The 95,019-nt window shown below is 72.9% G+C and carries 83 protein-coding genes, 5 tRNA genes and 2 pseudogenes (1 of these 90 cut by a window edge); 35 read left to right on the forward strand and 55 right to left on the reverse strand.

Annotated elements, in window-relative coordinates; genetic code table 11:
* Positions 1-1,083: the 3' portion of a hypothetical protein gene (locus ABD946_RS24690; RefSeq protein ID WP_345287114.1), read on the forward strand. Its footprint begins 75 nt before the window's first position; only the last 1,083 of its 1,158 coding nucleotides appear in the window; the start codon falls outside the window, past its left edge; it ends in the stop codon at positions 1,081-1,083.
* Between the two features lie 180 nt (positions 1,084-1,263).
* On the opposite strand, the gene ABD946_RS24695 is transcribed toward ABD946_RS24690, so the two are convergent.
* Positions 1,264-2,841 carry a helicase HerA-like domain-containing protein gene (locus ABD946_RS24695; protein ID WP_345287116.1) on the reverse strand — a complete coding sequence of 526 codons (1,578 nt, stop codon included), beginning with the start codon at positions 2,839-2,841 and terminating at the stop codon, positions 1,264-1,266.
* A 147-nt stretch (positions 2,842-2,988) separates the two neighbouring features.
* Here ABD946_RS24695 and ABD946_RS24700 point away from each other — a divergent pair, with 147 nt between their 5' ends.
* Positions 2,989-3,285, forward strand: coding sequence for a type II toxin-antitoxin system VapB family antitoxin (locus ABD946_RS24700; RefSeq protein WP_104817069.1), 297 nt, complete (start codon positions 2,989-2,991; stop codon positions 3,283-3,285).
* Between the two features lie 217 nt (positions 3,286-3,502).
* The gene (locus ABD946_RS24705; protein WP_345287270.1) at positions 3,503-4,156 is read left to right on the forward strand and encodes a LytR C-terminal domain-containing protein; all 654 of its coding nucleotides are present in this window, start codon (positions 3,503-3,505) and stop codon (positions 4,154-4,156) included.
* A gap of 108 nt (positions 4,157-4,264) precedes the next feature.
* On the opposite strand, the gene upp is transcribed toward ABD946_RS24705, so the two are convergent.
* Positions 4,265-4,900 (reverse strand): uracil phosphoribosyltransferase, encoded by a 636-nt coding sequence (upp, locus tag ABD946_RS24710; RefSeq protein WP_345287119.1) that lies wholly within the window; start codon positions 4,898-4,900, stop codon positions 4,265-4,267.
* Positions 4,901-5,064: 164 nt separating this feature from the next.
* Here upp and ABD946_RS24715 point away from each other — a divergent pair, with 164 nt between their 5' ends.
* From ABD946_RS24715 to ABD946_RS24755, 9 genes are all read left to right on the forward strand, one after another.
* On the forward strand, positions 5,065-5,271 hold the full coding sequence (locus ABD946_RS24715; RefSeq protein ID WP_345287121.1) for a hypothetical protein: 207 nt from the start codon (positions 5,065-5,067) through the stop codon (positions 5,269-5,271).
* A 233-nt stretch (positions 5,272-5,504) separates the two neighbouring features.
* Complete coding sequence (locus tag ABD946_RS24720) at positions 5,505-6,017, forward strand: tRNA adenosine deaminase-associated protein (protein ID WP_380149491.1); 513 nt, start codon at positions 5,505-5,507, stop codon at positions 6,015-6,017.
* 33 nt (positions 6,018-6,050) lie between these two features.
* Positions 6,051-6,548 carry a tRNA adenosine(34) deaminase TadA gene (gene tadA, locus ABD946_RS24725; RefSeq protein WP_345287125.1) on the forward strand — a complete coding sequence of 166 codons (498 nt, stop codon included), beginning with the start codon at positions 6,051-6,053 and terminating at the stop codon, positions 6,546-6,548.
* Between the two features lie 44 nt (positions 6,549-6,592).
* Positions 6,593-6,682, forward strand: a tRNA-Ser gene (locus ABD946_RS24730).
* Positions 6,683-6,813: 131 nt separating this feature from the next.
* Complete coding sequence (locus tag ABD946_RS24735; protein WP_345287127.1) at positions 6,814-7,068, forward strand: hypothetical protein; 255 nt, start codon at positions 6,814-6,816, stop codon at positions 7,066-7,068.
* A gap of 395 nt (positions 7,069-7,463) precedes the next feature.
* Entirely contained in the window at positions 7,464-7,628 is a 165-nt protein-coding gene (locus ABD946_RS24740; protein WP_345287128.1) for a hypothetical protein, read from the forward strand.
* A gap of 82 nt (positions 7,629-7,710) precedes the next feature.
* The gene (locus tag ABD946_RS24745; protein WP_345287129.1) at positions 7,711-8,004 is read left to right on the forward strand and encodes a Dabb family protein; all 294 of its coding nucleotides are present in this window, start codon (positions 7,711-7,713) and stop codon (positions 8,002-8,004) included.
* A 237-nt stretch (positions 8,005-8,241) separates the two neighbouring features.
* Positions 8,242-9,165 carry an RNA polymerase sigma factor SigF gene (locus ABD946_RS24750; protein ID WP_345287130.1) on the forward strand — a complete coding sequence of 308 codons (924 nt, stop codon included), beginning with the start codon at positions 8,242-8,244 and terminating at the stop codon, positions 9,163-9,165.
* A 158-nt stretch (positions 9,166-9,323) separates the two neighbouring features.
* The gene (locus ABD946_RS24755) at positions 9,324-10,277 is read left to right on the forward strand and encodes an RNA polymerase sigma factor SigF (protein WP_345287131.1); all 954 of its coding nucleotides are present in this window, start codon (positions 9,324-9,326) and stop codon (positions 10,275-10,277) included.
* Between the two features lie 3 nt (positions 10,278-10,280).
* Here ABD946_RS24755 and ABD946_RS24760 read toward each other — a convergent pair whose 3' ends face one another.
* A complete protein-coding gene (locus ABD946_RS24760; RefSeq protein ID WP_345287133.1) occupies positions 10,281-11,168 on the reverse strand; it encodes a tyrosine-protein phosphatase in 888 nt (295 codons plus the stop codon).
* A 152-nt stretch (positions 11,169-11,320) separates the two neighbouring features.
* Positions 11,321-11,521: a hypothetical protein gene (locus ABD946_RS24765; protein WP_345287135.1), complete on the reverse strand. Its 201-nt coding sequence runs from the start codon at positions 11,519-11,521 to the stop codon at positions 11,321-11,323.
* 155 nt (positions 11,522-11,676) lie between these two features.
* Here ABD946_RS24765 and ABD946_RS24770 point away from each other — a divergent pair, with 155 nt between their 5' ends.
* Complete coding sequence (locus tag ABD946_RS24770) at positions 11,677-12,648, forward strand: aldo/keto reductase (protein WP_345287137.1); 972 nt, start codon at positions 11,677-11,679, stop codon at positions 12,646-12,648.
* A gap of 131 nt (positions 12,649-12,779) precedes the next feature.
* On the opposite strand, the gene ABD946_RS24775 is transcribed toward ABD946_RS24770, so the two are convergent.
* The 3 genes from ABD946_RS24775 to ABD946_RS24785 all read right to left on the reverse strand — a co-directional run bounded on the left by ABD946_RS24775 (position 12,780) and on the right by ABD946_RS24785 (position 18,464).
* Entirely contained in the window at positions 12,780-13,517 is a 738-nt protein-coding gene (locus ABD946_RS24775; RefSeq protein WP_345287139.1) for a C40 family peptidase, read from the reverse strand.
* Between the two features lie 146 nt (positions 13,518-13,663).
* A complete protein-coding gene (locus tag ABD946_RS24780; RefSeq protein WP_345287141.1) occupies positions 13,664-14,977 on the reverse strand; it encodes an SPFH domain-containing protein in 1,314 nt (437 codons plus the stop codon).
* A gap of 166 nt (positions 14,978-15,143) precedes the next feature.
* Entirely contained in the window at positions 15,144-18,464 is a 3,321-nt protein-coding gene (locus ABD946_RS24785) for an Ig-like domain-containing protein (RefSeq protein ID WP_345287143.1), read from the reverse strand.
* 416 nt (positions 18,465-18,880) lie between these two features.
* On the opposite strand from ABD946_RS24785, the gene ABD946_RS24790 reads away from it, so the two are divergent.
* A complete protein-coding gene (locus ABD946_RS24790; protein WP_345287146.1) occupies positions 18,881-20,041 on the forward strand; it encodes a globin domain-containing protein in 1,161 nt (386 codons plus the stop codon).
* A gap of 67 nt (positions 20,042-20,108) precedes the next feature.
* On the opposite strand, the gene ABD946_RS24795 is transcribed toward ABD946_RS24790, so the two are convergent.
* The 3 genes from ABD946_RS24795 to ABD946_RS24805 form a co-directional block, all read right to left on the reverse strand.
* Positions 20,109-20,184, reverse strand: a tRNA-Arg gene (locus ABD946_RS24795).
* Between the two features lie 39 nt (positions 20,185-20,223).
* A tRNA-Arg gene (locus ABD946_RS24800) sits at positions 20,224-20,299 on the reverse strand.
* A gap of 124 nt (positions 20,300-20,423) precedes the next feature.
* Positions 20,424-20,514 (reverse strand) — tRNA-Ser (locus tag ABD946_RS24805).
* A 202-nt stretch (positions 20,515-20,716) separates the two neighbouring features.
* Between ABD946_RS24805 and ABD946_RS24810 the strand changes: the two genes are divergently transcribed.
* Positions 20,717-24,004: a hybrid sensor histidine kinase/response regulator gene (locus ABD946_RS24810; protein ID WP_345287148.1), complete on the forward strand. Its 3,288-nt coding sequence runs from the start codon at positions 20,717-20,719 to the stop codon at positions 24,002-24,004.
* An 87-nt stretch (positions 24,005-24,091) separates the two neighbouring features.
* Here the strand turns inward: ABD946_RS24810 and ABD946_RS24815 are convergent, their stop codons facing one another.
* A complete protein-coding gene (locus ABD946_RS24815) occupies positions 24,092-25,750 on the reverse strand; it encodes a long-chain fatty acid--CoA ligase (RefSeq protein WP_345287149.1) in 1,659 nt (552 codons plus the stop codon).
* A gap of 143 nt (positions 25,751-25,893) precedes the next feature.
* Complete coding sequence (locus tag ABD946_RS24820; RefSeq protein WP_345287151.1) at positions 25,894-26,859, reverse strand: DUF1906 domain-containing protein; 966 nt, start codon at positions 26,857-26,859, stop codon at positions 25,894-25,896.
* Between the two features lie 121 nt (positions 26,860-26,980).
* Here ABD946_RS24820 and ABD946_RS24825 point away from each other — a divergent pair, with 121 nt between their 5' ends.
* Entirely contained in the window at positions 26,981-27,916 is a 936-nt protein-coding gene (locus ABD946_RS24825) for an EamA family transporter (protein ID WP_345287153.1), read from the forward strand.
* A 142-nt stretch (positions 27,917-28,058) separates the two neighbouring features.
* On the opposite strand, the gene ABD946_RS24830 is transcribed toward ABD946_RS24825, so the two are convergent.
* The 12 genes and pseudogenes from ABD946_RS24830 to ABD946_RS42905 form a co-directional block, all read right to left on the reverse strand.
* Positions 28,059-28,388, reverse strand: coding sequence for a hypothetical protein (locus tag ABD946_RS24830; RefSeq protein ID WP_345287155.1), 330 nt, complete (start codon positions 28,386-28,388; stop codon positions 28,059-28,061).
* Positions 28,389-28,690: 302 nt separating this feature from the next.
* Entirely contained in the window at positions 28,691-29,638 is a 948-nt protein-coding gene (locus tag ABD946_RS24835) for a glutathione S-transferase family protein (protein WP_345287157.1), read from the reverse strand.
* A gap of 67 nt (positions 29,639-29,705) precedes the next feature.
* Positions 29,706-30,320: a CE1759 family FMN reductase gene (locus ABD946_RS24840; RefSeq protein WP_345287158.1), complete on the reverse strand. Its 615-nt coding sequence runs from the start codon at positions 30,318-30,320 to the stop codon at positions 29,706-29,708.
* Positions 30,317-31,399 carry a CE1758 family FMN-dependent luciferase-like monooxygenase gene (locus tag ABD946_RS24845; protein ID WP_345287160.1) on the reverse strand — a complete coding sequence of 361 codons (1,083 nt, stop codon included), beginning with the start codon at positions 31,397-31,399 and terminating at the stop codon, positions 30,317-30,319. Before ABD946_RS24845 ends, ABD946_RS24840 begins: the two co-directional genes overlap by 4 nt.
* A 123-nt stretch (positions 31,400-31,522) precedes the next feature.
* Positions 31,523-32,707: a chorismate synthase gene (gene aroC, locus ABD946_RS24850; protein WP_345287272.1), complete on the reverse strand. Its 1,185-nt coding sequence runs from the start codon at positions 32,705-32,707 to the stop codon at positions 31,523-31,525.
* Positions 32,708-32,709: 2 nt separating this feature from the next.
* Positions 32,710-33,939 (reverse strand): 3-hydroxybenzoate 6-monooxygenase, encoded by a 1,230-nt coding sequence (locus tag ABD946_RS24855; RefSeq protein ID WP_345287162.1) that lies wholly within the window; start codon positions 33,937-33,939, stop codon positions 32,710-32,712.
* A gap of 153 nt (positions 33,940-34,092) precedes the next feature.
* Positions 34,093-35,283: a transaldolase family protein gene (locus tag ABD946_RS24860; protein WP_345287164.1), complete on the reverse strand. Its 1,191-nt coding sequence runs from the start codon at positions 35,281-35,283 to the stop codon at positions 34,093-34,095.
* Positions 35,283-36,044: a glucose 1-dehydrogenase gene (locus tag ABD946_RS24865; protein WP_345287166.1), complete on the reverse strand. Its 762-nt coding sequence runs from the start codon at positions 36,042-36,044 to the stop codon at positions 35,283-35,285. Before ABD946_RS24865 ends, ABD946_RS24860 begins: the two co-directional genes overlap by 1 nt.
* A 35-nt stretch (positions 36,045-36,079) precedes the next feature.
* Positions 36,080-36,565 (reverse strand): AtaL-like protein, encoded by a 486-nt coding sequence (locus ABD946_RS24870; RefSeq protein ID WP_345287168.1) that lies wholly within the window; start codon positions 36,563-36,565, stop codon positions 36,080-36,082.
* Between the two features lie 171 nt (positions 36,566-36,736).
* The gene (wrbA, locus tag ABD946_RS24875; RefSeq protein WP_345287170.1) at positions 36,737-37,354 is read right to left on the reverse strand and encodes an NAD(P)H:quinone oxidoreductase; all 618 of its coding nucleotides are present in this window, start codon (positions 37,352-37,354) and stop codon (positions 36,737-36,739) included.
* 202 nt (positions 37,355-37,556) lie between these two features.
* Positions 37,557-38,657: a multicopper oxidase family protein gene (locus tag ABD946_RS24880; RefSeq protein ID WP_345287172.1), complete on the reverse strand. Its 1,101-nt coding sequence runs from the start codon at positions 38,655-38,657 to the stop codon at positions 37,557-37,559.
* 55 nt (positions 38,658-38,712) lie between these two features.
* A pseudogene (locus ABD946_RS42905) lies at positions 38,713-38,793 on the reverse strand (hypothetical protein); the annotation flags it as partial.
* A 19-nt stretch (positions 38,794-38,812) separates the two neighbouring features.
* Between ABD946_RS42905 and ABD946_RS24885 the strand changes: the two are divergent.
* Entirely contained in the window at positions 38,813-39,076 is a 264-nt protein-coding gene (locus ABD946_RS24885) for a hypothetical protein (protein WP_345287174.1), read from the forward strand.
* Between the two features lie 303 nt (positions 39,077-39,379).
* On the forward strand, positions 39,380-40,255 hold the full coding sequence (locus tag ABD946_RS24890) for a shikimate dehydrogenase (protein WP_345287176.1): 876 nt from the start codon (positions 39,380-39,382) through the stop codon (positions 40,253-40,255).
* A gap of 125 nt (positions 40,256-40,380) precedes the next feature.
* Here the strand turns inward: ABD946_RS24890 and ABD946_RS24895 are convergent, their stop codons facing one another.
* Complete coding sequence (locus ABD946_RS24895; RefSeq protein ID WP_345287178.1) at positions 40,381-41,595, reverse strand: IS701 family transposase; 1,215 nt, start codon at positions 41,593-41,595, stop codon at positions 40,381-40,383.
* Between the two features lie 276 nt (positions 41,596-41,871).
* Between ABD946_RS24895 and ABD946_RS24900 the strand changes: the two genes are divergently transcribed.
* Positions 41,872-42,573: a ScbR family autoregulator-binding transcription factor gene (locus tag ABD946_RS24900; RefSeq protein WP_345287180.1), complete on the forward strand. Its 702-nt coding sequence runs from the start codon at positions 41,872-41,874 to the stop codon at positions 42,571-42,573.
* A gap of 54 nt (positions 42,574-42,627) precedes the next feature.
* On the opposite strand, the gene ABD946_RS24905 is transcribed toward ABD946_RS24900, so the two are convergent.
* The gene (locus ABD946_RS24905) at positions 42,628-43,266 is read right to left on the reverse strand and encodes a ScbR family autoregulator-binding transcription factor (RefSeq protein WP_345287182.1); all 639 of its coding nucleotides are present in this window, start codon (positions 43,264-43,266) and stop codon (positions 42,628-42,630) included.
* Positions 43,267-43,540: 274 nt separating this feature from the next.
* Here ABD946_RS24905 and ABD946_RS24910 point away from each other — a divergent pair, with 274 nt between their 5' ends.
* Positions 43,541-44,503 carry a ScbA/BarX family gamma-butyrolactone biosynthesis protein gene (locus ABD946_RS24910; protein WP_345287184.1) on the forward strand — a complete coding sequence of 321 codons (963 nt, stop codon included), beginning with the start codon at positions 43,541-43,543 and terminating at the stop codon, positions 44,501-44,503.
* 27 nt (positions 44,504-44,530) lie between these two features.
* Here ABD946_RS24910 and ABD946_RS24915 read toward each other — a convergent pair whose 3' ends face one another.
* The 7 genes and pseudogenes from ABD946_RS24915 to ABD946_RS24945 all read right to left on the reverse strand — a co-directional run bounded on the left by ABD946_RS24915 (position 44,531) and on the right by ABD946_RS24945 (position 51,501).
* Positions 44,531-45,229, reverse strand: coding sequence for an HAD family hydrolase (locus ABD946_RS24915; protein WP_345287186.1), 699 nt, complete (start codon positions 45,227-45,229; stop codon positions 44,531-44,533).
* A 156-nt stretch (positions 45,230-45,385) separates the two neighbouring features.
* The gene (locus ABD946_RS24920) at positions 45,386-45,718 is read right to left on the reverse strand and encodes a hypothetical protein (RefSeq protein WP_345287188.1); all 333 of its coding nucleotides are present in this window, start codon (positions 45,716-45,718) and stop codon (positions 45,386-45,388) included.
* Positions 45,719-45,816: 98 nt separating this feature from the next.
* A complete protein-coding gene (locus ABD946_RS24925; protein WP_345287190.1) occupies positions 45,817-47,751 on the reverse strand; it encodes an anthranilate synthase family protein in 1,935 nt (644 codons plus the stop codon).
* Positions 47,752-47,820: 69 nt separating this feature from the next.
* Positions 47,821-48,456: an isochorismatase family protein gene (locus ABD946_RS24930; protein ID WP_345287192.1), complete on the reverse strand. Its 636-nt coding sequence runs from the start codon at positions 48,454-48,456 to the stop codon at positions 47,821-47,823.
* A 117-nt stretch (positions 48,457-48,573) separates the two neighbouring features.
* A complete protein-coding gene (locus ABD946_RS24935) occupies positions 48,574-49,353 on the reverse strand; it encodes a 2,3-dihydro-2,3-dihydroxybenzoate dehydrogenase (protein WP_345287194.1) in 780 nt (259 codons plus the stop codon).
* A gap of 81 nt (positions 49,354-49,434) precedes the next feature.
* Positions 49,435-50,644 (reverse strand): annotated as a pseudogene (locus tag ABD946_RS24940) (3-deoxy-7-phosphoheptulonate synthase).
* A gap of 416 nt (positions 50,645-51,060) precedes the next feature.
* A complete protein-coding gene (locus ABD946_RS24945; RefSeq protein WP_345287196.1) occupies positions 51,061-51,501 on the reverse strand; it encodes a transketolase-like TK C-terminal-containing protein in 441 nt (146 codons plus the stop codon).
* 163 nt (positions 51,502-51,664) lie between these two features.
* Here ABD946_RS24945 and ABD946_RS24950 point away from each other — a divergent pair, with 163 nt between their 5' ends.
* Entirely contained in the window at positions 51,665-52,429 is a 765-nt protein-coding gene (locus ABD946_RS24950; RefSeq protein ID WP_345287198.1) for an SDR family NAD(P)-dependent oxidoreductase, read from the forward strand.
* Between the two features lie 59 nt (positions 52,430-52,488).
* Here ABD946_RS24950 and ABD946_RS24955 read toward each other — a convergent pair.
* Positions 52,489-52,576 (reverse strand) — tRNA-Ser (locus ABD946_RS24955).
* Between the two features lie 47 nt (positions 52,577-52,623).
* A complete protein-coding gene (locus ABD946_RS24960; protein ID WP_345287200.1) occupies positions 52,624-54,252 on the reverse strand; it encodes a S1C family serine protease in 1,629 nt (542 codons plus the stop codon).
* A gap of 310 nt (positions 54,253-54,562) precedes the next feature.
* Between ABD946_RS24960 and ABD946_RS24965 the strand changes: the two genes are divergently transcribed.
* The 4 genes from ABD946_RS24965 (at position 54,563) to ABD946_RS24980 (ending at position 58,809) form a co-directional block, all read left to right on the forward strand.
* Entirely contained in the window at positions 54,563-56,023 is a 1,461-nt protein-coding gene (locus ABD946_RS24965; RefSeq protein ID WP_345287202.1) for a purine-cytosine permease family protein, read from the forward strand.
* An 88-nt stretch (positions 56,024-56,111) separates the two neighbouring features.
* Positions 56,112-56,921, forward strand: a complete 810-nt coding sequence (locus ABD946_RS24970) for a glycerophosphodiester phosphodiesterase (protein ID WP_345287204.1) — start codon at positions 56,112-56,114, stop codon at positions 56,919-56,921.
* A gap of 249 nt (positions 56,922-57,170) precedes the next feature.
* The gene (locus ABD946_RS24975; RefSeq protein WP_345287206.1) at positions 57,171-57,689 is read left to right on the forward strand and encodes an ATP-binding protein; all 519 of its coding nucleotides are present in this window, start codon (positions 57,171-57,173) and stop codon (positions 57,687-57,689) included.
* 133 nt (positions 57,690-57,822) lie between these two features.
* Positions 57,823-58,809: a DUF5926 family protein gene (locus tag ABD946_RS24980; protein ID WP_345287208.1), complete on the forward strand. Its 987-nt coding sequence runs from the start codon at positions 57,823-57,825 to the stop codon at positions 58,807-58,809.
* Positions 58,810-58,965: 156 nt separating this feature from the next.
* On the opposite strand, the gene ABD946_RS24985 is transcribed toward ABD946_RS24980, so the two are convergent.
* On the reverse strand, positions 58,966-59,676 hold the full coding sequence (locus ABD946_RS24985) for a bifunctional DNA primase/polymerase (protein ID WP_345287210.1): 711 nt from the start codon (positions 59,674-59,676) through the stop codon (positions 58,966-58,968).
* A 461-nt stretch (positions 59,677-60,137) separates the two neighbouring features.
* Here ABD946_RS24985 and ABD946_RS24990 point away from each other — a divergent pair, with 461 nt between their 5' ends.
* Together ABD946_RS24990 and ABD946_RS24995 are read left to right on the forward strand one after the other, a co-directional pair.
* Positions 60,138-61,490, forward strand: coding sequence for a PP2C family protein-serine/threonine phosphatase (locus tag ABD946_RS24990; RefSeq protein ID WP_345287212.1), 1,353 nt, complete (start codon positions 60,138-60,140; stop codon positions 61,488-61,490).
* A 153-nt stretch (positions 61,491-61,643) separates the two neighbouring features.
* Positions 61,644-63,143, forward strand: coding sequence for an aminopeptidase P family protein (locus tag ABD946_RS24995; RefSeq protein ID WP_345287214.1), 1,500 nt, complete (start codon positions 61,644-61,646; stop codon positions 63,141-63,143).
* 62 nt (positions 63,144-63,205) lie between these two features.
* Here the strand turns inward: ABD946_RS24995 and ABD946_RS25000 are convergent, their stop codons facing one another.
* The 4 genes from ABD946_RS25000 to ABD946_RS25015 all read right to left on the reverse strand — a co-directional run bounded on the left by ABD946_RS25000 (position 63,206) and on the right by ABD946_RS25015 (position 66,040).
* Complete coding sequence (locus ABD946_RS25000) at positions 63,206-64,540, reverse strand: hypothetical protein (RefSeq protein ID WP_345287216.1); 1,335 nt, start codon at positions 64,538-64,540, stop codon at positions 63,206-63,208.
* Positions 64,537-65,181 (reverse strand): RNA polymerase sigma factor, encoded by a 645-nt coding sequence (locus ABD946_RS25005; protein WP_345287218.1) that lies wholly within the window; start codon positions 65,179-65,181, stop codon positions 64,537-64,539. Before ABD946_RS25005 ends, ABD946_RS25000 begins: the two co-directional genes overlap by 4 nt.
* Positions 65,182-65,281: 100 nt before the next feature.
* Positions 65,282-65,413 carry a hypothetical protein gene (locus ABD946_RS25010; protein WP_345287220.1) on the reverse strand — a complete coding sequence of 44 codons (132 nt, stop codon included), beginning with the start codon at positions 65,411-65,413 and terminating at the stop codon, positions 65,282-65,284.
* Between the two features lie 162 nt (positions 65,414-65,575).
* Positions 65,576-66,040, reverse strand: a complete 465-nt coding sequence (locus ABD946_RS25015; protein WP_345287222.1) for a rhodanese-like domain-containing protein — start codon at positions 66,038-66,040, stop codon at positions 65,576-65,578.
* 202 nt (positions 66,041-66,242) lie between these two features.
* On the opposite strand from ABD946_RS25015, the gene ABD946_RS25020 reads away from it, so the two are divergent.
* Entirely contained in the window at positions 66,243-67,220 is a 978-nt protein-coding gene (locus ABD946_RS25020) for a helix-turn-helix domain-containing protein (protein ID WP_425558694.1), read from the forward strand.
* A 2-nt stretch (positions 67,221-67,222) separates the two neighbouring features.
* On the opposite strand, the gene ABD946_RS25025 is transcribed toward ABD946_RS25020, so the two are convergent.
* Positions 67,223-67,993: a MerR family transcriptional regulator gene (locus ABD946_RS25025; RefSeq protein ID WP_345287226.1), complete on the reverse strand. Its 771-nt coding sequence runs from the start codon at positions 67,991-67,993 to the stop codon at positions 67,223-67,225.
* Between the two features lie 171 nt (positions 67,994-68,164).
* On the opposite strand from ABD946_RS25025, the gene ABD946_RS25030 reads away from it, so the two are divergent.
* The gene (locus tag ABD946_RS25030) at positions 68,165-68,896 is read left to right on the forward strand and encodes an aquaporin (RefSeq protein WP_345287228.1); all 732 of its coding nucleotides are present in this window, start codon (positions 68,165-68,167) and stop codon (positions 68,894-68,896) included.
* Positions 68,897-68,912: 16 nt separating this feature from the next.
* Here the strand turns inward: ABD946_RS25030 and ABD946_RS25035 are convergent, their stop codons facing one another.
* The 3 genes from ABD946_RS25035 to ABD946_RS25045 form a co-directional block, all read right to left on the reverse strand.
* Complete coding sequence (locus ABD946_RS25035; protein WP_345287230.1) at positions 68,913-69,509, reverse strand: flavodoxin family protein; 597 nt, start codon at positions 69,507-69,509, stop codon at positions 68,913-68,915.
* 42 nt (positions 69,510-69,551) lie between these two features.
* Positions 69,552-69,977 (reverse strand): PPOX class F420-dependent oxidoreductase, encoded by a 426-nt coding sequence (locus tag ABD946_RS25040; protein ID WP_345287232.1) that lies wholly within the window; start codon positions 69,975-69,977, stop codon positions 69,552-69,554.
* Positions 69,978-70,049: 72 nt separating this feature from the next.
* Positions 70,050-70,538: a GNAT family N-acetyltransferase gene (locus ABD946_RS25045; RefSeq protein ID WP_345287234.1), complete on the reverse strand. Its 489-nt coding sequence runs from the start codon at positions 70,536-70,538 to the stop codon at positions 70,050-70,052.
* A gap of 246 nt (positions 70,539-70,784) precedes the next feature.
* Here ABD946_RS25045 and ABD946_RS25050 point away from each other — a divergent pair, with 246 nt between their 5' ends.
* Positions 70,785-71,924: a sensor histidine kinase gene (locus ABD946_RS25050; protein WP_345287274.1), complete on the forward strand. Its 1,140-nt coding sequence runs from the start codon at positions 70,785-70,787 to the stop codon at positions 71,922-71,924.
* Positions 71,925-71,941: 17 nt separating this feature from the next.
* The gene (locus ABD946_RS25055) at positions 71,942-72,577 is read left to right on the forward strand and encodes a response regulator (RefSeq protein ID WP_345287236.1); all 636 of its coding nucleotides are present in this window, start codon (positions 71,942-71,944) and stop codon (positions 72,575-72,577) included.
* 194 nt (positions 72,578-72,771) lie between these two features.
* Here ABD946_RS25055 and ABD946_RS25060 read toward each other — a convergent pair whose 3' ends face one another.
* The 4 genes from ABD946_RS25060 to ABD946_RS25075 form a co-directional block, all read right to left on the reverse strand.
* Positions 72,772-74,631 carry an FAD/NAD(P)-binding protein gene (locus tag ABD946_RS25060; RefSeq protein ID WP_345287238.1) on the reverse strand — a complete coding sequence of 620 codons (1,860 nt, stop codon included), beginning with the start codon at positions 74,629-74,631 and terminating at the stop codon, positions 72,772-72,774.
* The gene (gene sbnB / locus ABD946_RS25065; RefSeq protein WP_345287240.1) at positions 74,625-75,632 is read right to left on the reverse strand and encodes a 2,3-diaminopropionate biosynthesis protein SbnB; all 1,008 of its coding nucleotides are present in this window, start codon (positions 75,630-75,632) and stop codon (positions 74,625-74,627) included. The genes ABD946_RS25060 and sbnB overlap by 7 nt, the downstream gene beginning before the upstream one ends.
* Positions 75,633-75,686: 54 nt before the next feature.
* Positions 75,687-76,658, reverse strand: coding sequence for a 2,3-diaminopropionate biosynthesis protein SbnA (sbnA, locus tag ABD946_RS25070; protein WP_345287242.1), 972 nt, complete (start codon positions 76,656-76,658; stop codon positions 75,687-75,689).
* Between the two features lie 94 nt (positions 76,659-76,752).
* Positions 76,753-77,613 carry an ABC transporter substrate-binding protein gene (locus ABD946_RS25075; RefSeq protein ID WP_345287244.1) on the reverse strand — a complete coding sequence of 287 codons (861 nt, stop codon included), beginning with the start codon at positions 77,611-77,613 and terminating at the stop codon, positions 76,753-76,755.
* Positions 77,614-78,018: 405 nt separating this feature from the next.
* Between ABD946_RS25075 and ABD946_RS25080 the strand changes: the two genes are divergently transcribed.
* Positions 78,019-79,356 carry a helix-turn-helix transcriptional regulator gene (locus ABD946_RS25080; protein ID WP_345287246.1) on the forward strand — a complete coding sequence of 446 codons (1,338 nt, stop codon included), beginning with the start codon at positions 78,019-78,021 and terminating at the stop codon, positions 79,354-79,356.
* Here the strand turns inward: ABD946_RS25080 and ABD946_RS25085 are convergent.
* From ABD946_RS25085 to ABD946_RS25115, 7 genes are all read right to left on the reverse strand, one after another.
* Positions 79,322-79,519 carry a hypothetical protein gene (locus ABD946_RS25085; protein WP_345287248.1) on the reverse strand — a complete coding sequence of 66 codons (198 nt, stop codon included), beginning with the start codon at positions 79,517-79,519 and terminating at the stop codon, positions 79,322-79,324. The two genes, ABD946_RS25080 and ABD946_RS25085, sit on opposite strands and share 35 nt — an antisense overlap.
* Positions 79,516-80,565 carry an MFS transporter gene (locus ABD946_RS25090; protein WP_345287250.1) on the reverse strand — a complete coding sequence of 350 codons (1,050 nt, stop codon included), beginning with the start codon at positions 80,563-80,565 and terminating at the stop codon, positions 79,516-79,518. The genes ABD946_RS25085 and ABD946_RS25090 overlap by 4 nt, the downstream gene beginning before the upstream one ends.
* An 86-nt stretch (positions 80,566-80,651) precedes the next feature.
* A complete protein-coding gene (locus ABD946_RS25095; protein ID WP_345287252.1) occupies positions 80,652-81,908 on the reverse strand; it encodes an ATP-grasp domain-containing protein in 1,257 nt (418 codons plus the stop codon).
* Positions 81,905-82,924, reverse strand: coding sequence for a methyltransferase (locus tag ABD946_RS25100; protein WP_345287254.1), 1,020 nt, complete (start codon positions 82,922-82,924; stop codon positions 81,905-81,907). The genes ABD946_RS25095 and ABD946_RS25100 overlap by 4 nt, the downstream gene beginning before the upstream one ends.
* A gap of 35 nt (positions 82,925-82,959) precedes the next feature.
* The gene (locus ABD946_RS25105; RefSeq protein WP_345287255.1) at positions 82,960-83,154 is read right to left on the reverse strand and encodes an MbtH family protein; all 195 of its coding nucleotides are present in this window, start codon (positions 83,152-83,154) and stop codon (positions 82,960-82,962) included.
* Between the two features lie 3 nt (positions 83,155-83,157).
* Positions 83,158-83,877, reverse strand: coding sequence for a DUF6875 domain-containing protein (locus ABD946_RS25110; RefSeq protein WP_345287258.1), 720 nt, complete (start codon positions 83,875-83,877; stop codon positions 83,158-83,160).
* Positions 83,874-85,274 (reverse strand): non-ribosomal peptide synthetase, encoded by a 1,401-nt coding sequence (locus tag ABD946_RS25115; RefSeq protein WP_345287260.1) that lies wholly within the window; start codon positions 85,272-85,274, stop codon positions 83,874-83,876. The genes ABD946_RS25110 and ABD946_RS25115 overlap by 4 nt, the downstream gene beginning before the upstream one ends.
* A gap of 158 nt (positions 85,275-85,432) precedes the next feature.
* Between ABD946_RS25115 and ABD946_RS25120 the strand changes: the two genes are divergently transcribed.
* The 3 genes from ABD946_RS25120 to ABD946_RS25130 all read left to right on the forward strand — a co-directional run.
* Positions 85,433-85,669 (forward strand): hypothetical protein, encoded by a 237-nt coding sequence (locus tag ABD946_RS25120; protein WP_345287262.1) that lies wholly within the window; start codon positions 85,433-85,435, stop codon positions 85,667-85,669.
* Positions 85,670-86,565: 896 nt separating this feature from the next.
* On the forward strand, positions 86,566-86,721 hold the full coding sequence (locus ABD946_RS25125; RefSeq protein ID WP_345287263.1) for a hypothetical protein: 156 nt from the start codon (positions 86,566-86,568) through the stop codon (positions 86,719-86,721).
* 8,057 nt (positions 86,722-94,778) lie between these two features.
* The coding region (locus ABD946_RS25130) for a hypothetical protein (protein ID WP_345287264.1) at positions 94,779-95,019 on the forward strand (241 nt) is incomplete at its 3' end.

Below are 95,019 nucleotides of genomic sequence, written 5' to 3' on the forward strand. Positions count from 1 at the left end.
GACCGCGCCGGGGTCGGCGGCGTCACCCTCGCCTCGGTCTACCACGAGGCCCGCGACGTCTTCCCGCACAACCCGCACCGGGTGGTCCGCTACCTGGAGCCGGGCGCCGCCTACTTCCGCCCCGACCCGGCCCGCTGGGCCGGGCGCCGGCTCACCCCGCTGCCCTCCACCGCGATCGGCGACCGCGACCCGTTCGCCGAGGCGGCCGAGGAGGCCCGGCGGCGCGGCCTCAAGCTGCACGCCTGGACGGTCTTCTGCCACAACGACCGGCTCGGCTTCCGCCACCCCGAGGTCTCCCCCGAGAACGCCTTCGGCGACCGCCACCTCACCGAGCTCTGCCCGGCCAACCCCGAGGTCCGCGAGTACGCCATCACCCTGGTCGGCGAGTTCGCCCGCTACGGCGTCGACGCGATCCGCGCCGAGTCGCTGCACTTCCACGGCCTGCGCCACGGCTACCACCACGAGCGCTACTTCGAGCAGCTCGGACCGGTCACCGAGGCCCTGCTCGGCCTCTGCTTCTGCGAGCACTGCCGGGCCGCCTTCGGCCCGGACGCGGAGGCCGTCCGCACCGCCGTCCGCGCCGAGGTCCGGGCCCGCCTGGCCGACGAGGCCCGGGCCGCCGAGCCCGCCCCGCTCGACGGCCTCGCGGACGGCGCGGTGGCCGCGTACGTGGACGCCTCCGCCCGCACCGTCACCTCGCTGGCCACCGAGGTCGCCGAGGCGGCCGCCGCCGACGGCATGCGGCTCAGCTTCATGGACGGCGGCGGCCCCGGCACCGGCTGGCTCTCCGGCATCGACCTGCCCGCCCTGACCAAGGGCGTCCACCAGATCGAGACCCTCGGCTACGCCCGCACCCCCGAGGCGGTCCGCGACAAGGTCGCCGCCTTCGCGGTGCACGGCGTGCGCCCCGAGGAGATGGCCGTCATCCTCCGCCCGATGACCGAGGACTGCGACGGCCCCGCCAACCTCGCCGCCAAGATCGCCGTCCTGCGCGAGCTCGGCGTCCCGGAGGTCGAGTTCTACAACTACGGCCTGATGCGGCTCTCCTCCATGGACCGCATCGGCCAGGCCCTCCGCGGCTGACCCCCCGTCACCACCCCGGCCGGGAGGTCCCGCCCCCACTCCGCGAGACCTCCCGCCCCACCCGCCGCAGGCGCCGCTACCGCTTGCGGCGCGACGTCCCGAAGACGCTCCGCAAGACCTCCCTCCCGACCTGCGCCCCGGCCGACCTCTCCCTCCCCTCCCCGCCCGCCGCAGGCGGCCCTACCGCTTGCGGCGCGAGGTCCCGAAGATGCTCCGCGAGATCTCCCTCCCGAGCTGCGTCCCCGCCGAGCGCGCGAACGACTTCAGCATCGGGTTGTTCAGCAGCGCGTCCATCAGCCCCGGCTCGGGCTTCGCCGCGGGCGGCGCGGGAGCAGGAGCGGGCTCGGGCAGTGCCTCGGGCTGCGGCGGCGCCTCCGGCTCCGGCTCCGGACGGGCCGTCAGCTTCTCGTACGCCGACTCGCGGTCGACCGCGTCCCGGTAGCGCCCGATCAGCGCCGACCCGTCCACCGCCGCCCGCAGCGCCTCCGCCGGCACCGGCCCCATCAACGACTGCGGCGCCCGCAGCCGGGTGGCCGCGACCGGCGTCGGCGCGCCCTTCTCGGAGAGCACCGTCACCACCGCCTCCCCCGTCCCGAGCCCGGTCAGCACCTCCCCGAGGTCGTAGGCGGCCGACTTCGGGAAGGTGGAGACGGTCGCCTTCAGCGCCTTGGCGTCGTCCGGTGTGAAGGCCCGCAGCGCGTGCTGCACCCGGTTGCCCAGCTGCGCCAGCACGTCCCCCGGCACGTCCTTGGGCGTCTGGGTCACGAAGAAGACCCCGACCCCCTTGCTGCGGATCAGCCGCACCGTCTGGGTGATCGCCTCCAGGAAGGCCTTCGAGGCCCCCTTGAACAGCAGGTGCGCCTCGTCGAAGAAGAACACCAGCTTGGGCTTCTCCGGGTCCCCCACCTCCGGCAGCTCCTGGTAGAGCTCGGCCAGCAGCCACATCAGGAAGGTGGAGAACAGCCGCGGCCGGTCCTGCACCGCCGGCAGCTCCAGCACCGAGACCACCCCGCGCCCGTCCTGTGCGCACCGCAGCAGCTCGGAGGTGTCGAACTCCGGCTCGCCGAAGAAGGACCCGGCCCCCTCGTTCTCCAGCACCGTCACCGACCGCAGGATCACCCCCGCCGTGGCGGCGGACAGCCCGCCGATGCCCTTGAGCTGCTCCTTGCCCTCGGGGGAGGTGAGGAAGGAGATCACCGCCGAGAGGTCCTTGAGGTCGTAGAGCTCCAGGCCGTTGCGGTCGGCGAAGTGGAAGATCAGCGAGAGCGAGGCCTCCTGGGTCTCGTTCAGCTCCAGCACCTTGGACATCAGGAGCGGCCCGAAGCTGGTCACGGTGGCCCGCAGCGGGATGCCGTCGCCGAGCCCGCCGAGGGCGTAGAACTCGGCCGGGCAGCCCTGCGCCGACCAGACCTGCCCGACCTCGGCGGCCCGGCCGGCCACCTTCTCGTTGGCCTGCCCGGGCGCGGAGATGCCGGAGACGTCGCCCTTCACGTCGGCCAGGAACACCGGGACGCCCTGGGCCGAGAGCTGTTCGGCGATCAGCTGGAGGGTCTTGGTCTTGCCGGTGCCGGTCGCCCCGGCCACCAGACCGTGCCGGTTGAGCGCTCCGAGCGGGATGCGGACCGGCGCCCCGGGGAAGGCGGTGCCGTCCAGCAACACGGCGCCGAGGTCGAGCGCGGGGCCGGTGAAGGCGTATCCGGCCGCGATCTCCCGCACCTCGGCCGGCAGCTCGTCGATGGGCTTCTGGTCGGTGGTCATCTCGGCAGGCTCCCGGTCCTCGCGAACGGATCGTCAGAACAACCACCCCGAAAAGGGGATGTTTCCTATGTAATCCCTACGAATCACCGAACGCAGGCCGGGTCACGCTTGCTGTGCCCCGGGGCGGCGTGACGGTAGGCTTTCCGTGTGATCTTCAAGCGCATCGGCAACGCACGGCCGTACCCGGATCACGGCCGGACCAGCACCCGCCAGTGGGCGGACGTCGCGCCGCGCCCGGTGCGGCTGGACCAACTGGTCACCACCAAGGGCCAGCTGGACCTCGAGACCCTCCTGGCCGAGGACTCCACCTTCTACGGGGACCTCTTCGCCCACGTGGTGAAGTGGCGCGGCGACCTCTACCTGGAGGACGGCCTGCACCGCGCGGTCCGGGCCGCGCTCCAGCAGCGCCAGGTCCTGCACGCCCGCGTCCTCGAGATGGACTGACCCTCCGTCACTCCTTCGCGGGACCGCTGCCGTCGTCCGTTCGGACGCCGGTACATCCTTTCGAGTGCCCGCGTACTCCAGATGATGATCATTTAGTACCTCCGGGCCGGGTGTGGCACTAATCTGCTGATTACGGCCGCAGACTCCGGCACTCCGCCCCGTCGGCCGCATCCGCCCGACCCTTGCCCTGGCACGAGGGGGAGACCGACCCGTGAGCATGTTGACTCCCCAGGGACTGAAGGGGAAGCAGTACCGGATCACCGGTAACTCCTACCCCCGCCTTGGACGCCCGCCGAAGAAGAGCCGCAAGATCCTTGCCGCGATCGGCGCCCTGCTGGCCCTCTCGCTGATCGCCCTCGGCGGCGTGCAGCTGGTGGACATCTTCTCCGGCAAGAAGGGCGGCACCGCGCAGGCCTGCGCCTCCCCCTCCGGGAAGCCGCTGGCCGCCCCCGAACCGGCCGCCTCCCCCACCGCCGGCGCCACCTCGACGGCCGTCCCGCAGCCGAACGCCGTGACGGTGAACGTCTACAACGCCACCGCCAAGTCGGGCCTGGCCGCGCGGACCGCCGAGGAGTTCAAGAAGCGCGGCTTCACCATCGGCAAGGTCGGCAACGCGCCCGCCAACGTGGAGAAGCTGCCCACCACCACCGTCCAGGTGATCAGCGGCCCCGGCGGCCTCGGCGGCGCCACCCTGCTCGCCTCCCAGGTCGGCGGCGCCACCAAGTCGGCCGACACCCGGGTGGACGGCTCCGTGGACGTGGTGGTCGGCGACGCCTTCACCGCACTGCTCGAACCGAACCAGGCCGCCGCCGCACTGGCCGAGGCCACCAAGCCATCGCCCACCCCCAGCCCGGTGCCCGGCAGCTGCTGACCGGCCCCGCCGCCGGGCGCCGACGGCCGCCGTGCGGCACCACTGACCGAACGTCAGGAGGGCCCCACCCCCGTGCGGGGGTGGGGCCCTCCTCGCGTGCTCCGTGCCTCAGCCGGCGGTGCCGTACAGGCGGTCGCCCGCGTCGCCCAGGCCCGGCACGATGTAGCCGTTCTCGTTCAGGCGCTCGTCCACGGCGGCGGTCACCACGGTGACCGGCAGGCCGGCCAGCTCGCGCTCCATCACCTCGACGCCCTCCGGCGCCGCCAGCAGCACCACGGCGGTGACGTCGGTGGCGCCCCGCTCGATCAGCATCCGGATCGCCGCGACCAGCGTGCCGCCGGTGGCCAGCATCGGGTCCAGCACGTACACCTGACGGCCCGAGAGGTCGTCCGGCATCCGGGTGGCGTAGGTGGAGGCCTCCAGGGTCTCCTCGTTCCGCACCATGCCGAGGAAGCCGACCTCGGCGGTCGGCAGCAGCCGGGTCATCCCGTCCAGCATGCCGAGGCCGGCCCGCAGGATCGGCACCACCAGCGGGCGCGGGTAGCTGAGCCTGGTCCCGGTGGTGACGGCGACCGGGGTGGTGATCTCCACCTCGTCGGTCCGGACGTCCCGGGTGGCCTCGTAGGCGAGCAGGGTGACCAGCTCGTCGGTGAGCCGACGGAAGGTCGGCGAGTCGGTGCGCTCGTCACGCAGGGTGGAGAGCTTGTGGGCCACCAAGGGGTGGTCGACGACATGGAGACGCATGTTCCGACCATAACGGGCATCGGCACACCCGTACGACCAGCCGGGCCGCACCCCTCCCCACCTGCGGGCTTCACCCGGCCCGCCCGGCGACCCACCGCACCGGGTCGCCGGAGCCGCGCACCAGCTGTGGTATTTACCGGACACATCTGGGAAAGTCGGACCTTATGAAGAGCAGCACCCCGGCACCCGGGCCTCGCTCGACAGAGGAGCCCGAGGTCCCGCACGAGACCGAAGCCGAACGCCGCCGCCGGCGCGCAGTCTTCCTGCGCGAGCTGGCCGAGGCCCGCGAGCTCCGCGCCAGGGTGCAGCCACGGCGCACCAAGGAGCGCAGGATGCGCGAAGCCCTCCGGATGCGAACCTTCCGAATCTGACGGTACGTCGGTCATTCCGACACGACCTGCGAAGACGCGCTGCCGAACACTCCCCGCAGCGCCGGGCTTTCTGTCACGATGCCGGAGGGACGGTCCGAACAGCGGGCCGCACCCGGCGCGGGGGCGGCCAGGCCGCGCCCGTCCGAGATCGCCGACAGCCGAGACCAATCTTGGGAGAGTCCCTGGTGGCGTACTTCGCTGCAGTGCTTGCTCGCACCTCCGGCGGGTGGGACGTGAGCGAGACAGAACTGGACGACGTCGAGACCCTGACCGACCTGGCCGACCTGGCCAGGGAGGCGGCCCAGGACGACGACAGCGTCCTGATCTTCATCGAGCAGGAGGACGCCTGGTTCGCCGTCCTCCGGGTGGACGGCGAGGAGGATCCGCGGATCTTCGTCTCGGACGGGGCCGCCGCCGCCCGCAGCTCCTACGGTTCGATCCTCACCGACGAACTCCTCGACCGCGGCCCCGACGACTTCGACGAGCTCGACCGGCTGGTCGACCTCGACGAGGACTCCGAGGACTCCGACTCCGACACCTCCGACGGGGACGAGGACGAGGACACCGCCACCGGCCACGACGGCATCCCGATCGGCCCGCTCGGCGACGCCGAACTCCTCGCCGAGTTCGGCCTGGCCGCCGACGGCCTGCGCGAGCTCAGCGGCGAGGGCGCCCTGCCCGGCGACGCGCTCGGCGAGATCGCCGAGGCGATCGGCTGCGGCGAGGTCCTGGAGGCGGTCCGCTGAGGGCCTGAGGGCACCATGCCCGACACTGGTCCCATGCAGATCGCCCCGCTCCCGGCCCCCGTACGCCCCGACCCGGTGCGCGACCGCTGGACGGACGCGATGCGCCTCGCCATCGACGAGGCCGCACTCGCCACCGCCACCGGCGACGTACCGGTCGGGGCACTCGTGCTCGGCCCCGACGGCACCCTCCTCGGCCGCGGCCACAACGAACGCGAAGCCGTCGGCGACCCCACCGCCCACGCCGAGGTCGTCGCCATCCGGCAGGCCGCCGCCGCCCTCGGCGAGTGGCGCCTCAGCGGCTGCACCCTCGTCGTCACCCTCGAACCCTGCACCATGTGCGCCGGCGCCATCGTCCTCTCCCGCCTCGACCGCGTCGTCTACGGAGCCCTCGACGACAAGGCCGGCGCCGCCGGCTCCCTCTTCGACGTCATCCGCGACCGCCGCCTCAACCACCGCCCCGAGGTCATCCCCGGCGTCCTCGCCACCGCCTGCGCCGACCAGCTCCGCACCTGGTTCGACACCCACCGCTGAACGGATTTCGTCCCCACCCACCCCATCCGGTAGAGTCTCGTCTCGGTAGCGTGTCCGAGCGGCCAAAGGAGCACGCCTCGAAAGCGTGTGTGGGGGCAACTTCACCGTGGGTTCGAATCCCACCGCTACCGCCATCAGCCCGAAGGGCCCCGATCCACCGGATCGGGGCCCTTCGGCGTTGCGGGAGGAGGTCGGCACGGCGACCGGCCGGCGACCGGTGCGGGGCGAGGTCCTGGTGGGCGAGCTGCACGCTACGCGGTGTGACATGCCGTGGCTCCTGTACCGGTGCGCGCCGGCCGAGGGCCGGGAGGACGTGCATACACGGTTCGAGGAACTGGCGACCTCCGTCTCCGTCCCGAACGACGACGGGAGGAGGTGGGTCGCCGCGGGCCTCGCGATCCGGGCCGTCGGCCTCCGGCTGGTGCCGTTCGGCTTCCGGGAACGGGAGCTGACGGCATGGGACGGCTCGTTCCTGTACATCGCGGACGGCTCCGCCGGACTGCGGTACCCGCACACCTGACGACCCGTCGTCCGGGCACGGCAAAGGCCCCGCACTCGGGGCTTTGACCACCGTGGCCCGGGGTGAGTGCGAGGCCTGTTGAGGGGGCAGCCGTCCCGGGGGGACGGACGGCTGCCCCGGGCGGAGGTCCCACAACCGGGGTCGTGTCGGGGGGAAGCCACGACGCCCGGTCCCACAGCGGGGAGCTCCGGTCCTCGTACCTGGGGATTCCTGCCAGATCCCTCGGTACGTGTTCCATCCTGCTGGACGGGGTGGGGGCGGGCGAGCGGAGAAGGGCCCGTCTTGGGGGGACCTTCGTCCTGGGGGGTGAACGGGGTGCTGACCTGATGGGCCGTCCGGTCGATAAGCTGCTCGGGGTGGTGGGCCAGGTGGGCTAGCGGGAGGCGGCGAGCAGGGTGGCACAGGCGAAGAAGATCGGGATGTGGCTGCTGCTGATCTTCGTGATCTACACGGTGATCACCTCTCCGACCCGGGCGGCCGAGCTGGTGCAGTCGGGGTTCGTGGGGATCTCGGACGCGGCCAAGGCGGTCGGGACGTTCATGACGGGGCTGGTCAGCTAGCGGACGGCGAGGACGGGGCCGCGGGGGCGGAGGCTACGGTGGGCGGGACAGCACACACCCTCGACCCGCTGGGAGCGGCATCGTGATTCGGCATCTGGTCCTGTTCAGGCTCAACGACGGCGTCACCAAGGACGACGAGCGCGCGGTGGCCGGCGCGAAGGCGTTCGAGGAGCTCGGCGGGCTGATCACCGAGCTGCGCGAGTGGGAGTGCGGCTGGAACACCACGGAGCGGGACATCGCCTACGACTTCGCGATCAACAGCCTGGTGGAGGACCGCGACGCGCTGGCCGCCTACCTGGGCCACCCGGCCCATCAGGCGGCCGCCGGGCAGTGGCGCGAGTTCGCCACCTGGGTGATCGCGGACATCGAGGTCTGAGTAGGCCGTTCGGACAGGTCGTACCCCAAGGACCCTTCGGCCCCCTGGCGCCCAGTGCGCCGGGGGGCCGTTCCACACCCCGACAGCTCTCCCGACTATCCGCCAACACGCCTACTACGGGTGCTTGCTCCCGATGTGCACGACTTGTGATGCTATGACCGTTTTTGCCGGACCTGGTGAGCGACGGGCAGCGGACCACGACCGGTGGTCCCTGGCACAGGGCGTGGGAGGGGTGGCGTGGCCGTGCGGACGCGGGACAGTCAGGACAGCAGTGCGCCGGAGGCCGGCGAGGAGCGGATCAGCGAGGAGCGGATCGCCGAGGCTCGGGTCAGCGAGGAGCGGGTCGCCGAGGACCGGGGCGAGGCCGGGCCGGCGGCGGAGGTGCGCGGCCCCGCCCGGGGCCAGGTGGACGTGCGGACGCTGACCAGGGTGCTGTTCGAGCGGTTGGCGGAACTGCCGCCGGGCGCCCCGGAGCGGGAGCGGGTGCGGGCGGCGCTGATCGAGGCGAACATCCCGCTGGTGCGCTACGCGGCGACCCGCTTCCGCAGCCGGAACGAGCCGATGGAGGACATCGTCCAGGTCGGCACCATCGGCCTGATCAACGCGATCGACCGCTTCGACCCGACCCGGGGCGTGCAGTTCCCGACGTACGCGCTGCCGACCATCCTGGGCGAGATCAAGCGGTACTTCCGGGACAACGTCCGCACCATGCACGTGCCGCGCCGGCTGCAGGAGCTGTGGGTCCAGGTCAGCGGCGCCATGGAGGAGTTGACGGTCACTCACGGGCGCTCGCCCAAGGTGCCGGAGATCGCCGCCAACCTGCGGATCCCGGAGGAGGACGTCCGGGCCTGCCTGGCGGCCGGGCGGGCGTACAACGCGGCCTCGCTGGAGGCCGCGCAGGAGCACGAGGGCGGGCTGGCCCTGCTGGACCGGCTGGGCTACGAGGACTCGGCGCTGGCCGACGTGGAGCACCGGGACATGGTGCGCCACCTGCTGGTGCAACTGCCCGAGCGGGAGCGGCGGATCATCATGCTCCGGTTCTTCGCGAACCTGACGCAGTCCCAGATCAGCACCGAGCTCGGTATGTCGCAGATGCACGTGTCCCGACTACTGTCCAGAATCCTGACCCGTCTGCGGACCGGGAACTCCTGGGAGGAGTGACGCCGCGACGGGTAGCCGTGCGTCACTGCGGCGTGACATCTTGCGACGTTCGGGTTTGCCGGGGCGCCTGGGCCGGTATGGAGCTGGAGGGGTAGTCCGAAGCCGGGAACTGTCGCTGGGTAGTGCCCGTTGTACAGTCGGTCACGAGGGGGTGGAGCATGTCCGCAGAGCTGGGCAGCGCGGAGGGCCACGGTACGGCCGCCACGCTCGCGTCCGTGACGGCGCCGGGGCCGGTGCCCGAGCCGGTGGTGGTCGTGGTGGAGATCCCCTCCCAGGCGACGGCGGAGCGGCCCGCGGCCGGGGAGCCGGCGGGGCCCGAGGGCGCCGCGGACGGGCGTCCCGTCCTCGAGAAGGGTCTGGACACCCGGACGCTCTCGCGCTCGCTGTTCGCCCGGCTGGCCGGGCTGGAGCCGGGCAGCGAGGAGCACACCTACGTCCGCGACACCCTGATCGAGCTCAACCTGCCGCTGGTCCGGTACGCCTCCGCCCGCTTCCGCAGCCGGAACGAGCCGATGGAGGACATCGTCCAGGTCGGCACCATCGGCCTGATCAAGGCGATCGACCGCTTCGACCCGGAGCGCGGGGTGGAGTTCCCCACCTTCGCGATGCCCACCGTGGTCGGCGAGATCAAGCGCTTCTTCCGGGACACCAGCTGGTCGGTCCGGGTGCCGCGGCGGCTCCAGGAGCTGCGGCTGGCCCTCACCAAGGCCGGCGACGAGCTCTCCCAGAAGCTGGACCGCTCCCCCACCGTGGCCGAGCTCGCGGTCTTCCTCGGCGTCACCGAGGAGGACGTGGTCGAGGGCCTCGCGGTGGGGAACGCGTACACCGCCTCCTCGCTGGACTCCACTCCCGGCGAGGAGGACGGCGACGGGCCGCTGGCCGACCGGCTCGGCTACGAGGACCTGGCGCTGGAGGGCGTCGAGTACCGCGAGTCGCTCAAGCCGCTGCTGGCCAAGCTGCCGCCGCGCGAGCGCCGGATCATCATGCTCCGGTTCTTCGGCGGGCTGACGCAGTCCCAGATCGGCGAGGAGATCGGCATCTCGCAGATGCACGTCTCGCGACTGCTCACCAAGACCCTGAGCCAGCTGCGGAACGGGCTGACCGGCGAGTAGCGCCTACGGCTCCAGCAGGTTGGCGCGCAGGCCGGCCAGGACGGCGTCGTCCAGGCCGAGGCCGTCGCGCCAGAAGTGGTCGAAGGAGTCCCAGCCCGCCTCCACCTCGGCGAAGGCGGCGTCCAGGAACTCGCGCTCGGCGCGGAGGACCGGGAGCAGCAGCGAGGGGTCCTCCATCAGGCCGGAGGTGCCGAAGCTCTCCATCAGGTGGTCGACCACGCGGGCCGAGCGCTCGTTGGTGAGCAGGTAGTCCTGGTAGACGGTCCCGCGGTCCACGCCGAGCGCGGTGAGGGCCAGGGCGGCCACCCAGCCGGTCCGGTCCTTGCCGGCCGAGCAGTGGAAGAGCACCGGCGGGCCGTCCGGCGCGGCCAGCAGCCGCAGCACCTCGGCGAAGCGCTCGCGGGCCTCGGGGGCGGTGACGAACCAGCGGTAGAGGCCGGTCATGATGCCGGCCGCCCGGCCGTCGCCGAGCAGCTCGCGCTGGCGGGCCGGATCGCGGTCGGCGAGGGCGTCGCGCAGGGCCACGTAGACGTCGAAGTCGGCGGCGAAGACCGGCAGGTGGTGGAGCGTCAGCCCGCCCTCCAGGGTGAGGGCGGCGGAGGTGGCCTCGGCCTGCTCCAGCTCGGCCAGACCGGCCACCGGCAGCCCGGCCATCCGGTCGGCCCCGGCCTCCCGGACCTCGCCGAAGCTGCGCAGGTCGACCACCCGGCGCACCCCGGCGGCGAGCAGCGCCGCGCCGTCCTCCTCGGTCAGCCGGTGCAGCGCGTCGGCCCGCAGTGCCACGCCGTGGCGCACCACCGAGCCGTCCGCGGTGCGGTACCCGCCCAGGTCACGGGCGTTGGAGGCACCGGCCAGTCCGAGGCTGCGGGCTTGCTCGACGGACTGGGTCACGGGGGCCTCCGGGGCACGCTGGAACGGGAGTGCGGATCTTCCGCGCCAGTCTAGGCGGGTCGGATCCGCACCCCGGAGGGCGTCCCGGCAGGTGACGGGGTGCGTGGCGGCACGCGGTGCGGCGCACCGCACGGCGTGCCGCTACGCGGGGGTCACTTGACGGCCAGCCAGATGACGGCACCCAGGACCGCCAGGCCGAGCACGGCGAGACCGACGATCAGGCCGGTGCGGCTGTTGCCGCCGGTGCTGCCGTAGGTCGTCACCGAGCCGGGCGCCTGCGGGGCCGGGGCCTCGTCGACGAAGGCCCGGAACATCTGGGTGCTGCCGGCGGGGTCGTAGTCGTTGTCAGCCATGCCACGGACTCTAGCCAACCCCGCAGGTCGAGGAACACCCCGGACCCCCTCGTTAGTGGTGCCCGATGGCAGCACTGCTACGGGCGTACGACGGTCCTGTGAAGGCCCGTGGAGAACCCGCGCGGGCCGGTGAACGGTGCGGTTGGATCGCCCCCATGACCGACATCCTCAGCGACTCCCGGCACCGGGTGACCCTCGGCGCCTCGGACCTCTCCGTCTCCCGGCTGGCCCTCGGCGGCAACGTCTTCGGCTGGACCGCCGACCGCGACGCCTCCTTCGCCGTGCTGGACGCCTACGCCGCGGCCGGCGGCAACTTCGTGGACACCGCCGACGTCTACTCGGCCTGGGTGCCGGGGAACACCGGCGGCGAGTCCGAGGCGATCATCGGCGAGTGGCTGCGCAGCCGGGGGAACCGGGACGCGGTGGTGGTCGCCACCAAGGTCGGCGCGCACCCCGAGGCGGAGGGCCTCTCGGCGGCCACCGTGCGCTCGGCCACCGAGGCCTCGCTGCGGCGCCTGGGCCTGGACCACGTCGACCTGCTGTACACCCACCGGGACGACCTCGGGACGCCGGTGGCCGAGATCGTCGGCGTGCTGGACGAGCTGGTCCGGGAGGGCAAGGTCCGGGCGGTGGCCGCCTCCAACATCGGCGCGGACCGGCTGGCCGAGTCGCTGGCGCACTCCGCCGCCGAGGGCCTGGCGGCGTACGTCGCGGTGCAGCCGAACTACAGCCTGGTCTCCCGCGGCACCTACGAGGGCGGGCTGGCGGAGGTGGTGGCCGAGTACGGGCTGTCCGCCGTGCCGTACTACGCGCTGGCCTCGGGCTTCCTGACGGGCAAGTACCGGCCGGGCGGCCCGGAGGTGGACAGCGCCCGGGCGGTCGGCGCCTCGCGCCACCTGACCGAGGGGCGGGGCCTGGCCGTGCTGGAGGCGCTGGACCGGATCGCAGGGGGACGCGGGGCGGCGCTGGCCAGTGTGGCGCTGGCCTGGGTGGCGGCGCAGCCGACCGTCGCGGCACCGATCGCCTCCGCGCGGACGGTGGAGCAGTTGCCGGCGCTGCTGGAGGGCGTGCGGCTGGAGCTGACGCCGGAGGAGCTGGAGCTGCTGGACGCCGCCTCGGCGGGGTGACCCGGGCCGTCGGGCTGCCGGACGGACGGGCTGCCGGACGGACGGGCGGGCGGTCTGACGGACGGGCGGACTGACGGACCGTCCGCGCGGGCCCGGGGCGGCTGGTGCCCCGGGCCCGCGCGGGCTCTCCGCTACGGGCGGCCGATGTGGGTCGGGAAGTAGCCCTGGCTGAGGGTCGAGATCCGGATCCGGGTGCCGGGGCGGGCAGCCTCGAGGTACTTGTTGTCGCCGAGGTAGACGGCGACGTGGTGGATCCCGGAGGCCCGGCTGCTGTTGGACCAGAACAGCAGGTCCCCGCGCCGGAGTTGGCCCGCATCGATCGGCGTGGTGGCGGCGTACTGGTCGTCGGCCACCCGGGGCAGCGAGATGCCCGCCCGGCGGTAGGCCTGCTGCACCAGGCCCGAACAGTCGTACCCGGAGGGGCCGTTGCCTCCCCAGACGTAGGGCTTTCCCAACTGGGCGGTGGCGTAGGCGATCGCGGCCTCGACCGAGGAGGAGCCCGGCTGCGAGAGCTGCGGCGCCGGGGGCTGCGGCTGTCCGGCGCCCGCGCCGGTGCGGGCGTTGTAGACCGAGAGGTGGCTGGTCCAGCGCCACTCACCCGAGGCGTTCTTGAACCAGTACTTCGAACCGTCCCAACCCTGCCTGATCCCACCGGAGTCGGTGGGCCGGCCGACGGAGCTCCCGGTGCGGGCCTGGTAGACCGAGAGGTGGCTGGTCCAGCGCCACTCGCCCGAGGCGTTCTTGAACCAGTACTTCGAACCGTCCCAACCCTGGGTCCCGGCGGCGGCGTTGGCGTTCGCCGCACCGAGACCGAGGCCGACCGTACCGGCTCCGGCGAGCACCGTGGTGGCCACGCAGGTGGCGCGCACCGCCCGGTGTATTCGCCCGGGCTCGGCGTCCTCGCGGGCGGCGGCGGACCTGCTCCGCTCCTCCTCGCGGCACGGCGGGCAGGCGCACGGCCCCTCCCCCGGGGAGGTCTCCGAGAAGTCGATCAGGGCGGGGTCGGTGGCTATCCTCACGCGGGCTTTCCTTCCTTGCGCCCGGCCCTGGCGGCCGGGGACGGCACGGCGGCGGCCACCCCGGCGGGGGCCACGAAGGCGACCAGCAGCTGCTCCATCAGCGCGCTGCGGGCGGCCTCGTCCAACTGGTGCGCGGTGGCCCGCTCAAGGCGGCGGACGGCCAGCGCGGCGGCCTCCACCGCGTCGTCCACCAGGACGGTGCGCAGGCCCGCGTCCAGATCGGCCAGCCGACGGCGGCGCATCGACTCGGCGACCTCCGGCGCGTAGTCCAGGGAGAGCGGCTGCACCGAGTAGGCCTCGATCCCGGCCGGGGCGACCTCGGCGGCCAGCGCCCGGGTCAGCTCGTCGGCGAACCACTGACCGTCCCGCAGGGCAGGCCCCGGCGCGGAGTTGGAGTCACAGGGCAGGGCGCTGGCGATCCGGGTCAGCACCGCGTGCACCTGCTCGCGCAGGTAGGCCTCGTGCTCGGCGATGGCCAGGGCGGCCCGCGCGGTGTCCCGCACCCGCCAGACGATCAGCAGCCGGACCACGATCGGGGTGCCGGTGCGGTCGGTGACGTGCACCGGCTCGCTGCGCCAGTGCCGGAGCCGGACGTCCACCCGGCGGCGGCGCAGCAGCGGGTTGACCCAGAGCAGACCGGTGCGGCGCACCGTGCCCCGGTACCGGCCCCAACGGGTGAGCACCCGGGTCTCGCCGCCCGCGTTGACCAACAGTCCCGACAGCGCGACCAGCACCGCCAGCCCGGCGGCCGCGACGGCCGCTGCCGAACGGAGCGTCACCTCGGAACCGCCGCTCGCCCTCGCAGCCTCGCCACGGAGGTCGGGCAGCACGTCCGGGTGCGGCAGCACCCCGGCCCGGGCCAGCACCAGCAGCACCCCGGCGATCCCGGCCAGCAGCACCAGCAGGGCCAGCCAACCGGGCAGCGAACGGGCCTGGCGCTCACGGAGGTTGGGGTCGGTCCGGGGCGGGCGACGGCCGGCCCGAACCTCGGTGACGGCCGGGCCTTCGAGGGTCGGCGCGTCGGCGGGCGACGCGGCCGGCCGATCGTGGGCGGCGACCCTCGGCGCCTCGGACGCGGTCGGCGTGTCCGGCGTGTCGGGCGTGGCGTGGCCCGGCGTGACGGCGTCCGGCACGACGGCGGGCTCGCCCTCGACGGGCAGCGGGTGCACCTTGATCAGCGGACGGGCGACCGCACCGGCCACGGCCAGGCTGAGCGGCGTGGCGCCGCCACCACCGGGCAGCTCCGGCCGTTCCGGCAGGACCGGGGGCCAGGTCTCGGGACGGGGGGAGGGTTCGCGGGTGACGTCCATGCACGGGTTCCTTGGTGGTCGGTGTGTCGCGCAACGGGCGGCCCGGAACTGACGGGCGGGGCCAGGTTCAGGCTAGGTTGATAAGTCATCAAATGCGACATTTGCGGCGCGGCGTGTCGAGCATATCTGACGGCGCGTCGGGCGACGCGCCGTCAGATTCCGCAGCTCAGCGGCGTCGTCGGCCGCCACTGCCCCGGCTGAGCACCCGCCGGGCCAGCAGACCGAGCGCCGTCAGCATGAGCAGCAGCCCGAACGCACCGTTCCGCCAACTCTCGGCCTCGCTCTGGGCCCCGACCGGCGGTGCGGCGAGGTTCCGCTCCTCCGGGCCCGTCTCGGACGTCGAGGGCTCGGGGCTCGGCGGAGGCGCCGGAGCATCGGCGGCCCCCGGCTGCCCCGCCGCGGAGGTGACGGCGGGTCGCCCCGCCGTGGAGGGGGACGGCGACGGCGTACCCGAGGGGGCGCCCGAAGGCGAGGCCGACGACGACGGAGAGGTTGTGGCGGCCGTTGGCGAAGCCGACACGACCGGGGGGGCTGATTCCACCGCGGGTGCGGCGGCCGGACCCGACGGCGGCGGGGAGACCGGGCTGCCCTGTTCCGTTTGGGTGGACGGCGAGGCCGAGACCGAGGGAACGGCCGCGGCGGACACCGAAGGTGACGCAGCCACAGTCGCCGACCCGGACTGCGACGCCGACGGCGAAGCGGGGGCCGACGGCGCGGGCGAGGCGGACGGCACGGACCCCGAAGGCGGGGCCGACACGGCTGCGGACGCCGGAGCCGACGACGGCGAACCCGAAGCAGCTGCGGATGCAGGCGAGGAAGGCGCTGCGGACGGCGAGGCCGACGCGGATGCGGGGGCGGGGGCGGAGGACGACGGCGAGGCCGAAGGGGACGCCGAGGCCGACGGGGACGGCTCGGGTACGGCCGGGTCCGTACCGCCGCCGGGCACCACGATCGGGACGATCGCGGCCAGCTCGTCCGGCGTCAACACCGGTCCGGTGTACGGCGGTTCGGACGGCTCACCGGACGGCGTGGGCCGTACGGAGGCCGGCACGGTCGGCAGCAGCGACGGCGAACCGGACGGCAGCGGAAGGGCGCTGGCCGGGACGGACGGCGACGGCGTGTCGGCCGGACCCGACGCCGACGGCCCCACGGCGGGCCGGGAGGGAGAAGCCGAGGACGGGACCGACGGAAGGGCGGCCACCGAGGGAGAGGCCGAGGCGGAGGCGGACGGCGACGGCACCACCGAGACCGACGGCGACGGCGTGGGCGTGGGCGTGGGCGTGGGCACAACCGAAGGCGAAGCGGAGGGCGAAGGCGAAGGAGACGGCGAAGGGGACGGCGACGGCTCCGCCGGCGGACGGACCGTCAGGTCGGCCGCGTTGGCCGAAGCCGTGTTCCCCGCCCGGTCCGTGGCCGTGACCACCACCGCGTAGTCGCCCGCCGCCAGGTCACGTGCGGCGGTGCAGCTCCAGGCCCCGTCCGCCCCGGTGACGGCGGTGCAGAGCACGAACCGCTCCCCCGCCGCCCGCGGCCGGGCGGTGACGGTCACGGTGGAGCCGGGCTCGGCGCGGCCGGTGAGGCGGGGTCGGGTGGTGTCGAGGACCGCACCCGCCGCCGGGGAGCCGAGGGAGGGCCGGGGCGGGGCGACGGTGTCGACCACCAGGGCGGCGGGCTTGCCGGCCGTGCGGTTGCCGGCGGCGTCGGAGGCGGAGGGGGTGAGCTGGTGACGGCCGTCGGCGAGGTTCTCCACCGGGAGGCAGGACCAGGTGCCGTCGGCGGCCACGGCGGTGCTGCACAGCTCGCCGGCGATCCGCCCGGCGCCGGGCGCGGCCGGGGAGTCGACCACGGAGACGGTGGTGCCGGGGTCGGCGGTGCCGGTGAGCAGCAGACCGGGGTCGTTGGTGTACTCGGGGAGGGTCAACTGCGGGGCCGAGGGCGGATCGGTCTTGACGGTGAGTCGGATCTCCTCGCCGCGCAGCACCAGCCCGCCCCGGGTGGTCTCCACCGGGACCAGGACGTGCTCCCCGGCGGGGAGCGGCTGGTCCGGGCGGCAGACCCAGCCGCCGTCCCGTCCGACGGCCGCGCGGCAGAGCTCGCGCTCGCCCTCCAGCACCGCGACGGTGGCGCCGGCGACGCCCGCCTCGCCGCGGATCTCCGGGCGGGCCTCGGCCAGCACGCTGCCGCTGACCGGGCTGGTGAGCTCGGGGCGGGCGGCACCGACGGTGAGCCGGACCTTCTGGTCGAGCACCTCGCCGGAGTCGGCGAAGCCGCCCGGGTTGACCACCTGGGCGGCGGCGTGGGCCAGCCGGAGCCGGGCCCACGCCTCCCCCGCGGCCGCGTTGCCGGGCACGATCCACTCCAGCCGGGCGCTCTTCGCGCCGGGGACCACCTCGGCCTGCACCCGCTCGGGGGCGTCGAACTTCCCGTTGTGGTCGAAGTCGATCCAGCCGGCCAGGGTGGCCGGCCCGGAGGCGGCGGCGACCGGGACGGTGGCCTCGTAGTAGCGCCCGATCGCGGCCTCGGCGGGGAAGACCACGGTCGGGTCGGGGCCCTGGTAGTCGCCCCGGCCGGGCTGGGGGGTGCCGGGCGCGGTGGGCCGCTCGAAGGCGCTGCGGCGGGACTCGCCGCCGTCCAACTCGACCATCGGCTGCGAGCGTTCGAGCAGGGCCTCGGGCTCCTGCGGGCCGGCCGGGCCCTCCGGCACCAGCGGCCGGGCCACGGTGGCGGTGCCGGGGCGGGCCGCGCCGGTGGCGGTGCGTCCGAGGAAGAGGTCGGAGACCAGGTGCGAGGCGTTGGTGTAGCCCTGGGGCGCGCTGCCCACGCCCTCGTCCAGGGTCACCGTGTACGCCTGCCGGAGCGCCGCCGGGGCGGGGGCGGAGCCGGACGCCGTGCTGCGCTGCTCCAGACGGAAGGTCACGGTGGAGACGGTGCCGGAGAGTTCGAGGCTGCCCTGCCCGGGCCCGGCCTCGGGGCCGGTCTCCCCGGAGCCCGCGGGGGTGAGGGCGTTGTCGGTGACGGTCCAGCCGGGCCAGTCGGTGCGGGCGACCAGGCTGGGGGCGCTCGGGCTGCCGCCGGTGACGGTCAGCCGGCTCACCGTGGAGGTCGACCCGTTCCTTCCGCCGGCCAGCGCGGAGAGGCCGCTGAGGTGCAGCCGGGGATTGCGGACCGGGCCGGAGAAGGAGAGCTGGAGGGTGCCGAGGGTGCGCCAGGAACCGTCCGTGGTGGGCCGTTCCGCGCCGAGTTCGAACGCGGTGGCCGGATCTCCGCCGCGCAGCCCGTCGGAGTATCCGCCGCCACCGGTGGCGAGCTTTCCGGCACCGCCTTTGGCGGTGATTCCGGGGAGGGGGGAGAAATCCAGCTGGACCCGGAGTCCGGAGGGCAGCGCGGCGCGGCGTTCGGCCGACCAGGAGTCCGGGGTCTGCTGCGCGACCGCGGCCGGGGCCAGCAGCGGTGAATTCCAGCCGAGCAGCAGCCCGGTGGCCAGCACCGCCGCCATTCTCCGCCCGATTCCCGACCTCCGGCCGGCGCTCCCACCTGCCCTCCCGGAGGCGACCTCCGCCGCAGGTGCGGCGCACCGGCCCGAGCGGGCGGCTGACGGCATGTCGGCAGAACGGAACTGTCGGCTCATCCGGCTCTCCTTCGGTGTCGGCCGCGAACGGGCACGGCGGGCATAAGTTCCGACAAAACGGAATCACGACATGGAGTCCGTCATACCGTGACACTGCGGGGAACGTCCCACTGCAACCCGATTGGCGGTCACTCGTCCGGCAGTCTCCGACTTACCCCACGCGCACCGGTTCCAGCCGTCGGAGTTGTCCGCCAACCGGACGTCAGGGAGCCCTGCCTGACCATTCGTCACCGATTTCCGTTCGAATAAATCTCCGGTTGAGTAGAGTCAGCGCAGTGTCCTTCGACCCCGCGCTGCTGCGCGCCAGCTTCGCCGTCGTCGAGCGCCGGGCCGACCAGCTGGTCCGGTTCTTCTACGTCCACCTGTTCGCACACAACCCCGGTCTGCGAGGACACTTCCCCGCCGACCTGACCGCGCAGCGCGACCGCCTCTTCCGCGCCCTCGCGCAGGTGGTGCTCCACCTCGACCAGCCCGCCCGGCTCACCGAGTACCTGCGGGGGCTCGGCCGGGACCACCGCAAGTACCGCGCCGCCGCCGAGCACTACCCCGCCGTCGGGGCCAGCCTGATCGCCGCGCTGCGGCACTTCTCCGGCCGGTCCTGGACCCAGGAGGTGGAGAAGGCCTGGACCGAGGCGTACACGGTGGTCTCGCAGACGATGATCGAGGCCGCCGAGTCCGACGCCGGAGCACCCGCCTGGTGGGAGGCCGAGGTGACGCACCGTCGGCGGGCCGCCGCCGACGTGGTGGTGCTCACCCTCCGCCCCGACCAGCCCTACCCGTACGCGGCCGGCCAGTACCTGACCCTCAGTTCGCCCCGGCTGCCGCGGCTGTGGCGCCCGTACTCGATCGCCAACGCCCCGCGCCCGGACGGCACCCTGGAGCTGCACGTGCGCCGCGTGCCCGGCGGGACGCTCAGCCCGGTGCTGGTGAACGACGTGCTGCCCGGCGAGCGGCTGCTGCTCGGCGCGCCGCTCGGCTCCACCGTTCTCGACCCCGGCTCGGACCGGCCGGTCCTGGCGGTGGCCGGCGGCACCGGCTGGGCCACCGTCAAAGCGCTGCTGGAGCAGCTCTCCCGGGGCCCGGCCCGCCCGGCCACCGTCTTCCTGGCCGCCCGGGACGACGACGACCAGTACGACCTGGCGGGCGTCACCGCGCTGGTCACCCGGCACGCCTGGCTGGAGGTGGTCCTGGCGGCACCCGAGCGGGGGGCCGGCCCCGAGGAGGCGGCCGCACTGCTGCGCACCGGGCTACGCCGGGCCCGCGACTGGTCCGGCCACGACGTCTACCTGAGCGGGCCTCCGGCCATGGCCCCCGAACTCACCCGTCTGCTCACCGGGCTGCACGCCGAACCGGAGCTGATCCGCCACGATCCGGCCCCACCGGCCACCCGGCCCGACGGGCACCTCAGCTCGGCCGAGTGGTTCCTCGGACCCTGAAGGACCCCGGAGGAGGGTGGGCCGGGAACGGCGAGAGGGCCCCGGGATCTCCCGGGGCCCTCTCGTCTGGTGCGCTCAGCAGGATTCGAACCTGCAACCTCTTGATCCGTAGTCAAGTGCTCTATCCGTTGAGCTATGAGCGCTTGCGCGGCCCAACTGGCGGGCTGCGAAGCGGTGGTGCGTGGTGCGCTCAGCAGGATTCGAACCTGCAACCTCTTGATCCGTAGTCAAGTGCTCTATCCGTTGAGCTATGAGCGCTTGCCCCTGGCGGGGCGTTGCGGGGACAACATTACATGACCCGCGACCTGGGGCGAAATCGATTGCCCCGGGGGTACGACACAGGAGCCCCGACGGTCAGTGACCGCCGGGGCTCCCGGTTGAGCGGAGGCTGAGGGATTTGAACCCTCGATCAGGAATAACCCCGAAACCGCATTAGCAGTGCGGCGCCATAGACCGGACTAGGCGAAGCCTCCTCCACAGGGACCGCACCGGCGAAGCCGGTGCACTCCGTGCGAGTGTGATGATGCCACAGCCTGGGGCCCCGACACCAACCGCCGCCAACGATACTGGGCGGGTCGTCCGCGGTGCAAAGAAGAATGAGATACTCCAGTCTCCCGAGAGAGCGCGAGCCGCCGGTCGCACGCCGTGACGCAAGCCGTGAGGAGACCTGTCGACATGAGCAGCAGGCCGATCCGAGGCGCTGCTCGCCTCGCCGCGATACTCGACGCGCTGCCCGACGCACTGCTGCTGGTGAACAGCAACGGCACCGTGGTCGACGCCAACGCCGCTGCCGTGCAGGCGATGCAGACCCCCGGCACCTCCCTGGTCGGACGCGGGGTGCTCGACCTGCTGCCGGAGTTCGACCCGAGCCGGATCCCCGGTTCGATGCGCCCGGCCCCGCGCGAGCCGGAGGGCCTGGACCGCCCGGTGCGGATGACCGCCCGGCGGACCGACGGGACCACCTTCCCGGTCGAGGTCTCGGGCAACGACTTCACCGACGAGGGCGAGGGCCGGGGCGGCTCCGGCTACACCTTCTATCCGGACGGCGGTTCCTCGGCCGGGGAGCTGCTGCTCCTGCTGGTGCGCGACCTGAGCGGCCGGCTCGGGGTCGAGGCGGAGCTGCGCCGCCAGCACAAGCAGACCGAGATGATCCTGCGGGCCGCCGCCGAGGGCGTGCTCGGGGTGGACCTGGACGGCCGGGTGGTGCTGGTCAACCCGGCCGCCGCGCACATCCTGGACTACCGGGCCAGTGAGCTGGGCGGCCGCGAGCTGCACCCGCTGGTCCAGCACTCGCAGGCCGACGGCACTCCGCTGGCGCTCGAGGGCTCGGCGCTGCTGGACACCCTGCTCTCCGGCCGCAAGCACCGGGTGCGCGGCGCGGTGCTCTGGCGCAAGGACGGCACCCCGGTGACGGTGGACCTCACCACCGCCCCGGTCCGGGACGGCGACCAGCTGGTCGGCGCGGTGATGACCTTCACCGACCGGACCAGGGAGCTGGCCCTGATCGCCCGCAACGAGCACCTGACGGCCGTTCTGGAGAGCGAGCTGGGCGGGGCGTTGGAGGACCTGCGGAGCCGGATCGACGGGCTGGCCGAGGACCCGGCCGGCTCGCTCTGGCCCGAGGCCAACTGGACCCTGCGGCGGCTGGCCGACGAGTGCCGCCGCTTCGGCACGCTGATCGAGGGGGTGCTGGACCACCAGCGCTTCGAGGTGGCGGCCGAGTCCGGGCGGGAGCAGCTGGACCGCGAGCCGGTGCCGCTGGACGAGGTGGTCAAGCGCGCGGTCGAGCAGGCCGGCGAGCTGGTCGGTGCGGGCCGGGTGCGGTACTCGGTGCACGCCGCCTCGGTCGAGGTGGTGGCGGACCGGGAGCGGCTGGCCCGGGCGCTGGCCCACCTGGTGGCGGACGTCAGCGGTGTGGCGCTCTCCTTGGACGGCGACACCGGCGAGGCCCCGATGGTGGTGCTGGCCGCCGCCCAGCGCGGCGAGGTGGCCCGGATCGAGGTGCGCGGCCCGGCCCGGGCGGCCAACCCCGTGCACCTGCCGATCGCCCGGGGCACCGTCGAGCGGCACGGCGGGGTGCTCCAGCGGCACGACCTGCCGGCCCGCGGCGGTACGACGTACGTGGTGGAGCTGCCGCTCGACCCGGCCACCGCCGCCCTGCACCGGACCAGGCCGAGCGTCCCCAAGGAGACCGACACGGCGATGCTGCCGGACCTCCCCGAGGTGCCGCCCGCCGAGGAGGCCCGGGGCGGGGAGCCCGCCGGGAGGCCCGCCGACCGCGCGGAGGCGGACGGGGAGGAGCCCGCGAAGGACGGGGAGCCGCAGGCCCGCACCCCGATCGCGCTGGGCCCCGGCTCCGACGCGCCGTCGGCCCCCGAGGCCGCACCCGCCGAGGAAGGCGGCCGGGTCGGGCGGCGCCGGCGCGGTGCCCCCGCCCCCACCCCCGGGGAGGCGCTCGCACTGCCGGGCGTGCCGGACCCGGGCACGCCCGTCTACCCCGGTCTGGAACGCTCCCTGACGGAGGCCCAGCCCACCGCCGAACCCACCGCCACCCCGCCGACCGGGCGCCGCCGCCGGCTCGCCCTGCCCGCCCAGGCCGGCCAGGGGAGCCAGGGGCAGCGGACGGACGAGGGGAACCGGTCCGGCTCCGAGCCGGAGGCGGCCCGGGGCGCGCTGGAGCTGCCCGCCGCTCCCAACGGCTCGTCACCCGCCCTCCCCCCGGCCCTCCCTGAGCCCCCGTCGGTCCCGCCGACCGCGCACCTGGTGCCCGCGGGCGAGTCCGGGCCGCCCCAGCCGGTCGGCACCGGGCTGGGCGAGCTGGCCCCGCCGCGCCCGATGGGCGGCGGCTTCGCGGGGGCCTTCCCGAACGCCTTCCCGCAGCAGCCCGCGGGCCCGGGCGGAGCGGAGCGCGCCGCGCTCCCCGCGCTCACCGCCGGCGGTGCCCCGGCGGACGGGCTCGCGCCCGGCGCCGGCGCACCGAACACCGGTACGCCGAACACCGGGGCACCGAGCACCGGTGCGCCGAGCACCGGTGCGCCGAGCACCGGTGCGCCGGGGGCCGGTGGGCCGGAGGCCGGTGCGTCCGAGGGCGTGCGGCAGGACGGCGCGCTGGTGCCGGCCGCCCCCGCGCCCCGCACCCCGCCCCGGCCGACCTCCGAACTCGCGCTGGCGGCGGGCCCGTCCGGCCAGGTCCCGGACGAGTCCCCGACCGTGGTGGTGCCCGCCGTGGACGGCGGTCCGCGCCGCCTGCTGGTCTGGCCGGAGCCCGAGCCGGCCACCGAGCGGGCGCTCCAGGACCGGGGCTTCCTGCCCGTCACGGTCCGCTCCCGCGAGGAGGTCGACTCCGAGGCCCCCGGCTACCCCGCCGCGCTCTTCGTCGACCCGCTGACCGGCCCGATCACCCGCACCGCACTCCAGTCGCTGCGCACCGCCGCGCTCAACAACCGGGTGCCGGTGCTGGTCACCGCCGGGCTCGGCCAGGCCACCCGGGACGCCGCGTACGGAGCCGAACCGGCCGTGCTGCTACGGGCGTTGGCCCCCAAGGACAGCGAGAACCACGCCCCCCGGGTGCTGCTGGTGGAGTCCGACCCGGACGTGGCCGCCGCGCTGATCGGCGGTCTGGAGCGGCGCGGCATGCACGTGGAGCACGCCACCGACGAGAACGACGCGGTCTCCCGGGCCAGCAGCGTGCAGCCCAACCTGGTGGTGATGGACCTGCTCCAGATCCGCCGCCGCCGGCTCGGCCTGCTGGACTGGCTGCGCGCCAACGACCGCCTGCACCGGACCCCGCTGGTCGTCTACACCTCGGTGGACCTCGACCCGGCGGCGCTGCCCCGGCTGCGCACCGGCGAGACGGTGCTCTTCCTGGCCGAGCGCTCCACCTCCGACGAGGTGCAGGCCCGGATCGTCGACCTGCTGGCCCGGATCGGCTCGCTGGCCGAGCCCGCCGCCGCCGAGCGCTGACCGGCACCGGCACCCGCACGGACGCCGACGCGGGACGGGGCCCGGACCGCCGCACGCGGTCCGGGCCCCGTCATCGCCGACCCGGCGTCACTTCCCGAGGGTGGTGACGTCCAGCTCGTCGGCCGCGTACTGGGCGCGGATCACCTTCTTGTCGAACTTGCCGACCGAGGTCTTCGGCACCGCCTCGACCAGCGACCAGCGCTCGGGCAGCTGCCAGGACGCCACCCGCCCGGCCAGGAAGGCGCGCAGCTCGGCCAGGCCGGCGGTGGCGCCGGGGCGCAGCACCACGGTGGCCAGCGGGCGCTCGCCCCACTTCTCGTCCGGCACCGCCACCACGGCGGCCTCGGCCACCTCCGGGTGGGCCATCAGGTGGTTCTCCAGCTCCACCGAGGAGATCCACTCGCCGCCGGACTTGATCACGTCCTTGGCCCGGTCGGTCAGGGTGAGGTAGCCGTCCGGGGTGATGGTGCCGACGTCACCGGTGCGCAGCCAGCCGTCCGGGCTGAACTTGTCCTCGGGGCGCTCCGGCTCCTGCCCCGCGCCGCCGAAGTACGCCCCCGCGATCCACGGGCCGCGCACCTCCAACTCGCCGGCGGAGACGCCGTCGTGCGGCATCCGCTCGCCGGCCGGGCCGATCAGCCGGGCCTCCACCGAGGCCGGGAAGCGGCCCTGGGTGTAGCGGTACGGCCACTCCTCCTCCTCGGTCAGCCCGCCCGGCGGGAGGCCGAAGGAGCCGAGCGGGGAGGTCTCGGTCATGCCCCAGGCGTGCACCACCCGGATGCCGTGGCGCTCCTGGAAGGCCCGCATCAGCGCGGGCGGGCAGGCCGAGCCGCCGATCACCACCATCGCCAGGCTGGAGGTGTCGTAGGAGCCGGCGTCCAGCTCGTCCAGCAGCCCGTTCCAGATGGTCGGCACGGCGGCGGCCACGGTCGGCCGGCAGCGCTCGATCATCTCGGCCAGCGGCTTGGGCTGGAGGAAGCGGTCCGGCATCAGCAGCTTGGCGCCGGACATGAAGGCGGCGTACGGCTTGCCCCAGGCGTTCACGTGGAACATCGGGACCACCGGCAGCACGGTGTCCCGCTGGCTCATGCCGAAGCTGTCGGCGGAGAGCACCTGGAGGCAGTGCAGGTAGACCGAGCGGTGGCTGTAGGCCACGCCCTTCGGGTCCCCCGTGGTGCCGGAGGTGTAGCAGAGCGCGGCGGCCCGGCGCTCGTCGATGTCGGTCAGCCAGGGGTAGTCGGCCGGGCGGTCGGCGATCAGCGCCTCGTAGTCGTGCACCCGGCCGGCGAAGCCGTCCAGCAGCGAGCGGTCGCCGGGGCCGTTCACCACGATGTGACGGAGCGTCGGGTTGAGCTGCGGCAGCACGCCGGCCAGCAGCGGCAGCACGCTGCCGTCGACCAGGATGGCGTGGTCGGCGGCGTGGTTGATGATGTACGCCAGCTGCTGCGGGGGCAGCCGGAGGTTGAGGGTGTGCAGCACCGCGCCCATCGAGGGGACGGCGAGGTAGGCCTCCAGGTGCTCGGCGTTGTTCCACATCAGGGTGGCGATGACGGACTCCTCGCCCGCCCCGAGCTCGTCCCGCAGCGCGTGGGCCAGCTGCCCGGCGCGGGCGCCCACCTCGCCGAAGGTGCGGACCACCGGCCCGGTGCCGTCCCAGGTGGAGACGGTGGAGGCGGCGTGCAGGGTCGATCCGTGCGTCAGGATCCTGGCGACGGTGAGCGGTACGTCCTGCATGGTGCTGAACACGCGGGTCCTCCTTGACCGGGCGGGGGGACGAGCAATCGCGCCAGTGACTACTGGCGGGTAGTGAGATGCTGCTTGTCCCGGATTCCGTCGTCAAGGGAATGGACCGTCAGCGACGAAGGTCACGCCCCGGCCCCGACGGGTCGTCAGGCCGCGACCGGGGCGTCCACGCTGTTGTGGTCGATCGAGAGGGTGGCGCCGCCGTGGGTCTCGGTGGTGTTGCCGCGGTACTGGTGGACGCGGGCGTGCGGGGACCACTGGCCGGAGGTCAGGGCGGTGGTGGAGGTGGTGTCGGCCTTGTCGTCCCAGCGGGCGTACCAGACCGCGTCCGGCAGCGGGGAGGCCCCGGCCTTCGCGGCGGCCGCCAGGTCGGCGATGCCGGAGTCGGTGCTGGAGTAGAAGCCGGAGCGGTATCCGGCGGCGTGCAGGGCCCTGGTCCAGGAGAGGGTGAAGTCCACCACGCCCTGGGCGCAGCGCTGGTCGCCGCGCGGGTAGGACTCGATGTCCAGGTAGACCGGGCTGCCCGGGCCGAGCCCGAGGGCGCGCAGCGCGGCGGCCGCCTCGGCGGCCTCCTCCTTGCCCTGGCGGACGGCGGCGGCCGGGTCGATCCGGCGGGGCTTGCCGCCGAGGGCGGCGCAGGGGGCCTGCAGGCCGACGTGGGTGGGGATCAGCCGCCAGCCCATCGCCCGGACCTCGCGGACCCAGTCGGCGGTGAGCCGGGGCTGGGAGCAGCCGCGCTGGCTCCCGCTGACGTAGATGCCCACCGCGCCGTACGGGGAGTCCCGCTTCCAGGCCCGCATGGTCTCCAGCGGGGGCGCGGTGCAGGCGTCGAAGCCGCCGCCGGTGAAGACCTCCGCCGGGGCGAGGGAGCGCCGGGTGCGGCTCTCCGTCAGCCGGGTGCCGCGGATCACCACGGGCCGCGGCGAGGGGGCGGCCGAGCGGGAGGGGGAGGCGGCGGGGGCCTTGGCCGGGACCACGCTGGCGACGGGCACGGCGGCCGGCGCCGCGACGGGCACGGCCTCGGCGACGGGGGCGGCGGCGGGCATCCCCTCGGCAGCGACCAGCAGCACGAGCGAGGAGACGGTGAGGGCGGCCGGGGCCAGGTAGCGCATCACAACCGGGATACCTGACCAACCGTCAGGCGGAACAGCCGCCCGGCCGCGAAGTTCACCCGTTCGCACCCGGCCTGTCATGGGTTTGCCCGGGCTGCGGTCCTTACGTCACACTCCTTGGATGTCCACCGCCGACCTCGCCGCCCCCGCGGCCACCACCCCTGCCACCAGCACCGCTCCCCCGTACGGGGGCCGCACCGCCCGCGTTCCCGCGCCCCTGCTCTGCGTGGTGGCGATGTTCACCGTCCAGCTGGGCATCGCGCTCTCCAAGCCGCTCTTCGGCCAGCTCGGCGTGGGCGGCGCCACCTTCCTGCGGATCACCTTCGCGGCGGTGCTGCTGCTCGCGCTGACCCGCCCCCGGCTGCGCGGCCGCAGCGCCCGCGACCTGGGGGCCACCGCCCTGCTGGGCGCGGCCTCGGCCGGGATGACGCTGCTCTTCGCCGGCGCGGTGGACCGCCTGCCGATGGGCACCGCGGCCACCATCGAGTTCCTCGGCCCGCTCGCGGTGGCACTGGCCTTCTCCCGGCGGCTGCCGCACCTGCTCTGGGCCCTGCTGGCCGGCGGCGGAGTGGCGCTGCTCACCCTGCTCGGCGAGGGCGGCGGGCACGGCGGCGGGCTGGACCCGGTCGGCCTGCTCTGCGCCTTCGGCGCGGCCGCCTGCTACGCCGGGTACATCCTGCTGACCGACAAGGTCGGCGCCGCCTTCCAGGGCTTCCAGGGGCTGGCGGTCTCGATGGCGGTCGGCGCCGTGCTGCTGGCCCCGGTCGGGCTCGGCGGGGCCTGGTCGGGGCTCTCCTCGGCCGAGTCGCCCTGGCTGCTGCTGGCCGCCTCGGCGGGGGTGGCGCTGCTGCTGCCGGTGATCCCGTACGCGCTGGAGATGACGGCGCTGCGGCGGATGCCGCAGCGGGTGTTCAGCGTGCTGGTGAGCCTGGAGCCGGCGGTCAGCGCGCTGATGGGCCTGCTGGTGCTCGGCCAGCTGCTCGGAGCGGTCCAACTGGCCGGGATCGCCTGCGTGGTGGCCGCGAGCCTGGGCGCCACCCTGACGAGCCGTCACTGAACGGCGCGCGCCGGACGCGCCCGTGGGCGGTGCCGCGCGATGCGGCACCGCCCACGGTGCGTTCTCTCGGGAGCGAGTGACCCTTCCCACTCCTGGGAGGCCGGGCGTCGGGGTGCTCAGCTCACCCCGGCCCGGTGACCGGTCAGTGGAAGACCGGCGCGAAGACGAAGTTGAAGTCCCGGTTGCCCTGGTCGCTGAAGATGAAGCCGGTGTTGTCCTTGGCCTGCAGGTTGTTGTTCTGGTTCGACGCGCCGGAGCCGGTGGCCACCTGCTGGGTCGAGTTGTAGTTGCCGTTCACGGTTCCGAAGATGTTCCCGCTGCCGACGTTGGACACCACGCTGCTGTTGGAACCCTGCCCGGCCAGCGCGCCGTTGTCGGCCGACGCGGTGCCGGCGCAGGCGAGCAGCAGGCCGGCGGCGAGCGGGGCGCCGGCCAGCAGGCCGACCAGTCGGGTGGTGCGAGAGCGAACCATGGTGAAGCCTCCAGATAACCGCACAGATAACTGCACTTCGGGTACTGCGTGCGGGAGTTCGCGGCCAGACGAGCTCCTGCGGGCTGCGACGCCGAGGAACAGGTTTCCTTAACAAATCGACAAAGTGCCAGTATCTGGAGGGGTTTTCGCCCGTTAGCGTGATCTCGCCGACCCGCCGCATAGTCCGTGGACGCCCGGTTCGTGGGCAGGCGCACCGGCCTTCACCAGCGGCTTCCCCCGATCGGCGGCGGCTCCGAAGAGCCACCGCCCGGCGCGCACCGACACGCCGCGCGCCGCGCCCGTCAGCCCCGGCCGTGCGGGGTGAGCCAGAGCTCCGGGTCCGGGCCGACCGCCACCACCCGGGTCGGGTTGATGTTGTCGTGGGTCGCGTAGTAGTGCCGGCGGATGTGCTCGAAGTCCACCGTCTCGCCGAAGCCGGGGGTCTGGAACAGGTCCCGGGCGTAGGCCCAGAGCGCGGGGTACTCGCTCAACTTCCGGATGTTGCACTTGAAGTGGCCGTGGTAGACCGCGTCGAAGCGCACCAGCGTGGTCCAGAGCCGGATGTCCGCCTCGGTGAAGGCGTCGCCGACCAGGTAGCGCTGCTCGCGCAGCCGCTCCTCCAGCGCGTCCAGCCGGCGGAAGAGCACCCGCACGGCCTGGTCGTAGAAGGCCTGGTTGGGCGAGAAGCCCGCCCGGTACACCTGGGTGTTGACCTCCTCGTAGACGATCTCGTTGATCGCGTCGATCTCCGCCCGCAGGTGCTCGGGGTAGAGGTCGGGAGCGCCCTCGCGCTGCCACTGCTTCCACTCCGTGCCCAGGTCGAGGGTGAGGTTGGCGAAGTCGTTGTTCACCAGGAAGCCGGTCCTGGTGTCCACCAGGCCCGGCACGCTCACGCCGCCCGTGTAGTCCGGCTCGGCGGCCAGGTAGGCCTCCCGCAGCGCGTGGATGCCCAGCACCTCGTCGACGCCGCCGGCGTCGCCGTTCTCCTCGGTGAAGACCCAGTGGTACTCGCCCTCGATCATCTCCTGGACCGGGTCGGTGACGGCCAGCGAGATGACGTCCTGAAGACCCATCAACTCCCGGGTGATGACCACCCGGTGGGCCCACGGGCAGGCCCGGCTGACCACCAGCCGGTACCGGTCGGCCTCGGCCTTGACGTCGCCGTCGCCGCTGCCGTCCGCGGTGAGCCGGGTGGTGAAGTGCTGCGGAGCCCGGACGTGCTCCTTGGCCTCGCTCTGCTCGGTGGTCATGCCAGTCCCCTCCAGGTGTGCGGTCACCGCGTGGTCGGTGCGCGGTCGGTGCGCGGTCGCCGCGCTGTCACTCCAGGCCGAGTGCGGCCAACTGCTCTGCGAACGGCACGAGTTCGTCCTCGGAGGACGACCCGTGCGATGACGGCGCGGTGGGCGCGCCCAGCGCGGCGGCCAGCTCGGCCCCGCCCCGGTCGATCCGGCCGGCCAGCTCCTCGGTGCCGCTCTCCACCCCCGCGCCCCAGTCCGAGGAGGCGGCGTACACCGCCGTCGGCAGCACCACGGCGCGCAGGTAGACGAACATCGGACGCAGCGCGTGCTCCAGCGCCAGCGAGTGCCGGGTGGAGCCGCCGGTGGCGCCGAGCAGCACCGGCTTGCCGGTCAGCGCGGTGTTCTCCAGGACGTCGAAGAAGGACTTGAACAGGCCGCTGTACGAGGCGGTGAACACCGGGGTGACGGCGATCAGGGCGTCCGCCGCCGCGACCGCCTCCTGCACCTCCCGCAGCGCGGGCGTCGGGAATCCGCTGACCAGGTTCTTGGCCACGTCCACGGCCAGCTCGCGCAGCTCCACCACCCGCACCCCGACGGGCGTCAGGCGGGCGGTGGCCTCGGCCAGCCGGTCGGCCAGCAGCCGGGTGGAGGAGGGCTCGCTCAGCCCGGCCGAGACGACCACCAGGCGCTTCACCGCCCGGCCCGCCCGGCCGCCGCCACCCGGGCCTCGTGGGTCGGACCGGCCGGCACGTCCACCGGGCGGCCGACCGCGAACTCCTTGCGCAGCTCGGGGAGCACGTGCTCGCCGAGCAGGTCCAGCTGCTCCAGCACCACCTTCAGCGGGGCACCGCCGCCGTCCATCAGGAACAGCTGGCGCTGGTAGTCGCCGAAGTGCTCGCGGAAGGTCAGGGTCTTCTCGATCACCTGCTGCGGGCTGCCCACGGTGAGCGGGGTGGCCTCCAGGTAGTCCTCCAGCACCCCGCCGCGGTAGACGCCGCTGTTGTTGAAGTACGGGCGGTACGCCTTGATCGCGTCCTGGGAGCTCTTCCCGATGAAGACCTGCCCGCCGAGGCCGACGTAGGCCTGCTCGGGGCGGCCGTGGCCGTAGTGCGCGTACCTGGTCCGGTAGAGCTCGATCAGCTTCCGGAAGTGGTCGGTGGGCCAGAAGATGTGGTTGGCGAAGAAGCCGTCGCCGTAGTACGCGGCCTGCTCGGCGATCTCGGGGCTGCGGATCGAGCCGTGCCAGACGAACGGCGGCACGCCGTCCAGCGGCCGGGGCACCGAGGTGAAGCCCTGCAGCGGGGTGCGGAAGCGGCCCTTCCAGTCCACCGCCTCCTCGCGCCAGAGCTTGTGCAGCAGCGCGTAGTTCTCGATCGCCAGCGGGATGCCCTGGCGGATGTCCTTGCCGAACCAGGGGTAGACCGGGCCGGTGTTGCCGCGGCCCATCATCAGGTCCACCCGGCCCTCGGCCAGGTGCTGGAGGACCGCGAAGTCCTCGGCGATCTTCACCGGGTCGTTGGTGGTGATCAGCGTGGTGGAGGTGGAGAGGATGATCCGCTCGGTCTGCGCGGCGATGTACGCCAGCAGCGTGGTCGGGGAGGAGGTGACGAACGGCGGATTGTGGTGCTCGCCGGTGGCGAAGACGTCCAGGCCGACCTCTTCGACCTTGCGGGCGATGGCGACCGTCGCCCTGGTCCGCTCCTGCTCGGTCGGCGGGCGCCCGGTGGACGGATCGGCGGTCAGGTCGCCGACGGTGAACAGACCGAACTGCATGTCTCTCTCCATACCGACAATCGTGGGTGCTCGCGGGAACGGGCGGGAAAGCCCGGCCCGATACTTCGTCAACTGCCGCGCGGGCCCGGCCCGGAGGCTCGTCCTCCGGGCCGGGCCCGCGGCTCAGCGGATGGCCATCGCGTCCAGGTAGCCCCGCACGTTGCGGCTCGTCTCGGCGACGCTGTCGCCGCCGAACTTCTCCAGCACCGCTTCGGCCAGCACCAGGGCGGTCATCGCCTCGGCAACGATGCCCGCCGCCGGGACGGCGCAGACGTCCGAGCGCTGGTGGTGGGCCGGGGTGAACTCGCCGGTGCGGACGTCCACCGTGCGCAGCGCGTGCGGCACGGTGGCGATCGGCTTCATCGCCGCCCGCACCCGCAGCGCCTCGCCGGTGGAGATGCCGCCCTCCACCCCGCCCGCCCGGGCCGAGGCCCGGCGGATGCCGGCCGGGGTGGGCACGATCTCGTCGTGCGCCTGCGAGCCGGGCAGCCGGGCCAGGTCGAAGCCGTCGCCGACCTCCACGCCCTTGATCGCCTGAATGCCCATCAGGGCGGCGGCCAGGCGCGCGTCCAGCCGGCGGTCCCAGTGCACGTGCGAGCCCAGGCCCACCGGCAGGCCGTACGCCAGCACCTCGACCACGCCGCCCAGGGTGTCGCCGTCCTTGTGTGCCCGGTCGATCTCGTCCACCATCCGGGCCGAGCTCTCCGGGTCCAGGCAGCGGACCGGATCGGCGTCCAGGTACGGCTGGTCCTCCGGCTTGGGGGACAGCCAGGACGGGGCGGTCGCCCGGCCGAGACCGACCACGTGCGAGACCACCTCGATCCCGGCGGCGGCCCGCAGGAAGGACTTGGCCACGGCGCCGAGCGCGACCCGGGCCGCGGTCTCCCGTGCCGAGGCCCGCTCCAGCACCGGCCGCGCCTCGTCGAAGCCGTACTTCTGCATGCCCGCCAGGTCGGCGTGGCCCGGCCGGGGCCGGGTCAGCGGCTCGTTCCGGGCCAGGCCCGCGAGGACCTCCGGGTCGACCGGGTCGGCCGACATGACCTGCTCCCACTTGGGCCACTCGGTGTTGCCGACCAGGACGGCCACCGGGCTCCCGATGGACTCGCCGTGCCGGACGCCGCCGAGCAGGGTGACCTCGTCCCGCTCGAACGCCATCCGGGCGCCCCGGCCGTGGCCGAGGCGGCGGCGGGCCAGCTCGTCCGCCACCGCCGAGGTGGTCACCGGCACGCCGGCCGGCAGGCCCTCCAGGGTGGCCAGCAGGGCCGGACCGTGCGACTCGCCCGCGGTCAGCCAGCGCAGCCCGCCCACGGTCACCGGCCTTCGCCGGCGGCCCGGCGGCCGATCACCGGCGGCTCGATGACGGTGCCGTCACCGACCCGGGTGCCGTGCAGCCACTGCACCTTGTCGTGCAGCTGCTCCGGGGTGAGCGAGGCGAGCAGCGCGTTGCGGGCCTTGGCGGCCTCGCCGATCGGGTGGTACAGCTGCTTGCCCATCTCCCGGGCGACCAGCTGGGTGGCGGCGGTGCGCTCGCGGCGCTCGCCGTTGAACTTCTCGAAGCGCTGCGGGAACTCGCAGGCCTCGGTGCCGATCACCTGGCCGAGCACCACCGCGTCCTCGACCGCCTGGCAGGCGCCCTGGGCGGCGTACTGGAGCATCGGGTGCGCGGCGTCGCCGATCAGCACCACCCGGCCGTCGGTCCACTTCTCGACCGGGTCGCGGTCGCAGAGCACCCAGGCCTTCCAGTCCTCGCCGAGCTCCAGCAGCCGGCGCGGGATCTCGCCCAGGTCGGGGAACTCGTTCAGCACGAAGTCCTTCTCGGCCGGGGCGCCGATCACCGCCTCCTGGGCGTCGTCGTCCCGGGTGGCGGCCAGGTTGAAGTACTTGCCGCCGCCGATCGGGTAGTGGACGAAGTGCCACTTGGGGCCGGCCCAGAGGGTCACGGTGTTCCAGCGCAGCTCCTCGGGCACCTTCTCCATCGGGATGACGGAGCGGTAGATGGTGTGCCCGGAGACCTTCGGGAAGCCGTCGCCGACCAGCTGCTTGCGGACGAAGGAGTTGATGCCGTCGGCGCCGATCAGCGCCTCGCCCCGCACCTCCTCCCCGGAGGCCAGCACCGCGGTGACGCCCTCGGCGTCCTGACGGTAGCTCAGCAGCTGGGAGTCGGTGCGCAGCTCGATCGCGTCCGAGGCGCGGGCCGCGTCCAGCAGCGGGGCGTAGATGTCGATCCGGTGCACCACCGCGTACGGGTTGCCGAAGCGCTCCCGGTACTCGCCGGTCAGCGGCATGGTGGCCACCAGCTCGGAGGTGGTGCCGTCCATGAAGCGCAGCTCGTCGATGTGCACGGCGCGGGAGCGGACCTCGTCGCCGACGCCCAGCACGTCCAGGGCGTGGAAGGCGTTCGGGCCCAGCTGGATGCCGGCGCCGAGCTCGGTGAAGGTGTCACGGGCCTCCAGCACCACCACCTGGTGCCCCTGGCGGGAGACGCTCAGCGCGGTCGCCAGACCGCCGATGCCACCGCCGGCTATCAGGATCTTCGCCATCTGGCTGTTCTGCCTTTCGGGTTGGTCGGGTTGACGGTCCGTCGGATCCCGCTCAGGGACCGAACAGCCGGTGGAGCTCCCGGTGGGATCCGGGGAAGGTGCGGTCGGTGCGGGACGGGTGGTCCGAGGCGTTGGCGGTCGGGGCGGTCTGGGTCATCGGCGCGCCCTCGCCGGCTCGTGGCCCAGCGGGCCGTCCGGGGCCGGGCCGGGAGCCGCCCCGGCAGGAGCGGCTCCGTCCGCGGCGGCCCGGGCGGCCCTGGCCTCGGTGAGCCGTGCCAGTACCGACTCCAGGAGTTCGGTCCGGGTCCGGCGCAGCCCGGCCAGGGCCTCCCGCTCCAGTTCGGTGAGCAGCCCGGCCAGGTCGAGGCCGAACCACTCCAGGTAGCCCAGCACCCGCTCGGCGTCGGCGTACCCGGCGGCGAACCGCTGGGCCGGGGCCGGCCGGCCGTGGTCGCGGACCTCGGCCAGGGTCGCCTCGGTGACCGCGGTCACCGAGTTGGGCGCGACCAGCTCGTCCACGTAGCGGGTGCCGCGCCGCCCGGAGGGCTCCCGCACCTCGGTGCGGGACCAGAGCAGGCGCTGCGGCCGGGCGCCGAGCGCGGCCAGCACCGTCCAGCGCTCCGAGCCGAACTCCCGCTCGTAGCGCCGGTAGGCGATCCGGGCCAGCGCCGGGCCGGCCTGGCCCCGGAAGGCCTTGGCCTCCTCGGTGCCGACCGCCTCCAGAGCGTGGTCCACCACGGCGTCCAGCAGGCCGACCGGCACCTCGGCCACCGAGTTGATCCGGGAGACGTCCCGGCCCTGCTCGGCGGCCAGCTCCAGGCCGGTCACGAAGGCCTCCAGCACCTGGCCGTACCGCTCGGGCGAGAGCACCAGCGAGACGTGCACGCCGATCCCCTCGGCCAGGCAGCGGGTGACGGCGGGCAGCGCCTCGGTCGTGGCCGGCAGTTCGACCAGCAGGTTGGGGCGGTCCACCGCCTGGTGCAGGGTCCGCGCCTCGGCCAGCGCGGCCAGCGTGCCGCGGGCGAAGGCCGGGTCGACGGCGGCCGAGACCAGACCGTCCAGGCCTGCGGTGCACCGGTGGACCGGGTCCAGCAGTTCACAGGCCCGCCGCAGGTCACGGACCGTCAGTTCGCGCAGCGCGACGGTCGCGGAGGCACCCCGGGCGGCCAGTTCGGCCAGCTGCTGGTGGTACGCCGGGCCCGTCCCGGGCGCGGCGAGCGCCCCGGCCACGGACCGGTCGCCGACCAGGGCGGCCAGGCCCCCGTCGGCCAGCCGGTCGCGGCCGAGGCCGTCCAACCAGAGCGAGACGCCCTCCTCGGAGAGCCGCCGCAGGATGCCCGTCATCAGGCGGTGGCCCCGCCGTCGAGCACCAGGTCGTGGCCGACCACGAAGCTGGACTCGTCGCCGGAGAGCCAGAGCACGGTGTCCGCGATCTCCTCGGTCCGGGCGACCCGGCCGATCGGGACGCCGTTGCGGACCCGCTCGTCCCGCTGCTCCTCGGTCTCGTTGTAGCGGCGGCCCTGGTCGGTGTCGACCGTGCCGGGGCTGATCGCGTTGATCCGGATGCCCTCCTTGATGTACTCGCGGGCGGCGGTCCGGGTCAGGGTGGAGAGCGCGGCCTTCGAGGCGGCGAAGGCGCCGAAGCCGGGGATCCGGCCGTGGATGCCGATGTTGGCCGCGGTGTTCACGATGACGCCGCCGCCGTGCTCGCGCATGTGGGCGATCTCGTGCTTCATCAGCAGCCACGCACCGGTGAGGTTGGTGGACAGGATGTCGCCCCAGACCGCCTCGCAGACCTCGGCGAGCGGGCTCGGACGGCCCATCACACCGGCGTTGTTGAAGGCGATGTGCAGGCCGCCGTGCCGATCCACGGTGGACTGCACCAGCTTGATGACGTCCATGCCGTGCGTGACGTCGGCGCGGATGCAGTCGGCCTTGCCGCCCGCCTCCTCGATCAGGGCCACGGTCTCCCGCAGCTCGCTCGGCTCGCGGCCGGCCACCATCACGGTGGCGCCCTCCCGGGCGAAGGCCAGCGCGGTGGCACGGCCGATGCCGGACCCGCCACCGGTGACCAGGGCGACCTTGCCGTCGAATCGTGCGGTCATCAGGTTCCTCCTGTGGATGTGCAAGTACCGGTCGTTCAGGCGGCGTTGATCAGCTCGACGGTCCCGACGGTGGCCCGGATCTCGTCGATCGCGGCGCGCAGCGCATCGGTGAAGTAGGCGTCCGCGGCCTCCAGGAACCTGCTCTCCCGGACGGCTCGCTCGACCCCCTCGGGAGCCAGGTCCACCGAGATGGTCAGCGCCAGCGAGCCGTCCTCGGTGCGGTCGATCCGGTTGCTGATCGCCTGTATCTCCGGGTCGCCGGGCTGGCGGTAGACGATCTCGTCACCGGGCTCTATCTCGATGCGCTGGAACACGGTGCGGCCGTCCCGGACGATGCTCCGGTGGAATCCGCCGGGAAAGCGGTCGAGTACGGTGCACTCGGTGATCGCGGGAACGTAGGGGACGGGATTCTCGGCCTTGGCCATCAACTGGCTCCACAGCCCGTGCGCGTCCATCCGTGCTGGCCCGGACGTCGTCCCGGAATTGACCGGTACCGTCCAGGAGATCGTCACCGTCGACATCCGCTGCCCCTTCGCCGGGTAATTCGAACCGTTCTCCTTTCGAGAACTCTGGGCCAGCCCTCTGGACTGCGGCAATGAGGGTCCCCTGACTTCGTCAGCTGCCCGAAAAGCGGGCAGCGCAGCGATTACGGGAATTCCGCATCCGCTGCGCTGCCAGGTGGTGACGGTCCGTCAGGACGCCGCGAGGCCGACCTTCAGGGCTGCGGCGATCCGGACCGTGCGACGGGCCTGGTGGCCGATCGCGGCCAGGTTCTCGTCGTTCGGGGTGCCCACCCCGTTGTTCGACACGTGGCTGGTGCCGTACGGGTTGCCGTTGGTCGGCGCGAACTGCACCTCGTGGGTGTAGCCGGGCGGGACGATGACGGCGCCCCAGTGGTAGAAGGTGTTGTTCAGCGCCAGCAGGGTGCTCTCCTGGCCGCCGTGCAGGGTGGAGGTGGAGGTGAAGGAGGAGACCACCTTGTTCACCAGCTTGCCCTGGAACCACAGGCCGCCCGTGGTGTCGATGAACTGCTTGAGCTGGGCGGCCGGCAGGCCGAAGCGGGTCGGGGTGCCGAACAGGATCGCGTCGGCCCACTCCAGGTCGGCCAGGGTGGCCACGGGCACGTCCTTGGTCGCCTCGTGGTGGTCCGCCCACTCCTGCTTCGCAGCGACCACGGCGGCCGGGGCGAGCTCGGCGACCTTGCGCAGCCGGACCTCGGCCCCCGCCTTCGCCGCGGCCGAGGCGGCCTCCTCGGCCAGCTTGTGGACGTGGCCGGTGGACGAGTAGTAGATGATGGCGACGTTGGTCACGGTCGCTACTCCATTCCCGGTGGGTCCGTCCTGCGGGGCGGCCGGGGCCTCCCCCGACGCGCACGACTCTCCCGCGCGGGCGCACCGACCGGCAACCGTGAGCGGCCCACTCCATCACCTTGTGGCGACTTGGCACTGACGGCGGCCCGGTCCGTCAGTCCGTCCGGTTCCGCGGAAGTCCTCCGGCGGATTCCCGGAGGTGTCAGTAGATCTCCATCTGCCCCATCATCCCCATCGCTCCGTGGTCGAACATGTGGCAGTGGTAGGGGAAGACGCCGCGGTAGCTGTTGAAGGTGACCAGCAGCTTGACCGTCTCCCCCGCCAGCACCTGGACGGTGTCCTTGAGCCCGGCCTCGGCCGCGGCCGGCGGCGTGCCGTTGCGCTCCAGGACGCGGAACTGCACCAGGTGCAGGTGGAAGTTGTGCGGGGCACGGGTGTTGGTGTTGCTGACGGTCCAGACCTCGGTCGAGCCCCAGGGGATCCGCACGTCGATCCGGGCCGGGTCGTAGGTCTGCCCGTTGATGGTGGCCCGCGGGTCGGGCCGGCCGTCCTCGTCCATCCGCAGCTCGAAGCTGCGGTTCGCGGTGGCGGGCGGCGGGGTCGGCAGGGTGGTCAGCCGGTCCGGCACGGTGGAGCCGTCGGCGGCGGTCCTGACCACGTCGAAGCGCATGACCTTCCCGACCTGGTCGGCCGGGCCGGGCCCGAGGGCGTTCTGCAGCACCAGCTGGGTACCGACCGGGTAGCGGGAGAAGTCGATCACGACGTCGGCCCGCTCCCCGGGCGAGACCGCCAGCACCGGGGTCACGTTCGGCCGCTCCAGCAGGCCGCCGTCCGAGCCGATCTGGGTGAAGGCGCTGCCGTCGGAGAGGTTGAGCAGGAGGAAGCGGACGTTGGCCGAGTTGACGATCCGGAAGCGGTACTTGCGGGCCGCCACCCGGAAGTACGGCCACGGCGAACCGTTCACCGTGATGGTGGTGCGGTTCATGAAGTCGTCCATGACGTAGACGAGTTGGCCGTTCTCGTCGTAGCGGCCGTCCCGGATCACCAGCGGCACGTCGTAGGCGCCGGAGGGCAGGCCGAGCGCCTGCTCGGCGTCGTCGTTGATCACGTAGACCGAGGAGAGTCCGCGGTAGACGTTCTCCGACTCGACGTGGTGCGCGTGGTCGTGCGTCCAGAGCGTCGTGGCCCGCTGGTTGTTCGGGTAGGTGTACACCTTGCTGGCCCCGGGCGCGATGGTGTCCATCGGCGAGCCGTCGCTGTCCATCGGGACGTCGGCGCCGTGCAGGTGCACCGAGACCGGCACGTCCAGCTGGGTTGGTCTGACGGACCACCACCCGGGTGCCGCGCCTGGCCCTGATGGTCGGGCCGGGCACCAGACCGTTGTAGCCGTAGAACTCGGTCTGCTTTCCGGGCACGACCTCCTTGAGCACCTTCTTCATGGTGACCAGGTAGTAGTCGGTGGTGCCGCTGGAGAGCAGCGGCGAGAGCACCGGCGGCACCGTGAGCGGGACCGCGAACTGCGGGATCACCGCCGGCGCCCCGATCGCACCGGGCACCGCGCCCGCCCCCGGCTCGGCGGCCTCGGCGGCCCGCGAGCCGAACACCGGGCTGGCCAGTCCGGCCGCCCCGACCACCCCCGTGGTGATCGCTCCGGCCTTGAGCGCGTTCCTACGTGACAGCATCGGTTCCCCGTTCCCGTTGCGTCGACGGCGCGTCGACTAGGCTCGGACGACCAGTTCGATCATCCACTGGGAAGCGTGCGGATTCTCCGTACGACCTATCAAACGCAGGTTCGAGACCATGTCAGCTGCTTGATTGACAGGCAAAATGGCATGGTGAGCATGACAATCAACGATGCGTGACGGAGTGGGGGTCAAAAGCCGTCAGGTCGTCCCCGAACGTGACTCTGTGTCAGGCGGCCCACCCGCTTCCGGTCCACCGCTACCTAAGCTGGGCGGTAACCGGGACAGTGAGTGGAACCTGCCCGTCCGGTAGGCCGTTCCCCCTGGCGAAAGGAGCACGACGATGCGCATCGAACAGCCCCCCGTGCTGGAGAGCAGCACGCCGCCCCGCCAGGCCGCCCGACGCACCGCGGTGCTCGGCTCACCCGTCGGCCAGTCGATCACCGCGGCGCTGCACCGAGCCGGGCTGACCGCCATGGGCCTGGACTGGTCGTACCAGAACATCGAGTGCGACGAGACCGAACTCCCCGGCGTGCTGGCCGGTCTGGAGAGCGGCTGGGCCGGCTTCGCGCTCGGCATGCCGCTCAAGCGCTCGGTGCTGCCGCTGATCGACGAGGTCTCCGACCTCGGGCTGGACGTCGGCGGGGTGAACACCGTGGTGTTCCGCCGCGGCCGCAGCCACGGGGAGACCACCGACGTCTACGGCATGCTGACCGCGCTGCGCGAGGCCGGGGTCACCTCACCCGGCTCGGCGGTGGTGCTCGGCGGCGGAGCCACGGCCTGCTCGGCACTGGCCGCGCTGCGCGAACTCGGCGTGCTGGAGCCCTCGGTGGTGGTCCGCGACCGAAGCCGCGCGACCGAGGCCACCGCCGCGGCCGGCCGCCTGGGCATCGCCGTGGACGTGCACACCTTCGGCGGCCTGGAGGCCCTGCTGCCCGGGGCCGGCCTGGTGATCTCCACCCTGCCTGCCGGGGCCGCCGACACCTTCGCCGCCGCCGTGATGCACTCCCGGGCCGCCGTCTTCGACGTCGTCACCTCGGCCTGGCCGACCAGGCTGGTCAAGGCGGCCGGCTTCGCGGGCTCCACCGTCGTGGACGGCGTCTCCTTCGCGGTCCACCAGGCCGCCCGTCAGCTGGAGCTGCTCACCGGCCGGAGCGACGTGCCGATCGCGGCGCTGCGCCGCGCGGCCCAGGAGGAGCTGCTCCGCCGCGCGGACTGACCCGCCCCGCCCGTCCGGGCCGACCCGCTCCCGGGAGGCCCGGACGGTCCGTCGGGCGGGGTGGCCGTCGCACGACCGTGCGCAGGCCACCCCGCCCGTCGCCGTCTCCCGCCCCCGGGCCGCCATCAGGCCGACAGCTCCTGCGACTTGTCGAAGCCCTGGCGCCGCGCGGTGGAGAGCACCGAGATCGCGTGGGCCACCGAGCACAGGGTGGCGTGCCGGTGCCAGCCGGCGTAGGAGCGTCCCTCGAAGTCCCGCATCCCGACCCGGCCGGAGACCTCGGCGAAGTCCTTGGCGACCCGCCGGGTGAGCCGGCCCAGCCGCAGCAGTGCGACCGGCGGCACGTCCACCAGGTTGGAGAGCCAGAGCTCGGCGGGCTTGCCCTTGGAGCCCGACCAGCCGCCGACCAGGGCCAGCGCGCGCTCCGGCGGCACCATCATGCCGGGGCGCCGGACCGTCGGCATGGTCACCCTGGTCCCGCTGACCAGGATCGAGCGGGTGATCGAGTAGTCCGGGTCCACCCAGCCCACCGGCCGGGAGAAGCGCTTCGCCCACTCGATCAACTGCTGGGCCTGGAAGACCCGTTCGCCGCGCCCCGGCAGGCTGCCGTCGAAGCCGACCAGCCTGGTCGACCCGCTCACCCGCATCACGAACGGGACCCCGCGCCGGCAGAACTCCTCGACCAGGGTGGCGGCGTCCAGCTCGCGGGCGTCCAGCACCGCCGGGCGGCGGCGCAACCCCCAGTCGGGAGCGGCCAGTTCGACCACGCTGTTGACGGCACAGAGCTCCGGAGTGGTGGCCGAGACCTCGTCCGGGATCTTGGCGCGCTTGCGCCGCTCCTCGTTGGCCAGCCAGTCGGCCGGCAGTACCAGGCCCCAGTTGACCGGTGCGCTCATGTCCTCGCTGGCGAGCCACACCCCGTACGCCTGCTGGCTGTTGACGACCCGTCCGAGCTCGGTCCGGAAGGACTCCTCGACCCCGACCGAGTGCTCGCCGGCCTTGGGGATGGCCATCGAGTTGAGCACCCAGGCCTGCGGCAGCAGCACCCGGTCCAGGTGCTTGGCCAGCGCCTGGCGGACCGGCCCCCACCGCCAGGACGAGTCGCTGATGAAGTGGTGCAGGCTCTGCTCTGCGGCTCCGTACCCGGCCACCGCCGCCAAGGCCCGCATGGACTTGCGGCCCTGCACCGACAGTAAGCCCGAGATGTACCACTCCCCGCGGGCACGCTGGTCGCGACGCTTCAGCGAAGCCAGCATCCGGCGGGAGAACTCCGTGACGAAGTCGTCCGCCACGTCACCCCAGATGTGCTCAGGAACGTTCTTCTCGCTAACACCTTCCACAGCCCCCGTCCCCTCCTCCGTGGTCACCGTCCGGTGGGGCGCCGGGCGGCGCCGCGCAGCCAGACAGCAGATGCTGGTGATGGATACAGTACAGAACCGACTGGTTGGTTTTGCTGACTCCGTCATCTTACGCACCGCCAGCGCAAGGTCACCAGAGGAAACATGACAGACCTTAGAAATACCGGGTAAGCGGTTTGTTACGCTATTCCGGAAGATGAACACTCAGCAAACCGGGGCTTCGCGCGGGGCCACCGGCGCCACCAGGGAGGAGCCTTGATGGCCCGTCAGGAACGCGCCGAACGCACCCGCATGGTCCTGATCAGGGCAGCAGCCGCCTCGTTCGACCAGGTGGGCTTCGCGATGACCGGCCTGAACGACGTGACCCGGCCGACCGGGATCTCCAAGGGAGCGCTCTACTTCCACTTCGGCTCCAAGGAGTTGCTCGCCGAGGCGGTCATGGCCGAGTCGCGGCACGGACTCCGTGAGGTCGTCCGCCGGGCCCGGCGTGCGGGCGGCTGTCCGCTGCAGTACCTGATCGACCTCAGCCACGGCCTGGCGCACCTGCTGGCCACCGACATCGTCTTCCGGGCCGGCCTGCGGCTCACCGACGACAACGGACTGACCGAGCAGCAGCGACCGAACCCCCATCCGGCCTGGATCCGCCTGATCACCCGTCAGCTCTCCCGCAGCGCCTCGGCGGGCCGCATGCACCCCGAGGCCGGGGTCGAGGAGGCGGCCGGGCTGCTCGCCGCCGCCACCGCGGGGGTGGAGATCATCGCCCGGCGCGACCGGGACTGGCTGGAGCCCAAGGTGATCACCCGGCTCTGGCAGGCCGTGCTCCCGCTGCTGGTCCCCGCGGAGCAGCTGGACGACATCCGCACCTCGCCCCGTCCCTCCGTGGACGTTCCGGCCGGGGATCCGATCGGCGATCCGATCGCGGCCTCCGTCGCGGGGCGGGCAGGCCACTCGGCCCGCTGACGTGCCGTTCCGACGGAGTGTCTGCCCCTCCGCCTTCCCGACGCCGCCCCGTGCTCAGTCCTGGCCGGCCATCGCCAGCACCCTGGCCCCCCGGCCGGATGCCGCGTCGAGCCGCACCAGGGTGGCCGGCAGTGCGATGGTCGGCAACAGGTGCCGCCAGAGCACCGAGACCCGCTCCTCCATGTCGGCCAGGTTGGTGGCCGCCTGGGAGAAGGTCTGCACCCCGGCGAAGCTGGCGACCAGCATTTCGGCCGTCTCCTTGGCGTCCACCTGCGCCAGCACCTCCCCCAGCCCCTTCGCCTTCTCCAGCAGACCACCGCACACCCCGGCCCAGGCCAGTAGCGGATTGCTGTCGGAGAAGTCGACCGAACCCCGCTCCATGGCCAGCCGCAGGCCGGCCCGCAGCAGCGGCGAGACGGGAAGCATGTGAGCCACCGCCATCGTCAGGTCGATCAATTCCTGGAGCTTCGAGACGTTCTCCGGAATGTCCAGATAGACGGTCTGTTCCTGGAGCACGCCCCGGGCCAACTCCTCCTTCGACGGAAAGTGGAAGTAGAGGGCGCCCTTCGTCACCTGGGCCCTGACCAGGATCTCCTTGATCGAGGCGGCGTCATATCCGTACTCGTCGAACACCTGGGCCGCGCCGAGCAGGATGCTCCTCCTGGTCTGGACTGCCCGTTCCTGCTGTGCCATGGGCTGGCTCTCTCCCGTCTTACTTTGATCCGTTCATGACAGGCATTGGACTGCTGTCGGAGTTCGAGGTATCAGGGTCTACAAATAAACCGGCTGCCCTGTATTGTAAGTGCCTGCTGCGCGTCGTCGCCCGTCTGCTGACAGTGATCCTTTGGGGGGGACCATGTCTGACCTGCTCTCGGCCACCGCACTCGGAGTCGAGGCGGTGCACCGCCCGACAAGCACCACTTCCTTGCACTCCCTACTGGCCCCACCTGCGTCTTTCACCACCACTGTGCCCAAGGAGCTGGTGCACCGCGCCGCCGTGGCCGAGGTCCTGCTGACCCGCTGGCGCCGGATCGACGACCGGTTCTTCTCGGTCTCGGCCCAGTGGCCCCGCGGTCACAGCTTCTTCGGCTCGCCCGACGGCCTTCACCACGACTCCACTCTCATAGCAGAAACCATCCGGCAGGTTGGTACTCTACTCGCCCACGCTGAGTTCGCCGTACCTCTCACGAGCCGTTTTCTGCTGCACGACCTGGAGTTCACCGCGGTACTCCACCAGCTCACCGTCCGTGACACTCCGGCCGAGCTGGAGGTGCTGGTCAGCACGACGGTGACCAGGCAGCACGGGCGCCGGGTGGCCGGTCTGCGGTACCAGATGACGCTGCTGAGGGACGGTCAGATCGCCGCCGTCGCCAACGTGAGCGCCACCTTCATGAGCCCCGAGGTCTACCGCCGGGTCCGGGAGAACCGGGTGGTGTCACCGCTCGTCCACGTGCAGCCGACCCCGCCGGTGGATCCCGCCCTGGTCGGCCGGCTCTCCCCGGCGGACGTGGTGCTCTCGGCCACCGGTGAGCGGGACCGTTGGCAGCTGCGGCTGGACACCCGGCACCCGGTGCTCTTCGACCACCCCGGCGACCACGTCCCGGGCATGGTGATGCTGGAGGCGGCCCGGCAGGCGGCCCGGATCATGGTGCCGGAGGCGGCCCTGGTCTCCTCGGCCAGCTCGGAGTTCAGCCACTACGTGGAGTTCGACGCGCCCTGTTTCGTCGAGGCGGTCGAGCTGCCCGTCGAGCACCCGAACCGGCGCACCGTCTCGGTCCGCGCCGAGCAGGGGGGCCGGACGGTCTTCGCCAGCACGCTGACCGTGCCCACCTGTCTGCTCCGCGGCAGCCGCACCGGTGCCGTCTCCTCGTCCGGCCGCGGCCGGGTCACCGCCGAGCTCAGCCACCCGTGGGTGTGCAGCCCGGCCTGACGCCGCGTCACGCCCGCCTCTTCGGCCTCAGCTCCACAGCCTCCCGGTGGCGGCCTCCTCGTCCACCGCGCGCACCAGTGCCTCGTCCACCTCGGCAGGTTCCGCCGCCAGGTGCCGCACCCCGGCCTCCCGCATCAGCCGCGGTTGGAAGCCGTGCTCGAACCCGCTCGGGTGACCGATGAACGCCGTCCCCAGCCCACGGGCGACCTCGGCCACCCGGGCCACGTCGTCGACGAAGAGCACCTCGTCGTGGCGCAGCCCCAGCACGTCCACGACGATCTCCCGGACACCGGGGCGGAATCCGTCGGTGCACACATAGCCCGGATCGTCGAACAGTGCGGTGTGCTCGCCGAGTTCGCGCTCGAAGTGGGCCCTCGACAGGCCGCCGTAGCAGACCGTCCGCAGGCCCAGGGCGCGCAGCCGGGCCACCATCTCGGGTGCGCCGTCGAGGACTTGGAGCGGGCGCCGGGCCAGGTACTCCTCGCGCTCCCGGAAGTAGACCTCCAGGACGCGCTCCACCGGCCAGTCCAGGCCGGCCGCCTCGGCGGCGGCGGCGGCAGCGCTGCGCTGGTCCTGCGAGAAGATCCGGCGCTCCACCTCCGCGGTGTACGCGCCGCCCCGGCTGGTGACGAAGTGGTGGATCACCGGACTGAAGGTGTCGTCGAGCATCACACCGTCGATGTTGACGGCGGCCGCACGCAGCCGCCGGAGCGGCTCAGCCGCCATCGGCCCCTCCCCGATCGGATCGGCCGCCAGTCTACGACCCGGGGCGGGGCCTCCTGCCAGAGCACCGTCAACTCAGCCGCGCTCTACGTCACTTCGACCGACGCTCTCCGGCCGGTCGGGCCCGGGCGGGGCCCTGAGCGGGCAACCGAGCGGCCGTCAGCCGAACGCCAGGCCGAGTCCGGCCAGACCGGCCAGCCGGTGCTCGGCCCCCAGCACGCCGGCCTCGACGTCGAAGGCCCAGCGGTGGGTGGGCGGGTACCCGATGAGTTCGGCGGCCCGGGGCGGGAGCGGACGCCCCGCCGCCTCGGCGGACTCCCAGAGGAAGACCGCGCCCCAGCGGTTGGCCTCCAGGTCGGAGATCCAGCTCTTGTGGACCAGCCCGGGGTGACCGGTGAAGCGCTCGACCGCCTCGTCCCGCAGGAAGGCCCGCAGCTCCTCGATGCCCGCCTTCGACTCGGCGAGGTCCCACCAGACCACGACAACGCGCATGTGACTGCTCCAACTCGGCCGGATCGGTTCGTGGAAGGCCTTCGTGCGGGGCGGCCGGGGAGGGGGGCCGCCCCGCACGGGTCGGGGGTGGTCCGGGCTCAGGAGGCGAGCAGCGAGACCAGGGTGTCGGTGATGATGTGCAGGCCGTCCTGGCTCAGCACCGACTCGGGGTGGAACTGCATGGAGCGGAAGCCGGGCCCGCGCAGCGCGTGCACCTGGCCGTTGGCCGGGTCGCGGCTGACCTCCACCTCGGCCTCGGCCCCGCCGTCGCCGAGCGGGAGCCGCAGCAGGTCCCGCTCGGAGTGCCCGGCGAAGGTGTTGTAGAAGCCGACCAGCTCGGTCCGGCCGAACAGGTCGATCTTCTTGGCCACGCCCTGGTTGGGCATGTCCCGGCGGACCAGGTCCAGGCCGAGCACCGCGCAGAGCACCTGGTGGCTCAGGCAGACCGAGAGGAAGGGCGTGCCCGAGGCCAGCAGCCGGCGGGTGGCGCCGTGCAGGTGGGCGATCTTCGGGTGGTCCACCTCCTGCGGGTCGCCCGGGCCGGGACCGAGCAGCACCAAGTCCCAGTCCTCGTCCAGCGAGTACTCCTCGTCGAACCGACGCAGCGTCACCTCCAGCCCCAGCGACCGGAGTTGGTGGTCCCACATGGCGGTGAAGGTGTCCTCGGCGTCCACCACCAGGACCCGGCGGCCGGCCAGCCCGGGGACGGGGCGCTTACGCTCCGCGGTGTCCTCCAGCCAGAACGGCGCCAGCGCGAGGTTGCGCTGGGCCAGGGCGGCCAGCACGTCCGGGTGCCGCGCGAAGCGCACCGGCTCGGCCGGGGCGGCGGCGCCCGCCGGGCGGGTGGCGAACGCGGCCAGCAGGCCGGCCGCCTTGGCCGCCGTCTCGGCGACCTCGGACTCCGGCCGGGAGTCGCGGACCAGGGTGGCGCCGACGCCGATGCTCAGGCGACCGGCGGCGGATATCTCGGCGGTGCGGATCAGGATCGAGGAGTCCAGGGTGCGACCGCCCTCCGCGTCGCGGCCGATCAGCGCGACCAGGCCGCTGTAGTAGCCGCGGCCCTTGGGCTCGTAACGCTTGATCACCTTGGCCGCGCTCTCCAGCGGGCTGCCGGTGACGGTGGGGGCGAACAGCGTCTCGCGCAGGATCTCCCGCGGGTCGCGCGAGGTCTCGCCCTCGATGAAGTACTCGGTGTGCGCCAGACGGGCCATCTCCATCAGGTGCGGGCCGGTCACCCGGCCGCCCGACTCGGTGATCCGGGCCATCATCTTGAGCTCTTCGTCGACCACCATGTAGAGCTCGTTCGCCTCCTTGGGGTCGGCCAGGAAGGAGAGCACGCCGGTGAGTTCGGGCCCGCCGGCCGGGTAGCGGTAGGTACCGCTGATCGGGTTCATCACCGCGACGCCGCCCGAGAGGCTGATGTGCCGCTCGGGGGTGGCGCCGACGAAGGTGCGCTCACCGGTGTCGATGACGAAGGTCCAGTAGGCGCCGCGCTCGCGCTCCAGCAGACGGCGGAAGAAGGTGAGGCCGGCCGCCGGGGTGTAGTCGGTGATGTCGGCGACGAAGGCCCGCCGGATCACGAAGTTGGCGCCCTCGCCGTTGCCGATCTCCTCGGCCAGGATCTGCCGGACCACACCGGCGTACTCCTGGTCGTCCACGTCGAACGCGCCGTTCGCCAACTCGATCGCCTGGTCCGGGAGTTGTGCGATCACCTGGTCGAGCGGCAGCGAGGCCTGCTCCCGCACGGCGAGCGCCAGCAGCGGCGCCCCGTCGTCGGCGGCGGCGAAGCCGCGCTCGGCGATCTGGCGGTAGGGCACCAGGGCGAGCACCTCGTGCTCGGCCCGGCCGGTGGCGGTCGGCTCCCCTTCGGCCAGCGGGATGTCGGCCAGCCGGGCGACCTCGGCCACCTCTCCGCCGAGCAGGTCCACCCGGCCCGGCCCGCCGGCCTCCGGCCGGTACAGCAGGGCGTAGCCGGACTGCCGCCCGGAGAGGATCCGCTCCAGCAGCTCTTGCCCGGCCTGACTGTCCGTCATGTTGCTTTCCTCCATTGTCCGTTGGCGCCGCTTCTGGTGCTTGCTCCGTCGCGTTCCGGCCCCGTCCGCTCAGTCCAGGTCGGCGAGCACGGCCTTGGTGGTGACCGCCATCGCGCAGCGCTCGGCGGCGTACTTGAGCGCCATCCGGTGGTAGTCGAGCGTGAAGTCGGCGATCGCGTCGCCGACCAGGAACGGCTGGATGTCGTGGGTGTAGGCGTCGAGGGTGGTGGCCAGCACGCCGATGTGGGCGTAGACCCCGCAGACGACCAGCTGGTCCCGGCCCTGCTCGCGCAGGAACTCCAGCAGCTGGGTGCGGTGGAACGCGCTGTAGCGCCACTTGGTCAGCACCAGGTCGCCCTCGGCCGGGGCGATCGGCTCGACCACCTGCTTGTGCTCGGCGTCGATGGTCATCCCCGGGCCCCAGAAGTCCTTGAGCAGGCCGCGCTGTTCGGGCGTCATGCCGCCGGGCTGGGCGGTGTACGCGACCGGGATGCCGAGCTCGGCGGCGCGGTCCCGGAGCAGGGTGGCGTTGGCCACCAGCTGGGTGACCGGGGACTCGCCAGCCTCGAAGGGCTTGAGGAAGTACTTCTGCATGTCGTGGATCAGCAGCACCGCGCGGGCCGGGTCCACGGTCCACTGGACGGTGTTCTCCGGCAGGTCGCCCTGCTGGGGCATCGGGTACGGGCTGATGGTCGGGATCCCCATGACGCTTGTCCTCTCAACTCTGCTGTTCCGTACGGTTGCCGACGCGGCGTCGGGGCGGCTGCGGGCCGGTGGGACGACCCGCAGCCCCGGCGGCCGGCGGTGGGGCGCCGGCCCTGGTCAGTGCCCGAGCGCGGCGCCTCCGTCGACGGTGAGGTCGTGCATGGTGATGTGCGCGGCCTGGTCCGAGAGCAGGAAGAGCACCGCGTCCGCGATGTGCGAGGGCTGCGCGATCCGCCCGAGCGGGATGCCCACCCGGAAGACCTCGGCCACGCCCTCGATCGAGGCCCGCGAGGCGCTGTCGTCACCGTCGGACCAGAGCGCGGTGAGCATGGGGGTGTCGGTCGAGCCGGGCGCCACCACGTTGCAGCGGATGCCGTACTTGGAGACCTCCAGACCCAGGCACTTGGTGAACATGGTGGCCGCCGCCTTGGAGGCCGCGTACGCCGACATGTCCACCCGCGCGGTGCCGGCGGCGTTGGACGCCACCGTGACGATCGCGCCGCGGTGCCCGCGCTCCACCATCCGGTTGACCACCGCGCGGGAGATGAAGAACACCCCGGTGGTGTTGACCGCGAAGGTGGTCGCCCAGTCCTGGTCGGTCAGCTCCTTGGCGGGACCGAGCCGGAGCACGCCGGCCCCGTTCACCAGGTAGTCGATCCCGCCGAGCTGACGCTCGATCGAGTCCACCACCTCCTCGACATCGGTGCTGCTGGTCACGTCGGCCGGAAACGCCTCCGCCCGCCCGCCCGCGTTCCGCAGCTCCTTGGCGATGTCCTCCAGCCGGTCGCCGTTCCGGTCGACCAGGGCGACCGTCACACCTCGCTCGACCAGCCCTCGGACGACCGCCTCACCGATGCCGCCGGCCGCGCCGGTGACCATCGCGACCTTGTTTTCCATTCCGTGAATGCTCATTTCGACCCCAAAGATCGAGGAGGATCGACCGTTGTCGGCCGGTAGGAGGGGTGGCGCCGGGCCGGGTCAGCCCCGCCAGGCAGCCGCGACTTCAAGTGCCTGCTCCGGGTTGAGCCGGGGGTCGCAGAAGCTGGTGTACTTCTCGCCGATCCGGTCGAGCTGGCGCTCGTCCCGGGCGCACTCGGTCACGTCGTCCGGCGTGGTCTCCAGGTGCAGACCACCCGGGACCGCGCCGACGCTCAGCAGCGCGTCCTGGAAGGCGCGCACCTCGCGGACCACGGTCTCCACCAGACGGGTCTTCAGCCCGCCCGGCCCGTTGACCGTGTTGCCGTGCATCGGGTCGGTCAGCCAGACCACCGGGTGCCCCTCGGCCTTGACCGCGGCCGCCATCGCGGGCAGCTTCCCGGCCACGTTGTCGGCGCCCATCCGGGCGATCAGCACCAGCCGGCCCGCCTCGCGCTCGGGGGTCGAGCGTGCGGCAGAGCGTCAGCAGGTCCTCGATGCTCATGCTCGGACCGACCTTGGAGGCCACCGGGTTGGCCACCGAGGCCAGCAGCGCCACGTGCGCGCCGTCCAGCTGGCGGGTCCGGTCGCCGATCCACGGCAGGTGGGTGGAGGCCAGGTAGGGCCGGCCGTCGTCGGTGCGGCGCAGCATCGGCACCTCGTAGTCCAGCAGCAGCGCCTCGTGGCTGGTCCACACCGGAGCACCGGCGGCGGCCAGGCCGGCGTCGGCGCGCTCGCGCAGCGCGTCGAAGGCCCGCGCGGCGGCGTCGTAACCGGCCAGCAGCCGGGTCGGGTCCGGCCGGCGCAGCTCCGGGTCGGGCTCGGGGCTGTTCACCATGTTCCCCCGGTAGACCGGGAGTTCGACGCCGGCGACCGTCTCGGTCGGCTTGGAGCGCGGCTTGCCGAACTGACCGGCCATCCGGCCGATCCGCAGCACCGGGCGCCGGGTGTTCATCGAGACCACCCCGGCCATCGCGTCCAGCAGACCCACCTTGCGGGTCACGTAGCCCGGCTCGCACTCCGCCGGGTCCTCCGCGCAGTCGCCGGACTGGACCACCTGGAGGCGGCCGGTGGCCACCTCGGCCAGCAGGCCGCGGAGCTCGGCGAGCTCCGCCGGGGTGACCAGACCCGGGCGGTCGGACAGCTCGGCGGTCACCCGGGACAGCTGCTCGGCGTCCTCCCAGGCAGGCTGCTGCTGGGCGGGGAGAGATTTCCAGTACTGGAGTTCGCTCTCCGACAGCGGCGGGCCGGCCGGAGCCGACTGTGCCGCCATGACGTCGCTACTCACTCAGAACCTCCGTGGTCATGAATTCTTTTCCATTTGCCCGGAAAGCGCGGCTGCCGAATATCCGGACAATGTTGTGGATTCAGTGCGGAAGGCAACCTTTACTTGAGTTTGAGTAGCGCAAACTGGCTGGTCAACGGCGACTTTGACACTCCGTCAGGTGGACGCAACCCTGTCACTAGGAACCGTCCGGTTGGATTGTTTTGGCAATTGACCGGTCGCCGACGAAATTCCTGGCATCGGAATTCCCGAATTCCCGGTGGTCCGTCGGCCACTTCGCCAGATCGGCCCTTCCTGAGGCACCGGGCCCGGTACTGCGTCAGATCGCAGACCGGGGACGGGAACGACGGAGCGCCGCCCGGCGAAGCCGGACGGCGCCCTGGGGCCCTGCGCGTCGTGGTGGATCAGGCGACGCGGTCGCGCACCTCGGCCAGCCTCAGCCGGGCCCGCGCGGCCACCCGCTCGGCGGCGAAGGCCACCTGCTCGTACAGCGTCTGGTACGGCGCCGACAGGCCCGCGCCCGCCAGGCCCACCGGCGCACCGGCCTGGCCGGCCAGCGCGTACCAGCCCAGCGAGGCGCCGGCCCCGACCGAGACCCGCACCCCGGCACCGCAGGGCAGCACCCGCTCCCGGTACTCGCGCGGCTGGCGGTCGAAGCGCGCCGGACAGGACATCGCCACCACCCGGGTGGCCACCCCCGCCGCCTCCAGGATCTCCCGGGCCCGCAGCGCCACCCGCTCCTCACCGCCGTCCGCGATCAGGATCACCTGCGGCAGACCTGCGGACGCCTCCGCCAGCACGTGCCCGCCGCGGACCGCCGGCGTGTCCTCTCCAGGGATGCCCATCGCGCCCGCCCGCCTCTCCGTCGAAGCCGCTCCCCCACCGTACGAACGACTCTCCGCCCGCACCCCGACACGGACAATCCCGCTTCTGTCACTCCGTCACATGTCCATCACCGCACTGTGGTTGGATCGCCGCGAAGGATTTCCGACCGGAGAGGGGGCTCCGATGGGAGCGCTGGAGGGCAAGACCGCACTGGTCACCGGTGCCAGCCGGGGGATCGGCCGGGGCATCGCCCGCAGACTGGCCGCCGACGGCGCACTGGTGGTGGTCCACTACGGGGTGAACGAGGCCGCCGCCGAGGAGACGGTGCGGCTGATCGAGAAGGACGGCGGCCGGGCCGTCGCGGCCGGCGCCGACCTGGCCGAGCTGGACGGGCCCGACCTGCTCTGCGCACGGCTCTGGGAGGCGCTCGCCGCGGTCGGCGCCGACCGCGGCCTGGACGTCCTGGTCAACAACGCCGCCCTCTCCGGCGGCGGCCACCTGGCCGAACTCTCGGCCGAGCACTACGACCGGCTGCACCTGGTCAACACCCGCTCACCGCTGCTGCTGATCCAGCGGCTGCTGCCCGACCTGCGCGAGGGCGGACGGATCGTCAACATCTCCTCCGCCGCCACCCGGGTCTCCTTCCCCGAGTCGATCGGCTACGCCATGACCAAGGGCGCCCTGGAGGCCCTCACCCTGGCCCTGGCCAAGGACCTCGGCCCGCGCAACATCACCGTCAACACCGTGGCCCCCGGCTACGTCGCCACCGACATGAACGCCCGCCGCCGCACCACTCCCGAGGCGGCCGCCTCACTCGCCGCCCTCTCCGCCCTCGACCGCATCGGCTCCCCCGAGGACATCGCCGAGATGGTCGCCTTCCTCGCCTCCCCCGCCGCCGGCTGGACCACCGGCCAGCGCCTGGAGGTCAGCGGCGGCCTGCTGATCTGACGCCCGCTCGGGAACGACCGAGGCCCCCGACCACCTGGTGGTCGGGGGCCTCGCCGCAGCGGAGAGTGTGGGATTTGAACCCACGGTGACGGGTCACGCCACGACAGTTTTCAAGACTGGTCCCTTAGGCCGCTCGGGCAACTCTCCAGGCGGAGGTCAGCCTAACGGTTCCCACGGGGATCCGTGCACACCCTTTAGTTGTCGCCCTTGCGCTCGCCGAGGGTGACGGTGGTCTTGGCGGTCTTGCCGTCGCGGGTGTACTCGACCTCGACCTTGTCGCCGGGCTTGTAGGTCCAGATCTCGCTGACCAGGGTGGGGCCGCTGTCGATGACGTGGCCGCCGAGCTTGGTGATGACGTCGCCGGGCTTGAGGCCGGCCTGGTCGGCGGGGCCGCCGGGGGTGACGGCGGGCTTGCCCTGGACGGAGGAGGTCTGGATCTGGGCGCCGTCGCCCTTGTAGTCGTCGTTGCGCAGCACGCCGAGGATCGCGTAGACGGGGGTGCCGTTGGCGATCAGGTCGCCGGCGACGCGCTTGGCCTGGTTGATCGGGATGGCGAAGCCGAGGCCGATCGAGCCGGCCCGGCCGGAGCCGCTGCTGTTCGACTGGATGGCCGAGTTGATGCCGATCACCGCGCCGGAGGCGTCGAGCAGCGGGCCGCCGGAGTTGCCCGGGTTGATCGAGGCGTCGGTCTGCAGCGCGTTCATGTAGGAGGCCTGCGCGCTGGTCTCGTCGCCGGAGGCGACCGGGCGGTCCTTGGCGCTGACGATGCCGGTGGTGACGGTGCCCTCGAGGCCGTACGGGGCGCCGATCGCGATGGTGGCGTCGCCGACCGCGACCTTGTCCGAGTCGCCGAGGGCCAGCGGGACGAGCTTGTCCTTCGGCGGGTTGTCGAGCTTGATGACCGCGACGTCGTAGCCCTGGGCCCGGCCGACCACCGAGGCGGCGTAGGAGGAGCCGTCGGAGAAGCGGACCGTCAGCTTGCCGCCGCTGGCGGCCGGGGCCACCACGTGGTTGTTGGTGAGGATGTGGCCCTCGGTGTCGAAGACGAAGCCGGTGCCGGTGCCGGACTCGCCGGAGCCCTGCGCCTTGATGGTGACGACGCTCGGCAGCGCCTTGTTGGCGATCCCGGCGACCGACTCGGGCGCCCGGTTGACCGCCTGCTGGTTCTGACTGGCCTGCACCGTGGTGCTGGAGCCCCGGCCGGAGGAGGACGAGGTGCGTCCGTCCCGGTCGGCGACGGAGACGCCGATCGCGCCGCCGGCCAGACCGGCCAGCAGGGCGACGGCCGCGACCAGGGCGATCAGACCGCCGCGCTTGCGGCCGGGCACCGGGGTGGCCGCGCCCGGGAACTCCGGGTACCCGGGCAGACCGGGGCCGCCGCCACCGGGCGGGGCGGCCCAGCCGCCGAGCGGGGTGCCCGCGCCGAAGGGGTGCGGGTGCGCCTGCGGCTGCGGGTGCGGGTGCGGGTGGCCGTGCGGGTCGGCGACCGGCGGCAGCGGGGCGGCGGCCGGGACCGCGTACGGGTTCTCGGACGGGACCACCGGCGGCGGCGCGTCGAGGTAGGACGGGGCGGCGGCAGCGGGCGCGGGCGGCGCGGCGGGCGGGGCGACGGGCGCGGGGGCCGGCGGGGCGGCGGGCGCGGGCGGCAGCACCGGCGGCGGCGCGTCCAGGTAGGAGGGCGCCGGGGGCGCGACCTTGCCGAGGGCCACCGTGTCGGCGGGCGCGGCGGGGGCGGCGGTTGACGCGGTGTCAGCCGCCTCCCGGGCCGTGGAGGTGCGCTCCTCCTCGGGACGCGAGTCCCCACTCACGTGCTCGGTGCTCACGGACGACCTCCATAGCTGACAGGACCTTGGGCCACAGTTTTCCGCATGTCCGATTCAGTTGTCGTAAGGAGCGTTCTGAAGGATTGGTGAGAATCCTTAGCCGTTCCCGACATCCCACGCCTTGGGCCCCGCCTTGGTGTTCGACGGTCCTGCGGCTAGCCTGGCGCTCCAAACTGACACGCGGGAGCTTGGACCGTCCAGGCTGAGAGTGCGCGGAACGACCGTACGCCATGCAGCAGCTGGCCGTGCGGCGAGGGAGCGCAGACCGCTCGAACCTGTCCGGGTAATGCCGGCGTAGGGAGCTTCGGCCATGACGGCTGCTTCGCCTGCCCCTGTCCAAGACGTCTCCGCGAGAGCCGAGGCGCCGCTGGTCCTCGACACCGCGCCGCCGCGCACGCTGGACTTCCGGGCGCTCTTCTCGCTCTGGGCCAACCTCGGCGTCAGCCTGATCGGCTTCACCAGCGCCGCCACCGTGATCGGCGTCAAGGGCGCCGAGCTCTCGCTGGCCGCCGCGATCACCGCGACGGTGGCCGGCACCGCGATCGGCACCTCGATGCTGGGCGTCGCCGCGCTGATCGGCGCCCGCACCGGCGCCCCCGCGATGGCGCTGCTGCGCGGTCTGTTCGGCACCAGGCTGTCCTACGTGCCGACGGTGCTGAACATCGCCCAGTGCATCGGCTGGGGCGTGTACGAGCTGCTGGTGATCGCGATGGGCGCCCAGGAGGTGACGGGCACCCAGGGCTGGCGGTGGCTGTTCGTGCTGCTGGCCGGGGTGCTGACCACGGCGCTGACCATCTGGCCGCTGGGCTCGATCGCGGTGCTGCGCAAGTACGTGACCATCGCGGTGGGCATCGCGATGGTGTACTTCACCGTCCAGCTGGTCCGCCAGGGCGTGCCGAACCCCGGTGCGGGCAACTGGACCGGCTTCCTGACCGCGACCGACGCGATCATCGCGGTCTCCATCTCCTTCGTGCCGCTGGCCGCCGACTACACCCGGCACGCCCGCACCGCCTCCTCCGCCTACTGGGCCACCTTCTCCGGCTACTCGCTGGCGCAGGTCTGGTGCTACCTGCTCGGCGTGGTGGCACTGCTGCAGTCGGACGGCGACGCGACCCGGATCTTCTCCTCCTTCACCGGCGTCGCGGCCGGCTGGGCCTTCCTGCTGGTGCTGGTGATCCGGGAGACCGACCAGTCCTTCGCCAACGTCTACTCCACCGCGATGTCGGTGCAGAACCTGCTGCCGAAGGTGGACCGCCGCCTGCTGACCGGCGGGATCGGCGCCCTGGTGACGGTGCTGGCGCTGAACATCGAGGAGTTCACCGCCTCCTACTACGCCTTCCTCGGCCTGATCGGCGCGGTCTTCGTGCCGATGTTCGCGGTGCTGGCGGCGGACTACTTCCTGGGCACGGGCCGCACCGCCCCGAGCCGAAGGGGCGCGCCGGTGTCGAAAAGGAGGAGCGAGGAAGGGAGCGAAGCGACCGCGGGAGGGACGACTGTCGACACCGGGTCGAAGCGCCCCGGAGGCGAGCGGGCGAGTACCAGCTGGAACCTGGACGAGGACGCGCCGGCCCGGCCGCTGATGCTGCTGCCGTGGGCGCTGGGCTTCGCGACCTACCAGTTCATCGCGCCGACCGCGATCGACGGGTGGCAGGGCTTCTGGCAGGACCTGCAGTCCTCGGTGGGCTTCACGCCGCAGGCCTGGATCTCGGCCTCGCTGTTCGCCTTCCTGGTGGCCGGTCTGGCCACCCTGGCCGTCCAGCCGCGCAAGTAGCGCGGCGGCTCCGCCGCCACGGGGACTTCACCCGGAGTTTCCCGTGGCGGCGGCCGACGGCCACCGGCCGCCTCGTAGGGTGGTCCGCGTGGACACCCGGGACCAGGCCTTGACCTCGACGAACACCCCCGACCGCGCGGCGGTGAAGGTGATCGCCCACCGCGGCTCCTCCGCGGCCCGCGCCGAGCACACCCTCGCCGCGTACCGGCTGGCGATCGAGGAGGGCGCGGACGGCCTGGAGTGCGACGTCCGGCTGACCGCCGACGGCAAGCTGGTCTGCGTCCACGACCGCACCGTGCACCGCACCTCCGACGGCCGGGGCGCGGTCTCCGCCCTGACGCTGGCTCAGCTGGAGGCGATGGACTTCGGCTCCTGGAAGCACCCGGACGCCCCCGAGCCCAGCCCGGTGCTCACCCTGGAGCGGCTGCTGGAGCTGGCGGTGGACGCCGGCCGCCGGATCGAGCTGGCCATCGAGACCAAGCACCCCACCCGGTACGCCGGGCGGACCGAGGCCGAGCTGCTCCGCCAACTGGCCCGCTTCGGCCTGCTGCCGGACAGCGCGGAGGAGTCCGCCGTCCGGATCATGAGCTTCTCCGAGCTCTCGCTGCACCGGGTCCGCCGGGCCGCCCCGACGGTGCCGACCGTCTACCTGCTGGAGCGCCGGCTGCCGCTGATCGGCCGCACCCGGGTGCTGCCCGGCGGGGCCCGGATCGCCGGCCCCGGGATCGAGCTGGTGCGGGCCAACCCCGGGCTGGTGCCGGCCCTGCGCCGGGCAGGGCACCGGGTGCACGTGTGGACGGTGGACGAGCCGGCCGACGTCGAGCTCTGCCTGGAACTGGGCGTCGAGGCCATCATCACCAACCGGCCGCGAGCGGTTCTGAGTCAACTCGGCCGATAGTTGCGTCAAGTCGGCCGGTATTCGCCCGCGCAGGGTTGTGAACGGGCGTGAACTGCGGCGCAGAACACCTGGAGTGGCCAATTCCGGTCGTTTTCACGACGTTCCGTGAGCAGCCAATCACCATGTGCCCACCGCGAGTTACGAAGGCCGTTAATGTCGTGCCGCGATCGATGAACGCCCGTTTCCGACGCATTACCAAGGGGCATCCATCCCTCGGCGAATGCTGAAGGAGGTCCGGGGGTGGCGTTGATGATGGCACACGAGGTGCCGACTTCATCGACCATGGCGGTGCCGCACGGGCCCGCCGGAGTCGGAGCGGCACGACGCCGGTTGCGCAGCGATCTCGGTGACCGCTCGGTGGACGAGACGGTGATCGACGACGCTGTCCTGATCCTGTCCGAACTGCTCAGCAACTCCTGCCGCTACGCCCGCCCGCTGGGCAGGCTGGCCGACCTCAAGGACGACGCGCCGGGCGGCTACCCGGCCCCGGTCCTGGTCGGGGCGGGGTGCGGCGAGGACGGCGAACCCGAAGGGGTGACGGTCCGTTGGCGGCTCCCCGGGGACGGCTCGCTCACCCTGGAGGTCACCGACGGCGGCGCGGCCACCCGGCCGCTCCCCGCCCGCCCCTCGCTCACCGCGCGCGGCGGCCGCGGCCTGGCCATCGTCGGACGGCTGGCCAGCGAGTGGGGCGTGCGGGACGCCCCGGGCCGGGTGACGGTCTGGGCCGCACTGCCGCTCCACCCCGACCACGGGGCGCGCACCGCCTGACGCCCCGTCCGGCGCCCGGTCCGGTGCCGCGGCTGACGGCCCGTCCGGGCCCGACGCGCGACACGGACGCGGTGGCGGCCGAAAGCTCAGTAGGCTTCCGGGGCAAGCCAGTCGCCGTACCGGGAGCCGCACCATGGCCAAGAAGGCCGCCAAGAAGTCGCCGCAGCGCCGTCCGTCCACCGCCGTCACCTCGGGCGAGATCCCCGTGGTGGGAGCCCGTGAGGACTGCCCCTGCGGCTCGGGCCGCCGGTACAAGGCCTGCCACGGCCGGGAGGCCGCGCACGCCGTCCAGGAGCTGGTGCACCGCCCGTTCGAGGGTCTGCCCGGTGAGGCCGACTGGGTCGCGCTGCGCGAGCTGGTGCCCGCCGCCACCGTGCCGCTGACCCTGGCCAAGGGCGTGGCCGACACCGCCAACGGCCCGGTCCCGTCCGTCACCCTGGCCACCGTGCTGCCGCTGGCCTGGCCCGCGCTGCGCCGCCAGGACGGCTCGATCCTGCTCGGCCTGCAGACCCAGTCCTCCTCCGGTGACCTGAGCCGCGACCTGGCGGACGCCCTGGAGCTGGCCCTGGCCACCGAGCCGGGCACCCCGGTGCCGGCCCGCCGGACGGTGCCCGGCGGGCGCCGACTGCAGGAACTGCTGGACCTGGAGGCCGAGTTCACCCCCGAGGTGTTCACCGGCTTCGAGTTCTGGCTGGAGGACGCCGAGGCCGCCGAGGGCGAGGTGGCCGCCTCCCTGGAGCGGGCCAACGCCTCCGCCATCCCGACCGAGAAGATCTCCAGCGTGCCGTCCTCGTACTGGTGCGCCGCGGCGGACAAGAACCACCTGCGCTGGGTCATGACGGTTCCGGAGGAGCAGCTGCTGGACGCGCTGGCCCGGCTGGACGCGGCCGGCGACTCCTCGCTGGGCGAGGACACCCGCCTGGTCGGCTCGTTCCGTGCGCACGGCCTGACCGTCCCGGTCTGGGACCTGCCGCAGTCGATGACCGCCGCCGCCTGCGAGGCGCCCGCCGCCGCGTTCGCCGAGCGACTGGCCGGCGCGCTGGCGGAGGAGGCCCCGCTGACCGTCGAGGAGCGCAAGGCCCGGGCCAATCTGGTGAACCGTCAGGTGACCCTCAACTGAGGATCCGCACGGGCGGAGTGACTCCGGTCACATTCGCCGCCCGAACGGAGAAACCCCAGGTGACAGAGTCCTTGGACAAATTGGCGCGGACGAGGATCTTTGTTACCATTTAAACAGTCCGGTCGCTGGTGCATCCCCCGTCGCCAGCGGCCGGATTCACTGTTTCCCGAGGGAAGTTGAGGCGGCGTCAGCCGAACTCGCCGCGATCAGCGCGCCGAGCAGGCCTCCCACCTCGGGCAGCCAGGGCCGGTCCCCGACCGGCGGCCGGACCCACCGCGCCGGCGCCGAGCCGGACCCGGCCCGCGAGGGCGGCAGCACCAGGTACCCGTCCGGTCCGTGGTAGCGCATCACCCCGGGCACGCACGGCTGTTCGGCCAGCAGCTCGCCCAACTCGGCCAGCGAGTACGGCGCCACCAGCAGAAGGTACCGCCCCTGCCCGGCCAGCACCGGGCCGACCGGCAGGCCCATCAGGTCGAACCAGGCCAGCGCGCGGGCCCCGGCCCTGGCCGGAACGCTCACCGCGCTGACCGTCCGCCCCGTCGCCAGCAGCACCGGGGCGTCCGGGCTCCGCCTCTCCCACCACCAACCCACCATCCGGGCATCGGTGGTGGCCGCCACCAGCGGCGGCTCGTGCGGATGCGCGCCGGGCGTGGGGCAGCCCTGGTCCGCACAGGAGCAGCCGCCGGGCCGGCCCGGCGCCGCGTGCGCTCCCGGCAGCACCGGCCAGCCGCGGCCGGCGGCCTCCAGCGCGGCTCCGCGCAGCGCGGCCCTGACCCGGCGCCGACTGCCCGGCCAGCGCAGCCAGACCCTGCCGGCGGCGGGGCCGGGTGCTCCGGCGGTGCCCCGTCGGGGACGTGACCATGGCATCGGCGCTCGTTCCTTTCCGCTTCCGCGGCCGCTTCCTGGACCGCTGGGCCAGAGGGGCTCTGGGGTCAGGCCGGGGCGGGGCCTGGGCCGGACGGCCCGGAACGAGAATCCCGCATACGACCGGACGGACGCTCCTCGGGAGCCTTCGGTTCCACCGTACGGGTGAGTGGCGCGCGGCCCGGGCGGCCGGTCGGCGGGCGAACCCTACGATCGCCGACGGCACCTGACGGACCGTCGGCCCCACCGGCCCGGACGCGGTCCGGCCGCACGCGGCGTCCGGGCAGGTCGACGGGCGGGCGGGAGCGGGCGAGAACCAGCCATCCGGCCTTGTCCCGATTCTGGACATGCCCCTTTCGGCCTGTGTACAAGTGGTGGATTGATGCCGAGTAGTGACATAGCAATCCTTTTGGGCGGTCCTGAGGGTCCTGCGTGACACGTACCAATGTGTGGGGAGTTGGGACATGACCGACGCCAAGCCACCGGCAGCGGCGACCACCGCCGTGCTGCCGGACCTCGGCTTCCTGGCCACCAGCGGAACGGCCGACCTGCAGGACCGTTTGGCCGGACAGCTGTCCGATCTCACGGTGCTCCAGGAGCACACCGAGCTGCTCACCCGGGCCCGCGGCCTGGCCGGCACGCTGGCCACCGTGCTGGCGTCCGGAGCCGCTCTGCTCGGCGCCCGGCGCGGTCTGATCACCACCACCGCCCGGGGCGCCGGCCGACCGGTCGGCCTCGGCCTGGACCGGGCCGAGCTGGGCGCCCTGGAGACCGTCCCCGCCGAACACGGGCCGTTCGCGGGCCTGTTGAGCCACCCCGACGGGGCCGGTCAGCTGCTGATCACCGATCTGGCGGAGGACCCGGCGGCCGGTCCCCGGTTCCGCGAGGTGGCCGGGCAGCTCGGTCTGGGCGCCTGCTTCGCCCTCCCGCTGGCCACCCCCGAGGACGGCCCGCTGGGCGCGGCCGCCTGGTTCTACGACGAACCGGCCGAGCCGGCCCCGGGCCGCCGCCTGCTGGCCCACCGGTACTGCGAGTTCGCCGCCCAGCTGCTGGCCCGCCAGCTCGACCAGGAGCGGGCCGAGCGGCAGGCCGAGGCGCTGCGCCGCGGCCTGCTGCCGGACCGCCTGCCCGTCGGCGCCGGGCTGCGGATGGCCGCCCGCTGCCTGCCCGCCGCGCTGGACCGCTCGGCCGGCAGCGACTGGTACGACGCCATCCCGCTGCCCGACGGCACCTTCGGCCTGACCGTCGGCAGCGTGGCCGGTGACGGCCTGGGTGCCGGCCCCGGCTCCGCGCCCGGCGCGGCCGCCGCGATGGGCCGGGTGCGCGCCGCGCTGCGGGCGTACGCGGTGCTGGAGGGCGAGGACCCGGTCTCCGTCCTCGGCGACCTGGAGCTGCTGCTCAAGACCACCGAGCCGGCCCGGACCGCCACCGCGCTCTACGCCTGGGTGCAGCCCGAGGAGCGTCGGATCACCCTGGCCGGGGCCGGGCACTGCCCTCCCGTGCTGGTGACCCGTCAGGGCGCCGAGTTCGTGGAGACCTCGCTCTCCGCCCCGCTCGGCATGCTCAGCTGCTGGGAGGCGCCCGGCGTCGAGGTCGAGGCCGGGCCGGGCGACGTGCTGGTGCTCTACACCGAGGGCCTGGCCCGCCGCTGCGGCCCCACCCTGCACGCCGGGCAGAACGCGCTGCGCCGGGCCGCCGCCGACGCCCCCCGGGAGGTGCGGGCCGACCCGGACCGGCTCTGCGCCCACCTGCTGGCCGCCGCCGGCGCCGACGGCGGCACCGACGACCTGGTGCTGCTGGCCGCCCGCTTCGACTGAGTTCCTCCCCCCGGGCGGCTGACGGAGTCCGGACCCGCTGGCGGTGCCCGCTCAGCCGTTCGGTGGCGATCCGTACCATGGGGGCCGACGGCCGCCCACGTGCGTCGCGATCCGACGCGCCGAGGCGGGACCACATCGCAAGGAGGCGACGTAGTGACCGAGGACCGCAGCCCGGCGGCAGCCGAGAACCCCGAGGGTGCCGCAGGCGAGGACGCCGAGGAGCAGCCGGTCAAGGGCCGCAAGAACGGCCTGTACGGCGAGGTCTCCGACGAGCTGGCCGCCTCGATGAAGTCCGGCTGGGCCGACACCGAGCTGCGCGGTCTGGAACCGGTGGCCCAGGCGCCGTACGCGGCCGCCCGCCGCGCCGCGCTCTCCGCCGCGTACCCCGGCGAGCGGCTGGTGGTCCCGGCCGGGAACCTGCGCACCCGCGCCAACGACACCGAGTACTCCTTCCGCGCCGCGAGCGAGTACGTCCACCTGACGGGCGACCAGACCGAGGACGCGATCCTGGTCGGCGAGCCCCGCGAGAGCGGCGGCCACGACTTCCACCTCTACCTGCTGCCGCGGTCCAACCGCGAGAACGGCGAGTTCTGGCTGGACGGCAACGGCGAGCTCTGGGTCGGCCGGCGCCACAGCCTGACCGAGGCCGAGCAGCTGCTCGGCCTGCCCTGCCGCGACGTCCGCAAGGCCGTCGAGGAGCTCCAGGCCGCCCCGGCCGCCCCGACCCGGCTGGTCCGCAGGTACGACGCCGGCCTGGAGGCCGGGCTCGCGGACGTGCTGGACGAGGAGAAGGACGAGGAGCTCAAGACCTTCCTCAGCGGCCTGCGCCTGGTCAAGGACGAGTGGGAGATCACCCAGCTCCGGGCCGCCTGCGACTCCACCGTCAACGGCTTCACCGACGTGGTCCGCGAGCTCGGCCAGGCCGTCGCCACCTCCGAGCGCTGGATCGAGGGCACCTTCTGGCGCCGCGCCCGGGTCGAGGGCAACGACATCGGCTACGGCTCCATCTGCGCCGCCGGCCCGCACGCCACCACCCTGCACTGGGTCCGCAACGACGGCGACGTCCGCCCGGGCGAGCTGCTGCTGCTGGACGCCGGCGTGGAGACCCACACCCTCTACACCGCCGACGTCACCCGCACCCTGCCGATCAACGGCACCTTCACCCCGCTCCAGCGGAAGATCTACGACGCGGTCTACGACGCCCAGGAGGCGGGCATCGCCGCGGTGAAGCCGGGCGGCCGGTTCCGCGACTTCCACGACGCCTCCCAGCGGGTGCTGGCCGAGCGGCTGCTGGCGTGGGGCCTGATCGACGCCTCGGTGTACGACGTCGAGAAGGTCCTGGAGCTGGGCCTGCAGCGCCGCTGGACCCTGCACGGCACCGGCCACATGCTCGGCCTCGACGTGCACGACTGCGCCCAGGCCCGCCGCGAGGACTACGTCGACGCCGACCTCGTCCCGGGCATGTGCCTGACCGTCGAGCCCGGCCTCTACTTCCAGCAGGACGACCTCACCGTCCCCGAGGAGTACCGCGGCATCGGCGTCCGCATCGAGGACGACATCCTGGTCACCGCCGAGGGCAACGAGAACCTCTCGGCCGGCCTCCCCCGCCAGGCCGACGAGGTCGAGGCCTGGATGGCCCGCCTCACCGGCTGACGCAGGGTCACGCACGGCGGCGGCCGCAACCCCTCGGGCAGGGGTGCGGCCGCCGCGGCGGTTCACGAGCTGACCAGGATGACCCAGTCGTGGGTCGCGCCGATCTGCCTGAACTGCCCTGCCGTGGTGGGCAGGTAGGCCTCCGCGACCATCGCGAGGCCAGCCCGGTCCGAACTGCTGCTGACCTTGATGCGGTACGTCACGGTGCGGCTCTTGCCCGCCGCCAGCGGGAACGCCCCGGCCTGTCCGGTGGCCGCGTAGTCCATCCCGGTGCCCTTCCACAGCGCCGGCAGCGCCGTCCACCGGTCACCGTCCTTGCGCTCCAAGGTGCCGGGCAGCAGTGAGGCGGGCGACGCGGGATCGTCCGTGCCCATCATCACCGGCTCGACCGAGGGGTAGTCGGTGGAGCTGACGTTGGTGAAGGTGACCGGGACGGTCACCACCTGCTTGTCACCGTCCTTGGGGTTCGCCACCTCTTGGCCCAAGGTGACCTTCACGTCCGCGCCGTTGCCGGGCCTCAGCATCCCCGCCCGCCCGCTCACGTCCAGGCCGGCCATGATCGACTCCAGGTCCGCCTGGTACTTCTCCGGCAGGCCGTTGGCGTTGACGAAGACCTGCTCCTTGTGGAACCCCCACATCTGGGCGGTGTACTGCCTGGTGGCATCGCAGGCCACCTGCCAGCGGACCTTGTTCACGTACTTCCCGTTGAGCGTCACCAGCGAGCGCTGCGGCTGCCCGATCCGTCGGTAGTCGTCACCGACGCCGGTCGACCCCGGGTCCCCGGGCAGGTAGCAGGCCGGCTGGTGGGACCAGCCCGAGTCGGAGTCGAGGTCCGCCTCGCTCGGCCAGAGCTGCTCCACGCCCTTGTCGTACGCCGTGATCATCACGCCCTGCGGCAGGCACTCCCCCTTGGCGGCGACAGCCGCCCCTGGGACGCGCAGACAGAGACTCGTCGGATCGCGGGCGTCGACCGTCCAGCCCGCCGGGACCTCGACCTTGACCTTGTGGAATTCCACGGTGGTCGTGGCCGGCGGCTCCTCGGTCTCGGTCGCCGATGCCGACGCCGATCCGCTCGGGGTGAGTTCGGCGCTCGGGGACGCGGTGGGCGTCGGGGACGGGGAGGGGGACGCGGAGGCGGTGACGGCGGGGGCCACGTCCTGGGCGACGGGGTGGCCGCCGGTGCTGAGGACGCCGATGGCGAGGCCGGCGGCCAGGCCGAACATGGCGATGGTGGTGACCACGTGGAAGGGGCGGACCTTGCGCGTGCGTCGGGTGGGCGGGGCGGCGGGGCGCAGGTTCTGGGCCGTCACCTGCTCGGCGCGGGCGGCCAGGGCGGCCCGCAGCAGTTGCTCGGTCGGCGACTCGAGCCGGTCGGGATCGTTCGGCTTCTCGGTCATCGGGCCTTCTCCAGGTGCTTCTCGAGGGCATCCAGAGCCCGGCTGGCGGTGGACTTCACAGCGCCCCGGGAGAGCCCCAGGGTCTCGGCGATCTGGGCCTCGGAGAAGTCGGACCAGTACCGCAGCACCAGCACCTCGCGCTGACGTGGGGTCAGTTCCTGCAGGGCCACCAGCACCCGGCGGTGCTCGTCGTTGAGGACGGCCTGCTCCTCGGCCGAGGCGGCGTCGGCCTCGTGCGGCGGCACGTAGTCGCGGGCGGTCCTGCGGCGGCGCAGCACGGAGCGGGCGCCGTTCACCACGGAGGTCCGCAGGTAGCCGAGCGCGTTCTCCAGGCTGTCGAGGTCCTCGCCGTGGCGCTGGTACAGCGCGGTGAACGCGTCCTGCACCACGTCCTCGGCCAGGTCCTGACGGTCCACCAGCAGGACGGCCATCCGCACCAGCCCGAGCCGGTGGGCGTGGTAGAGCTCGGTGAGCGTCGGGCGCTCCGCTCCGGAGCCGCCGACCCGGACGACCCGGAGGTTGGTACTGGTCTCCGAGGCGGAGTAGGGCTCGGCGGCCTCGGCCCCGAACAGCAGCTTCCGGAACCCCTTGAGCACACCCGCGCCGGAGAACCCCCGCGCGGGTGCGATCGCTATGGACATGCTCGCTCTTCCGTTCCCCCCGCGGCACGGCCCGCTCGGCGGGCGGCACAACGGTAAATGTCTGTTCGGACGGCTGTTGACCTGCGCGATTGTGCCCGGTTCAGAACGCGGCGGGCACACCGGCCGGGGCGGAGGGCTGCGCGGTGGAGCAGCCGGCCGGGCCGAGCGGGGCCAGGACGGCGAGCGAGACGGTGATGTTCTTCGCGAAACGGCCGAAAACGGGCTCGTTCATGGTGCAGGTCCCCCTGGGCGGTGTGGTGCTCCGTCAATTGGCGAGAGCCGCCGGGCTCGGCCGTTCTCCCGGCCCCCCCTTGCTCTCACCCTGATAGACGTGCATCCCCCCGGGGGGTTGCAGGTGACCTCAGAACTTTTTTCCGCGGGACATCGCCGCAGGTCAGCACACCAGGCCGAGGTCGTTCGGGGTGGCGTTCGCCGGGTCGATCGCCCGGCGGCCCTCGGTCGGCCAGCCCTCGCGGACCCAGTACTCCAGGCCGCCGATCATCTCCTTGGTCTCGCGGCCGAGCGCCGCCAGCTTCATCGCGCCCTTGGTGGAGCCGTTGCAGGCGGGGCCCCAGCAGTAGACCACCAGCAGGCCGGCCGGGAGTTCGGCCACCCGCTCGGCGGTGATCTCGGCGAGCGGCAGGCTGATCGCGCCGGGCAGGTGGGCCTTGCGGTGCGAGCCCTCGGCCCGGACGTCCACGATCGTGAAGTCCTGCCGGCCGTCCCGCATCGCGTACCAGACGTCGGCCGGGTCGGCCTGGCAGCCGAGGCGCTCGGCGTGGAAGGCGAAGGCCCGCTCGGGGGAGACGGTGGCACCGAGCGAACCGTTGTAGGTCGCGGTGGTGGTGACAGCGGTCATCTGCGGGCTCCTGGTGGGCGGTTGTGCGCTCTTTCCGACGTGACGATCTTCCGATCCGGACACCCCGCCCCGACAGTGGCGCCCACGACTACACTCGCCAAGATCCCGCCAACCCCGTACCGCCGCGCCAGGAGCACCGATGGCCGACCACCCCGCCACCACCCGCCCCGTCCAGGTCAGCATCGGCCCCCGCCCCGAGCCGGTGCACACCATCGCGGTGTACGCCTTCGACGGCATGGCCCCGTTCGAACTCGGCGTGGTGGTCGAGGTGTTCGGCCTGGCCAGGCCCGAGCTGGCCGGGCTGCTGGCCGCGCCCTGGTACGGGCTGAAGATCTGCGCGGACCGCCCCGGGCAGCTGCTCGGCGCGGTGGGCGGCTTCTCCCTGATGGCCCATCACGGACTGGACGAGCTGGCCGCCGCCGACACCGTGATGGTGGTCGGGGTGCCCAACGCGTTCAGCGGCGAGGTCTCCCCCGGGCTGGTGGCCGCGCTGCGCACCGCGCACGAGCGCGGGGCCCGGATCGTGTCGATCTGCTCCGGTGCGTTCGCACTGGCGGCCGCCGGACTGCTGGACGGCCGGGAGGCCACCACCCACTGGCGGTACGCGGAGCTGCTCCAGCAGCGCCACCCCGCGGTGAAGGTCAACCCCGACGTGCTCTACGTGGACAACGGCTCGGTGCTGACCAGTGCCGGCAGCGCGGCCGGCATCGACCTCTGCCTGCACCTGGTGCGCAGCGACCACGGCGCCAAGGTGGCCAACACGGTGGCCCGCCGCTTCGTCGTGCCGCCCCACCGGGACGGCGGGCAGGCCCAGTTCATCGAGGCCACCGTGCTCCCGGTGGAGGAGGAGGACGACGGCATCGCCCGCTCCATGCAGTGGGCCCTCGACCACCTGGCCACCCCGCTGACCATCACCCGGCTGGCCCGGGCCGCCCGGATGTCCGACCGGTCCTACCTGCGGCACTTCACCGCCCGCAACGGCACCAGCCCGATGCGCTGGGTCATCACCCAGCGCATCGCCGCCAGCCTGTCGCTGCTGGAGTCCCCGGAGGGGACGGTGGAGGAGATCGCCGCGGCCGTCGGCTTCGAGTCCGCCGCGACCTTCCGGCACCACTTCGGCCGCACCATGCGGACCTCCCCCACCGCCTACCGCCGGGCCTTCGGCCGGGGCGTGGCCTGAGCTCAACCGGCCAGGTGGGCATCCGCGTTGGCGACGATCGCGTCCCGCAGCCAGTGCGCCAGGCCGGGGGCCACCTTCTCGTACGTCGCGGTGAAGCGCGGGTCCGCGACGTACATCTCGCCGAGGCAGCGGTGCATCTCGTGGCCGCAGTCGTAGAACGCCCCGGTGATCTGCAGGCGGTGCTCCTCCGCCAGCGCCGTGCCGTCCGCGCTGCCCGGGGCCACCCCCGCCTTCATCGCGGCGGCCAGCCGCTCGTTGAGCGCGGCCTGCTCCTGCTGGAGCTTCGCCCAGTCCTCCTTGGTGTAGCGGGCGGTCCGGCGCCGGGACTCCTTCCAGGCGTCGGTGCCGCCCCAGCGCTGCTCGGCCTCGGTCTCCCAACTCTCCTGGTAGTCCTGGCCGAAGACCTCGAACTTCTCCTCCGGGGTCAGCTGAATTCCCATCGTGCTCGCCTCCATGGCGTGTTCGACCGCCGCGGCCAACTCCTGGAGCCTGGTGATCCGGTCCTGCAGCAGCGCGTGCTGCCGGCGCAGGTGCTCGGTCGGTCCGGCCGAGGAATCGTCCAGGACGGCCGCGATCTCCTCGAGGGAGAAGCCGAGTTCGCGGTAGAACAGGATCTGCTGCAGCCGGTCCAGGTCCTCGTCCCGGTACCGCCGGTAGCCGGCCGGGGTCCGCCCGGACGGCGACAGCAGGCCGATCCCGTCGTAGTGGTGCAGGGTCCGCACCGTCACCTTGGCGACGGCCGCGACCTGTCCCACCGAGTACTCACCGCTCATCCGGCCCTTCCTCCTTCACTGGCCCCAGCCTCCGCCCTCACGTCGCGTGAGGGTCAAGCCGGTGCGCGGGCGTGCGCCGTACGAGTCTCCGAGCACGGAGCCCGAACGGCCGCCGACCTTGGGCACACCGGCCAATTGTCCAGCTCAGCGGGGTGCCCCGACCATGGCCGCATGACCACCCCCTCGCTCCCCCGGCGGTTGGCCGCCGAGGCCTTCGGCACCGCCGTGCTGGCCGCCGTGCTGATCGGCTCCGGCATCCGGGCCACCGCGCTGAGCGCCGACGGCGGGGTGCAGTTCCTGGCCAACGTGCTGGCCTCGGTGCTGGCCCTGGCCGTACTGATCACCCTGCTGGGGCCGGTCTCCGGCGCCCACCTCAACCCGCTGGTCTCGGCCGCCGCCTGGTGGACCGACCGGCGCGGCTGCACCGGCCTTACCCTGCCCGAGCTGGGCGGCTACGTCCTCGCCCAGCTGCTCGGCGGTGTGGCCGGGGCGGCCCTGGCCAACCTGATGCACCGGCGGCCCGTGCTGGCCGCCTCCTCGCAGCCGCTCGGCGGCCCGCACCTCTGGCTGGCCGAGGCGGTGGCCACCGGAGGCCTGGTGCTGCTGGTCTTCGGCCTGCTCCGGACCGGCCGGGGCCAGTACGCCCCGGTCGCGGTGGCCGCCTGGATCGGTGCCGCCTGCTGGGCCGTCTCCTCCGGCAGCTTCGCCAACCCGGCCCTCACCCTGGCCCGCTCGCTGAGCGACACCTACACCGGCATCGCCCCGGCCTCCGTGCCGGCCTTCGTGCTCGCGCAGGGCGCGGGCGCCGTCCTCGGCCTGGCCCTGGTCCCGGTCCTGTTCGGCCGGCCCCGCCACCGCGCCCCGGACGACGCCCGCGAGCTCGTCCCCGAACTGCGGGGCTGAGGCCGCCGAGGCTCCGTCAGACGCCCGCGAAGAAGGTCCTCGCCTCGGCCAGGGCCAGCTCGTCGTTGCGGACGTCACCCGGGCGGGTTCCGTTGCCGAGCAGGGCGCCGCCCCAGGGCATGCCCATGTAGTCGGCGGTGAGCTTCAGGGTGCCGATCAGCGGGTCCACGTCGGAGCGCTCGCCGGAGTGCGAGGTGACGCTCCACAGGGTGGTGCCCCGCATCCGGGCGCGGAAGTCCGAGCCGGGGACGCGGAACCAGCCGGACCAGTGGTCGAGGTAGTGCTTGACGCTGGTGGAGACGGTGTACCAGTACAGCGGGGAGACGATCACCAGGTCGGTGGCCCGCGCGGTGGCCTCGAAGAGGGTCAGGGCGTTGCCGGCGAGGGGTGGGTAGCTGCCGTCGCCGGTGTGCCGGATGTCGCCGAACGGCTCCAGCCGGAGCGACTCCAGCCGGAGCCAGGTCTGCTCGACGCCGGCCGGGAGGTGCTCGGCGGCCAGCCGGGCGAGCTGCTCGGAGTTGCCGTCCTCCCGGACGCTGCCGAGCAGGAAGAGGAAGCGACGGTCCGTCAGCCCGGGGTCCGAGGGGACGGATTCGGCGGAAGATGCGGTCATCCGGCGATCGTACTGACCGCCCGGGCGGGTCCGGCGGGCGGCTCAGTCGGCCACCCGGGTCACCGCGACCACCTTCTCGATCGCGATCCGGACCAGCAGCTCGCCGGGCACCCCGTTGCGCGCCCCGTACTCCTCGGCCCGCTCCTCCCCCATGTAGCGGGCGGCGATCCGGCCGGCCCAGTACCGCACCTCGTCGAGGTCCTCGCTGAGCTGCGCCCGGCCCCGGACGGTGACGAAGTCGAACGGCGGCCGGTCGTCGTCCACGCACACCACCACCCGGCCGTCCCTCGCCAGGTTCCGGCCCTTCACCGTCTCCGCCCCGGTGTTGAGGATCAGCTCCCCGCCCTCCAGCAGGAACCAGACCGGCGCCACGTGCGGGCTGCCGTCCGCCCGGACGGTGGCGAGTTTGCCGGTCCTGGTCCCGGCCGAGAGGAACGCGCGCCACTCGGGCTCGGTCATCTGAGGCATGGGGTCATCGTGACCGACCCGGCGGCCGGGGCGGGCCCGGCGCGCCGGGGCCGCCCCGAGGTGCTCCGGGGGTCAGGACTCCAGGGCGTAGTAGTGCAGGGTCTCGTCGGAGGAGGTGCGGCGCAGACCGGCCTTCTCCAGCACCCGCTGCGAGCCGAGGTTGTCGTGGGTGGTGTCGGCCACCGCGCGGCGGGCCCGGCCTCCGGCGAAGGCCCGGTCGAGCAGGGCGCGGACGGCCTCGGTGGTGTAGCCCTTCCCCTCCGCCTCGGGGGCGACGCCGTAGCCGAACGCCACCGTGCCGGTCTCCTCGTCCGGCGGGCCGAAGAGGCCGATGCCGCCGATCACCTGACCGGTGCTCAGCAGCACGATCTGCAGCGGCCCGTACAGCGGCTCGCCCGCCGGCAGCCCCAGGAACATCCGCGCCACGTCCCGGTCGTCCTCCCGCGGGTACCCCGCGCTCCACTCCGGCGAGCGTCCGCCGCCCCCGGCCACCAGCTCGGCCTCCTCGGCCGTGTACGGGCGCAGCCGCAGCCGCGCGGTCTCGATGCTGAAGTCCGTCATCCCCAACTCCGTGATCACTCCCCGGGCCCCACCCCACCGGCGGGCCACCCGGCGCGGATTCCCCCGCACGGGTACGACAGTACGACCACCCCCCACGGGCCACCCCACCGCTCCCAAGCCCGCCGGAGGCGACCCGAGCCCATGTCAGCCGATCGGTTGACCCCCTTCGGTGCCGTCCCGGGCCAGGATGGAACCGTGAGCGAGACGAGTGGTGCGGAGCGCAGCGGCCTGCGGCTGACGGTCGTGATGTACGGCGCGTTCCTGCTGCTGCTCGGAGCCTCCCTCACCCGCTACCTGCTGCGGCACGGCGACAGCGGCCGGGCCGGCTGGGTGATCGCCCTCAGTGCCGCCCTCGCCCTCGCCCAGCTCCCGGAACTGCGCCGCCGCGGACGGGCCCTCCGGATCGCCCGCCTCGCCCTGGTGGCCGGCCTCTGGACCGTCCTGGTGCTGCTCGCCCCGAGCTTCGCCTGGTGCGCCGTCCCGCTGATCTACACCGCGCTCCGCACCCTCCCGGCCACCGCCGCCGTCCCCCTGGTGGCCCTGCTGACCGGCCTGGTGATGTACGCCGAACAGCAGCTCGCGGACGGCATCGACCCGGTGACCCTGCTCGCCCCGCCCGCCGTGGCCGGCCTGGCCACCGTGGTCTTCCTCCAGATGGAGCGTCAGGCCGAGCGCCAGCGCGCCCTGATCGCCGACCTGGTCTCGACCCGCCGCGCCCTGGCCGACACCAACCGCCGCGAGGGCGTCCTGGCGGAGCGTCAGCGGCTGGCCATCGAGATCCACGACACCCTGGCCCAGGGCCTGTCCAGCCAGCAGATGCTGCTCCAGGCGGCCGACCGCGTCTGGGACACCGACCCGGCCACCGCCCGCACCCACGTGCACACCGCCGCGTCGATCGCCGCCCGCAGCCTCGCCGAGGCCCGCCGCTTCGTCCGTGACCTGACCCCGGCCGACCTGGCCGACGGCGTGGGGCTGGACCAGGCGCTGCGCACCCTCGCCGACCGCGAGGCGGCGGAGAGCGGTCTGACGGTCCGCTGCCACCTGGAGGGCACCCCGGCCCCGCTGCCGGACGCCGTCCGCAGCGCACTGCTGCGGATCGCCCAGGGCGCGCTGGCCAACGTCCGCGAACACTCCGGAGCCCGCACCGCCGCGCTCACCCTCTCCTACCTCGGCGACCAGGTGGTCCTCGACATCGGCGACGACGGCCGCGGCCTGCCACCGATCCCGGCGGGCGCGGAGGCCGACCCGTCCCGGGGGCACGGCCTGCCCGCGATGCGGGCCCGGGTCCGCCAACTGGGCGGCACCCTGACCGTCGAGTCCGCCCCGGGCGAGGGCACCGTGGTCACGGCGGCCATCCCGCTCGAACTCCCCGCAGACGCCCAGTGACGACGACCGGAGGACCCATGACCGCGACCACCCCCGTCCGCCTGCTGGTCTGCGACGACCACGCGGTGGTCCGGGCCGGGCTCCTGGCCCTGCTGGGCAGCGCCCCCGACATCGAGGTGGTGGGTGCGGCCGGCAGTGGCGAGGAGGCCATCGCGCTGGCGGCCAAGCTGCGGCCCCAGGTGGTGCTGATGGACCTCCAACTGGGCGACGGCATCGACGGGGTGGAGGCCACCAGCCGGATCGCCGGGCGGCCGGGGGCGCCGTACGTGCTGGTGCTCACCACCTACGACACCGACGCCGACATCAACCGGGCGATCGCCGCGGGGGCCACCGGCTACCTGCTCAAGGCGGAGCGGCCGGAGGAGCTGTTCGCCGCGATCCACGCCGCCGCCGAGGGGCGCACCACCCTCTCGCCCCCGGTGGCCTCCCGGGTGATGGCCCAGCTGCGCACGCCGGTGCCCCAACTCACCGACCGGGAACAGGAGATCCTCGCCCAGCTGGCCCAGGGCCTGGGCAACCGGGAGATCGCCCGCGCGCTGTTCATCAGCGAGGCCACCGTGAAGACCCACCTGGGGCGGATCTACGACAAGCTCGGCGTCGACACCCGCTCGGGCGCGGTCGCCGTCGCCAAGGAACGCCGGCTGCTCCGCTGAACCTTCGCCGGATCCGCCCGGAAGGGCAGTGCCCAGGGGCGCGGGGAACTGCGCGCTGCGGCAGGCAACGACCCGTGTGCCGGGTACGGACGCTCACGTGCAAGTGGCTCTCCGTACCCGGCACACGGGTCTCGTTCTTCCGTCTCGCGCAGTTCCTCGCGCCCCTGGGCGCTGCCCTTCCGGGCCAGCCGGTGTCAGAGGCGGTCGAAGAGGTCTCCCACGCAGCGGTGGGCGTCGGCCAGGGCCCGGTTGGGGCCACCCGGCGAGGGGACGTAGTGGTTGTAGAAGGTGGCGCCCTCGCAGAGCGGGCCGAGCACCCAGAGCCGCTCGTCCACCGTGCCGTCGGCGCCGATCGGCTGGTTGCCCCGGGTGACGTCCACGCCGCGGCTGCTCGGCGCGGACGGGCGGTGCCGCCGGATCCGGCCGCTGTCGCGGAGCTGCCGCAGCAGCGGGCTGGCGGTGCGCTCCACGTCGGGCTGGCCGGAGGTGGCCAGGCAGAGCCAGTCGACCCACTCCTGGTGCGGGGTGGCCAGTTCGGTGGAGGAGACCACCCAGCCCAGGCCGTCCCACTCCACGGTCGGCGCCGGGCCGAACGGGATCTTCACGATCCCGGCCTCCACCAGTGCCAACAGCTCGGCGTGCCGGTCGAGTTGGGGCCCGGTGACATTGCGGTTGAGCACCCCGGTGTAGGAACCGTAGAACTCCTCGTGGGACTTCTCCTCCAGCCCGCCGAAGTCCACCGCGTAGCGGATCACGTCGCGCAGGTCTCGGAGCACCTCCAGGGCGGACTTCACCGGGCTGCCGGCCAGGCCCAGCCGGGCCTGCGCCAGGTCCTGGGCGATCCGGTCCAGGTACCAGGCCTGGTACGCCTCCCGGTCCTCGGTTCCGCCGACCGGCGGGTGCACCAGCTCGACCGGGTCGAACTCGCCCTGCTCACGGTCGAGCCGGTCCAGCTCGGCACCGATCCGGCCGGCCGCGTGGGCCTCCCGGAGCGCCCGCTCGACCACCGCCTCCAGCTCCTCTCCTCCGTCCAGCGCGGCGGTGCGGCGGTGGAAGGCGATCCGCATCTCGGTCAGGATCAGCGGTTCGACCTGCTCGCGCAGGTCCAACTCCGGCCGGTCCGTGCGCAGTCGGTCGACGGCCTGGCGGGTGAAGGCGATCGGCTGGTAGCCGCCGCGCCGGTTGTTCTCCGGCCGGGCCCGGAACGGCAGCCCGGTGCGGGAGTAGAGCAGGATGCGCGGCTCGCGGCCGCTCGGCAGGTAGCAGCGGCGGCCGTCGGGGCCGGGCACGTGCTCGCCGCCCCGGCCGACGGTGAGCGCGGCCAGCGCGTCCATCGCGGACAGTCCGGTGCCGCCGAGCGCGACCGTCTGGCCGGGCTCGATCCTGGCCAGTTGGCCGGGCAGCGGGTAGATCTCCCGCAGGTACCGCTCGCCGCCCGGGCCGGGGGCCGGCTCGGCGGGCGGGGTGTGACCGGTGGTCAGGAAGACGTGGTCCACCTCGACCCGGCGGCCGTCCTCCAGGCTGATCGAACGGCCGCCGTCCGGGGCCTCGTTGAGGGCGATCGCGGTGGTCCGGTGCAGCTCCACCGTGACGTGCTCGGGGGCCCGGGCCAAGGTCCGGCGCAGGCACCAGGCCAGGTACTCGCCGAGGATCCGCCGGGGCAGGTAGTCGTCGGGTGCGACCGGTCGGCCGAAGGCGCCGAGGGTGAAGCCGTCCTCGGCCAGCCGGAGGCTGCGGCCGGTGACCCAGGTGTACAGGTCGGTGCCCCGGTCCGCCACCGCGTCGCCGACGGTGGCCTCCTCCGGGAAGTGCGAGACCTGTGCGGCGACGGTGTTCAGCAGCAGGTAGTCCGGCTGCTCCGGGTCGTGCAGCCCGCTGCCGTCGCCGACCGGGTCCACCAGCTCGACCCGGACCGGCCGCCGGCCCCAACTCTCCTGGGAGGCGAGGGTGATGATGCGCTCCAGCACCCCGAGCCCGCGCGAGCCGAGCCCGATGACGCCGATCCTGGCCTCCGCCGTCGTGTGCGCCGCGTCCGTCACGTCCGTCGTCACCACCGCTTGGTCTCCCCGAAGAAGTCGGCGATCTCGACCGCCTGGCCGGACCGCTGGGCCTCCTGGTGCACGAACCTGCCGACCGCGAGGTCCAGCACCCCGAGGCCGAAGGGCGAGAAGACCACCGGCTTGTCGTCGCCGACCACGGCGTCCCCGTTGATCACCTGGGCCAGCGTCCCGGTGACGAAGTCCCGGTTCCCGACCAGCTGTTCGGCCAGGTGCGGGGAGGTGTTGGCCTTCATGCAGTGCTCGACGTCGTCCAGCACGTTGTAGGAGCCGAGGATCAGCTCCGGGGCGATGTCGCGCAGCGAGATGTTCAGCACCAGCTGGCCGGGGGCGAAGCTGTCCGGGGCGGTCACGTACGGCTCGCCCGCCGTGGTCGCGAAGACCACCAGGTCGGCCCCCTTGAGCACCGGCGCCAGCTCGGGGGCGAACTCCGCCGCCCAGCCCAGCTCACCCGCCGTGTACTCCACCAGGGCCTCGCCGTACTGCGGCAGTTGGTCGTGCACCTGGACGGTGCCGAACTCCCAGTCACGGGACCGGAAGAACTCCAGGATGTTCCGGGCGATGATGCCCGCGCCGACCACGACCACCCGCTCCGCCCGGCGGCCGCCGGACAGCACCTCGGCCGCCAGCACCGCCGAGGCGGCGGTGCGGGCCGCGCTGATCTGGGAGGCCTCCAGCACCGCGTACGGGTAGCCGGTGGCGTAGTCGTTGAGCAGCAGGGCGGCCGAGGCGCGCGGGACGCCCTGCTCGATGTTGGCCGGGAAGCTGCTGATCCACTTGATGCCGGCCACGTCCTGGCCGCCGCCGAGGTACGCGGGCAGGGCGATGATCCGGGCGTCCGGCTTCTCGGGGAAGCGCAGGAAGTAGCTGTCCGGGTTGACCGACTCGCCCGCCTCGTGGGTCAGGTAGGTCTCCCGGACCTGCTCGACGATCCGGGGCCGGCTCCGGCCGATGATCTCCCTGGCGGCCTTGCCGCCGATCACGCTGAACTCGAACACGCTGCTGCTCCTTGCCACTTGGGCACTGGGGAAGAGTGGATGGGACGGGAAGGGTCAGTGGTGCGCCGCGGCGGCGGTCTCCAGGAGGTCACCGAATCGCTCGGCCACCCAGGCGTCGTCGTACACGGTGCCGAGGTAGCGCTCGCCGAGGTCCGGGCCGATCGCCACCACCGAGGCGCCGGGCGGGAGTTCGAGCCGCTTGCGGTCCACCGCGGCCAGCACCGAGCCGGTGGATCCGCCCATCGCGAGCCCGCGCTCGACGGCCAGGCGGCGGCACATCCGGACCGCCTCGGCCTCGGGCACCAGGACCACCTCGTCCACGCCCTCGGGGCGCAGGATCTCCGGGCGGCGGCTGGTGCCCAGGCCCGGGATGTGGCGGCGGCCGCCCGGGTGGCCGAAGGTCACCGAGCCCTCGGTGTCCACCGCGATGATCCTGGTCAGCGGCGAGTTGGCCCGGAACCACTCCACGCAGCCCATCAGGGTGCCGGTGGTGCCGGCGCCGACGAACAGCACGTCCACGTCGAGGAACTGCTTGCCGATGGCGGCGGCGGTGCGCTCCCGGTGGGCGGCCGGGTTGGCCGGGTTGGCGTACTGGTTCGGCCAGACCAGCTCCGGGTCCTCCCGCAGCCGCTCCTGGATGTGGTCGATCCGGGACTGCAGGAAGCCGCCGTTGGCGTCCCGGCGGTCGACCATCGCGACCTCGGCGCCGAAGGCCCGCATCAGCCCGATCGACTGGACGGAGGTGTTGGGGTCGATCACGCAGGTGAACGCGTAGCCGCGGGCCGCGCAGACCGAGGCCAGAGCGATCCCGAGGTTGCCGGAGGAGGACTCGATCACCCGGCCCCCGGCGCGGAGCACGCCGCGGGCCTCGGCGTCGTCCAACAGGCCCACCGCGGCCTTGAGTTTGATCGACCCGGCCGGATTCAGGCCCTCGATCTTCAGGGTCAGGTCGACCCCGGGCACGAAGCCGTTGAGGTCCAGGAAGAGATCGTCCAGCACGATCTCGTAGGCATGCCGAAATAACATCACGGAACCTGTCGGTAGGGGGAGTGGGGCTCTGACAGGCGCGGGGAGCGGACGCGGGAAGCGGGCGGGGCGACGAGCCGGCGGCCGAAGCCGCTCAGCAGCCCGTCATCCTGACGACCTGCCAGCTGTCCGCCACCGGCGCTCCGGCGGTGTCCAGCAGCAGCGCCGAGCGCTCCCGCACCGCGGCGGCCAGTTCGACCCCGGTCACCCCGGGGCGGTCGGTCAGGGCACCGGCCAGCGCGGCCAGCGCGGCCCGGACCCTCGGGGCCCGGCCACCGGCCGGGCGGCAGAGCAGTGCCCCGGCCGCGGCCGTACCGGCCAGCCGGGCGAACTCCGCCAGTTCACAGTCGTCGGGGAAGGCCAGCTGCCCGGTGTACCCGGACTCCCTGAGCCCTCTTGCCAGTTCGGCCGCCCGGTGGAACCGCGCGGCCACCACCACCGTGCGCAGCGCGGACGGCACCGGCCCCACCGGGCCGACGGTCCGCACCGGCCGGCCCGGCGAGTCGGCCCCCAGCAGGTGGACACCGAGCCGGTAGCCGTACGCACTGCCGTCGGTCAGCACACCGACCCCGGTGGCGCCCAGCGAGTCCAGCGCCGCCAACAGGGCCTTCGCCTGACCGGCCTCGTCCGGCGCCCAACTCAGCGCCAGCGGCTGCCCGTCGGGCCCGCCGCCCGGCTGCCCCGGGACGCTCGGCAGGGCCGTCACCGGCAGCAGACAGGGCAGCCCCGCCGCCCGGTAGAGCGGTAGCGCGGCGGCCGCGCCCCGGCTGCCCAGATGGCCGACCACGGCCCGGTACCCGCCGCTCTCCACCACCTTGCGGGCCACCCGACGGGCCCCGTCCAGGGCTGCCGACTCGTCGTGCAGCACCCACTCGATCGCCGGTCCGGTGCCGCCCCTGGCCACCGCCCGCAGCGTCCGGCCCCAGGCGGCCCGGGGGCCGGTGGCCGGCAGCACGAGTGCGATCCTGGGGCCGCCCACCGGGCCGCCCGCTCTCGCCGACTCCACCGGGGCTAGCCCCAGATCGCCGAGGACCGCACCGGCTCGGCCAGTTGCACCCCGGCCAGCAGGACGGTGCTCAGCAGCAGCCCGGCCAGGACCCGCAGACGTCCGCCACCGGACACGCCGGACACGGCACGCCCGCCGGAACGGCCGGACCGGCCGGACTCCTGACCAAGAACGGCACCCATTGGGTCAACTCGCCGCATGACAACGCCTCCTCGTCGGACCACTCGTCAGGGGATCCGGCCTGTTCAGCGCCGTGCGCCGGCCGGTGGATCCATCGTCACCCGCCGCCGCGACTTGGAACAGTACGTACGCCTTTCCTGTACAGGCCACGACCGGTCGCGGACACTTGCTCGGGTGATCCAACAGAGCGCTCAGAAGGCGGCCACCCCGCCCCACCAGCGCCGCACGGCCGAGCGGGACAGGCGGCCCACCGGCGCCGACCAGCCACAGCAGGCGCACCAGCCGTACCAGCCGCACGCCCCGCTCGCCGAGGACTACGGCACCCTGGCGGCGGCCCTGGCCGAGGACAGCACCGCCCTGGCCGACGCCCGCGAGATCTACCGACGGGCCCTGGACGACCCGGAGTGGGACCCGTCCCCGGCCCGGGCCCGGCTCGGCTGGGACGACGACCGCTTCGTCCGCGCCATCGAACTGCTGGACACCATGGGCCTGTTGGCCCCGGCCGCGACCACACCCAGCGGCTGGACCACCCTCTCGCCGACCAGCGCGATCAGCCGGCTGCTGGCCGACGAGGAGCAGCGCGTCGCGACCCGGCTGGCCGAGGCCGCCGCCGCCCGGCACACCCTGGCCCGGCTGCTGACCGACTTCCACCCGCTGCACGCGGACCAACTGTCAGGCGCCGCTACCGAGTTGGTGATAGGTCCGGCCCGGGTCACCGCCATGCTGGAGGACGTCGTCCGACGCGCCCGCTCCGAGTTCCTCTCCCTGCACCCCGGCCCCCCGGTGGCCCGCGAGATGCTGGAGGCCGGGCTCTCCCGTGACAAGCTCCTGCTCGAACGCGGCGTCACCATCCGCTCCGTCCACCTCGGATCCTCCGCCGCCACCCCCGCCCTGCACGGCTACCTCGCCGAACTCTCCTGGGCCGGGGCCCGGGTGCGCACCGCGCAGACCCTCCCCATGCGGATGATCCTGGTCGACGGCTCCCTCGCCGTCCTCCCCGCCCCCGCCGTCCCCGACGAGATCGCCGCCCTGGTGGTCCACGGCGAACAGCTCGTCGCCGTCTTCCGCCAGCTCTTCGAGCACTGCTGGGCGCTCTCCGCCGACTTCGCCCCCACCCACACCGGCTCCGCCGCCCCCGACCCCGACCTCACCGAGCGCCACCACGAGATCCTCCGCATGCTCGCCTCCGGCCTCACCGACGAGTCCATGGCCCGTCGCCTGGCCGTCTCCGAACGCACCGTCCGCCGCCTGGTCGCCGAGATCACCCAACGCCTGGGCGCCGACAGCCGCTTCCAGGCCGGCGTCATCGCCACCCAGCTCGGCTGGCTCGACCAGAACCGCCCCGGCCCCCGCCCGCCCGGGCGCCTGACCCGCCCTGGCCCCCGCCTGACGGGCCGTCACGTCGCGGAGACGGCGAAGCCGCCCCAGGTCCGTCCGAACGGTTCCTGGAGCGGCTCCGGGCCGGGTGCGGCCGGACTCAGCCCACCGGTGCGGGGGTCTGCTCGGTGCTGAGGCTCCGGGCGTCCTTGCTCAGTGACAGGGTGACGCCGACCGCGATCATCGGCAGGGCCGCCATGACGAAGCCCCACTGGACGCCGACCGTGACCAGCATGCCCATGAGGGCGAACGAGAGCGGCTCCAGCACCACCCGCGGCAGGCCCATGATGCTGTTCATCCGGCCGAGGAAGTCGGTGGGCGTCCGGGTCTGGATGAAGGTCGGCAGCGCGACGTCGCTGGAGTAGGCGACGCCCACGCCGAGCACGGCCAGCAGCGCGGCCGCGGCCCAGGGCTGGGCAGGAAGCCGAGGACCGCGAACGCCAGACCCTCGCACAGGGTCATGCCGATGATCAGCAGGCCCCAGCGGCGGGGCAGGCCGGTGACGGCCGCCGCGATGGTGCCGACCAGCTGACCGAGGCCCCAGGAGGAGATCAGCACGCCCAGGGCGAGCGCGCTCTCCGAGAAGCTCCGCGAGAGAGCCGGCAGGCCGACCGAGAAGAGCCCGCTGTAGCTGAGCGCCGACGCCGAGATGAGCAGCAGGACGGAGCGGACCTCGCGGCTCCGCCGGGCGTACCGCAGCCCCGAGGCGATCTCCGACCGGATCTCCGCGACCGAGGGTGACTTGGCCTCGGGGTCCGCCGGGCGGGCCGGGGCCGCGCGCAGGCTCAGCGCCGCGAAGAGGAAGGTCGCGGCGTTGAAGAAGAGTGCGCCGGTGGCACCGGTCGCGGCCACCAGGGCGCCGCCGAGGACCGGTCCGAGCAGCCGCGCGCCCTGCTCGTTGAAGCCAGCCAGCGCGTTGGCCCGGGGCAGGTCCTCCTCGTCCACCAGCGAGGGCAGGATGCTGTCGCTGGCCGGCCAGAAGAAGGCCTCGGCGACGCCCATCACGATGGCGATGGCGTAGAACTGCCAGACCTGCACGCCGTCGAACGCGCTCGCCAGACCGAGGGCGACCACCGCGCTGCCGCGCGCCACGTGGGTCGCCAGCATCACGGTACGGGGGGACAGCCGGTCGGTGAGCGCCCCGCCGAGCAGCATCAGGAGGCCGCGCGGAATGGCCTGGGCCAGCACGACGCCGGCCAGGACGGCGGCCGAACCGGTCTCCTGGAGCACCAGCCAGATGAAGGCGACCTCGAAGCTCAGGTCACCGAGGATCGAGACGCCCTCCCCCGCCCAGACCATCCGGAACGGCCGGGACCGCAGCGGCCGCCGCAGTTGATCCAGCATCACTTGCCTTTCTGTCGAGGCGCGCCGGGCGCGCCGTCGGTGTGCGGGGCCGGCCGGTACGGCCGCCCCCGGGTCGCGGGCCGTGGTCAGGACACGCTCTGATAGGTGGCCACGAAGGTGCGGGCCACCTGCTCCACGAGGTGCCGCAGGCCATCGTGGTCGATCACCCGGCCGTGCACCAGGCCGAGCGTCTGGTTGCCGATCCGCCAGTCGATCGGCTGGCCGGGCCGGGCCAGGACGTCGACGGCGGTGACGCCGTCCAGCGCCTCGGCCTCCTCCACCCCGTGCAGCCCGGTCAGCTCGCGGGCCTCGACGGGCGGGAGGAGCACCCACTCGAAGGTCACGCCGGAGAAGTCGAAGGAGGCCGCCGACGGGCGCCGGCCGAGCGCGAGTTCGAGCGCGGAGCGGACCAGGCTGGCGCCCGAGCCCCTCGGGACGAGGTCCACCACGTGCCCGCCGACCCGGCCGTTGACCTCGATGATCCGCGGGCCCGACGGGGTCAGCTTCACCTCGGTGTGGGTCACCGAGTCCTGGATCCCGAGCGCCCGCACCGCGTCGGCGGCCAGGGCCTGCACCTCGGCCGACAGCTCCGGGGAGAGCGTCGAGGGCACGAAGAAGCCCGTCTCCCGGAACGGCTCCGCCAGCGGCAGCTTGCCCGACACGCAGGAGGCCAGGACCTCCCCCCGGTGCACCAGCCCCTCCACCGACACGTAGTCGCCCCAGCCCTCCCCGGCGGCGGAGGGATCGCCGACCAGGCACTGCTCGACCACGAACACCCGGTCCTGGCCGACCTCGCCCGACATCACGGCGGGCAGCGCGCGGACGGCCTGCTCGGCGGAGTCCAGCCTCACGGTGTTCCGGCTGCCCGCTCCGGTCCGGGGCTTGACCACGACCGGGTAGCCCAGCTCCGCGGCCGCCTCCAGCACCTGCTCGGCGGACTCCGCCAGCCGGCAGCCGGTGGCGTCCACGCCGGCCGCCGCCAGGGCCGCGCGCTGCGCCAGCTTGTCGGTGAGCAGCCGCACCGTCGCGGCACCGTGGTACCGGAGGCCGAGCTCGGCCGCGAGCTCCGCGGTCCGGCCGAGGCAGTACTCGCTGAAGGTGACGATGGCCTCGGGCGCCTCCCGGCGGACCGCCTCGGCGGCCTCGGCCGGGCTCAGTCCGGTGATGTCGCACACCGTCGCCCGGCGGCGCAGGCCGCGCAGCAGGGGTGCGACGCCCGGCTGTGCGGCGTCGCACACGAGGACCACCTCGCACAGCCCCTCGGCGTCCGCCAGCACCGTCCCGGGGCCGGCCGCGCCGTCGGCGTAGACCACGGCGACCCGGGGCAGCCGACGGCCCGTCACCGGTCCACCTCGACCTCGGACAGCGACCACTGGGGGCGGCCCGGGACGGGGACGGAGGCGGCGCCGGAGAACCTCAGCCCGGCGGCCGACAGCAGCCCGGCCAGCTCCGAGCGGCTGCGCAGCCGCCCGCCGAAGTGGACCAGCGCGTGCAGGTCGCCGATCGGCGCGAAGGCGCCGGCCGCCACCTGCTCCGGCATCTCGGCGTCCACGATGAGCAGCCTGGCCCCGGGCGTCATCACGGCGGCGAAGTGGCGCAGGATCCGCAGGGCCTCCTCGTCGCCCCAGTTGGGGAGCACCCGGACCAGCAGGTAGAGGTCCGCCCCCGGGACGACGCCGTCCAGGAACGATCCCGGCACCGCCGTGGCCCGGCCCGCCAGCCCGGGATCGGCGAGCCGGTCGCGGGCCTCCTCCATCACGTGCGGGATCTCCTGGAGCGTGCCCGTCAGATGCGGGTGGGCCAGCAGGAGTTCGGCCAGGGTGGTGCCGTTGCCTCCGCCGATGTCGGCGACCGAGGCGGCCGCGCCGAAGTCGTACGCCTCGGCCAGCGCGTCACCGAGGCCCTCGACCGCGATGACGGCGTTGTAGTGCGCCGCCAGCTCGGGGTGCGTGCCGAGGAAGCCGTAGAAGTCGGTGCCGTGACGGCTCCGGAAGCCGTCGCCGTCCGTGTGGAGGAGGTCGTACAGGGAGTCGAAGGAGGGTGCGCTCACCGCACCGAAGTAGACGGCGGCGCTGTGCAGCGAGTCCGGCAGGTCGGTGCGCAGCGGCTCGCCGAGCGGGGTGAGCGCGAACGCCCCGTCGGGCCGGGGCTCCAGCAGACCGACCGCGACGAGCGCGCGCAGCAGCTGGAGCAGGCGGTCCGGCCGCGCACCGGTCAGCTCGGCCAGCCGGCCGAGCCCGGCCGGCCCCTCGGCGAGGAGGTCGGCCAGGCCCAGCCGGGCGGCGGTGGTCACCAGCGCGGTGGCCCGGTAGCCGCCGATCATCTCCAGGAGGCCGGACCTGGCTTCGCTGCCGTCCATGTGCTCTCTTCTCTCTCGGGTCGGGTCGGGCGAGGTCATGCCGGCACGGCGCGGACCGACCTGGGGGTCATGTCGGTCCACTCGGTCTCGATCCGGCGCAGGCACTCCTCGCGGGTGGCCGCCTCGCCGCTGGCCCGCCAGCCGAGGGGGATCTCGTGGTACGTGGGCCAGATCGAGTACTGGTCCTCGTGGTTGACGACGACGTGGAACAGGTCCTGGGTCGGGTTCATCGGTCACTCTCCTTCGGTGGGGACGATGGCGGGGAGGCCGTAGCGCTCCACCGCGGCGTGGTAGAGCTCGCGCAGCAGCGGATCGCGCACCCGCCCGCGCTCGTAGTGGGCGCGGAAGGCGGTGTCGTACCTCTCGAACCAGTCGCGGCGGCTGGTCAGGAAGAGCACGTCGTGCGGGGCCATCCGGCGCATCGCCAGCAGGCCGACCGGAGCCACGGAGACCCGGAAGCCGGTGTTGCGCGCGGCCCGTTCGTCGCAGTTCGGGTGGAACTGACCGATCATCAGACCGGCGTCCACCGCCGCGTTCTTCAGCGACTCGTACGCGTCGTCGAGACGCTGCCAGCCGGCCGGACCGGTCATCGGCATCACGACGATCCGGCACTCCAGCGAGGCGCCGGACTTGGGCTGCGGCTCCGCCGTGAGGGCGAAGTCGGCGAGCTCCTCGGTGAGCACCTCGGTGATCCCCGAGGTGCTGGAGCCGTCCACCTCGTAGCGGAAACTGAACTGCACGGCCTGGTCGTTGAGGGCCGGCGGGACGAACGGGCAGACCGGCCCCGTCCTTCCGAGCTGCTCGTGCGAGCGTCCGACGTAGTCGCGCAGCCAGGCGTCGACGACGGCGAGGTCGGCGGCGAAGGCGTGCCCGGGCGGCTCGGTCCTGATGCGGAGCTCACGCCGCCCGGACGCCTTGCGGTCGGTCACGGCGGACCTGCTGGAGGCGGTCATGCGGCCGCCTCCGCACCCAGTCGGTCCGCTATCAGCCCGGCCATCTCGGTGTACGACTCCAGGGCGTAGACCTCGGCGAAGTCCAGCTCCACGCCGAGCCGGGTCCGGACGTCCTCGACCACTCGCATCAAGGCCAACGAACTGCCGCCGTCGGCGAAGAAGTCCGAGTCGGGGCCGGGTACCACCCCGGTGTGCCGCTGCCAGGAGTCCGCCAGCTCCGGGTAGGGCAGGGCGGCGGCCCGCTCGGGCGGGCCCTCCGGCCCGGGCCCGGCCGCGGACGGCAGCAGCTCGCGCAGCGCCCGGCGGTCCACCTTGCCGGTCGGGCCCAGGGGAAGGGCGTCGAGGGCGACGATCCGCTCGGCCACCAGATGGCGCGGGACGGACCGGCCGACCCGCTCGCGCAGGGCCGCGGTGTCGAGGCCGGCCGGGGTCACGAACGCGACGAGCACGGCCCCCTCCTCGGTCCGGTCGGCCAGCACGGCCGCGTCCAGGACCTGGGGATCGGCGGCCAGCGCGGCCTGTGCCTCGGCCGGGTCCACCCGGAAGCCGCGGACCTTGACCTCGTCGTCGGTCCGGCCCAGGAACTCCAGCGCGCCGCTCGTCAGCAGCCGGACCCGGTCGCCGGTGCGGTACATCCGGGAGCCGGGGCTCGTGGTGAAGGGGTCGGGCAGGAACCGGTCGGCGGTGGCGGCCGGGCGGCCGAGGTAGCCGCGCGCCAACCGGCTTCCGCCGACGAAGAGTTCGCCGGGCTGCCCGTCCGCCACCGCGTCCAGCCGCTCGTCCAGGACGTAGCAGGAGGTGCCGGGGTGGGCGAAGCCGATCGGCAGCGAGGCGGACAGCGACCGGTCCCGGCCGGCGACCGGTCCGAGGGTGCTGAAGGTGGTGTTCTCGGTGGGCCCGTAGCCGTTGACCAGCGCGGTGCCCGGGTGGGCGGCGACGAAGGCGTCGGCCACGTCGGGGAGCACCACGTCGCCCCCCACGGCCAGCCGCCTCAGGGTGCCGAGCGCGGCGGGGTGGTGAGCGGCCATCAGGTGGAAGACCGCGGCGGTGAGCCAGGCCGTGGTGACCTCCGGACGGCTGAGCTCGGCGGCCAGCTCGTGCAGCGCCTGCGGGTGGTGCGGCACGGCGACCACCCGGGCACCCACCAGCAGGGCGTTCCAGATCTCGAAGGTGGAGGCGTCGAAGGCCAGGGTGGAGTGCAGCAGGGTGCCGTCCTCCGGGCCGAGCAGCAGCTCCCCGCCGCCGAGCGCGAGGCCGGTGACACCGCGGTGGGTCACGCCGACCGGCTTGGGCTCGCCGGTCGTCCCGGAGGTGAACATCACGTACGCGAGGTCGTCCGGGCCGGCCGTCGGACCGGGCAGCGGGCCGTCGCCCTCCCCGAGACCGAGCCCGTCCACCGCCCGGGTGACTGGTCACCCGGGCGGTGGACGGGTCGGTCTCGGGGAGGGCGACGGCCCGCTGCCCGGTCCGACGGCCGGCCCGGACGACCTCGCGTACGTGATGTTCACCTCCGGGACGACCGGCGAGCCCAAGCCGGTCGGCGTGACCCACCGCGGTGTCACCGGCCTCGCGCTCGGCGGCGGGGAGCTGCTGCTCGGCCCGGAGGACGGGCACCCTGCTGCACTCCACCCTGGCCTTCGACGCCTCCACCTTCGAGATCTGGAACGCCCTGCTGGTGGGTGCCCGGGTGGTCGCCGTGCCGCACCACCCGCAGGCGCTGCACGAGCTGGCCGCCGAGCTCAGCCGTCCGGAGGTCACCACGGCCTGGCTCACCGCCGCGGTCTTCCACTGATGGCCGCTCACCACCCCGCCGCGCTCGGCACCCTGAGGCGGCTGGCCGTGGGGGGCGACGTGGTGCTCCCCGACGTGGCCGACGCCTTCGTCGCCGCCCACCCGGGCACCGCGCTGGTCAACGGCTACGGGCCACCGAGAACACCACCTTCAGCACCCTCGGACCGGTCGCCGGCCGGGACCGGTCGCTGTCCGCCTCGCTGCCGATCGGCTTCGCCCACCCCGGCACCTCCTGCTACGTCCTGGACGAGCCGGCTGGACGCGGTGGCGGACGGGCAGCCCGGCGAACTCTTCGTCGGCGGAAGCCGGTTGGCGCGCGGCTTACCTCGGCCGCCCGGCGCCACCGCCGCCGGTTCCTGCGCCGCACCCTTCACCACGAGCCCCGCTTCCCGGATGTACCGCACCGGCGACCGGGTCCGGCTGCTGACGAGCGGCGCGCTGGAGTTCCTGGGCCGGACCGACGACGAGGTCAGGGTCCGCGGCTTCGGGTGGACCCGGCCGAGGCACAGGCCGCGCTGGCCGCCGATCCCCAGGTCGGACGCGGCCGTGCTGGCCGACCGGACTGAGGAGGGGGCCGTGCTCGTCGCGTTCGTGACGCCCGCGCCGGCCTCGACACCGCGGCCCTGCGCGAGCGGGTCGGCCGGTCCGTCCCGCGCCATCTGGTGGCGAGCGGATCGTCGCCCTCGACGCCCTTCCCCTGGGCCCGACCGGCAAGGTGGACCGCCGGCGCTGCGCGAGCTGCTGCCGTCCGCCGGCCGGGCCCGGGCCGGAGGGCCCGCCGCGAGCGGGCCGCTGCCCTGCCCTACCCGGAGCTGGCGGACTCCTGGCAGCGGCACACGGGTGGTACCCGGCCCCGACTCGGACATTCTTCGCCGACGGCGGCAGTTCGTTGCCTTGATGCGAGTGGTCGAGGACGTCGGACCCGGCTCGGCTGGAGTGCTGGACTTCGCCGAGGTCTACGCCCTGGAGTCGTACACCGAGATGGCCGGGCTGATAGCGGACCGACTGGGTGCGGAGGCGGCCGGCATGACCGCCTCCAGCAGGTCCCCGTGACACGACCGCAAGGCGTCCGGGCGGCGTGAGCTCCGCATCAGGACCGAGCCGCCGGGCACGCCTTCGCCGCGACCTCGCCGTCGTCGACGCCTGCTGCGCAGACTACGTCGGACGCTCGCACGAGCAGCATCGGAAGGACGGGGCCGGTCTGCCGTTCGTCCCGCCGCCCTCAACGACCAGGCCGTGCAGTTCAGTTTCCGCATACGAGGTGGACGGTCTCCGCACCTCGGGATCACCGAGTGTGCTCACCGAGGAGCTCGCCGACTTCGCCCTCACGGCGGAGCCGCAGCCAAGTCCGGCGCTCGCTGGAGTGCCGGATCGTCCGTGAGGCCGATGACCGGTCCGGCTGGCGCGGGGCTTGGGCCGGCGTCTGCGTTTACGAAAAACACACACTCTCCCAAAAAAAGTGTACGAGAGTGCGGGGCTGAAGAGACAGCGGCGGTGGCAGCAAGCCAGTTGTATGGATCGTTATTGTGGTTCCAGCCTCGAATCTGCGAGCAGGAAGTGGGGGGGGGGGGGGGAGGGGCATTAAGGAGGGGGGGAGTCTGGCGCGCGCGCATACACGGCTTCCAGGGTGCTTTTCTCCTGTGGTCTTCTCGGTGCGGCCTGCTGGCCGATGCGCCTGGGGGAAAAGGGATGGCCCCTTTGCAGCGACTTTGCTCTTCCTGAGCTGAAAAACACAGGGGGTCTCTAGCCGCGACTAGTGTCGTAGAGTAGGCGTTCTAGCCGCCTCCGCGCGCCTAAACTATGCGAGCTTCGGGGGCGTGGCGCGATCTGTCGCTGGTGGCTGGGGCGTCGAGCTCTATTAGCCTACGCTCGGGGGGTCGTGGAGGGCGCTAGCAGGCCATCTCCCGCCACGTCCCCTACCAAAGGGAGTGACCGTGATACCGCACAGCCAGGACGGCCCGACTGGCGGCAGGCTTCGTCGTCACACATCGAGGACCTATCTGTCGATCTTGGCTCGTCACGTAGGGGCCTCCCCACTCGCGGAAGATTCGTCCCCTCGTGCTGGCGGTTGCGCACGCGGCGAGAGCGGGCACCGCGCGAGTGAGTGCGCTGCGCCTGATGCAAACGGACTAGGCGAGTGACGGACATACGGTCCCCAGGTTCGGTCTGGCAGCCCTTGCCGCATGACCTCGCCGCCAACGGCGACCGCGACAGAGATGATAGAGCAGCATGCATAGGATCGGGCAAGGCGAAGCCAGGTCGCTGTGGGGAGCGGCACTGGCGCTGGAGATGATCGGCGCATACCGGGGCCGACGCGCGCTGGTGGACCACGCGCTTCTTGCCCGGCTAGGCCTGGGGCCGACCTACGGCTTCGGCAGATAGGCAAAAAACAGGCTGCAAGTTTGATGGGTCCCTCCGCCGGCTCGTGGAGCTACAGCTTTCGCTGGCGGCGAGGCTGACCTTGTGGCGCGAGGTCCACGGTACGCGCCTGGCTGGGGGCTAGGCTGCTGCGCGCTGCTCGTCGCTGGTGCAGGGTTCTGCTAGGAGCCCCCAGTGCGTCCGACGGTGGCTTCGGGCTGCAAGAAAAACCTGGGTGTGCAGACGCTTCAGGCGTTAGGCGCGCTGGCGCACCGACCTGGGCCGGTAGCTGGCGCTGCTACAGCGCACGCTCGTCTACTTCTGGGTGGCGTGAGCGCAGGGCCCTCGCTTCAGTACGTCCTGTAGCAAGACCTTCCTTGCCATCAGGCAGTAAGGACGTACCGCGACGGCTTCTGATGGGGGGGTCGGGTCGGCGTCACGGCACCACTTCATACGGCTTCGCTCGGGCACTGCACGCGCCGAGCTGCGCGGGCACTAGGCTTTAAGCGGTTCGCCCCTGCCCGTCTATTAGGGGCTGCGCGGTCGAGGGCCGGGTGACGGCGGCTGGCTTTGTCCGGAGGCGGTAGGCGTGATCTTCGGGGCGTTGCGGGCCGCCCGTCGGGTCGGGCCGTATCAGTGCGGCGAGTGCTATAGCGCTACGTTCACCTCTAGGCTTCGGGGAGGAGAAAAAGGTTTAAATAAAAGCTCTGGCTACTTGCTGGCTTGGTGCTAGTTGGGGGGCCAGCGATCTAGACTGGGGCTGACGCCTGCGCAGGAGTATCCCGGGCAGCGTGATGGATTGAAGGCCGGCGCGATTCCAACCCGGGCAATCCGCCGATCGCGCGGGTGGCTGGGCTGGCTTTTCGGGCCAGCGGCGGTGGGCCGTGATCGTTCCTGAGACGGTGCGTCGTCCCTGGGGGGCGTGACCTGCTTACCGTGCTGGTCGGCGGTGCTCTCCAATGGGGCGTATCGAGGAGGCCCTGTGCGGATGCCTGCGCGGCTACTTCGGGCACGCCGCCGTGATGACCCGCGCGGGCCTTCATTAGCTGCTGCGATACGTGAGATGGCGAGTATGCAAAGGAGCGGTGGCGGCGCGGGGTGGGCGCTTGCGCGCCGATGCGGACAACCTGCACGCGGCTGGTTCGCACTTGCGCTGAGGGGCTGCTTGTCGCAGAGTCCGTGCGGGAGGCTGGGCGCAAGGGGCTGCTTGTCTGGAGTCGGCCGGGCCGTGGGGGGCTGGGAGGTTGCTCTCTCGCGGGCGGCCGCCTCCTAGTCTCGCCGTCGCCGGGGTGGTGTCCGGCCCCAGTGGTCGGCTGTCGGGGCGAGGTCAGTTAGGGTGGAGCTCGTGAGTTGCATGGGGGTTGGCTAATTTGTTTTTTTGGGAAATATGTTTATTTGTTTTTGTGTGGTGACAGGGGCCGTCGCTGCGGTGCGCGGGTCGCACGTGGTCTAGCGCCGAGCGGCGGGCGGCGTCCGCGTGCGGGTTTACGGTGCTGGGTCGGTAGCGCCAGAGGTTGGCTGTGGCGAGGTGGTCCTCCGTAGTGCGAGCGTGCGCGCAGCAGCACGGGCGTCGCACCCTGGCTGGGGGCCGCTCTTGCAGCCTGCGGGCGATGCGGTGTGGCTATATGCACCGGTACTGAGGCGGCCGGGCGAGCCCCACCGGGGCGAGGCGTCCAGCGCGGGTAGGCATGGGTCGCCGGGCCATGCGTCACGGCTTCTAGGCGAGTAGGCTGCGCTCGCCGGATCAACGCGGAGCTCGCGGGGTTCTCGTAGTCTCGCAAAGCGTCTCCAGGTACCATGGCGTGCACAGGCGGTACGGTGGCAGGGTTCTGGTGCTTGGGCACGCGATCAGAGCTGGCGCATGCGCGCGGCCCTGCGGCGGCCGGGCGTAGGACGTTGCGGCCGCCGGCTGGCCGCTGACGGAGTCGCGCCGAGCAGGTGCTGGAGCGGGCCGCGGAGCTGGGCTACCCGGTTACGTGGTGCCCGAATGCCCCGGACCCGAGGCGGGCGGCTGCGGAACACCGTGAGCTGGATCTCGATGCGCCGAGCAGGCTCTCGCCGGGCGGGCGGCATGCCTCGGCCGTGATGTCGGCGAGGTTTCAGGTGCCGGAACGGCTGGGTGTTCGTGAGTCGAGCTAGGTGGCTCTGGTCTGGCGATCCCTGGCCGGCCGCTTCGGGGAGGGCTGGGGGCGAGCTACGGGTCGGTGAGGGGGTCTGGTGTCTCACGGGGCCGAGGGAGTGCGGCATGGCCTTCGCTGCGTGGTCGGGCTTATAAGGGCTGGGGGCTCGCTGGCGGAGGGCCGTTTCCGGAGTATCGGGGGGGCGTTCTTCGTGCCTAGGTCCTGCCCTTGTACTCTCTTCCCAGGAGCGGTGCGGCTCGTAGTGTGCGAAGGCCCTGGCCGCCAGATCGCGTACGAGCGCTGTTGCGGGATCCGAGGACTCGGATGACCGGCCACCGGGTGAAGGGCTGACCCGTCAGGGCGGCTGTCGGCGGATCGATCGTATGTCATTAACGGGTGCTTCGAGTCTCCGGCGGGGTTCTGTCGTGGTAGACCTCGTCGTCGTGTGGATAGGAGCGAGGGCAAAAAAGTGGATCAGGGGCCGCCAGCCTGTGGGTGCCGACTCTACGCGCTCGAAAAGCTCTGCCGCTCGGGGCGGCGAGGGCGCCCCAGTCAGCAGTGGCGATCCTCGGTCTTGGGGCGCACTTCATAGATCGCGAGCGTGACGCTTCGAGTGGTGCTCGCTCCCCTAGCGGCTCGTTCGAGGGGCGCTGCGGCATGTCTGACCAGGGTCTTGTCATGGGGTGATGAGTAGCGAGTCCGAGGCGCTGGTACCGGCGTCTTGTATCCGTGAAGTGCGCGTCGACAAGCTCTCTGGCTCCGGCCCACGGTCCAGGCGCGTATCGATCAATGCGATCGGCAACGCAGATGCGCTCGGCCTGGGTGGGTGCACGGGACCGGAGTGTATGCGGTACCACGAATAGGCCTGTCGGCACTCGTCAGGTGGTAGAGGGGGCAGGGTGCACGCTGCACAGCTTCGTGGGCCACGATACTAATTAGAGTGGGCGTGATCGCTGCCCACGGCTACACGCGAACTCCGGGGCGGCCTAGGCGCGCGTGGCGCGTGGCGGCCTCACATAAAAAAAAACGCGCGATCGACCGTGACAGTGGTGCGCGCCATGGGTCGCCGCCTGCGGGGGTTAAAACTAGTGAAGGAAGCGAATAAGGATGGGATGCTAGGGGAATGCAACTGCGGGGTCGCGCCGCGGGCGGTGGTCCCCGGAGGCACGTTCGCAGGATCGGTTGCGGGCTGGGTGGCGTGGAAAACTCGATACGTCTCGGTGACCTGAGCTTTGTCGAGGTCGCCTTCATCTGCTGGTGTGGCTCCGAGAGGGGAGACCAGCGGGCGGTTCGAATGGCCTGCGCCGTCCTGAGCCGGGGGCGTTCAGGTGCTGGCTTCCAGGGCCATTCGGCGCATGCGTGCCTGCTCTCATGATGCTTGCTGCTAGCGGAGGTGCGCCACCGTACCGGGCTGTCACTAGCGGGGGGGGGGGGGGGAAAACTAAACGGGCGGCCCCGTAGTCCAGTGGTATGGCTGAGCAAGAGCCCTGACGTGGCGGGGCGGCATAGGTCATCGGCGGTCGGTAGTCTGGGCTCGGGCCTCATTAAGGTTTGGTCTTGGGCGACGCCGCAGTTCGACGGCGTGCTAGGGTCTGGGCATTCTACGCCATCGCCATGCGTGATGGGTTGCGTCGCCGAGGTCTCTCTTCTGGGGGCCGGCCAGCGACATGGCGATCTGCGTCAGGGCAATGCATGCTGTGGAGCGTAGGTTGACATGGCCCGCGGGGTCCATAGCGCGGCTGTGCTGGTCCTTCAAAGCGAGGGGGCATGGGCAGGCGGCGGGCTGGCTCAGGATCGGCCGGGGATGCCTTGGCGGCGAGCGCGCATGTGGGCCGCTGGACGCAGTGGTAGCTTCACCGGCGGCACTCTATCTCTAAGCGCCCTCGGAACTCTCTTGGTCCATGCTTGCGTCGGCTGGCTGAGTCTTGCGTGCAGCGGGCCGCGGGCCCGCGGGGTGGGGGCGTGCGGAGAGCATGCCGCGAGGTCCTTAGATCACCGGCTCATCGTCGGCGAAGATTCGCATGTCGGAGATCTGGCCTCGGGGCATGGTCGGTAAACGGCGCCGGCGAGAGCCGCGAGGGCGTCCGCCTCCGGCGTCATGGCTGGTGGCTGCATGGCTCGGGCGGCTCGTGCGCTCATGGCTACAGCGGGGCTACCATTCTGTCGTCGGTGCCTGCGAGTCTCTCTCGCGAGGGGCTTTCTTCGAGAGCTCGCGCCTCGGCCTCTGGCGTGCTGATGCTCGCTCCAATGGGGGCCGTGCGGTGCAGTGGTCTGGTCGTCACGGTGCAGCGGGGGCGAAAGCCGTCCACTTGGGGGCCTAGATGACACTTGGCTGCATGCCTGCGCGCCGTCTGGGTGGCTCTGCTGATTGCATCAGGTGGCATGACGGGCTCTGTGCGTAGTGTTCTGGGCGTTCGCGGTCGGCTACCGGCTCGGCTTCTCCATGGCCGTTGACGAGCTCCTGGGCTTTGCTGGGGGGGTGGGGGGAGGGGGGGGCGGCACTGCGCTGGCTGTCGTCCGTGCTCAGGCGTGGTGCTTCGCCTTGGGTTACTCGGCAGGCGACGTCGGTCGGCTGCCAGAGCCTTACATCCTTAGACTCTCGGTTACTGCGGCGCCACGCGACTTTCTCTGGAGGCCGGGATGAGACAGCATGTCATGGGCCTAGCCGCGTGCGGGTGGGTGCTGGGAGGCCGCATCTCGTTGCCGCGCCTCCCCATGGGGTCATGTTTGGGGCTGTCAGCAGGTCGGCCGTCCCAGTGGGGCATTCGCGTCGATATGAGTTGTCGGCCGCTGCCGGGATGTATCGCAGTCGGGGCGTCAACGACACCCATTAGTTCACGTCGAGTACAAGGACGGACCCTGAGCGCTTCAGCCACCTGAGAGTTGGGACCGGTCTCGTCAGTCGGCGGGGTGGGGCTGGAGTCGGCCGCTACCCGGCCCTGAGCACTCGCTCCCTAGGACACGGGCGTTGCGGAACTGAGTACCGTTTGTGGGGGGCTGGCTTCGGCTCGTCTCGCGGCGGTCGAACGTGTTTATCGAAGGCCGGCGTCAGTCGCGGGGGCGCCATGGGCGGTGTCGATGGCGGGCTTCGCGTTTGTTGATTCAAGCGGGCGGGTGGCCGGGGGCGGTCTTTGTTCAGTGGTGAAACAGTCGAAGTGCGGTCTGAGCTGGAGATGTGGGCGATGGACAGGCCGGCCTGGAAGCTTCTGGGCTGGTGTGGCGTACCCCAGGGGCGTTAAGGAGACTCATCCCTTGTCGACTCCAAGCGGGGCTGGTCGGTGACAGAGTGACGTGTTCGAAGGAGTAACGGGCCAGAATGGGAGCGGTAACGAAGTCGATCATACTGGAACTGGTATTGCGGTGGTATCCGGTTGATAGAAGGGCAGCAAGGTAGAGGCGGACGGCATGCGAGACAGGGATTCTCGTCGGTGTGGCGCCTCTGGTAGGTTGAGGTAAGTTTGGCCGGGGGGGGTTCGGGGCGGCGAGGCGGTCGGTGTTGCATGGTAGGGGGGTCGTGTAGTATTACTCCCGTGAGAGTCGGTGTGAAGGGCGGGAATGGCTGTAGCTGCGCACAAGGTGTCATGCTGGCGATGAGGGGGAGGATGTGCAGTCATACAAAGGCCCGATGGAGACGCGGGACGACGGGTTTAATGGAAGGTGGTTACGACATCGTGACTTGAGACGCCTGGTACCAGCGCAGTGGTTATATGTGTTGCGCGGGGAGTGTGTCGATCTCTTCGGGTACGGGGTCGGGGGGCGGGGAGGGAGGGCGGTAGGGAGGTGCCGTGGGAACGACGCAGGAATGCATGTCCGCTATAAGAGAGGAGGTAAAGAGACGAGGGGGGGTGGTGGCTAAGTGGACGGGCGTTGGCTGCACTTTCCGGGCCCCGGCGTCTCAGGTATGTAGTTCGGTGCGAGGTATCCGGTGCATGGTAGCGGGGGTGGGGGTCGGCGGAGGATTGCCGGAGTGTGAGCTGGAGCGGATGGTGAACTGGGTCCGCTATCGAGCTAGAGCTTGTCGACGGGTGAGCCCGCCCTGCGCAGCATCTCGCGGGCTGCTTTTACGTCGAACGGGGGCGACGAGGAACGTGGACTTGAAGGGGAGTAGAAGGTAACTCGTCGGTAAGGGTCGGGGTCTCGTCAGGGGAGCGACGTCCTGTCGACGCATGGTTGTCGGTGACGCCGGGCTCATTGAGCCTATGCCTCCAACGTGCGGTAGCGGGCGCTGTACAGTTAGGTAAGCCGGGCGTGCACGGCGGGTGAAGATCGGTCAGCGTAGCCTGGTACGCGCAGGGTGTGGCGCGGGGGGCGGGCGGCGGCTGTGGGCGGCGCAGTTCGGGTGCGCGAGACGCGCTGCTCCTCGTCGGCCAGCTAAGGCGTCAAAGGCTGATCGGGCGCTTGTGTGGCAGGCGAAGATGGAGTGGTCTGCTATGCCCGCTGGTGTGTGGGTCGGCGGCCCGGGGCGCTAAGCAAGGCGTCGCAGGTGTGCCAGCAATGCTTCGATCGCGCTGGACATAGAAGCGGTCTGTCGTCTCCAGGTCGCGGCGTGAGTCTGGGGCGGCGAGTGACCGGGGGTACCAGTGGTACGCGCTTGCGACCCAGGGACAGCAGTAGACATTCCGGGTGCGTCCTATGGCGCGTCGTGCGTGTAGATGCTTCAGTCCGGGCGGGCAGTGCGGCCAGGGAGAGAGGGAGGGGAGAGCAGAAGCGAGGAGGAAGAGGGGAGACAGAGACAGCGAGGAGAAGGAGAGGGAAGAGGAGAGAAGAGGGCGGAGGAGAGAAGGAGGGATAGGAGAGGAGGAGAGGAGAGGAGAGGGAGAGGGAGTGAGAGTAGGGGGGAGGGGAGAGGAGAGGGAAGAAGAAGAGAGAGGGG

The sequence above is a fragment of the Kitasatospora albolonga genome (assembly GCF_039535905.1).
Taxonomy (GTDB): domain Bacteria; phylum Actinomycetota; class Actinomycetes; order Streptomycetales; family Streptomycetaceae; genus Kitasatospora; species Kitasatospora albolonga.

Coding starts and splice junctions, on each gene's coding strand:
- ABD946_RS24780 (WP_345287141.1), bottom strand. CDS start 14,977: ATGGACGTCACCCGCGAACCCTCCCCCCGTCCCGAGACCTGGCCCCCG.
- ABD946_RS24950 (WP_345287198.1), top strand. CDS start 51,665: ATGGGAGCGCTGGAGGGCAAGACCGCACTGGTCACCGGTGCCAGCCGG.
- ABD946_RS24765 (WP_345287135.1), bottom strand. CDS start 11,521: ATGGCTGACAACGACTACGACCCCGCCGGCAGCACCCAGATGTTCCGG.
- ABD946_RS24935 (WP_345287194.1), bottom strand. CDS start 49,353: ATGGAAAACAAGGTCGCGATGGTCACCGGCGCGGCCGGCGGCATCGGT.
- ABD946_RS24735 (WP_345287127.1), top strand. CDS start 6,814: ATGCCGTGGCTCCTGTACCGGTGCGCGCCGGCCGAGGGCCGGGAGGAC.
- ABD946_RS24870 (WP_345287168.1), bottom strand. CDS start 36,565: ATGTCGACGGTGACGATCTCCTGGACGGTACCGGTCAATTCCGGGACG.
- ABD946_RS24905 (WP_345287182.1), bottom strand. CDS start 43,266: ATGGCACAGCAGGAACGGGCAGTCCAGACCAGGAGGAGCATCCTGCTC.
- ABD946_RS25050 (WP_345287274.1), top strand. CDS start 70,785: ATGTACGGCGCGTTCCTGCTGCTGCTCGGAGCCTCCCTCACCCGCTAC.
- ABD946_RS24770 (WP_345287137.1), top strand. CDS start 11,677: ATGACCGACATCCTCAGCGACTCCCGGCACCGGGTGACCCTCGGCGCC.
- ABD946_RS25030 (WP_345287228.1), top strand. CDS start 68,165: ATGACCACCCCCTCGCTCCCCCGGCGGTTGGCCGCCGAGGCCTTCGGC.
- ABD946_RS24825 (WP_345287153.1), top strand. CDS start 26,981: ATGTCCACCGCCGACCTCGCCGCCCCCGCGGCCACCACCCCTGCCACC.
- ABD946_RS25110 (WP_345287258.1), bottom strand. CDS start 83,877: ATGACCGCCTCCAGCAGGTCCGCCGTGACCGACCGCAAGGCGTCCGGG.
- ABD946_RS25035 (WP_345287230.1), bottom strand. CDS start 69,509: ATGACCGCATCTTCCGCCGAATCCGTCCCCTCGGACCCCGGGCTGACG.
- ABD946_RS24715 (WP_345287121.1), top strand. CDS start 5,065: ATGAAGAGCAGCACCCCGGCACCCGGGCCTCGCTCGACAGAGGAGCCC.
- ABD946_RS25090 (WP_345287250.1), bottom strand. CDS start 80,565: ATGCTGGATCAACTGCGGCGGCCGCTGCGGTCCCGGCCGTTCCGGATG.
- ABD946_RS24695 (WP_345287116.1), bottom strand. CDS start 2,841: ATGACCACCGACCAGAAGCCCATCGACGAGCTGCCGGCCGAGGTGCGG.
- ABD946_RS24985 (WP_345287210.1), bottom strand. CDS start 59,676: ATGCCATGGTCACGTCCCCGACGGGGCACCGCCGGAGCACCCGGCCCC.
- ABD946_RS24820 (WP_345287151.1), bottom strand. CDS start 26,859: ATGCGCTACCTGGCCCCGGCCGCCCTCACCGTCTCCTCGCTCGTGCTG.
- ABD946_RS25015 (WP_345287222.1), bottom strand. CDS start 66,040: ATGACCGCTGTCACCACCACCGCGACCTACAACGGTTCGCTCGGTGCC.
- ABD946_RS25040 (WP_345287232.1), bottom strand. CDS start 69,977: ATGCCTCAGATGACCGAGCCCGAGTGGCGCGCGTTCCTCTCGGCCGGG.
- ABD946_RS24980 (WP_345287208.1), top strand. CDS start 57,823: ATGGCCAAGAAGGCCGCCAAGAAGTCGCCGCAGCGCCGTCCGTCCACC.
- ABD946_RS24930 (WP_345287192.1), bottom strand. CDS start 48,456: ATGGGGATCCCGACCATCAGCCCGTACCCGATGCCCCAGCAGGGCGAC.
- ABD946_RS24965 (WP_345287202.1), top strand. CDS start 54,563: ATGACGGCTGCTTCGCCTGCCCCTGTCCAAGACGTCTCCGCGAGAGCC.
- ABD946_RS25025 (WP_345287226.1), bottom strand. CDS start 67,993: ATGAGCGGTGAGTACTCGGTGGGACAGGTCGCGGCCGTCGCCAAGGTG.
- ABD946_RS24755 (WP_345287131.1), top strand. CDS start 9,324: ATGTCCGCAGAGCTGGGCAGCGCGGAGGGCCACGGTACGGCCGCCACG.
- ABD946_RS25105 (WP_345287255.1), bottom strand. CDS start 83,154: ATGAACCCGACCCAGGACCTGTTCCACGTCGTCGTCAACCACGAGGAC.
- ABD946_RS25000 (WP_345287216.1), bottom strand. CDS start 64,540: ATGACCGAGAAGCCGAACGATCCCGACCGGCTCGAGTCGCCGACCGAG.
- ABD946_RS25010 (WP_345287220.1), bottom strand. CDS start 65,413: ATGAACGAGCCCGTTTTCGGCCGTTTCGCGAAGAACATCACCGTCTCG.
- ABD946_RS24855 (WP_345287162.1), bottom strand. CDS start 33,939: ATGGCGAAGATCCTGATAGCCGGCGGTGGCATCGGCGGTCTGGCGACC.
- ABD946_RS24990 (WP_345287212.1), top strand. CDS start 60,138: ATGACCGACGCCAAGCCACCGGCAGCGGCGACCACCGCCGTGCTGCCG.
- ABD946_RS24860 (WP_345287164.1), bottom strand. CDS start 35,283: ATGACGGGCATCCTGCGGCGGCTCTCCGAGGAGGGCGTCTCGCTCTGG.
- ABD946_RS24900 (WP_345287180.1), top strand. CDS start 41,872: ATGGCCCGTCAGGAACGCGCCGAACGCACCCGCATGGTCCTGATCAGG.
- sbnA (WP_345287242.1), bottom strand. CDS start 76,658: ATGTTATTTCGGCATGCCTACGAGATCGTGCTGGACGATCTCTTCCTG.
- ABD946_RS25100 (WP_345287254.1), bottom strand. CDS start 82,924: ATGGACGGCAGCGAAGCCAGGTCCGGCCTCCTGGAGATGATCGGCGGC.
- ABD946_RS24915 (WP_345287186.1), bottom strand. CDS start 45,229: ATGGCGGCTGAGCCGCTCCGGCGGCTGCGTGCGGCCGCCGTCAACATC.
- tadA (WP_345287125.1), top strand. CDS start 6,051: ATGCAGATCGCCCCGCTCCCGGCCCCCGTACGCCCCGACCCGGTGCGC.
- ABD946_RS25045 (WP_345287234.1), bottom strand. CDS start 70,538: ATGACGGACTTCAGCATCGAGACCGCGCGGCTGCGGCTGCGCCCGTAC.
- ABD946_RS25055 (WP_345287236.1), top strand. CDS start 71,942: ATGACCGCGACCACCCCCGTCCGCCTGCTGGTCTGCGACGACCACGCG.
- ABD946_RS24810 (WP_345287148.1), top strand. CDS start 20,717: ATGAGCAGCAGGCCGATCCGAGGCGCTGCTCGCCTCGCCGCGATACTC.
- ABD946_RS25005 (WP_345287218.1), bottom strand. CDS start 65,181: ATGTCCATAGCGATCGCACCCGCGCGGGGGTTCTCCGGCGCGGGTGTG.
- ABD946_RS24975 (WP_345287206.1), top strand. CDS start 57,171: ATGATGGCACACGAGGTGCCGACTTCATCGACCATGGCGGTGCCGCAC.
- ABD946_RS24890 (WP_345287176.1), top strand. CDS start 39,380: ATGCGCATCGAACAGCCCCCCGTGCTGGAGAGCAGCACGCCGCCCCGC.
- ABD946_RS24845 (WP_345287160.1), bottom strand. CDS start 31,399: ATGCAGTTCGGTCTGTTCACCGTCGGCGACCTGACCGCCGATCCGTCC.
- ABD946_RS24865 (WP_345287166.1), bottom strand. CDS start 36,044: ATGACCGCACGATTCGACGGCAAGGTCGCCCTGGTCACCGGTGGCGGG.
- ABD946_RS25125 (WP_345287263.1), top strand. CDS start 86,566: ATGCGAGTGGTCGAGGACGTCGGACCCGGCTCGGCTGGAGTGCTGGAC.
- ABD946_RS24945 (WP_345287196.1), bottom strand. CDS start 51,501: ATGGGCATCCCTGGAGAGGACACGCCGGCGGTCCGCGGCGGGCACGTG.
- ABD946_RS24835 (WP_345287157.1), bottom strand. CDS start 29,638: ATGACCACCGAGCAGAGCGAGGCCAAGGAGCACGTCCGGGCTCCGCAG.
- ABD946_RS25085 (WP_345287248.1), bottom strand. CDS start 79,519: ATGAACAGCATCATGGGCCTGCCGCGGGTGGTGCTGGAGCCGCTCTCG.
- ABD946_RS24925 (WP_345287190.1), bottom strand. CDS start 47,751: ATGACGGACAGTCAGGCCGGGCAAGAGCTGCTGGAGCGGATCCTCTCC.
- upp (WP_345287119.1), bottom strand. CDS start 4,900: ATGCGTCTCCATGTCGTCGACCACCCCTTGGTGGCCCACAAGCTCTCC.
- ABD946_RS24920 (WP_345287188.1), bottom strand. CDS start 45,718: ATGCGCGTTGTCGTGGTCTGGTGGGACCTCGCCGAGTCGAAGGCGGGC.
- ABD946_RS24705 (WP_345287270.1), top strand. CDS start 3,503: ATGTTGACTCCCCAGGGACTGAAGGGGAAGCAGTACCGGATCACCGGT.
- ABD946_RS24830 (WP_345287155.1), bottom strand. CDS start 28,388: ATGGTTCGCTCTCGCACCACCCGACTGGTCGGCCTGCTGGCCGGCGCC.